The sequence below is a fragment of the Dongia sp. P2_B8 genome, from assembly GCF_056404715.1.
In genome coordinates, this window is sequence record NZ_JBFUDM010000005.1 from 115,344 (window position 1) to 230,686 (window position 115,343).

Here is a 115,343-nt window from a genome sequence, read left to right on the forward strand (position 1 = left end):
TGACCAGCTGGCCGGCCTTCTCGCCAGCATGCTTATCCGCTGGGACCCCGAGCTCGGCTAGATAGGGTAGGAACGCCCCCCACACGCGCGCCAGCAGATAGATCGCACCAAGCGCAATGGCCAACATTCCCATTCCCAGGAAAGCAGTGTGGGACAGCAATGGCAGGAAGACCGCACCGATGGCGCCGGCAGCAAACAAGCGCAGTACCAACCAGCGATGTATCTCGACCTTGGACCGTCCCTTGCCGCACAGGATGCTGGTGTCGCGCGCGCCACCGGCAAGACCGATGAGAAAGGTGCCCAACGTCAGCGCGAAGGCAAACGCGCTGTTGGCGGTCGCAAATGAAACGACACGAAAAAACAAGATCTCGAAAGAAAGAGAAATCAGGCCACTCAGAAACGCCAGGACGACAACATGAGAAAAGCGGAACTGCGGTGTGCCAGCGCTCGGTCTATCGGCGGCATCATTCTGTGTGCGGCTACTTCCGGTCTTCACCTCAGCCTGTCCCAAGATGGCACTACGCCACCCGCCAGACATGGTGAAAGCAATGAGAGCGCCAACTGCCAGCAGGAAATTTCCGCTGGCAGCCAGCCAGACCGAATGCTGCATACCAAGAAAAGGGAAAAGTGCAACGGCACTGAGGAGACAGCCCGCACCACCACCCAGGGTATTGACGTAATAGAGATGCCCGACGACCGCGCCGACACTACGATTAACAGCGACGAGGTAGCCCACCAGGATGGGCAGCGTCGCCCCCATCAACAGCGTCGGGACCATAATCAAGGCCAGGTTGAGGACCGCAGCAAGAGGCAACGACAGGCCAGCAGCCACACCGCCCATACCATCGATGATCTGCAGGGAAAACAGGCCGTAAAGCCCGATGCCGCCTTCGATCGCAGCCAGCAAAAGCAAAAGCGGCCAGCGTGTGTGGCGCGAAAGCCATCCGCCGACAAGACTGCCGATCCCCAGCCCCAGCATGAATGCCGTCACGACAATGGTGACGGACTCAATGTTGACCCCGAAGACCCGGAACAGAGCGCGTTGCCAGACCAATTGATAGGTTAGTGCCGGTATACCCGAGAGAAAGAAGAGCAGCGATATCAGGCGGAGGAATTGACCGGTATTGCTCATGTCGAGATATGCCCCAGGTGGCTGACTAACCAGGCGATTGGCCGATCTGATCGTTCTTCCCGCAACATAGGGCTGTCGATATCGGCACAGACTTGGATGCAGCCAGTCAAGCGAGTCGCCACACACCCTGCCATTTTTACGTTACTCGATCATGAATCGTCTACCCGCACGTGAGGTGCGCGCGCGAGACAAGATCAAATTCGGCATGATTTTTACATATGAGCCGCCCGCAGCTCGGTGGGCAGAGCATCTTTGCACGCGCCCTAGATCGACGAAACAGCCAGTCTCTCTACCAACGCCGCCTATTGCGCCTGCCAGGTCTTGATTGCCTGGGCGATCAAGTCATCCATGACCTTGTCCTTGGCAAACTTGTTCATCACCTGGGCGATCCTGCCGCGCAAGGCGCCGCTGTTGCAGGCAGAGAGATGAGACAGGGTCAGGTACAGCTCTTCATTGCTGATCGACTGGGGCGCTTCCTGGAGATCGGTAATGCCGAGCTGGGCAGCAAAGGCGCGCGCCGGCGCATCCTCATAGATGAGATAGTCCGCGCGCTTGTTCTCCAGCATCTTCAGCGCATTCTCCAGCTTGGACACTTCCTCGATCGACAGATTCTTCTTGGCATACTGATCGAAATCCTCGCCGAAGCTGTTGTTGATCACGGTGAGGCCGCTATGGCCGGCAAGGTCAGGCCATTGGCGATATTTGAGCGCACTCTCAGGCCCCGTAATGACGACGGAGCGCGTAATCGCCATGGATGGATGGATGTAGTCCATATAGGTCAGCCGATCCATGGTCAGGAACGCGCCAGCAATCAGGTCGATATGGCCGGTCCTCATTTCCTCCTGCACGCGTGCCCAGGACCCGATGTAGCGGACCTCGATCGGAATACCGATGTCGCGCGACAGCATGGCCATCAACGCGGCATTCGCGCCGATCATGTGGCTCTCATCCTTCGGATCACGCCACAGATAGGGCGGATATTCCGGATTGCCTGACGCCACCAGCAGCTTGCAATCTTCTGCATGTGCGAAGTCGGTGCCAAGCGGGAGCCACGCCAGAAACCCAGCGGCTATCCACGTCAAAAGACGATTGTGCGCGTTTGACCAGACGCGGCCGGTCATGTCCGCCTCCTCTGCCACTGGTGCGTTTGTTAGTTTAACAACATGCCGACAGGATTGGGAAATTCTATTGTGTGTGGTGCGCAATAACATCCCAGGGCAGTCGTCCTAACAAACCCCGGCCACACGTAACAATGATTGATTGAGCAGCCAAGCATATTGATACGGTCGGGGTAGCACTGCGTTCATCGCACTGGTGCAGGATCGGCGTTTCAGGCAGTGTGCCGATCCTCGATCGATAGGCCATTGCCAGCTGTGCGTTCCGGCCTGAAGTGATCAACGGCAGATGATCAAAGGCTACGGAGCGTTCTCGTGTCTCACTCCCTCGACTCTCGTACCCCAGTATCTCATGGTGACACCCCCGGCCGCGTATCTGATGCACCTGGGCCGGAGTCCATCAATTGGCGCAATTTGACGGCGGCCTGTGCAGCCGTCTGTGTCTTCGCGTTTTCGCTGGGCGAGATGTTTCCGCTGCTCTCCTTGAGCATGAAGAGCTGGGGCGTCAGCGAGGTGATGATCGGCCTCAATACGGCGATGGCGCCGGTTGGGATTTTGATCGCCGGCACGATCATTCCAAAACTGTCGCATAGCTTCGGGCCAAAGCGTGTCGCCATCTTCATGGCGATGGCAACCGGCGTACTGTTCCTGCTCTACCCGACCTTTCCCTCGCTCTTGGCCTGGTTTCCGTTGCGTCTGCTGCAGGGCATCTTTGTTGCCACCCTCTTTGCCTTGAGCGAGGCCTGGGTGCTGAGCAACGCCACCGGCAGTTCGCGCGGCCGGGTCGTCGGCATCTACGCCACCTGCATTTCCGCGACCTTTGGCATTGGGCCAGCCGTGGTGGCCTGGGCAGGTATCGATGGTTACCTGCCTTTTGCGATCGGTGCCGCCATTCTGTTTCTGGCGACCATTCCCATATCGCTGGTGTCGAGCGATGCCGGCGGATCAGCAGACGAAGTGCATGTCTCGATTTTCGCCTTCTTTCCCAAGGCGCCACTGCTGCTGATCGCCATCTGTGTGCATGCCATGTTCGATGGCGGCATGCTGGGCTTCCTGTCGGTCTATGGCGTGCGCATGGGCATGTCGCTGGAACATGCCGCCCTCACGATCACGGCCTTGTCCTTCGGCAACGTGCTCTTCCAGATCCCCATCGGCTGGATCGCCGATCACACCTCGAAGCGCAAGACCATGACGGCCTGTTTCTTCGCCACCGCCTTGGGCCTTGCATTGCTGCCCATTGCCATCACCACCATCTGGGTCTGGCCGCTGGTGTTGCTGATGGGTGCTGCCGGTTTTGGCATCTACACGGTCGGCCTCTCCGAACTCGGCGATCGCTTCCGCGGTCCCGATCTCATCGCCGGCACGTCTGCCTTTTCCACCGTCTGGGGCCTGGGAGCCTTGCTGGGATCCGTGATGTGTGGCGCCGCAATGGATATGTTCGGCCCACACGGATTTCCCACCATTCTGCTCGTGGCCTTCCTGACCTTTATCGCGATTCAAGCTGGGCGTGCGTTCCGCCAATCCCGCCGCGTGGCAAGCTAGGCGCTTTTGACGCCTTCCAGGAAATGCTGGACATGACGCCGCAGTTCGTCCGACTTGTCGGTGAGTTCGCGCGCGGCATCCAGCACCTGCTGGGCCGCAGCACCCGTCATGTCGGCTGCCTGGTTGACGCCTGAGATGTTCTGGTTCACCTGATTGGTGCCATCCGCCGCTTCCTGGACGTTGCGTGCAATCTCCTGGGTGGCGGCGCCCTGCTCGACGACGGCCGAGGCGATCGACCCCACGATCTCATTGATGCGTGAAACGGTACCGGCAATGGTGCGGATCGCCGTCACCGCCTCCGAGGTTGCCGATTGCACGGCGGAAATCTGGCCGGCGATTTCATCAGTCGCATTGCCGGTCTGGGTGGCGAGATTCTTCACTTCCGAGGCGACCACGGCAAATCCGCGACCGGCTTCGCCAGCGCGCGCCGCCTCGATGGTGGCGTTCAAGGCCAGAAGATTGGTCTGGCCGGCGATGTCGTTGATCAGCTGCACCACGGCGCCAATCTTGTCGGCGGCGGCATAGAGCCCTTCGACCAGCTGATTGGTGGCATTGGCCTGGTCCGCCGCTTCACCGGCGATGCGGGCGCATTCATCGACCTGCCGCGAGATTTCCGAAACTGAGGCATTGAGCTCTTCAGTGGCCGATGCCACGGTCTGCACGTTGGACGTCGCCTCGGCCGATGCGGTGGCAACGGCGCCGGCCCGGTCGGCGGTATCGGTCGCCGTTTCGGTCATCGAATTGGCCGTGCCTTGCATGCGCTGGGTGGCATTGGCGACCGTCTCCAGCACCTCTTTCACCGCCGTCTCGAAATTGTCGGTGAGACTGTTGATCTTTTTCACCCGTGCTTCACGGCGCGCCTGAGAGGCAGCTTCCTTGGCGGCAAGGTCGCGGGCCTGGATCATGCCGTCCTTGAACACGCTGACAGCCTGCGCCATCGCGCCGATTTCATTGCGCAGGTCGCTGTCGGGCACACTCACATCGAGATTGCCACGCGACAGTTCCCCCATGACGCCGGTCATGCGGCCGATCGGCCGGGTGGTGACGCGGATGATCCAGAAGGCGATGCCAAAGGCGGCCCCCAAGCCAATGAGCAGCATGACGCCCATCACCAGCTGCAAATTCTTGGCAGCGGCGATGGCACTTTCGCCATCGCTGGCGAGAAGCTGTGCCTGCCGGTCGACGAGGCCACCACGCCGCACGCCATCGTCGCCACGCGGTCCGCTGAGGAGATCCAGGATCGCGTTGGCCTGCGGCGTCACTTCACCATTCAGCTGTTGCTGCGCCAGGTTCCAGCCGGGTGACTTGCGGATATCGATCATCTGCGCCGGCAAAGGCGTGAACTTCTCATGCGTCACGACCAGCGTCTGATAGGCCGATTTCTGGCCGACCGTGAACAGCGCCGACATCTTCTCCAGCGTCTTCAGGCGGCTGGCGGTCACTTTCCAGTTCTTGTCGAATTCCTTCCGGAACTGATCATTGCCGGTCATGACCATCGCGCGCAGGCTGGCCTGTGCCAGCGAGAACGCGTTGCGCAGATCGGAAAGGGCGATCAGCAATTCCTTGCGCTCTTCCGTCGCCGCCTGCGCAAATTCCTCATTCATCATGCCGGAGACGCTTTTGAGGATGGTCGAGATCAGCTTTTCGCCCTGCTCATTGAGCATCTTGAGGGCTGGCTGCTCGTCCTTGCTGTTGGCAAGCGCCTCAGCCTTCGCCTGTGCCTCGGCAAAGCTTGCAAGCAAGGTCTTGATCTTCGCCCAATCATCGATATCGCCCTGCACCTGCCAGTTGGCCGCAAGGCCATCGATCTGCTGAACATCACTGCCGATCTGGGTCCAGACGTCGGCACGGTCCTGCTTGAAACTCTCGGTCCCGGTCAGCATCCAGTCGCGGAGCGCCGTGAGCGAGCCCTGGACGTTGGCCACCAGCGCGTTCCCGGCCGTGGTCATCGGCAGGCGTTCAGCGACCATGCGCTGGGTGATGTTGGCATTGCCGCGCACCTGCCAGAAATTGATGGCGATCACGGCAACCAGCAGAAGGGCAATGCTGCTGAAACCCACCAGCAGCCAGGTCCTGATCCGGAAATTCGCAAGCCAGGCGAGCATCGACATCCATCCCCAAACGCGCCGTCACGAAGCACGCGCCGTTAAAAGTTAGGAGCCAGCCTAGTGGGAAATTATTAACAGAATTTCTGCGCCAGCCGGGTCGGCGGCCCACCCCAGTCCCCTGCTGATCTCACAACCTCGCGAGCATCGGCGGAACGCCGGCATGGCTTCTCGCCTGAAAGCGCCCCTTGCCGATCCCAGCCCCGACGCACAGTCGTACTGCTGCCCAAACGGGCAACAAGGATACACATTAGTGTATCTATTGTAGGATTTTATTGCCGCCCATAAGCAGCGTGATCAGTGGCCGGCGGATTAGGGGTGTGTCAGCGGTCCGGCCCGTAGCTGCGCATGAACATCTCAACCGCGCCGTCGATGACGGTATCGGCGGGGAGCGAATCCGGATCGTCCTGGAGGCCTAGCAAAAGCTGCATGTAAAGCGGCCCGCGGATCATGCCGCAAAAAAGCTCGGCAGCGAGACGCGGGTTGTCGATCTTCAACACACCCTTCGCCACCGCCGATGCCAGATATTCCGTCAGCAGCCGCTTGAAGGTGCGTGGACCGGTTTCGTAATAGCGGCGCGCGAGATCGGGAAAGCGCGGACCTTCCGCCACGATGACGCGGTAGATCGCCATGGTGCGCGGTGCCAGCAGGAAGCCGGCGATGCTCCGCCCGATGCGGGTCATGGCAGCGCGGATGTCCGGGGCGTCGCGTACTTCCGGCATGACATTGTCCGCGTAAGACAGGCAGGCCGCCCGCACGATGGCAACGAACAACTGCTCCTTGCTTTGGAAATGCGCATAGACCGTTGCCTTGGAGACGCCGGCGGCCTTGGCCACCTGGTCCATGCTGACGGCGCCAAATCCTTGTTCGGTAAAAAGCGCGCTACCAGCATCCATGACCTGGGCGGCCTTCAAGGGCAGCTCCTGGCCCGTTTCCGGGTCGATCGCATGCAGGAACGATGGACGGGTCGGATCCAATAGCGGTGTTTCTTCCACCTTATCCACTGATTTCAAGGCGTTACTCATCGCACCATGCTCATCTGGCCAATTCCGGGCTGGAGTGAAAAAACTGTACTGGTCGGTTCAGTTTACCCTTGACATATGGCCATCGGCAAGCCAATTTCAATCCGAATTGAACTGGACAGTCTAGTCCAGATGGCCGCACCGCCCGCCGACTCCGCCGGATTTCCGCGGAGGGTTGTCCGGAGCGCCTTGATTAGAATGAGGAGTTTCATCATGCGCAAGCTCATCCTGCGGTCGGTCATTTCTCTGGCGGCACTCGCTGCCGTATCAGGTGGCTGGTACTGGTGGCAGACAGCGCGTTTCCTTGAGAAGACCGACAACGCCTACATCGAGGGCGACATCTCCATCATCAGCCCGCGCATCGAGGGTTACGTGGCCCATGTCGCCGTCGGCGACAATCAGGCGATCCGCGCCGGCGATGTGCTGATCACCATCGAAGATTCGGACTTCCGCGCCCGTGTTGCCCAGTCGGCCGCCAATGTCGCCGGCGCCGAGGCTGCCCTCGTCACCATCGACAGCCAGATCACCTATCAGAATGCGCGCATCGCGCAGATGGTGGCATCGGAGCGTTCTGCTGCGGCCGAACTCAACCGGGCCAATCAGACCTATACACGCTACAAGAAGCTGGTGGCCGACAAGATCATCGGCACGCAGGAAATGGATGACGCCACCGCGGTGAAGCTGAAGGCTGAGGCAGAAGCCTCGCGCATCGGTGCCGAGCTGGTGGCTGAGCGCGCCCAGATCGGCGTCCTCAACGCCAACCGTATCGAAGGCGTCGCCAAGGTCGCGGAGACCAAGGCCGCCTTGCTTCTGGCGCAGAACGATCTTGATAAGACCGTCATCCGGGCGCCCATCGACGGCGTCATCGGCAATCGGGCCGTCCGTGTCGGCCAGTTCGTGAGCCCAGGCACTCAGCTTCTGTCGCTGGTGCCCAATGACGTCCATGTCGTCGCCAATTTCAAGGAAACGCAGATCGGTCATATGCAGCCGGGCCAGAAGGTCGCGGTCGAGATCGATGCCTTCCCGGGCCAGACCCTGACCGGCACGCTCGACAGCTTCTCGCCGGCCTCGGGTGCTGAGTTCAGCCTGCTGCCGGCGGAAAACGCCACCGGCAACTTCACCAAGATCGTGCAGCGCGTGCCGGTGCGCATTGCCTTGCCCAGCAGCAGTCCGCTCCAGGGCCTGCTGCGTCCGGGCCTCTCGGTGATCGTTTCGGTCGATACAGCGTCGACCGCAGCGCCGGCACTTGCCAGCGCCGGTGGCTGGCTGTTCGGTGCAGCCAATGCAGCGCCGGAAGCAAAGCAGCAGTAACAAAAAGATGATGCGGCCGGGCATCTGAAACGCCCGGTCGCTTTTCCTCAAACCGAATCTGATGTGCTGCCGGCGGGGTTGCGGCAGTAGGAGCGTCCCCCATGTCCGAACGGCCCATTACCAGACGCGACTGGATCGGGTTCATGACCATGGTCGTGGGCATGTTCATGGCGATTCTGGACATCCAGATCGTCTCCAGCTCGATCAGTGACATCCAGGCGGGGCTTGCCGCCAGCGCCGACGAGGCCAGCTGGATCCAGACCTCCTATCTCATCGCCGAAGTGGTGATGATCCCGCTCTCGGGATTCCTGACGCGCCTCGTCTCGACCCGCGTCTTGTTCACAGTCTCGGCCGCCGGCTTCACGCTGACCAGTATGCTCTGTGCCCTGGCCTGGGACATCAATTCGATGATTGTCTTCCGCGCACTCCAGGGTTTCATCGGCGGCGCCATGATCCCCACGGTCTTTGCCGCGGCCTATACCGTGTTCCCAGCATCCAGGCGCAACATGCTGTCGGTCCTGATGGGCCTCGTGGCCACCATGGCGCCGACATTGGGGCCGACACTGGGTGGCTACATCACCGAAATTTCCAGCTGGCATTGGCTGTTCCTAGCCAATCTGCTGCCGGGTGCGCTGGTGACGATCTCCGTCTGGCTGCTGGTCGATTTCGACAAGCCGGACTGGTCGCTGCTGCCGGGCTTCGACTATCTTGGCCTCATCTTCATGGCGGTGTTCCTCGGCAGCCTGGAATTCGTGCTGGAGGAAGGTCCGCGCGACGATTGGTTCGACGATCAGACGATCGCGACCTTCGCTGTGGTGGCCGCCGTTGCCGGTGTTTTCTTCCTCTGGCGGGTCTTGAGCTACCGGCAGCCGATCGTTGATGTGCGCGCCTTTGCCAACCGCAACTTCCTTATCGGCTCGACCTTCAGCTTCATCATCGGCATCGGCCTTTATGGCTCGACCTATCTCATGCCGCTGTTCCTGGGGCGCGTGCGGGATTTCACGGCGCTCGATATCGGCCTCGTCATGTTCGTGACCGGCACCTTCCAGTTCATGTCGGCACCGATCGCTGGGCGTCTAGCGGGCATCCTCGATCCGCGCGTGATGCTGGGCTTCGGTCTCGCCATGTTCGGCGCCGGCGCCTATGCGCAATCGCTGCTGACCGCCGATTGGGGTTTCTGGGAATTCTTCCTGCCCCAGGCCCTGCGTGGCTTTGCGCTGATGTTCCTGTTCATCCCGATCAATGCCGCGGCCCTTGGCACCTTGCCGCCGGAGCGCATCAAGAATGCGAGCGGTCTTTACAACCTCATGCGCAATCTGGGTGGTGCCATTGGCCTTGCCGCCATCAACACGCTGCTCAACGACCGCATGTCTCTGCATTGGACGCGGCTGGTGGAATCCATGCCTTCGGGCGATCCGTTGGTTCAGGCTTTCCTCGCCAATGCGCGCGCCGGCGTGTCGACGGCGATGGGTGCTTTAAGCGAGAATGCCGCCATAAAGATGCTGGCAAACACCGTCTATAAACAGGCCGAAGTCATGACCATGGCCGACGCCCAGTTCCTGATGAGCGCTATCTTCATCGGCGGCCTGCTGCTTGTCCCCTTTCTGAAGAAGCCGCGCGGCGCACCGGTCGCTGCCGATCACTGACCACCCAGATCACGCATCGCGCTGATAGGCGGGTTGCCCCATCACATAGGTGGCGGCAACCGCGCGGTCGTCACCCAGGATCATCAATGCGAACAGACGCTCGGCGAAATCGCGTGCGACCTCGCTGCGATGCTTGAGCAGCGGAATTGCCGTAAATTCCAGCACGGTGAAATCCGCTTCCTTGCCCGGCAATAGGTTGCCGATCTTGTCGTCGAGATAGAGCGCCTCCGCCCCGCCCAGGGTAGCGAGATAGAAGCCACGCCAGGGATTGAGATTCTGGCCCTTCAGCTGCAGGACCTTGTAGGCCTCGGCCATGATCTCCAGCATGGAGAGTGAGGTGCCACCACCGACATCGCTGGCGAGCCCCACGCGAATACCGGCTGCCCGCGCCTGCTCGAGGTCCAAGAGGCCCGATCCGATGAACAGGTTGGAACTGGGGCAGAAGGCGATGGCCGTGCCGGAAGCCGCCATGCGCTGGCGATCGGTGGCATCGGTGTGAATCGCGTGGCCATAGATTGCGCGCGGTCCCAGCAGACCATAATGGTCATAGACATCGAGATAGGAACGACGCTCGGGAAAGAGCTCGCTCACCCATTTGATCTCGTCGTGATTTTCCGCCAGATGCGATTGCAAGGCGAGCCCCGGGATTTCCCGAAACAGGCGGCCGGTCATTTCCAACTGCGCCACGCTGGATGTCGGCGCAAAGCGGGGCGTCAACGCATAGGTAAGCCGACCCTTGCCGTGCCAGCTGGCGATAAGCGCCCGATTGTCAGCTTCGGCGCCAATGACATCGTCGCGCAGATAGTCCGGGCAATGCCGGTCCATCATGACCTTGCCGGCCACCATTCGCAGGTTGCGCGCCGAGGCGGCGGCAAAGAAAGTGTCGACCGATTGCTTGTGCACCGTGGGATAGACCGAGGCCGTCGTGGTGCCGCTGGCCAGCAGCCGGCCCAAGAACATGTCCGCCATCTGCGCGCCATGTTCGGCGCTTTCGAATTTGCGCTCAGCCGGGAAAGTGTAGCGCGTCAGCCAGTCGAGGAGCTGCGTGCCGTAGGACGCGATCACATCGAGCTGCGCCGAATGCACATGGGTGTCGACGAAGCCCGGAATGATCAGCTTGCCGCGATGGTCGACGATCTCGCTGCCGGCCGGCAACCTCGCAAGCAAAGGACCGGCATCGCCCACCTGCACGACGTGCCCGTCTTCGACCAGCAGACCGCCATCTTCATATAGCTGCCAGGCGGTCTCGTCCGGCGTGGCTCCCGGATCGCGCAGGAAATGCAAGACGGTACCGCGGAAGAGAGATTGCATCTGACGACCTTATCCGGGAAGTGTTCTGGCGAGCTTATCTCATAACCGCATGGGGGATTTTCAAGGAATCCGCAAGGCTGCTTCAGGGATAGAGGTTCTCCAGCACCAGGAACCATTGCCGGTCGGCATTGCCGGAGAGGCGCCCATCGGCACCCAGCATACGTTCCGACCTGGTCACCGAATTGCGGACATTGCCGCCGATCGAGTCCAGCCGCCCAGGCACCACCGTCACCACAATATCGCAGTGAAGCGTCGCACCCGATGGCACATCATCATAGCGCGCGACGACCTGCCCGGCCCTGGTGGCGCAGATGAGATCGCCTGCCCGTGGCGCATAGGCGTCCGGCGGATAGGCGCGCCAATGTCCTTTTGCCGCGCTGGCAATGGCGGCGCGCAGATAGCTGGCATGGGTGGCGGTGGCTGGCATTTCGTCGGCCGGCACACCGGCTTCTGCCATCACCCAGGAAATGAAGGCGGCCGACCAGGGCTTGTCGCCATCGAGCCCGGTCCAATCCTGGCCTACACTGCGCCAGTATTTCGCCACCAGCGCCGATCCCTTGTGCTCATCCTCCCAGGCGCCGACAGGATCGATGATCTCATGCCCATCGGCGGCATGGCGTACGATCTGGCCACCGAAGGCGCGCCACTCCTGATCAGCAAGACGCAGGATATTGCCACGCACCGCATCGGCGGGTGCCAGCGCACGCGGCGGCAGCGAGGTGGCGCAGGCCGCCAGTGAAAGCGCGAGGCCGATGAGCAGGAGAGGCCGGAATATATGCATGCCAGACACATTTTTAATTGAAGAGGGCGCAGCAAAATGATGCCCGGGCGACCGTTGAGCTTGCCGCCCCGGCATTGCACTATACCTACCCATCCCAGCGCCGGAAGCCGATCTCATGAAAATACGCATCATTGCTCTCGGCCGCGCCAAGGCCGGACCGGAGAAATCGCTGGTCGAGACTTACCGTAAGCGGCTCAGCTGGTCCTGCGATCTCATTGAGCTCGAGGCCAAGAAAGGGATCAGCGGCGCTGAACTGATCGCTGCAGAAGCCGAACTTATCGAAAAGGCGATCCAGGCCAAGGCCAGCGCCAAGCGTGTCGTCATCGCACTCGACGAACGCGGGCAGAGCCTGCCCAGCCGCGACTTCGCCAAGCGCGTCACCGCACTCGGCAATCAGGGCTATGGTGAGCTGGTGTTCGTCATCGGCGGGGCGGATGGCCTCGCCCCCGCCATCCGCGACCGTGCCGGCCTCTTGCTCTCCTTCGGGGCGATGACCTGGCCGCACATGCTGGTCCGGGTTCTCCTGATGGAGCAACTCTACCGGGCCCAGACCATCATTGCCGGCCATCCCTATCACCGGGATTAGCGCTCCGGCTTATGTAACAGGCTGTAACAATTATAGAAAAATCACCAATCGTACCTCGCTGCAGCGCGCCAATGACACTGGCGCGGGCGGCCGGATCGGGTTAAATCTTTTGCCATGATTTCATCCCGCATGAATTGAGCCAGACGCATATGACCCAAAGCCCCCTTTCCAAAGCCCGGCCGAAACCGGTCGTTCTGTGCATCCTGGATGGCTGGGGCCATCGCCATGAGAGTGCCGACAATGCCGTCCTGCTGGCCAAGACGCCGAACTGGGACAGTCTCACCGCGGAAAATCCCTGGAGCCTGGTGGATGCGTCCGAACTTTATGTCGGCCTCCCCGAAGGCCAAATGGGCAATTCCGAAGTCGGCCACATGAATCTGGGTGCCGGCCGGGTGGTGATGCAGGATCTGCCGCGTATCGACCGCGCGATCGCCGACGGCACCATCGCCAAGCTGCCGGAACTGGAAAAGTTCGTCGCCAAGATGCGCGCCTCGAAGGGCGATGTGCAATTGCTGGGGCTGCTCTCGCCGGGCGGCGTGCATTCGCACCAGGACCATATGGTGGCGCTGGCGAAGATTCTGTCGGCGGCCGGCATCGGTGTGGTGGTGCATGGCTTCCTCGACGGCCGCGACACGCCGCCGCAAAGCGCCAAGGGATTCGTCGCAGATTTCGAAGCCAAGATCGCGAACCTGCCCAATGTACGCATCGGCACATTAGGTGGCCGCTACTACGCCATGGACCGCGACAAGCGCTGGGAACGCGTGACGCTGGCCTATGACGCCTTTCATGGCGAGGCACCGCGCGTTGCCACCGCGCAAGCGGCGATCGACGAAGGCTATGCCCGCGGCGAAACGGACGAGTTCATCAAGCCGACCCTCATCGGCAACTTCCCGGGCTTCCGCAATGGCGACGGTTTGCTGATGGCGAATTTCCGCGCCGACCGGGCGCGGCAATTGCTCACCACCCTCATCGATCCCGCCTTCAAGGATTTCCCGCGTAAGAAGGTGACGAGTTTTACCGGCATCCTCGGCATGGTCGAATATTCGGCAGACCTTGCCAAACTGATGCCCTGCCTGTTTCCGCCGGTCGAACTGACCCAGACCTTGGGCGAGATCGTGGCCAACCACGGCATGAAGCAGTTGCGCATGGCGGAAACCGAGAAATATGCCCACGTCACCTTCTTCTTCAATGGTGGCGAAGAGAATCTGTTTCCCGGCGAAGAACGTATCCTGGTGCCGAGCCCCAAGGTTGCGACTTACGACCTGATGCCGGAAATGTCGGCCTACGAACTCACCGACAAACTTGTCGGTGCCATCGAATCAGATGCTTTCGACCTCATCGTCGTCAATTACGCCAATGGCGATATGGTCGGGCATAGCGGCAATCTGCCCGCTGCCGTCAAGGCGGTCGAGGTCATCGACGATTGCCTCGGCAAGGTGCGCGCGGCCATTGTGAAACAGGGCGGTGCGCTGCTCATCACCGCCGATCACGGCAATTGCGAAATGATGAAGGATCCCATCACCGGCGAACCGCACACCGCCCATACGCTCAACCGCGTGCCGTTCATCCTGGTCAATGCCCCCACCTGGGCGCACAAGCTGAAGGACGGACGCCTCGCCGATGTGGCGCCGACCATCCTAGCCTTGCTGGGCATCACGCAGCCCAAGGAAATGACCGGTCAGTCGCTGATGCTGCCAGATGCCGGGACTCTTCTTCCCGGCGACATGCGGCACAATGCGGGTGCAGCTTAGGCGTGACCCTGCCCATCCTGATCCGGTCGCTGCCGGCAGCCATCCTGCTATCGGCTGTCGCGTGGTGCGATCCCGGCTTTGCGCAGACGGCCAACGATCTGGAAAGCGTTCAGCAGGAACTGGCGACCGGCCAGAAGAAGGCCGAGGAACTCGCCAACCAGGCAGCGAGCCTCAGCCGCGAAGTGGCTGACCTGCAGACTGCGCTGATCACCGCCGCTGCCGACGTGCAGCGGCGCGAGCGCGAGGTGACGGAGATCGAGAATACCTTGCAGACGCTGGGTGAGTCGGAACGCGACAAGGAGGCGGCGCTGAAACATGGCCGCAAGGAATTGGCGGCAAGCCTCGTGGCCCTGCAGCGCCTCTCCGCCTTGCCCCGTCAGGCGCTGCTGTTCGGGCCGGAGACACCGATCGACATGGCACGCTCCGCCCGGCTGCTCAGCATCGTCACCCCCGTTCTTGATCGCCGCGCCCGCGTGCTGCAGAGCGAACTCAACGAGATTCAGGAATTGCGCCAGGAAATGGCGCGTCGGCGTGATGAACTCACCGCAGCACTCGCCAAGCTCGCCAGCGACAATCAGCGGCTTTCCGATCTGGTGGCCAAGAAATCCGGCCTGCGGCAATCGACCCTGGCCGAAACGGAAGCCACCAAGCAGCGCCTCGCCCGTCTCGCCGACCAGGCCAAGAACCTCCAGGATTTGATCTCGCGGCTGGAACAGACCGAGACGGAAACCCCGACAAATGACGACGCGGCCGCCAGCGATGAGGCGGCGGCCGACGATACCCAAACTGCCTCGCTCGAACCGGAGAAGCCCAAAAAGCCGATTCGCACGAAGAAACCGGCGGATCTCCGCCCTTTTCCCAAGGATATCGCCAAGCTGACGGCCCCGGTCAGCGGCGAGATGGTAAAGAAATTTGGCTCCCAAACGGAGACTGCCGGGACTATGAAGGGGGCGGAGATCGAAACTCGCCCTGGCGCCCAAATTGTGGCCACATTTGATGGCCAGATTGTCTTCGAGGGCCCTTTCCGCGGTTATGGCCAAATATTGATCATCGAGCATGCGGGTGGGTATCATACGATATTGGCAGGTCTCGACCGGGTGGTGGTCGAGGTCGGCCAATGGCTGAAAGCTGGTGAACCCATCGGTCGCATGGGCGCGTCGGCGAAATTGGAGACAGGTCAGCCAGATACCGAATCTGGGAACGACACAGGAAACGGTCGGCCAAGACTTTACGTAGAACTGCGCCATGATGGCCAGCCATTCGATCCGGCGCCGATATTCGACACCAGCAACAGCAACTAAAGGTCAGTGATTCACATGTTCCGCCAATCGCTCCTCGTCGCCACCGCCCTTGCCGCCGGCATGGTCATCGGCACGGTCGCCTTCAACCCGCGCCTGGTTCAGGCTGAATCGAGTGCCACGGCCGACGCACCGCCGGTCAACACCTATGAGCAGCTCAACCTGTTCGGTGAAGTGTTCGAGCGTGTGCGCGCCTCTTATGTCGAGCCGACCAAGGACGATCAATTGGTCGAAGCCGCCATCAACGGCATGCTGACCTCCCTGGATCCGCATTCGAGCTATATGAATGCCAAGGAATACCAGGACATGCAGGTGCAGACCAAAGGCGAGTTCGGTGGCCTTGGCATCGAAGTCACCATGCAGGACGGTCTCATCAAGGTGGTGACGCCGATGGACGATACGCCGGCCGCCAAGGCCGGCATGCAGCCGGGCGACCTCATTGCCCAGATCGACGGCCAGCCGGTGCAGGGCCTCAGCCTCAACGAGGCGGTCGAAAAGATGCGCGGCGAAATCGGCAGCAGCGTGACGCTCACCGTTCTCCGCGGCGACCAGGATCCGTTCGAGGTCACCTTGAAGCGCGACGTCATTCAGCTGAAATCCGTCCGCTGGGAACTCGAGGACGGCAATATCGGCTATGTCCGCATCACCTCCTTCAGCGAGAAGACTGATTCGGGTCTCCGCGCCGCGGTCGACGAATTGAAAAAGGCGACCAAGGGCGAATTGGCCGGCATCGTGCTCGACATGCGCAACAATCCGGGCGGCCTCCTCGACCAGGCCATCGCGGTTTCCGACGACTTCCTGGAAAAGGGCGAAATCGTCTCGACCCGCGGCCGCGATCCCAATGACGCCCAGCGCTGGAATGCCGAAGGCGGCGACATCATTGATGGCAAGCCGATGATCGTCCTCATCAATGGCGGCTCGGCGTCAGCGTCGGAAATCGTCGCCGGCGCTCTCCAGGACCATAGCCGCGCCGTGCTCATCGGCACGAAATCCTTCGGCAAGGGGTCGGTGCAGTCGATCATGGCCATCCCGGGCCATGGCGCCATGCGCCTCACCACCGCGCGCTATTACACGCCGTCCGGCCGTTCCATCCAGGCAACCGGCATCGACCCCGACATCATGGTCGAACAGGCCAAGATCGAAAAGCTTGGTGCCGAGAAACGGCCGCATGAAGCCGACCTCAAAGGCGCGCTGGCCAATCCTGGCAATGGCGAAGCCGCACCCAAGGCCCCGGAAGGCGAGCAGGATGCCGCCGCCGAACCCAAGACGGACGAACAGAAGAAGAAGGAAGAGGCCGTGCCCTTCGTCGGCTCCGAACGCGAACAGATCGCCAAGCCGGACGACGACTTCCAGTTGGCCCGTGCGATCGACCTGCTGCGTGGTCTTGCCCTGATCCAAGGCAAGTCGGCAGCCAACTGACGCGCTGGCAGCAGCGCGTCGATGCGCGACGATCGCCTGCAAGATGATTTGCCCGGCGCCGCCGATCCACTCCGCCCCATTACCAGCAGGCCTGTTGCCGGCAGGCGGGGCAGTTGGATCGGCGGCCCGGGCTTCATCTTTGTCCTGCTGCTGTTGCTGATCGGCGCCGGCTCCGCGCTCTATCTGCAGGCCACCGGCAATCTCGACCGCCTGCTGTCCGGCGGCGATCTGATCAGCCTCGGCTCCGTCCCGGCGGCAACCAGTGCAAGCCAGGGTGCCAGCGGCAGTCCGGACATGCAGCCGATGAACGCCCTGACAGCCGCACCGGCGGCCCCCGCAGCGGCACCCAGGCAACTCATCCTCACCGCCATGACGCCGCAGGAACTGATGGCGGCGCGCCCGGCACCACGCTCCTTGCGCCTTGCCGCCGGCGAATTTGACCAGCCGCCCATCAAACGTTTTGCCCGGTCGGCCATGTTCCTGGGCACCAAGCCACGGATCGGCATCGTCGTCGTGGGTCTCGGCCTCAATCAGGGCGTCACCGGGGCCGCGATCGCCGACCTGCCGCCGGAGATCACGTTGAGCTTCAGCCCCTACGCGCCGGATCTGGCTGCCTGGATCGATGCCGCCCATGCCTATGGCCATGAGGTGATGCTCGATCTGCCGCTGGAGCCGCGCAACTATCCGCAGGACGATCCGGGTCCGCTGGGATTGCTCACCGCCCTCAACAAGCAGGAAAATTTGCGCCGGCTGGATCAGCTGCTGGACGGTGCCGACGGCATCACCGGCGTCATCACCCAATTCGGCGACAAGTTCCTCGGCGACCGCGATGCCCTGCGGCCGATCCTCTCCGAGCTCGGCCAGCGCGGCCTTGGTTTCATCGCTGCGAGCGGCACTGCGGCCGCCCTCGACACTGCGCGCCAAGGGCTTGCCGATGCACCGTGGCTCGCCACTGCCGATCTTGCCGTCGACCAGGATGAATCGCGCCAGGCCCTCGCCGCCTCGCTCGATGGCATCCTGGCACGTGCCAAGGTGCAGCAGCATGTGCTGGCCGTCGTGCCGCCCTATCCGTTGAGCATTGCCGCCTTGACGACATTGGCGCCGGCTGCCAAGGATCGCGACCTCGCGCTGGTCCCGGCCAGCGCCCTTCTCAGCCAGGACTGACATGACGATGAGCAAAATGACCGATGCCCAGATCGACCGGCTGCCTTATCGCCGCGGTGTCGGCATCGTCCTGTTGAACAAGGCCGGCAAGGTGTTCGTCGCCCAGCGCATCGACAGCCCGGAACCCGCCTGGCAGATGCCGCAAGGTGGCATCGACAAGGGCGAAGAGCCGTTGGCTGCCGCCTGGCGCGAGCTTCATGAAGAGACTGGGGTCCGCTCGGCGGACTTCATCGCCGAAACACCCGATTGGCTGCGCTATGATCTGCCGCGCACACTGGTCCCGAAGATGTGGAAGGGCCGTTATCGCGGCCAGGAGCAGAAATGGTACGCCTTCCGCTTCACCGGCGATGAGGGCGAGATCGTCATCGACGGCGATCATGCCGAATTCAGCGCCTGGCGCTGGGCGGATCTCCAGGAAACGCCCAAGCTGATCGTCGATTTCAAGCGCGGCCTTTATGAAGACATCGTCAAGGCCTTCCGCCATCTGGTGGACTAGATGCCAGGCTCACGCCTGGTCGGAATTCTTTTCCTGATCCTTCAGGCGCGCCGCGGCAATCGCTGCGATCGCCGCCTTTAATTCGGGCTGCTGCTGCGTCAAGCGGTGAAAATCGACACGGTCGAGACTGAGCAGCCGCGTTTCGGCAACGGCCGTGACGGTCGCTGTGCGCGGCCCCTCCGTCACCAGCGCGATTTCGCCAAAGAACTGGCCTTTGCCGAGCCGAACGGGTGCTGGCCGGATATCGACTTCGACCTCGCCCGCCATCACGAAAAACATCGCATCAGCCGGCTCGCCACGCCGGATGATGACCTGGCGTTCGGGCACGATCTGCGATTTCAGCAACCGGGCAATGCTGGCGATCCGTGCTGCATCCAGCCCGGAAAAGAGCGGCACCTTGGCGACCGCGTGCCAAGTCACGACAAAATCCCGCCGCTTCAATTCTTCGGCAAAACCGGTGGCGAGGATGCCGGCGGGGACAGCGAACATGGCGACGCCGATGAGGATGATGCTGCCGCCGAACAGGCGCCCCAGGCCCGTCAAGGGAACCATGTCGCCGTAGCCGACCGTGCCCATGGTGACGATCCCCCACCACAAGGCTGCCGGGATCGACGAAAAGACCGCCGGCTGAGCGTCGCGCTCAAGGAGATACATGATCGAGGAAGCCAGAAAGAGCACCACCAGCATGGTGGCAAGGGCTGCAAACAGCGACCGCGCCTCGTTGCGCAACACGGCAACGATCAGCGAAAGGCCGGTGGCAAACCGCGCCAGCTTGAACAGGGCGACGAGCTGCAGCAACAGCGTGGCATCGCGCCAGGCGTTTCCCCCGAGGACCAGGGTCAGGAGCGATCCGGCCGCCAGAAGATCGACAATTCCCAGAAAAGAAAACAGGTAGCGCTTGCGTGGCTGCTCCCTGCCCGGTGCAAGTTCGGGTGCGCACCAGAATCGTGCCACCCACTCCAGCAAAAACAGGATGCCGCAGAATAAACCGCCCAGGCGAAACCAGGGGGCATCGACCGCCAGCTGCGGCACGGTACCGAGCGACGCATCGCCGACCGCCACCAGGATCGTTACCGCAAACAGAAGGCGCAGCCAGAAGGCCGGCTCATGGCCCTCCGACCTCGCATCAAGTGCGTCGACGAGCGCGCTATGTAGGGTCATAGACCCAGCCTTCCCCTAGCAGGCCATCTCCCCGCCTGAACCGCTATGTTACCGGTTCATCCGATTCTCGACCAAATCCGTCACCACATTGGGATCGGCCAAGGTTGAGGTATCGCCCAAGGCGCCATACTCATTCTCGGCGATCTTGCGCAGGATACGGCGCATGATCTTGCCGGAGCGGGTCTTCGGCAGGCCCGGCGCCCATTGGATAAGATCCGGCGAAGCGATCGGGCCGATCTCCTTCCGGACCCATTGCACCAGTTCCTTGCGCAGCTCCTCGGTGGGCTCGACGCCCATGGTGAGGGTCACATAGGCGTAGATGCCCTGGCCCTTGATGTCGTGGGGATAGCCCACCACCGCAGCCTCGGCGACCTTGGGATGTGCCACCAGGGCGCTTTCCACTTCCGCCGTGCCCATGCGATGACCGGAGACGTTGATCACATCGTCGACGCGGCCGGTGATCCAGTAATAGCCGTCCTCGTCACGCCGGCAGCCGTCGCCGGTGAAATACTTGCCGGGATAGGTGCTGAAATAGGTTTCGGCAAAGCGCTTGTGATCGCCATAGACCGTGCGCATCTGGCCCGGCCAGGAATCGGCGATGCACAGATTGCCCTCGCACGCCCCTTCCATCACCACACCATTCGCATCGACGATCTGCGGCATGATGCCGGGCAGCGGCTTGGTGGCGGAACCCGGTTTCAGCTTCGTGGCACCGGGCAAGGGCGAGATGAGAATGCCGCCGGTCTCCGTCTGCCACCAGGTATCGACGATCGGGCAGTGATGCTTGCCGACCACGCGGCTGTACCACAGCCAAGCCTCGGGATTGATCGGTTCGCCCACCGAACCCAGCAGGCGCAGCGATTTCAGGCTGCATTTGTTGACCGGTTCCTCGCCCTCGCGCATCAATGCGCGGATCGCGGTCGGGGCGGTATAGAAGATGTTGACCTTGTGCTTGTCGCACACCTGCCAGAAGCGGGAGGCGTCGGGATAATTGGGAACGCCTTCGAACATCAGGGTCGTGGCGCCATTGGCGAGCGGTCCATAGAGAATATAGGAATGGCCGGTCACCCAACCCACATCGGCCGTGCACCAATAGATATCGCCGTCGTGATAGTCGAAGACATATTGATGGGTGAAGGCGGCATAGACGAGATAGCCGCCGGTGGTGTGCAGCACACCCTTGGGCTTGCCGGTCGAGCCGGAGGTATAGAGGATGAACAGCGGATCCTCGGCGTTCATTTCGGCCGGGCTGCAATAGGGCGCCACCTTCGCCGCCTCGTCATGGTACCAGAAGTCGCGGCCCGTCTGCATGGCGACCTCGCCACCGGTGCGCTTCACGACGATGCAGGCTTTCACGTTCGGGCATTGCTTCAGTGCCGCGTCGACATTGGCCTTCAAGGCCACGCGCTTGCCACCGCGCAGTCCCTCGTCGGCGGTCACCACCACCGGTGAATCGCAATCGACGATGCGCCCGGCCAGACTGTCCGGCGAGAACCCGCCGAATACCACCGAATGCACCGCACCGATGCGGGCGCAGGCCAGCATCGCATAGGCAGCTTCCGGGATCATCGGCATGTAGATGGTGACGCGGTCGCCGCGCTTGACGTTGTGCGCTTTCAGGACATTGGCCATGCGGCTGACTTCCACGGCCAGTTCGGCATAGGTGATGTGGCGCGATTCAGTGGGATTGTCGCCTTCCCAGATGATCGCGGTCTGGCTGGCGCGGGTCGCCAGATGCCGGTCGATGCAATTGACCGACGCATTGAGGGTCCCGTCATGGAACCAGCGGATCCGCACATCGCCGGTAAAGTCGACGTCCTTGACCTGGGTATAGGGCCTGATCCAGTCGACGCGCTTGCCATGCTCGCCCCAGAAGCCGGCATTGTCGGTGACCGACTTCCGGTACATGGCGTCATATTGGGCGGCATTGACATGTGCCCGGGCTGCCACGGCGGCCGGAACGTCGAAAACCTGCTGTTCGCTCATACGCTTCGGGCCTCCCAAGCCCCGTAATCGACATACTCATCGACTTATCATTATTGCGTCCGGTTGGCCCGGAACGCCCATTCGCTGCGGATTATCGACAGAACGTCGCGCCGTTACAAGGCTTTGGGCGCCCATGCCCCTGACATCCTCCAGCATATACCTGGGTACGTCCCCAGGCATATCCCGCCACCACATAGCAGCCCGAACGGCCACAAAAGAAAATCCCTCCTTTCGGAGGGATTTGCAGTCCTAATCGTCTGGGTGGGTCAGGGTATTACCGGGCTTGCACGCGGGTCAGGAACTCCTCGACCGCATGGCGCAGATTGCCCTGTTCGCGCAGCATATCTTCCAGCGACGAAGCGACATCGGTGGCCGCCGTGCCGGTCCGCTGGCTCGATTCGGCGACGATGGCGATGGTATGGGTGACTTCCTGGGTGCCTTGGGCTGCTTGTTGCACACTGCTCGCAATCTCACCCGTCGCTGCCCCCTGCTCCTCGACCGCCGCGGCAATGGCGGTCGCCCCTTCGCTGATCGCGTTGATCGAGCTGGTGATGTCGCGGATGGCGGTCACGGCAAGATTGGTGGTCGACTGGATTTCGGTCACCAGTTCCGAAATTTCCTGGGTCGCCTTGGAGGTCTGGCCAGCGAGATTCTTGACCTCCGACGCCACCACGGCAAAGCCCTTGCCGGCATCGCCGGCACGGGCCGCTTCGATGGTGGCATTGAGGGCCAGTAGATTGGTCTGCGCCGCGATTTCCGAAATCAGGCCCAGCACGTCGCCGATGCGCTGCGCCGATTTGGCAAGTGCATCGAAGGTGCGGTTGGTTTCCTCGGCCTTCGACACAGCAGCACGCGATCCGTCGGCGCTGGTGGTGACGCGCTGCGAAATTTCCGCGATCGAGGCCGACAATTCCTCGGTTGCCGCCGCCACGGTCTGCACGTTGCCGGCTGCCTGGTTGGCGGCATTGGCCACGGCCTGCGCCTGGCTGCTGGAACTGTTGGCCGTATCACGCATGGTGTCGGCCGTGCTGCGCAAGGCATCCGTCGACTGGCCGATCGTCACCAGCGATTGCTTGACCTGATTGTCGAACTGACGGCACAGCTCCTGCAAATCACGTGCCTTCTGCAATTCCGCCTGCGACCGCTCGCTGGCTTCACGCTCCAGGCGCTCAGCTTCCATCGCACTCATCCGCAGGCTTTCCAGCGCCACCGACAATTTGCCCAGTTCGTCGGGCTGCCTGGGTTCGGGAACCGGGTCAGCGAAATTCCGCTCAGTCAAACGGGCCACAGCGCCCATCAAGACCTGGATCGGCTTCGAGAAGCGGTTGAGCACGGCCATCACGCCGAGTACGGCAAGGATGACGGCGATGACGAGGCCGACGGAGGCCGCAATCAGCGTCCATAGGGCATGCTGACGCAGACCTTCGACATGCACTTTCGCCTGTTCGAAGGCCACGTCAGTGATTTTGAGGATCGCCTTGAACGGGCCGTTGCAAAGATCGCTGAAAGCCTTGCCTTCCATCGCAGGCTTGCCACTGCCGTCAAATTTGGCAGCGATATCGGTCAGCTTGGCCTGCGTCTCGGCAATTTGCGAACGCGCAGTTTCCACCGCACTCTTGATTTCAGGCAAAGTGCTGGGAGTTGCCAGCAACTCATCCAGCACGAGGAAACCGCCCGTATAGATACCGATGCCCTTGTTCCACTCGGCGGTCTTCTCCGGCGGCAACGGCGCACTCTCCGCGACCTGTGTCCGCAACAAGGTGCATTGAGGGCCATAGGTGTTGCGCAGCATCCAGCCCAGGCGCCGCACCTGAACCATTTCGGCCAGGAACGGATCCTGCATTCGGACGACATTGCCCATCACCACCGACATCGCATTGAGCGCATCCTGGGTGTCGTAGACAGAGGCGCGCCAATCCATGGTCTTCTTCAGGGTTTCCGGTTTAGCACGCTCCTCCTTGGACAAAGCTGCCTGTTCGTAGAGCGTAGCCTCCAGCGCCTTCATCGCCTTGACCTTGGCATCGACATCGGCAAGCAGAGCATCCTTGCCGGCAAGATCCATCGCCTGCACCTGATCGAGGGCGGCCGTCAATGCGGTATCGGCCTTGGCAATCACCTCGTCGATCTTGGGCTTCGGATCGTCAGCCGTCTGGATACTGGTCTGGGCGGGACTGATCTGATCGCGTTCCGCCCTCACCGCCTGGAACACCGCATAATCGGAATCCACCGACACCTGCGCAACCCTTGCTGCCTGATAGTCCTGCCAGGCGTTTGCTGCGAAGACCACCATGGCGGCCACCAGGCCGGTCAGGATCACGATCTGCAGGGTGATCAACAGGCGGGAAATCGATGTGCGGAACATGGCAGCCCTCGTCTTCATCAAACTCTGGGGGCATCGCCCCATTTGTAAGATGATTGATAAGCAGTAAATCTATCGATTTCGTTAATTTAGCCAGCATTCGGACCAAAGTATTCGGACCAAAATACTCTGGCCAAAGGACGATGGGCAGGTATCGCGCGATACCTGCCCATCCGGTCAAAGCAACAGTCCATTGCCAGTAGGAATTAAGGGGCTATCGGCGTTGCACCCACCGCTTGCGAGCCAAAGCCCGCGCCAAAGCTGTTTTGGGTATCGTCGCCGATGGCATGCCAATCGACCTTGCGCGTTGCCACCATGGTCAGGACCAGGATGATCAGCAGGCCGATCGTGCCTGAGAGCAGCGCATAGCTCTCCATCTGCAGCAGGACGAACATATAGGTGTGGAGCGCGGTCAGGATCATGCCGGTGAACAGGCCCGCCACGCGCCGGATGGTGGCGGCGGCATAACAGGCAACGATCGTGATATCGACGATGCTGGCGATGAGATAGGCGTACCCGAAGGAGATCTGCTCGGCCAGCGACAGCAGCAGCAGATAGAAGAGCGAAATGGCGGCACCGATCAGAAGATATTGAACCAGATGGACGCGGTCGCGTTTCAGCAGGCCGATGATGAAGATGGTGCCGAAGGTCAGCCCAACCACCAACAGCCCGTATTTGACGATGCGCTCGGTCTGCTGATGGACGTCGCCCGGTTCAGCAAGACTGACGCCGACAGTCGGCGTGATATCGGGCTGCAACGTGAACTCGCCATCCCGCCAGGCCAGCGGAATGCCGGTTGCCAGATGATTGACCGACCAATGCCCGGTAAAGCCGCCCTCGTCGATCTTGTACTCGGCCGGCAGCGGCGTGCCGGTGAAATTGGGGTGCGGCCAGGTGCTGGCAGTCGCGATTTCCGTCTGGCCGCCCAGCGGCAATACGTCAAGTGACGCGCGGCCATTGAGCGCGACGTCGATGTCGAACTTCACGATCTGCGGCCCCATGAGCGCAAGATCGGCACCCAGCCCTTGGCCCTGCAAGATCTGCGGCGTCAACCCTTCGACCACCAGCGATTTTCCGTCAGCCTTGATCGTGATGGCGCGCAGCGCCCGTGTGCCCGGCAGCAGGATGGCAAGGCGCGCCTCGTTCCAGCGGATCTGCTCTGGTGCAACATCCCAGCGCGTGAAATCCGGCACCGAAAACGATCCGCTCATCTGCAGCTTGGCGCTGTAGACAAGGACGTTGTAGATGCTCTTGTGTCGCTGTTGATGGACCGAATTGGTGGTCACGTTCGTTTGCGCCGGCAGAAAGGTGGCGACATGGCGCACCTTCACCGCTTCGCTGCCGCCATCGGCCGTCTTGCGCCGTTCGACCGATTCATAGGGGACGAGCAGGATCGGCGTGCTCACCGTCTGTGCCGGACCCCATTGATCGCCGATCTCGGCCACCACCTCGCGCTTGCGGTCGCTGCGCTCCTGCACCACCCCTTCGACCATGCCGAGCGGGATCAGCATGATGAGGATGAGGCCGCACAGAAAGAGGACACGCTTTGCAGCCTCGAAGCCCGCATTCCGGAAGATGCCAGTCCGGCGGGGCAGCGCCACGCGATCCGCCGGGTCCGGCGGCACCAGATTATTGTCCGGCCCGTTGTCCGGCCCAGTATCCGCGTCGTCTTGGTCGGTCATGAAAAACCCCTGTCATGTGAAATGAACAGGGGTTTTGTGGACGCTGGGCTGGGCGGCGGCGCGGCCGGATCATGGCAGGATCGCGGCCATCTGCCGGTAATCCTGCGAAACGCGTTACGGCTTGATGCCGCCCATCTTGCAGATCAGCTTCCATTGCGGCGCCGTGATCGGCATGACCGACAGCCGCGACTGCTTGATCAACGCGATATCGGCCAAGTCGGGCGTCGCCTTGATGGTGGCCAGCGTGACCGGTGTCTTCAACGGACGCGACGGCTTGACATCGACCATGCCGAACTTGCCGCTCTCATCGGTATGGTCGGGGTAATATTCCTTGGCGATCTCGCAGATACCGACAATCTCCAGCCCCTCATTGGAATGATAGAAGAAAGCCTGGTCGCCCTTCTTCATGGCTTTGAGATTGTTGGCGGCCTGGTAGTTGCGCACACCATTCCAGAAAGTCTTGCCGTCCTTGACCAATTGGTCCCAGGCATATTTGACAGGTTCGGATTTCACCAGCCAGTAATTCATGACACCACCTACTTCGCCGCGCGCGGGAAGACATTGCGGTAGGGCATGATGGTGACCGATTGAAAGAGCCCGGCCTTGGTGTAGGGATCGGCCGCCACGAACACATCGACCGAGGCACGGTCGTCGACATTGAGGACCAGCAGGCTGCCGATCATGGTCTGGCCGTCCGGCGTCAGCAGCGGCCCGGCCGAGATCAACTGGCTTTCATATTTGATGAGATGGTCGACATGGGCCGGCCGATTGGCCATGCGCATCTCAAGATGGTTGGGCTTGTCGAGACAATAGATCATGAACGCCATGTCAGGTTCCTCATCCTTCGCAGAAGATCAATTCTCATTAGGCTTTAACCCATTAAGCTTTAACACCGGCGCCGGCAAGTTGCGGGGCCGCATTGTCCAGCGGCCAGCGGGGCCGTGGCGCATAGTCGAAGCCGCTGCGCTCGCCCAGGCGGAAACGCTCGATCCCGGCCCAGGCGATCATCGCGGCATTGTCGGTACAGAGGCGCGGTGGCGGCGCCACGATCTTAACGCCGTGACTGGCGCTGAGCTTCTGCAGGGCAGCGCGCAAATGCTGGTTGGCAGCAACACCCCCGGCCACGACCAGGGCGCCCAGGGTCGGATACTCCGCCTTGGCGATTTTCAGCGCGCGCTGGGTGCGGTCGATCAGGCAATCGACCACCGCCTGCTCGAAACCGGCGGCGAGATTGGCCCGCGTCCCATCGTCGAACGCGTTCTCGGCGCGCAAGCTGTCGACCCGCTGCCGCAACGCCGTCTTCAGGCCGCTGAACGAGAAGTTGCAATCCGGCCGCCCCTTCATCGGGCGCGGCAGGTCGGGATAGGGATGTGTCGCGTCCCGCGCAGCGGCAGCGACGGCCGGCCCGCCGGGAAAGCCCAGCCCCATCAATTTCGCCGCCTTGTCGAACGCCTCGCCGGCCGCATCGTCGATGGTGGCGCCGAGGCGCCGGTAGCTGCCCACGCCCTCGACCACCAGCAGCTGGCAATGGCCGCCGGAGACCAGCAGCAGCAGATAGGGAAAGGCCACGTCGTCGGTGAGGCGCGCGGTGAGCGCATGGCCTTCCAGATGATTGACCGCGATGAAGGGCTTGTTGTGGGCCATGGCGATGGCCTTGCCCATCATGACGCCGACGATGACCCCGCCGATAAGGCCAGGCCCACCGGTGACGGCAACACCGTCGAGGTCGGCGAAGCCCAACCCCGCCTGCTTCATGGTGGCCGCAATCGTGTCGTCGAGATGGTCGAGATGGGCGCGGGCGGCGATCTCCGGCACCACCCCGCCAAAGGGCGTATGTTCGGCGATCTGCGCAAAGATCGTATCGGCCAGGATGCGCCGGTCGCCGGCGACAATGGCCGCCGCCGTCTCATCGCAGGAAGATTCGATACCCAAAACGACCATTTCAACCACGTTGCGGAATTTGCAATCCGTTGCCATGGCCGCTAGGAAAGGGCGGCCAGCAAAGCGAGGTAGTTATGGCCGGTTCGGCACCAGGGATCAACCAAGGCGGCAGCCCGGATTCGGGCCCGGATTCACGAATTGGCGTGCGTATCGGCACGCGCGGATCGCCTCTGGCCCTGGCGCAGGCGGAAATGGTCAAATCAGCCCTCGCCGCCGCCCATACTGCCCTCTCCGCGCCCGGCACCGTCGAAATCGTGATCATCAAGACGACCGGCGACCAGATCCAGGACCGGGCATTGTCCGAAATCGGCGGCAAGGGCCTGTTTACCAAGGAAATTGAAGAAGCCCTGCTGGCTGGGACAATCGACCTTGCGGTCCATTCCATGAAGGACGTGCCGACCCAGCTGCCGGATGGGCTCGAAATCTGCTGCCTCCTGGAGCGCGAAGACCCTCGTGACGTCCTGATCAGCCGCAGTGGGACATCCATCGCCACCCTGCCGCAAGGTGCCGTGATCGGGTCCGCCTCGCTCCGCCGCCAGGCGCAGCTGCTGGCGCTCCGCCCCGACCTCAAGGTGGTGACGCTCCGCGGCAATGTGGGAACACGCCTCAACAAACTCGCCAACGGCGATGCCGACGCCACCCTGCTGGCCCTTGCCGGCCTGAAGCGCCTGGGCAAGGCCGATGTCGCCACCGCCATCCTCGATATGACGGAAATGCTGCCGGCTGTGGCACAAGGTGCGATCGGCCTCGAAATCCGCGCGGCGGATCGCCGCATGCGCGATCTGCTGCAGCCCTTGCACCACGCCGATACCGAAGCCGCCGTCACCGCCGAACGCGCCTGCCTTGCCGAACTGGAAGGATCCTGCCGCACGCCGATCGCCGCCTATGCCCATTTGACGCCGGACGGCCAGCTGCATCTCCGTGCCCTGATCGCCAAGCCCGATGGCAGCAGCATTTTCCGCGATGCGCGCAGCGGCCCTGTGGCCGACGCAGCGCGTCTTGGCCGCGACTCGGGGCGGCACCTGAAGTCACTAGCCGGGCCCGATTTCCTGGCTTAGTTTTGCCCCCATGCGCATTCTCATCACGCGACCCAGGGAAGATGCCGAAAGCTTCGCCGCGACCTTGATCGCGCGCGGGCTCGACGTCACCATCGAACCGTTGCTCACCGTCCAGCCGATCGCGACACCGGCGATCGACCTCGACGGCGTGCAAGCCATCCTGTTCACCAGCGCCAATGGCGTGCGCTGCTTTGCTGCCGCCAATTCGCGCCGCGATCTCAAGGTGCTGACCGTGGGCGATGGCTCTGCCACCGTGGCGCGCGAGCTTGGCTTTGCCCAGGTGGAAAGTGCCTCTGGCGACGTCACCAGCCTTGCCACCCTGGTCACCGACCGCCTGCATCCGCGCGATGGCGCCCTGCTGCATGCGGCGGGATCGAGCCTGGCCGGGGATCTCAAGGGACAGCTGGAAGCCGCCGGTTTCGTGGTTCGGCGCGCGGTGTTGTATGATGCCGTCCCGGCCACGGAATTGTCACCGGCCACCTTGATGAATCTGCGCCTCGGCGGCATCGATGCCATTGCTTTGTTCTCGCCGCGCTCGGCGCGCACTTTTGTCGATCTGTGGCGGCGGGCGGCACCGGTAGATGGGGGACTGCAGAAAGTAACCGCCCTGTGCCTCAGCGCCGCGGTGGCGCGCGAGGTCAAGGATCTGGACTGGCGGCGCAGCGAGATCGCCGCCCGCCCGGACAGCGACGCTCTGCTGGCACTGGTCGAGCTTGAGCAACAAAGGAGAGATGTGGAGATGTCGAACTCAGGTCCAGCCGCAGAGTCACCGCGCGAAGAAGCGGCGCGGGACAACGGCGCCTCCACAGATGGCTCCACGGGTACCATCGACGCCGACATGCGCGCTGCCGCGGCCAGCGATGCGGCAGCGGGTGCCGCCATCGTCGCCGCGATGCCCAAGCCCGCCGGTCCCGGCCGCGGTGGCGCCCTCATCCTTGGCCTGCTGGCCGGCGCCATTGCCGGCGGTGCCATGGTGGTGACGGAGCCGGTCTGGCGCCCCTATCTCCCCTGGCCGGCGGCGACCCAAGGCGATGCGTCGCTGGCTGCCGACATCGCCGATCTCAAGCGGCAATTGGCAGCGCAGGAAACCACCGCCGGCATCGACAATCAGGCCCGCCAGAAGCTCCAGGACCTGCAGGCCGAGATCGCCAATTGGAAAGACCAGCTGACACAGGCGACCGGCAACAGCGGCGCCGTCCCGCAGCCGATCGATCTCGGTCCCATCGAGATGCGCCTTGCAGCGCTTGAGGAAAAGATCGGCCAGCTGGCCAATGCGACGCCGTCTCCAAACACATCTGAAACGGCCGCCTCGAACACGACCGACACCACGGGCACCGGCGAGACCCAGGCACCGGCAACACCCGCCGTCGATGTCACCGCACTGACCACAAGATTGGCGGAACTGGAAGGCAGGCTCGCAGGGCTTGGCGATGCGGCAACCAGGCTCGATTCCCTGAGCAGCGAGACAGCGACGCAGAAGGCCGAGATCGAGACCGCCAAGGCGAAACTGGAAAACGTCGCCGCCCTCAACGACCGCCTCACCGCTCTGGAAAGCGAAGCCAAGACCTTGGGTGCCGGCCTCAGCGAAATGACTCAGGACAATGCCGATATCGGCCTGAAGCGCCAGCGCGCGGCAGCCCTCGTCCTGGCACTGGGCCAGTTGCGCGCTGGGCTCACCAGCGACCGCCCCTTCTCCGCCGAGCTTGCCGCGGCCGAAGATCTCGGCCGCGCCGATCCGGACATTGCGGCAAAGCTCGCGCCAGCGCTCGATCCCTTGAAGCCCATCGCCGACACCGGTGCACCGACACTCTCGCAATTGCAGGCATCCCTGCCGACGGCAGCGATCGCCCAGGCTGCCTCCGCCGATGCGGCGGGTGCTGCACTCGGCGTTGACAGCGGCTGGCTGCAAAAGACGCTCAACCGCCTTTCCGAACTGGTCACCGTGCGGCCGGTGGGCGATGTCGAAGGCGACGGCACCCTGGCGCATCTTGCCCGCGCCGAAGCCCGCCTCGGTGCTGGCGACCTTGCTGCCGCCGCAGCCGAAGTGAAGGGCATGAGCGGCCAAGCCACCGATGCCGCGAAGGATTGGCTGGCCCAGGCGGAAGCGCGCCTCGTCCTCGACACAGCCGCCGGCCATTTGGCGAGCGTGTCGGCGGAAGCATTAGTGCCAGCAGTACAAGACCCGGCGGCGCAAGACGGCGCCGCCACACCCGATCAATCGAATTGACGAGGGGCGGACAATGACCTTTTTCCGCGTCCTCTGGTTCGTCGTTAAGCTCGGCCTGCTAGTGGCGGTGGCAGTCTATCTCGCCAACCGGCCCGGCAGCCTCTCGCTCACCTGGTTCGGCTATCGCACCGATCTCCATCCCATCGCCCTTTCCTTGCTGGGCGTCCTGCTATGCTTGGGCATCCTCTTCGTGGTCGGCCGCATCATCGCCCGCATCGTCGCCGTCCCCGGCGATATCGGTGCGCTGCGCGGCCAGGCGCGCGAAGCCAAGGGTTATCAGGCGCTCACCCGTGGTCTCGCGGCAGCTGCCGCCGGCGATGCCAGGGAAGCCAAGCGCCTCTCGGTGACCGCGCGCAAGCTGCTCACCCGCGGCGATAAAGAACCGGCGATCACGCGCCTGCTGGCCGCACAAGCTGCCCAGCTCGAAGGTGACGATGCGGCAGCCCAGGCCCATTTCAAGGCGCTCTCCGAAACGCCGGAAACAGCAATCCTCGGCCTGCGTGGTCTGGCTTTAGGCGCGCTCAAGGAAGGCGACGAGGTTGAGGCAAGGCGTCTTGCCGAACGCGCCCTTGCCGCCAATCCCAACGCGCAATGGGCAGGCGAGACCGCCATGCGCCTGCAGGCCAAGGCCGGGCGCTTCGACGCCGCCGACGAAAGCTTGAAAGCTCTCATCCGCGCCGGTGCGCTGGGCGCCAAGGCCGGCCAGCGCCGGCGTGCGGCTCTCCTCACCGAAAAGGCCCGCCAGGCGCTCATCGTGGATGGCACCGACGTCTCCGCCGACGTGGCGCAAAGTGCCGCGCGCGAAGCAGTGAAGCTCGCCGGCGATTTCGCCCCCGCGCGCTTCGTGCTGGTGCGCCTGATGGTGCGCCAAGGCAAGCGCAAGGAAGCGATGCGCCTCATCGAACAGGTCTGGGACGATCATCCCCATGAGATCCTGGGCGAGGCCTATCTCGCCGCCGGCGACAATGAACGGCCACTGGAGCGCACCCAGCGCCTGGAGCGGCTGCAGAAGCAGAATCCCGATCATATCGAAACCCACCGCATCCTCGCCGAAGCCGATGTCGCCGCCGAACTCTGGGGCGAAGCGCATCGCCATATCGACCGGCTGCTGGAACTGGAAACTGTTTCCCTGGGTGGCCCCAGCCGCGCCACCTGCCGGGCGCTGGCGCAAATCGAAGAAGGCGAAAAGGGCGATCATCTGGCTGCCCGCAGCTGGCTCGATGCCGCAAGTTCCGCGCGGCCCGATGCAGGCTGGATCTGCCAGCAATGTGGCGGTCGCGGCGATGCCGGACCGGAAAGCGGCCATTGGCAGCTGATCTGCCCGCATTGCGAGGCGATCGACAGTTTCGAGTGGCGCCATCCCGCTGGCGGCCGCCTGGGCGGCGCTGCCCTGGCGCTCTCTGCACCCCGCCAGGATCAGGCCAAACCCCTTGATCCGACTGCAGAAATCGAAATTCTCGCGCCGGAGACGGCCCGCCAGAAGCTGGAAACCAGCCAGGCGATTTCCTCCGCCGCATCAGTTGACGCGGCCCGGCTGATAAACTAGCTTCCGGCCCGCGCCAATCTGGCAGCCGGCGCCGCCTTAGCTCAGGGGTAGAGCAACTGATTCGTAATCAGTAGGTCCGCGGTTCAATTCCGCGAGGCGGCACCATTTTCTCCCCAAAATGCACGGCCGCGACCTCTCAGTCGCGATATGTATCAGACCGCCGCAGCGCGCGCTGGCGCCATGCTGGCCATACGATTGCCCAATTGCCCACAATCGCTTTGCGATGGCGACATGACCGGAACGATGGTGTGGGCGTCGTCCGCTGTTCTCACGCGACAAGCGATTTGGAGCTAGTCCGCATGGATCGTCCAATGCGGTTCGCCCGATTATTTGTTGGGCCTACGCGCTTCATCGCGACCGAGTGTCGCGCCGTCTCCGGCCCAACACGAATCGGAGGAACGACCGCCGGTCGCGTCGGTTTGGTTTTAAGTGGAACTAACCGAAATGGAGAACAGCGATGACTTACAAATTCCTGACACCAATCGCCGCCGCGGCACTGTTGCTGAGTGGAGCAGCCTCGTACGCTGACCAGGTGCTTCCAAACTCCGCCAATCCAGCCAATTGCACCGAAGGTACGGCGGCAGACTGTCCGCAGGATGACGACGCTGTGGACAACGCTTTGCCCACACCGGACGTCAATACGCAAAGCGGCGTCAGCAATCCGACAAATATCGATTCAAACAACGCCACCACAACACAAAGTGGCCCGAGCAACCCAGAAAACAGCAATATTATAGATCAGGATACTGGGAATACGGACGGGTCGAGTGGGGCCGCCCAATAAGGGAAGCGTCACAAATGGAGGCAACTGGTTAGAGGAGAGGCAAAGCGGCCTCTCCTCTCCCGCTCCGGTCGTTCCAATGCAATAGAATCGACGATTCAAGAAGGGCGACCAGACGTACTGGCTGGAGCGAGTTCAACAAGGATTCTGTGATGACGTCCGAGGTAGAGATTTCCCATTATGCCAAGCTTCTCTACGACAGGTATGGCGAGGATGCCGATGTTATCGCCGCTCTGCGGGCTGATCGATTGCTTGAGTTCGGCGAACTAGAGAGGCATGGGACCTGGATACGCATTCTTCGGGCCCTCGCCGAGTTGCGAAGCGAGGCGTCGAAGACCAACAACACAATCCACTGACTAAACTTCTGTGGCGCTTGTCACTCCGGCCAGTCATGGCCGGAGTGACGTTTGCCTCAAACATCCGCAGTGAGATGGCTCCCCAGGATCAAGCCCAGCGATTGCATGTCGCTGACTTGGCCGCCGGCCCAGCCGGCGAAGGTGGCGCTGGCGGCACCGTTGTTCCAGCTGAGCGTCAGATTGGTGCCAATTGTCGAGACCGATACGCCGGCCTCGCTGAGATCCTGCCAATCGTCACCGGTCCCATCCGTGATGCCAGAGAATTTGATGAAATCGATGTTGGCGTTGAAGTCGGTGGCCGTGGCGCTCCCTGCATTGTTGATGTCGAAGGCGAAGGTATCTGCCCCGGCACCACCCGTCAGGATGTCGTTGCCGTTGAGGCCGCCGATGCCGTCATTGGCATCGACGCCACCAAGGATGTCATCGCCATCGCCGCCTAGCAGCGTATCGTTGCCAAGGCCGCCGATCAGCGTGTCGTTGTTGGCGCCGCCATCCAGACTGTCATTGTCGGCGCCACCGTCCAGCACGTCGTCGCCAAGGCCCCCCAGCAGCTTGTCGAGGCCGCTTTGACCATAAAGCGTGTCTCCGTCGGCACCCCCATCCAACGTGTCGTTGCCGGTGCCGCCATCCAGGATGTCGCTGCCGATACCGCCCAACAGCTTGTCGATACCGTCATTGCCTTCCAGATAATCGTCGCCAGCACCGCCATCCAGGGAGTCGTTGCCGTCACCGCCGAACAAGCCGCCCGCCGTGACGTTGCTGTCGTTGCCGTCGCCGCCGATCAAGGTGTCGTTGCCGGCGCCGCCATCGAGATGGTCGTTGCCGCTGCCACCGTCGAGCAGGTCATTGCCGTCGCCGCCGAACAATCCGGCACCGCTATAGGCATCGTCGCCCTCTTGGCCGTAGATCTTGTCGTCGCCGGCGCCACCTTCCATCAGGTCATTGCCGGTGCCGCCATAGATGGTGTCGTTGCCATCGCCGCCCAGCAGCGCGCCGTTGCCATAGCCGTCGTCATACTCACCGCCATAGATGGTATCGTTGCCGGCGCCACCGTCGATATGATCCGGTCCCTTGCCGCCCGACAGAATATCGTTGCCGAGCAGCCCATAGAGCCAGTCATTGCCGTCACCGGAAGTCAGCGTGTCGTTGAAATTGCTGCCGACGATGCCCTCGATCGAGACATAGGTATCGCCCTTGGCCTCGCCGGTGTTCTTGCTGGTATCGGTGAGATTGACGATCACACCGACCGTCGCCGTTTCGTAGCTGGCCTTGTCGATGTCGGCACCGCCTTCCAATGTGTCGGCGCCGAGGCCACCATTCAGCGTATCGTCCCCGCCACCGCCGATCAGCAAATCGTCACCGGCAAGTCCCCATATCTTATTGTCCGAGTCGCTGAGGCTCAGCGTGTCGGCAAAAGCGCTGCCTTCGAGATTCTCGATGTTGGAAAGCGTATCGCCCGCAGCTTCATCCGAGCCGCTCGTCGCGCCAAGAATGTCAACGATGACACTTGTTGTTGCAAATTTATAGCTGGCGACATCTTCGCCATCGCCACCGTCGAGATCGTCGAAGCCGAGGCCACCGATCAGGATGTCGTTCTCGGTACCGCCGGCCAGCGTATCGTTTCCATTGCCGCCGATGAGCGTATCCGCGGCGGCACCACCGAACAGCTCGTCATCATTGTCGCCGCCATCGAGCGTATCGTTGCCGGCATCGCCCGCAAGGAGATCATTGCCGGTACCGCCGAGAAGCTTGTCGTCCCCCGCCTCACCGGAGAGAATGTCATGGCCGCCGGCACCGTCGATGATGTCATTGCCCTTGCCACCGTTCAGCACATTGTCCAACCCATCGCCGGTCAGCTTGTCGTTGAAATCGCTGCCCTCGAAAACTTCGATGCTGGTATAGGTATCGCCGGCCGCATCGCCGGCGTTGAGCTTCGAATTGCCGAGATTGACCGTGACGCCGGCCAGTGACGTGACATAGGTCACGACATCGTCGTCATCGCCACCGATGAGCTTGTCGGCACCCGCCCCGCCGATCAGCGTGTCATCGCCGTCGCCGCCGTTGAGCGTATCCGCCCCGGCGGCGCCATTGAGGAGGTTCTCGTCACCATCGCCGGTCAGCGAATCGGCACCAGTGCCACCGATGAGATTGATGATGTTGGCATAGGTGTCGCCGGCGGCATCGCCGGCAGAGCCAACGCCCGTCAGCAGATTGGCAATCACGGCTGCTGTCGATGTGGCATAGCTTGCCGTGTCGTCGCCGCCACTGCCCTCAAGGCTGTCGCTGCCGGCGCCACCCACCAGGACGTCGTCACCGAGGTCGCCATAAAGGGAATCGTTGCCGGCGCCGCCTTCGAGATAATCGTCGTCGTCATCGCCTTCGAGGCTGTCATTGCCGAGGCCACCCAGCAATTTGTCGTTGCCGTCGCCACCGGTCAACTCGTCGTCGCCGGCGCCGCCGTCGAGATAGTCATCACCGTCATCGCCCTCGAGCGTGTCATTGCCCAGGCCACCCAGCAGCTTGTCATTGCCGGTGCCGCCGATCAGCGTGTCGATGCCGTCGCCGCCATCGAGGCTATCGGTGCCTTCCTTGCCCTGGAGCTCGTCATCGCCCTTGCCGCCGATCAGCGTGTCGCTGGCCTCGCCACCCACGAGCAAATCATCGCCATCGCCGCCATCCAGCGTGTTGCTGCCGGCTTCGCCCTGGGACGTTTCGAATTCGCCATAGAGCTTGTCGTTGCCGATCCCGCCCGACAGATTGTCCTGGCCATAGCCGCCGATGATTTTGTCATCGCCGATCCCGCCCACGATGATGTCGTCATCGTAGCCGCCGTCGAGGTCGTCCGCGCCGGCGCCACCGTCGATCTTGTCGTTGCCGTACGACCCCGCAATGATGTCATCGCCATTGCCGCCGGTGAGCGTGTCGTTACCATTGCCGCCATCGAGCGTGTCGATCCCTTCGCCGCCATCCAGGATGTCGTCATTGTCTTCACCGTAAAGCGTATCGACACCGAGGCCGCCGATGAGCTTGTCGTTGCCGTCGCCACCGAGGAGCTCGTCATCGTCGGCGCCGCCGTCGATCGCATCGTTGCCGTCGTCGCCATTGAGCGAATCCTTGCCGCCCTCGCCCAGGATCGTGTCGTTGCCGTCGCCACCGTCGATCTCGTCTTCGCCGTCGCCGCCTTTGAGGGAATCGTTACCAGCCCCGCCCTCCAATTCATCGTCGCCGCTGTCGCCGTTGAGGATGTCGTTGCCGGCATTGCCAAAGAGCGTGTCGCCTTGATCGCCGCCGTTCAGCGTATCGTTGCCGTCCCCGCCGGAAAGCTCGTCCTCGCCAATACCGCCGGTCATGAGATCGTTGCCGCCCGCACCCAGCAGCGTATCGTCATCGCTGCCGCCAATCATCGTGTCGTTGAACTTGCTGCCCGAAATGGCCTCGATATCGAGATAGCTATCGCCTTTGACGTCGCCGGTATTCTTGCTGGCATCCGCGAGATTGAGGACGATCCCCGCTGCGGCCGTTTCATAGCTGACGGTATCGACACCGTCGCCGCCGTCCATCAGATCGACGCCCTGGCCGCCGATCAGCGTGTCATCGCCTTCATTGCCGGACAGGATATCGGCGCCGGCGGCACCGAGGAGCCGGTCATTGTCCAGGCCGCCATTGAGCGTATCATTGCCGTCGCCGCCATCCAGCGTATCGTCGCCCTCGCCGCCATAGAGCGTGTCCTCGCCGGCAAGACCCCAGAGCTTGTTGTTCTTGTCGTCGAGACTAAGCACGTCATTGAAAGCACTGCCCTCGAGATTCTCGATATTGGCCAGAACATCGCCATCCTCTTCGCCGGCACCAAATTCGCCCCCGAGCGTGTCGAGGAGGATGCCTGCTGTTGCGAATTTATAGCTGGCGGTGTCTTCGCCATCGCCACCGTTGAGAGCATCCCCGCCAAGACCGCCGATCAGGCTGTCATCGCCGTCGCCGCCAATGAGCAGATCTGCCTCGGCGGCGCCATCGAGAACGTCATTGCCGGTGCCGCCGTCGATCCGGTTGGCGCTGGCATCCCCGGTCAGCTTGTCGTTGAAATTGCTGCCGGTCAGATGTTCGACCGTGACGTACGTGTCGCCGAGCGCATCGCCGGCATTGAGTTTGGAATTGGTGAAATTGGCCGTGACGCCGGCCAGCGAGGTGATGTAGCTCACGGTATCGCTGTCGTCGCCGCCCTCCAACTTGTCGGCACCGGCCCCGCCAATGAGCACGTCGTCGCCGCCATTGCCTTTTAAGGTGTCGGCGCCAGCACCACCATCGAGCCAGTTTGTGTTGCCGTCGCCAATCAGCGTATCGCCACCCTTGCCGCCGATCAAATTGTCGACGCTGTTGTAAGTGTCGCCTTCCGCGTCGCCGCCCTTGCCTTTGTTGGTGGAGAGGTCGGCCGTGACAGCGGCGATCGATGTCTCATAGCTGACCGTGTCGGTACCAAAGACGCCATTCAGGCTGTCGGCACCCGCACCACCGATGAGCACATCGTTACCATTGTCACCAAAGAGGGCATCGTTGCCGGCCCCGCCCAGCATCCGGTCGTCATCGTCGCCGCCATGCATGTAATCGTCGCCGTTGCCGCCATCGAGGATGTCGGCGCCCTTGCCGGCGCTGAGAGCAAATTCGATCCGGTCGTTGCCGTCGCCGCCGCGCAGATTGTCGGCGAAATCGCTGCCGACCAGCCGGTCATCGCCGCCGCCGCCATCGATCGAATTCTTCGCGGCGGTCGCATAGAGCGTCTCGTCATACATCGTGCCGGTATAGAATTTGGTGGCGGCGTTGTAGACCGGTCCCACCACCGGATCGAGGACGATGGTGAGCGTTGCCGTGCTGGTGTTCCCCAGCTTGTCCTTGACGGTATAGGTGAACGTGTCGACATCGTTGGTGTCGATGTTCTGGAAGTCGTCGTTGGCTTCGTAGGTATAACTGCCATCCGCCTTGAAAATGAGAATGCCGCCCCGGCTTCCGGTCAGCGCATTCACTGCACCCACCATGCTGGGGTCGATCGTCAGGGGCGCTGTCCCGCCGCTATCCTTACCCAGGCTTCCGCTCGTCGTGTTGGCGCCGGTGATGACGTTGCCGGCGGCGAAACCGCTGACGGTGCGGTCGAAATCGTCCTGGATATCCATAGCTTCCCCCAATGTGTTGATTTCGTTCCTAGATCCAGACCAAACCAATCCCTCCGCGCCGATCTCTTCTGCCCGAAGAGTTCAGTGCCGGCATGGATCTGGCTGGTTTGGATTCCCCCCGAACGGCATTTAGTTAAATTCTATTAACTTGTTAATAAGTCCACAAATACACGTTGTCTGGCAAGGGTCTAACCGCATCTTTTGCGGCAGAAAACGCCAGCACCGAGCGTTGCTGCAAGAAAGCAACACAAGCTGACACCCCATCGTGTCTTCAGGGCCGACAGCTGGATGATATTTGCGAGAAACAACGCAATTTCTGGTTTACAATGGGCTTGCTAGCCGTCTCGAAGGCTGCCCGTCGCGTGGGCGCTCAGGGCATGGCAGACGAATTGCTCGGGATATTCAGATAGCAGGCCGGAATTGATGCGAGGCAATGGGAGCAGTGGCCAAAGGTTCAACACCTTCCAGGGGGCCAGCAATTTGTTGGGCCAAATCGCACGTTCGGAGTCGGGTGCGACGGTCATTGAATACGGCATCATCGCCTGCATCATCGCCCTGGGGGTCATTGCTGGGGCGGAAGTCGCCGGGAAAGGCCTCGATCACATGTTCCAGATCATCGGCATTTCGCTCAATACGGCCACCAATGCGGCAGTCAGTTCCACGGGCAATTAGGTTGGCCTCGCGATGGCCGGACTTTAACCGGCCATCTCAATCGCCTGCGTCTATCCCTTCCCAATATTCCATCGTCGCTGACGTCCGGTATCCTTCGCCGGTGAGGCGCACGCCAACCCGGCCGGTGTCGGGATAGACGATCACGTCATGGGGATTGCGCTCGCCGACGAGCACATAGCGGCAGACTGCCTGGCCGCGGTTTATCAGGGCATGCCCCGCTTTCTGCCCGGCCGGAAAGCAGACATAGGAGCCGGCCGACATCTCGAAACTCTCGTCGCCCAGCAGCAGGGTCATGGTGCCTTCCAGCACCATCACATGCTCTTCCTCCAGCATGTGATAGTGCCGCATGTTGGATTGCTGGCCGGGCGCCAGCTCCTCCATCAACACACCGACATGGGACCCGCCGCCAAAGGTGCCGAGCTGCCGGAACTGGCTGCCGAAGCGCCCATGGGCAAATGTCTCAATCGGCACCTCGTCGACCCGGAAGGGCTCGAAGAGGCCAGCCGCATTGGCGGAATTCTGTCGCTGGGTCATCACAGGCACCTGCTTCTTCATATCTTCTTTACCATCCGACGTCGGCGGGCCCTGCCGGCCCTTGCGCCGGCACCATCCGGCCGAATGGCCCCATTTTATCCCATCTGCTGGGGTGAAAAGGATGATTCTCCGGCGGCAGGATCATGAACACAGCCGGAACTGGTGGGGATATCGGGCGTTCGTTCAGGTATGGATGGCGAGTTGCCGCGCATTGTCGGAATTTTTGCAGATATTGACTAGCGCCAATGTTGCGAACAGGCTGTGACTTCATCGCTAAGTTGTTTGCCAGTTTCATGCTGTAGACGCCCAGCTAATGCTGCGGCACATCGCTGAAGCAAGGATTTGCCTTTCATGGCCGCGCCAGACCAAAAGATGAGACCATCATTCGACACCGCCTACTTCATCAGCTTGCTGGGTGAGGTCATTGTCGCGCGGACGACTGAAACAGTCATTATCACAGGCCCCGATATCGACGAAAAGATGGGCCCGACGATTCAGTTTGCCAACGATGCCGTGGAGCGAACCTCTGGTTACCGACCGGATGAGCTCATCGGCAAACGATTGGGTATGTTGTTTGCGCCAGAGATCGTCCCCGGTGTCATAGATGTGCTTCGTACCGCGCAGGAAAGCCGCGAATCCATCATTGTCGAGCAGGAAGCCCGGCATCGCTCAGGCAGCGTTCAATGGCTGGAGTTGAGCACATCGCCCGTCTTCGATAAATCGGGCCAGCTCATCCATTTTGCGCGTCTCGGCCGCGACATCACGGCACGCAAGATCGCCGAACGCAGCCGCGAAACGACACAGCGCCTGTTGGCATCCGTCTTTGGCGTGATCAACGAACCCCTTGTGGTCGCCGACAATGCCGGCAAATTGCTGATGGCCAATACTGCCGTCACGCGGCGCTTGGGGTGGAGCATCTTCGATCTAATGGGGAAGCCCATCACGCAGCTCCTTGCGGAAGCGGACCGGCCCCAATTGATCGACATGATGACCTCCGGCACGGCGCTCGATCAGACCAGGCAGCTGAAGTGCTTTCTCTTGTGCAAAGGGAAGCAGCCGCAGGTTACCGGCGAAATAGAGCTGACCAGCCTGCGTCAGCCGGACGATCAGACCTATCATGTGCTGACATTGCGGATAAAGACGGAGAAGGACGCAGCCGACAAGGAATGGAGCTTTGAGCTCGCGGTACGCGATGCGCTGAAGGGTGACAAAGGTGCCCCATCCCTGGTTGCCGGCAAATTGCAACTCGTCGGCCTGGAAGATGTCCGCAAGTCCCTTGGCGATAAATGGCCGGCGATTGCCGAACGCGCCTTTGCGATCGCGGAAAAGACCATTCAGCGACATCTGCGGCCCGGCGACATTTTCCGGAAATCGACCGATGATGGCTACCTCGTTCTGTTCTCGCAACTGTCCGAAACGGAAGCGCAATTCAAGGCGCGCGCCATTGCCGATGAAATTCGCGAACGGTTGACCGGCGAGGTTCCGGATCTTGCGGAAGCACGAATTGCATCTTTCGCCAGCACGGTTGAGGTCGACGAAGCAGAAGCCGGATCGGAAGAAGAGATTATCGCCTCCATCGAGCGGCGCTTGAAAGAGCAACGCGAACGTGTCGAGGCGGAGTCGAAGGAGACCATGCGCGCGGGCCTTCGCAACTTGAAGATCATGACGGCACACGCGACAGCCGAAAATGGCAAGACAGCCCCCATCACCTTTGTTCGCCTGCCGCAAAAGCTGAAGTCGGCGTCGGACGCCTTGCAGGCACTCGGAATCAGTGCCTATGAATTGGAGACCGAGACTTTCCTGCTCGCCGGTGCGGGCGAGCGCGTCCTGGGTGGTCTCACGCAAAGCGTCGGCGAGCTGATCGTGACGCCGGTGCGCCTTGGCACCTTGTCGCAGCCTCGCCATTCGGAAGCCTGGCTTGGCGTGGCCCGCGCTCTGGGTGATGCCGCCAAACGGCAGATTGTGGTGGAAATTCGCGACATCGCGCGCGACGTTGCCCAATCGCGGCTGACCGATCTGGTGATGCGCATGTCGACCCTGTTCAAATCGATCGCATTCGAATTGCCGACCATCGATCCGGCCTTCATCAGCGTGCTACCGCCCTCCACCCGTATTCTGACGGTGCAATTCGGCCTCATTCCCTGGACACCCGACGGCCAGCCTTCCGCCAATTTCTGCCGGCTGGTAAAGGCGCTCGACGCAAGGCAGCGGCGCCTCATCGTCCGCAACCCGACCACCCCGACCAAGATCGCCAAATTGGCCAAAGCCGGGATTTCCCTCTTCGTCAACGAGTTAAGTTAACGCCATTCTAACCTTTTGTGGCATAATGGCATCGTACGCATCGTGTGGGGGAGGAACAGGCGGGTGCCATGGCTCGTATTCTGATCATCGACGATGAGCAGGACTTCCGGCGCACAGTGCGGGCCTTTCTCGAAGCCGACGGCCACGACGTGTTTGAGGCCGAGAACGGCGTAGCCGGCATGGAGGAATTCCAGAATGTGCGGCCGGAACTTGTCGTTACCGACATCCTGATGCCACACCAGGACGGTGTCGCGACCATCCGCCAGATTCGCAAGATCGATCCCGAGGTCAAGATCATCGCGATTTCGGGCGGTGGGCAGTTTGCCGCCTCGGCCTTTCTCATGATCGCGGATGAAAGCGGCGCCAACAGCAGCCTGGAAAAGCCGTTCCGCCGCAACCGCTTCATGGCAGAGGTCAATCACCTCCTGCCGAAATCACCTAAATAGTATCGAGCTTCTCGCGCATCGGTCCGTTGTTGCCGATGAAATCGACAAAGAACATCAGCTTGTCGACCGTTGTGCCATTCGCGGCCAGCGGCAGGATGATGCTTTCGATGAACAGAAAGTCCTTGTGCGGCCCGACATAAGGCGGGCGCGCAAGCAGCGGCGTGCGCTGAAGGATGACAAGATGGTTGTTCTGCCAGACCATCGAACCTGGCCGCTGGAATGGAATCTCACTCAGCCACTTGCCGGTCCAATCCTGCGCCATGTGGCGGCGCAGCGCCGTTCCCACCAGCCGATAGCGAAAATCGAGCGGATCCTGCTGCACATCCATCAGCATCATGCGCGGCACCAGCCGCGGGACTTCGGTGAGCGGGTCGAGATCCTGGCGCGCTGGCAGCATGACGGGATCAGCGAGCGCGCGCTGTTTGCCCAGCCAATAATCATAGCCGGCCAGGACATAGGATGATGTTATTTCCTCCCGGTCGACCATGCCGCGGTTTACCCCCCGATCAGATCTAACCACTCCTGTTCCGACAATACCACAATGCCAAGCTCGCGTGCTTTGGTGGCCTTGGAACCGGCATCGGATCCGGCAATAAGGTAATCGGTGTTCTTCGAGACGGAGCCCGCAACCTTGGCACCCAGGCTTTCCGCCCGCGCCTTGGCTTCGTTCCTGGTCATGCGCTCTAGCGACCCGGTGAAAACCACCGTCTTGCCAGCCACTTTCGATGCACCGATCTTGGGCGGCACAAAAGCCTGCACCGTGACGAAACCAGCCAGATCATCGACCACGGCACGGTTATGCGGTTCATCGAAGAAGTCGATAAGGTCGGCGCGGATCGACGGACCAACGCGCGCGATCGTCGCGAAATCCTGATAGGCGGCGCTCTCCGGATCCTTGGCCGCCACCATCGCCTCTCGCCACGCATCGAGGGTGAGGTAATGGCGGGCCAGCAGCTTTGCCGTTTCCTCGCCGATCTGTGGAATGCCGAGCGCGTAGATGAATCTTTCCAGCGAGATCTGCCGCCGTGCCTCGATGGCGCGCAGCAGATTGTCGACCGACAATTCGCCCCACCCTTCGCGCGTCAACAGATCATCGCGCTTGTCAACCAGGCGAAACAGGTCGGCTGGCGATTTGATGAGACCATCGGCGAAGAAGGCCTCGATATGCTTGCCGCCCAGCCCATCGATATCGAAGGCCATGCGCGACACGAAATGCCGCAGCCGCTCCACCGCCTGCGCCGGGCAGATGAGGCCACCGGTGCACCGCTTGGCGACCTCGCCCTCTTCGCGCACCGCATGGCTGCCGCAGACCGGGCACGTATCGGGGAAACGATAGGGGCCAGAGCGGCCCTTGCGGTCAGCATCGAGGACCGAGACGATCTGCGGAATGACATCACCGGCACGCTGCACCACGACGCGGTCGCCGACACGGATATCCTTGCGCGCGATCTCGTCTTCATTGTGCAGGGTCGCCCGCGACACCATGACACCGCCGACATTGACCGGCTCCAGCTCGGCAACGGGCGTCAGCACGCCGGTGCGGCCGACCTGGATGGTGATGGCTTTGAGGATCGTGTTGGCCTGTTCGGCCGGGAACTTGTGCGCAATGGCCCAGCGCGGCGCGCGGCCGATGAAGCCCAGGCGCTCCTGCCAATCGACCCGGTCGACCTTGTAGACGACACCGTCGATATCGTAATCGAGCGTCGCGCGGTCATTCTGCACGGATTCATAGAAGGCCAGTGTTTCGCCGAGATCATGTGTCACCCGGCGGCGCGGATTGACCGCAAAGCCCCAGGCGATGAGCTGGTCATTGAGGCCATGCTGGCTGTCCGGCCGCTTCTTCAAATCTTCGACGGCACCAAAGGCATAGGCGAAGAACTGGAGCGGGCGCGATTTGGTGATGCTGGAATCGAGCTGGCGCAGCGATCCTGCAGCGGCATTGCGCGGGTTGGCAAAGACCGGTTCGCCGGCGGCTTCCCGTTCCGCATTGAGTTTCAGGAAGCCTGCCTTGGACATATAGACTTCGCCGCGGATCTCGATGCGGCCCGGATGATTGCCATCCTTCATGCGCGCGGGGATACCCGCCACATGCTTCAGATTGGCGGTGATATCCTCGCCCACGGCCCCATCGCCACGGGTGGCGCCGCGCACGAAGACACCGTCTTCATAGAGCAGGTTGGCTGAGAGCCCGTCGATCTTGGGCTCGGCGGCCAGCGGCACCGCGGTCTCGGCCGGCAGCCCCAGGAAGCGGCGGATGCGGTCGACGAAATCGGTCACATCCTCGGCCGCAAAAGCGTTGTCGAGAGAGAGCATCGGCACCAGATGCGGTACCTTGGCAAAGCCCTGGGCAGGTTCCGCACCTACCTTGTCGGTGGGTGAGTCCGGCAGCTTCAGCTTTGGAAATTTCTTCTCGATCGCTTCGTTGCGCAGCATCAGCGCATCGAATTCCGCGTCCGTGATCTCGGGATCGTCTTTCTGGTAATAGCGCGCACGATGATGCGCGATTTCCTTGGCGAGATGCGCCAGCTCGAACTGCGCTTCCATCTTGTTGAGATCTTCGACCGGCTTCTGTTCCGGCGCTGTCTTGCGCGCCTTGCTCACGCAGCACCCTTCAGCAGCTTGTCCGCCGCCGCCCGCGCCTCGTCACTGATCGTGGCACCCGACAACATGCGGGCGATTTCCTCGCGCCGTGCCTCGGTCGAAAGCGTCGCCACATTGGTGCTGGTGACGCCCTTGGCGACCTTCTTCTCGACCCGCCAATGCTGCGCCCCCAATGCCGCCACCTGTGGCGAATGGGTGATGACCAGCACCTGCAGCTGATCGGCGAGGCGCTTCAACCGCTCGCCCACCGCTGCTGCCGTAGCACCACCGATGCCGGCATCCACTTCGTCGAACACCAGGGTCGGCACCGGCTGGGCGCGCGACAACGAGACCTTGAGCGCCAGCATGAAGCGCGCAAGCTCGCCACCGGACGCGATGCGCTGAATGGGGCCGGGTTCGGCACCGGGGTTGGTCGCGACTTCAAAGGCGATGCGATCGGCACCCGCTTCGCCGAGCTGCGCGTCGGACAAGGCCTCGATGCGCGTGGCAAAGCGTGCCTTCTCCAGTTTCAGCGGCGCCAGTTCCTTGGCGACTGCCGCATCCAGGGTCTTCGCGGCCTTCTGCCGCGCCTGGGTCAGCGTTGCCGCTGCGGCGAGATAGGCCTTGCGCGTCACTGCCGCCTGCGCGGTGAGGCCGGCAATGTCGCCGCTCTTGCCATCGATCAATTGCAGGCGTTGTGCGAGATCCGCCAGAAGCTCCGGCAGCGTGTCGGCACGCACGCGGTGCTTGCGCCCGAGATCACGGAGGAGATGCAACCGCTCCTCAACCTTGTCGAGGCGTGCCGGATCCGCATCCAGCGAGGATTGCAAAGCCTGGATTCCGGCAATGGCATCGCGCAATTCGACGCCAGCCCGCTCCAGCGATCCTGCAACCGCGGCAAGCTCGGGCGCCAGCGCATCGCCCAGTTTGTCGCCAAGGCGTTGCAGGCGGCGTTCGGCGGCGATGAGTGCCCGGTCGGCACCCCGGTCGCCGGCAAGATCCTGATGTGCGGCATTCACCGCCTCGATCACCTGGGCGCCAGCCATCAGCAGCTGGCGTTCCATGGCGAGCTTGGTTTCCTCCTCCGCTTGCGGGTCGGCGAGCTCCAGCTCGGCCACCGCATGGCGCAGGAAATCCTCGTCGGCGCGGGCGCGATTGAGAATTGTTTGCGCCTCCAGAAGGGCGTTTTCGGCGGCTTTCCAGCTCCGAAATGCCTCACTTGTCTTTACAAGTTCGGCCCGGTGCGCGCCAAAACCGTCAAGGAGGTCGCGGTGCGTCGCCGGGTCCAGCAGCCCATGGGATTCGAACTGCCCCTCGATCTCGATGAGGCGCTCGCCCAAGGTCTTCAGGAAGGCAACACTCACCGGCTGGTCGTTGACGAAGGCGCGGCTGCGGCCGTCGCTCCCCAGCTGCCGGCGCAGGATCAAGTTCTCGTCGCGCTCGATCCCCTGCTCGTCGAGGAGGGTGAGGGAATCATGATCGCGCGGCACATGGAATTCAGCAGCGACCATCGCCTGATTGGCACCCTGGCGTACCAGCCCGCTTTCGGCGCGGGCCCCCAGTGCCAGGCCAAGTGCATCCAGCAATATGGACTTGCCGGCACCCGTCTCGCCGGTCAGCACCGTCAGGCCGGGCGCAAAACCGAGCTCCAGCTTTTCGATGAGGACGACATTGTGAATGGTGAGGCCGACCAGCATGGCCTGCCTGTCACGCGTTATTGCGGCGCGGGGATATTGCCCAGCGGGATCTGGAACTGATCGCCGCTCGGCTGGCTCCCCGGGTCGGGATTCATCATGTCGTCGGGCGTATTGGTGGTGAGCGCCGGCCCATCCGACGGAGCCGCCGGCGTTGCGGTTGCCGCTGGCGCACTGCTGGCCGAGGGCAATGGCAGGCCGGTGACCGGATCAACCGGCACCGCATCAGGTGCCGGCGCTTCATCCGGGGCGCTCGGGGCCGATGCCGGCGGTTCGGTCAGGGCCGGTTCCGGGCCAGTTGCCTTGACGGCAGCCGGGTCGACGAGGGCGATAGGCGGTTCGGCCTCATTGCCTTCCGGCGTCATGCCCTTGCTGACCAGCAGATTGTAGGCGTCCTGGTACCAGGGTGTGCCTGGATAGTTATAGCCCAGCACGGCGGTGGTCTTCTGCGCCTCGGCGAACACGCCCAGTGCCACATAGGATTCGGTCAGACGTTCCAGCGCTTCGGGCACATGGCTGGTGGTCTGGAATTTATCGACCACGACCTTGAAGCGGTTGATGGCCGCAAGATACTGGCCGCGCTTCAGATAATAGCGGCCGACATCCATTTCCTTGCCGGCGAGATGGTCGCGCACCAGGTCGAGCTTCACCGTGGCGTCGCGCGAATAGGGCGTGTTCGGGAAGCGCGCGATGACGTCGGACAAGGCGCGCTGGGCAAGTTCCGTATTGCCCTGATCGCGCGTCACATCTTCGATCTGTTCGTAATAGCAGAGTGCGCGCAGATAGAAGGCGTAGGCGGCGCTGCGGTTGCCCGGATGGAGTTCGATGAAGCGTTCGAGCGCCGGGATGGCATCGTCATAGGCGTCGACCAGATAATAGGAATAGGCCGACATCAACTGTGCCTGGGTCGCCCATTTCGAATAGGGATGCTGCCGTTCGACTTCATCGAACAGCTTCGCGGCCTTTTTCGTTTCCCCCTGCTGCAACGCGTCCTTGGCGTTGTTGTAGAGGATTTCGACCGGGGTCTCCGGGATCTCAGGGTCCGGGCTGGAACAAGCGGCCATCAGGTATCCGGCGAAAACGGCCGCAAGAACCCGGGCGACGCTGTTCCGCCAACCGTTTGATTTGTAACCGTTTCGAATCGCCATTTATCCAATTTCCCCGGGGCCGAAGCGGCTGACTATAGGCGGGCGGGGCGTCCCGCTCAAGCCCAAGGGCCGTGTGGGCGGCGGTTTGCCCAAGTTATTGTTTGGCAGGCAAAAAAAGGGGCCTGAGCAGCTTTCGCCACCCAGGCCCTTGAAAGTCTAAAGGCACCTAGAAACGGACCGCCGAAACGGACCGCTACCTAAAACAGACCAGCCTCAATTCGCCTGGCGGCGCAGAAAAGCCGGGATATCCAGCATTTCCTCTTCCTGGCGGTTCTGGCTCAGCCGATCCGTGGGATCGAGATTGAGCGAGGGCTGGATCGGCTGCTGCGGCTGTTCCTGACGGCTGACACGCGGTTCGGGCCGCTGGACTCCTGCCGGCATGGCATCGCGGCCCGGCATCGCGGCCTTGGTCTGACCGGCAAAGCGGCTGGTCATCTTTTCAAACAGGGTCGGGGCCTTTTTACGGGTCTCGGCCTGCATGGTCGGTGCTACCTGCAGGGCCTGGGCCGCCACCGGCTCCGGGGCATATCGCGGCTGCTCGGTCACCGTTGCGACACCCAGCGTGAGACTGGGAGTGAGGCTGGGCATCGGCTGCGGGGCCGGCTGCTGCTGCACGACAGGCTGCGACATGGTCGGTTGCTGGCGGGCTTCCATCGCCGGCGGGGCGACGAAGTTGCCCATCTGGCGCTCAGGAACCTGACGTTCCACGGGCTTGGCGGCGATCCGGTCCAGCGCCGACATTTCGTCGCGCAGGATCGGACGGGCCGGATGAGCCTGCAGCGCGCTCGAGCCCATGGTGGGCGTGATCATGCCGGTATGGCCCATCTGCGGTTGGCTCATGCTGGCCATCGCACGCTGCGCCGATGCCGTCACAGCCTGGACGCCTGCCGACGGCGCGCTCAGTGAGCTGCCGCCGACCGCATCGACCCGGCCGCCATCAGCCTGATAGCCACCGGATTGCGGGTTCGGGTTGCGGGCGACGATGGAGAGGTTGGTACCGCCCATGATGCCGGGACGCGGCTGTACCTGGCTGATGGATTCGATACCGGTCGCCACCACCGAGATGCGGATCTTGCCGTCCAGGGCCTGGTCGAAAGTCGAGCCGAAGATGATGTTGGCATCGGGATCGACCTCGTCGCGGATGCGATTGGCCGCCTCGTCGACTTCGAACAAGGTCATGTCCATGCCGCCGGTGATGTTGATGAGAACGCCGCGGGCGCCCTTCATGCTGACTTCATCGAGGAGCGGGTTGGAGATCGCAGCTTCCGCTGCCGCGATGGCGCGGTTTTCGCCGGTGGCTTCGCCGGTCCCCATCATCGCCTTGCCCATCTCGCTCATGACGGCGCGGATATCCGCGAAGTCGAGGTTGATGAGGCCCGGCATGACCATGAGGTCGGTGACGCCGCGGACACCCGAATAGAGCACTTCGTCGGCCATCTTGAAGGCGTCGGCGAAGGTGGTCTTTTCATTGGCGATGCGGAACAGGTTCTGGTTCGGGATGATGATCAGCGTGTCGACATATTGCTGCAGTTCCTGGATGCCCGATTCCGCGAGACGCATGCGGTGGGCACCTTCGAAATGGAACGGCTTCGTCACCACGCCGACGGTGAGGATGCCCTGCTCGCGGGCGATCTGCGCCACGACGGGGGCGGCACCTGTACCGGTACCACCACCCATGCCGGCGGTGATGAAGGCCATGTTGGAGCCCGCCAATTGCTCGGCGATCTCACGCACGGCTTCCTCGGCCGAAGCGCGGCCGATGTCGGGACGGGCGCCGGCACCGAGACCCTTGGTCACGGTGTTGCCAAGCTGGATGCGGCGTTCGCACAAGCTTTGCTGCAGGGCCTGGGCATCGGTATTGGCAACCATGAACTCGACGCCTTCCAGCTTCGAGCGGATCATGTTGGAAACGGCGTTGCCGCCGGCACCGCCGACACCGATCACGGTGATCTTTGGGCGGATGTCGAACGGGTCTTGGGGCAATGAAAGATTGAGTGTCATTTTAGGTGCCTCCTTTTGAGTTTGCTTATTCGAGTAGCAAGGTCAGTGATCGTCTTAGAAATTATCTTTGAGCCAGGTGCCGAACCGGCCGATGAAGCCGGTAGACGCCTGTTCGCGGGGCTTGCCGGGGCGCATGACATCGGCATCGGTTTCGAGGGCGTAGGAAAGCAGGCCGGACGCGGTTGCAAAGGCCGGGCCGTTGGTCGCATCGGCAAGGCCGTGAATGCGCAGGGGCCTGCCCATGCGCACCTGTTTGTCGAGAACGAGGGCGGAAAGCTCGCGCACACCGGAAAGCTGGCTGGCGCCGCCGGTGAGCACGACGCGGCGGCCGGCCACCTTGTCGAAGCCGGAGCTTTCCAGGCGCGAGCGCACCAGTTCAAAGGTTTCCTCGAGGCGCGGCTGGATGATGCCGATGAGGATCGAGCGCGGAATGGCGTTCATCAGGCCGTTCTCTTCCTCGCCCACCTGCGGCACCTGGATGATCTCGCGCTCATCCGCCGGTGTGGCCAGGCAATTGCCATAGAGCGTCTTCATGCGTTCGGCATGGGAAAGCGGGGTCGAGAGGCCGCGCGCGATGTCGTTGGTGACATGGCCACCGCCGATCGGCACCGAGTCGGTATAGACGACATGGCCATCGAAGAAGACTGCCAGCGACGTCGTGCCGGCGCCCATATCGATGACCGTGACACCAAGATCCATTTCGTCATCCACCAAGGTCGAAAGACCGGACGCGAAAGGCGATACCACGAGCGCCTTGATGTCGAGGTGACATTTTGCAACGCAATTGGTGAGGTTGCGGACAGCACCCGCCGCCGCGGTGATGACATGCATGTCGACGCCGAGTCGCTCGCCGAACATGCCCCTGGGATCGCGGATGCCCTTGGAGCCGTCGATCGAATAGCCGACCGGAATCGAATGAATGAGCCTGCGTTCGGCATTGCCGTTGATCTGGCTGCCATGCATCAGCACACGTTCGAGATCATGTTCGGCGACTTCGCGGCCAGAGAGTGGTACCTCGACGCCGACCGTCTGCGAGGCCGGATAGCCGCCCGACAGGTTGAGCACGACTTCCTGGATGGTTTCGCCAGCCATCTGTTCGGCCGCATGCACGGTCGAGAGCACGGCCATTTCGGCCTGCTCCATGTCGACGATCGAGCCCGCCCGCACACCACGCGAAACCTGATGGCCGATGCCCACGACATTGGGACGGCCGTCTTCGGCGACGCGCGCGATGAAGCAGCAGATCTTGCTGCTGCCGACATCGACGGCAGCGATCAGTCCGTTCTTGGGCGCGATGCGTGGCTTCTTCATGTTCTCTGTCCGCCTCAGCCCGTCAGGTTTCGTTGTTCTTGCCGGCAGGTGCCGACAACGGCGTCGCCGCCGGGGTGAGGATGGCTTTGTCGTCAGGCACCACCTTGTCAGTGGGTACCTTCTTGTCCGATTTCTTCTTGCCGCCTTCGGCATCGTCGGCGACCGCCGGATGCGCCTGGCGCACGACCAGCTTGTCGTCCTGCCTGAGGTCGACGACGCTGATATCCTTGTCGAGCAAATGATGCTGGCGCTCGAGGTCGGCAAAACGCGCCCAAGCCGCCTCCGCCGCCACTTCCGGCAATTTGATGTCGACACCATTATCGAGGCGCAGGTTCCAGCGCCGGTTGCCGACCAGGACCGCCGCGGTGACGCGCTGCTGCAGCGCCGGCTCCAGGGCCAGCATGGCAAAGAGATCGCCGGCCTTTTGCGGGGCCGCTTCGCCAACGATAACCGGCAGCTTGCCAAAGCGCGCCACGTCCTTGACCGCCAGCACGTCACCGGTGCGGCTGACCAGATAGAAGGTGCCCTGCTTCTGCCAGAGAGCCAGCGGTTCGGCTTCGGTCAATGTCACGCGCAAGGTACCCGGCAGCCGCCGCTCCACCACCGCCGATGTCACCCAGGGGAGATCGACGATGCGCTGGCGCGCGGCTTCGAGATCGATGTCGAGGATGGGATCACCCTTGAGGACGCCCAGGGCCAGCATGACATCTTCCTTGGGCGTTTCCTTGCGGCCCTCGACCTCAAGGGTCGTGAGCGCATAGCCGGCATCGGCCGAGGCAGCAACGAAACGCTGGCCGGCCACCGCCGTGAGATAGCTGGTCCAGCCGCTGGTCACGGCCCAATAGCCAAGGCCGCCGACGCCGATGCCGATGCCCAGCACCAGCCCAATCGTCATCAGATGCTTTTCCAGCGCCGATTTCGGACGCTTGCGCACGGGCACGCGCTGCGTCGAGCTGATCGGGCGCTTCCTCAGCATGCCGCCCGCCATCGGCATGGCGGCGGCCGCAGCACCTTTATGAGCGCTCACGCGTCGCATGCAGCGTGCTCCACCATCCAGGAAACCAGTTGCGGATAGGAAATGCCGGCGTGCCGGCCCATTTCGGGCACCAGGCTGAGCTCGGTCATGCCCGGCTGGGTGTTGGTTTCCAGCAGATAGATCTCGCCAACACCACCGCTGCCGGTATCGTCGTAGCGGAAGTCCGAGCGCGACACGCCACGGCAGCCCAGGGCCTGATGTGCCGCCACCGCCATGCGCTGGCATTCGGCATAGACGTCGGCCGGCAGCGGCGCCGGAATCAGGTGGTCGGTCATGCCGCCGGTATATTTGTTGGCGTAATCGTAGAAACCCGAGTGCGGGCGCAGTTCCGTGACCGCCATGGCCTTGTCGCCCATGACGCCACAGGTCAGTTCGCGGCCCGGGATGAAACGTTCCACCAGCACCACGTCGCCGAACGGCCAATCGATGCCGGCAAAGGGTTTTGCATTGTCGCCCGTCTTGACGATGGTGACGCCGACGCTGGAGCCCTCGTTGAACGGCTTCACGACATAGGGGCGCGGCATCGGATCGCCGGCCACCAGTTCGGCACGACCGAGCAGCTTACCCTGCGGCACGCGCAGGCCCGCTGCTTCAAAGAGACGCTTCGCCACCGGCTTGTCCATGGCGAGCGACGAGGCCATCAGGCCGGAATGGGTGTAGGGAATCTTCAGCAGATTGAGGACGCCCTGGATGTTGCCGTCTTCGCCGAAGCGGCCATGAAGGGCATTGAAGACCACGTCAGGGCGCTGCGCCTTGAGCCCGGCAATGACCGAGCCGAGATCAGAGCCGGCATCGAGGGTCTCGACCGCGTAGCCTGCTTCCTTGAGGGCAGCCGCGCAATTGGCGCCGGAGGCCAGGGAGACCTCGCGCTCAGCCGACAAACCACCCATCAGAACCGTTACGCGCTTCATACTCAAAACCACTCCAACGTCTTCAAGCTTCAGATTTCGGGGCAATGGCGAGCTGGCTGTCCGCCGGCACGCCGATGCGTTTGATTTCCCAGGCGAGCTCGATGCCGCTCGTCTCTTTCACGCGGCGGCGAACCGTCTCACCCAGATTCTCGATGTCGGCCGCGGTGGCGCCGCCGGTGTTGATCAGGAAGTTGCAATGTTTCTCGGACACCATGGCGCCACCCACGGCAAGGCCACGGCAGCCGGCCTGGTCGACCAGTTGCCAGGCCTTCTGGCCCACGGGGTTGACAAAGGTGCTGCCACCCGTGCGCGCCCGCACCGGCTGGCTTTCTTCGCGCGCCGCCTGAATTTCGTTGAGGCGCTGCTGAATGATCGCGGGATCGCCGGCATGGCCCGCGAGTTCCACCCCGCAGAAAATCCAATCATCGGGCACGGCGCTATGGCGATAGGTGAAGCCCAGCGCCTGCTTGTCGAGGCGGTGGAGCGTGCCGGCCCGGTCGAGGGCGGTCGCCGTCACCAGCACCTGCGAAAGATCGCTGCCATAGGCACCGGCATTCATGCGGCAGGCGCCGCCGATGGTGCCCGGGATGCCGGACAGGAATTCGAGGCCGGCGATGCCGGCACCGCGGGCGGCCAGGGCCACATTGAGATCGAGCGCCGATGCGCCGGCATAGACATGCTGGCCTTCGGTGCGGATTTCAGCAAAGGCGCGGCCCAAACGAATGACGACACCTGGAATGCCGCCATCGCGCACCAGCAGGTTGGACCCGACGCCGAGCACCGTGATGGCGACATCTTCCGGGCAGTTGGCCAGAAAGGTCTGCAGATCGGCGACATCGGCCGGCTTGAACAGAACTTCCGCCGGACCACCGACGCGGAACCAGGTGACATTGGCCAGGCTCGCACCTTCGCTCAGCCGGCCGCGCACAGCGGGCAGTCTTTCGAGCAGGGTCGACTGTCTGGTCATGGCCGTCCTCATCACTTCGCCTCGAGCAGTGGTTTGAGTTCAGCGGGCAGCGCATGCGCCCAGGTGGTGATGGTGCCGGCACCCAGGCACACGACGAGATCGCCGGCATGGACCAGCGGCGCCACCATGGCGGCAAGATCCTTGGGGTCGGCGAGATGTTCGACATGGCGATGGCCGCGCTCACGCAGGCCCTGGACCAGGGCCGGGCCATTGACGCCTTCGATCGGCGCCTCGCCGGCGGCATAGACGTCGGCGATGATGACATGGTCGGCATCGTTGAAGCAGGTGCAGAAATCCTCGAACAGATTCTGCAGGCGCGAATAGCGGTGCGGCTGCATGACGGCGATGACCTTGCCGGGTGCCGTGACGCTCGCCGTCGCTTGGCGGGCAGCCTTCAAGACCGCGCTGATTTCCACCGGGTGATGACCGTAATCGTCGATGACCGTGACGCCGGCCACTTCGCCGGTACGGGTGAAGCGGCGCTTCACGCCACCGAAGCCGGCAAGGCCCTTGCGCAGCGTGTCGTCATCGACGCCCATTTCGTTGGCGACGGCGATGGCGGCCAGGCTGTTCTGGACATTGTGCTGGCCGACCATGGGCAGGCGCATGCCCTTGATCTCGCGTTCGGTCTCGCGGAAACGGTCGCTGACCACGACGGTGAAGGTCGAGCCGGAGGGCGCCATTTCCAGATCCGTGGCGCGGATATCAGCCTGCGGCGAGAAACCGTAGGTGATGATGCGGCGGTCGGCCAAACGCGGGATCATCGCCTGCACCACCGGATGATCGATGCAGAGTGCCGCGAAGCCATAGAAGGGGATGTTCTTGACGAATTCCTCGAAGGCACGGTTCATCGCCTCGACCGAGCCATAATGGTCGAGATGTTCCGGGTCCATGTTGGTGACGATGGCGATGGTGGCCGGCAATTTCACGAAAGTACCGTCGCTCTCATCCGCCTCGACCACCATCCAGTCGCCGGCGCCCAGCCGCGCGTTGGTGCCGTAATTGTTGATGATGCCGCCATTGATGACGGTGGGATCGAATCCGCCGGCTTCAAGGAGCGCTGCCACCAGCGAGGTGGTCGTGGTCTTGCCATGCGTGCCGCCGATGGCGACCGACCATTTGAGGCGCATGAGCTCGCCCAGCATTTCAGCACGGCGCACCACGGGGAGGAGTTTGGCTCGTGCCGCCAGCACTTCCGGATTGTCGGGCTTCACCGCCGAGGAGATGACGATGACCGCGGCGTCCGCGAGATTCTCGGCGCGGTGGCCGATCTCGACCGGGATGCCTTTGTCCTTGAGGCGCTTGGTGTTGTAGCTGTCGGCAATGTCCGAGCCGCGCACCTTGTAGCCGAGATTGTGCAGAATTTCGGCAATGCCGCTCATGCCAATGCCGCCGATGCCGACGAAATGGATGACGCCAATGTCGAGTGGTAGGGCGCGCATCACGCAGTCTCCGCTTGAAGGTCTTTTTGCCGGGCCTGAGGCACGAGGCCGATCACCACATCCGCGAGGCGCTCGGCGGCATCGCGCCTACCGAGCTTGCGCGCCGCCACCGCCGCCAGATCGAGGCGGTCGGGATGACTGAGGATTGTGGTCAGGCGCTCGGCGATCGAGGCCGGCGACATGGCTGATTCGGTGAGGACCCAGCCTGCGCCCGGCCCTTCGAGGGCACGGGCATTGGCCAGTTGGTGATCGTCGATGGCGCCCGGGAGCGGCACCATCAGTGACGGGCGGCCGGCGGCGGTGAGTTCCGTCACCGTCGAGGCGCCAGCGCGGCACAGCACCAGATGGGCTGCTGCAAGGCGCGCCGGCATGTCGTCAAAGAAGGGCTTCAGCTCAACGGTGAGACCTGTGGCGCGGTAGGCGTCAGCCACACCGGCGAGATCTTCCGGGCGGCATTGCTGCACGATGCGCAGGCGGTTGCGCAACTCGCTCGAGATAAGCGCGATGCCGGCCGGCACATGGCGCGAGAAGGCGCGGGCACCCAGGCTGCCACCGAAGATGAGGAGATTGACCGGCTCAAAGCCGCGCGGTGCCCGGTAGGGCTGGTCGGCGAGGGCTGCAATGGCCGGGCGCACCGGATTGCCGGTGACGATCCGCTTCTCCGCCGGCAAATCGTCAAAGAAGCGCACCTTCGGGAAGCTCAAGGCCACCTTGTTGGCGCGCTTCATCAGGAACCGGTTGGCGCGGCCAGCCACGGCATTCTGTTCATGGAGCACGGTCCGGCTTTCGCGCTGCTGGGCGGCCAGCAAGGGCGGCACGGACGGATAGCCGCCGAAGCCCACCGTCACCACCGGGTCGAGGCGCTTGATGAGGCTGCGGCATTGGAAGTAGCCCAGCCCCAAGCGCACGATGTTCTTGAGCTTGGGCACGATGCCCTTGCCGGCGACACCGCCCGACGACACATGGTGGACAGCGACCTCCGGCAGGCGGTTGCCGAAACCCTGGCCGCGCTCGTCGGTGATGAGATCGACGCGGCAGCCGCGGCGCAGCAAGGCTTCCGCCAGCGCTTCGGCCGGGAACATGTGACCGCCAGTGCCACCGGCCGCCAGCACGATCTGGATGCGGTTGTCGTTTGCAAGTTTGTTGGGCGCGATCATGGCTCGACGCTCCCCGGGAAGCGCCGGCGGGTGAGCGCCAGCAGCATGCCGACGCCAAGGCCGATGGCCACGATCGACGAGCCGCCGTAGGAGATGAACGGCAAGGTCATGCCCTTGGTCGGCATGAGATGGAGGGTGGACGCCATGTTGACGATCGCCTGCAGGCCGAACGAGGTGATGAGGCCGGTCGCTGCCAGGATGATGAAATGATTATGCTCGCCCAGGAGCCGCGACAAGGACCGCAGCACGATGAAGGCAAAGAGCGCCACCAGGATCAGGCAGACGATGAGCCCGAATTCTTCGCCGGCCACAGCAAAGACGAAATCGGCATGGGCATCGGGCAGCACCAGCTTCACCGATCCTTCGCCGGGACCCTTGCCGTAGAGCCCGCCATTCTGGAATGCCTCCAGGGCGCGGTCGATCTGGTAATTGTCGCCGGAGGCCGGATTGAAGAATTGGTCGATGCGATCGGTGACGTGCGGCAGCACGAAATAGGCGGCAACCAGACCGGCTGCACCCGCCCCCACCAGCAGCAGCACCCAGAAGATCGGCAGGCCGGCGATGAAGAATTGCGCGGCCCAGGTCGCGGTCACCACCGCCGTCATGCCGAGATCCGGCTGTTTCAGCAGCACGGTGACGACGGCAAGATAGGCGCCCATGGCGATGATATTGCCGGGAATGCCGGGCGAGGTCTTCTGCAGCGAGAACATCCAGGCGGCAAAGACTGCAAAGCAGGGCTTCAGGAACTCCGAGGGCTGCAGCGACAGGGGGCCGACCGAGATCCAGCGCGTGGCACCCTTGATCTCGACACCCGCGAACAAGGTCAAGACAGTAAGTGCAAAGAAGACGAAGAACAGGATAACACCGAGGCGGCGTACCTGCTTTGCAGACAGCATGGAGATGAAGACGACTGTGCCGAGTGCCAGCGGCAACATCGCATAATGACGCCGCACCAGGGCAAAGCTGTCCATGCCGATGCGTGTGGCGACGGCGGGACTGGCGGCCAGCACCAGGATCGCCCCCATGAAGGCCAAGGCGATGACGGCCGCCAGCATCCAGCGGTCGACGGTCCACCACCATTGAGCCACCATGCTGCGATCGGTGCGCGCAAACCCTCTCATGCGGCCCCCTTTTTCGCAGCCAGATCCTCGATGAGGGCACGGAAGCGGTTACCGCGAATCTCGAAGTTCGGATATTGGTCGAAGGAGGCGCAGGCTGGCGACAGCAGGACGACGGCGCCAGGCTTCTTGTCACGCTGTGCCATCGCATGGGCGTCGGCCACGGCCTTTTCCAACGACCCGCTCATGGTCGTCGGGAATGCGCGGTTGATCTGCTTCCCAAAGGCAGAGGCCGCCTCGCCAATCAGGAAGCCATGGCGGATCTTGCCGTAATAGGGTTCGAGGCCGGCAAGGCCACCTTCCTTGGCGCGGCCACCGAGGATCCAATAGATATTGTCATAGCAGGCGAGCGCCTTTTCGGCGGCGTCGGCGTTGGTCGCCTTGCTGTCGTTGATGTAGCGAATGCCCTGGAGTGTCGCGACCAGTTCCTGGCGATGGGCGAGGCCCGGATAGCTCTGGAAGCCAGCGACGATCTCTTCCGCCGAGAGGCCCAGCGCCTTGCAGGCCACGTAAGCTGCAGCGGCATTCTGCCAATTATGCTTGCCCGGCAAGGCCGCGATGGTCTTGAGGTCGAGTACATTCCTGGGCTCGCCGCGGATCGCATCGACGAGCTGACCGTCCTTGGTCACATGGGCACCGTTCTTGACGGCTGTCTCGGCCGAGATCGGAATGAGGCGCCGGCCCTTATCGGCAAGTGCCGTCAGAGTTGCACGGCTGGGCGCATCATCCTGGCCCACGATGCCGATGCTGGAAGCACCCTTGGGCCGCAGGAGTGATTGCTTGGAAGCGATGTAGCCGTCCATGCCGCCATGGCGGTCGAGATGATCGGGCGTGATGTTCAACAGGATGGCGATGTCGGCGATCGGCGACGGGGTGATGTCGAGCTGATAGGAGGACAGTTCCAGCACATAGATGCCGTCATGGCCGACAGGTGCCAGCGACAGGGCCGCCTGGCCGAGATTGCCGCCCACTTCGACACGGCGGCCGGCCGATTTCAGCACATGGGCGATGAGGGTCGTCGTCGTCGACTTGCCGTTGGTGCCGGTGATGCAAACGAAGCGCGCCTGCGGCTGCGCCTGAGCCAGCAATTCGATGTCGGAGACGATCGGTTTGCCGGCAGCCTTTGCAGCGGCCGCCACCGGATGCGGCGTCGGGAAGGTGGTGGGGATGCCCGGGCTCATCAACAGCGCATCGATCGATGACCAATCGGCATTCCGGAGGTCAAAGAGGATGTCGGCGGGTGCTGCCGCGCGGGCGGTTTCGGAATCGTCCCAGGCCAGCACATGGGCCCCCGACGCGATCAGCGTCTCCGCCGTCGCAGCACCAGAACGGCCGAGACCAAGCACCGCGAAGGTGTGGCCGGCAATTCCAGGAATGCGCAAGGCGAGGTCGCTCATCTCGTGCCTACCTCAACTTCAACGTGGCAAGGCCGACCAACGCGAGGACGGCTGCCACGATCCAGAAACGGATGACGATGGTGGGTTCGGCGAGGCCCTTCTTTTCATAGTGATGATGCAGCGGCGCCATGCGGAAGACGCGCTTGCCGGTCAATTTGAAGCTCATCACCTGCACGATGACCGAGACGGTTTCCAGCACGAAGAGACCGCCGATGATGGCCAGCACCAGTTCATGCTTGGTGATGACGCTGATGGCACCCAGGGCGCCACCCATGCTCAAGCTGCCGGTATCGCCCATGAACACCATGGCCGGCGGCGCGTTGAACCAGAGGAAGCCGAGACCGGCACCGCAGAGCGCGCCACAGAAGACGGCGAGCTCGCCAGAGCCCGGCACGAAATGGAGCTGCAGGTAATCTGCAAACACGAGATTGCCGACCAGATAGGCGATGAGCGCAAAGCAGGCGGCGGCGATCATCACCGGCACGGTCGCAAGACCATCGAGCCCGTCGGTGAGATTGACGGCGTTGGAGGCACCCATCATCACCAAGGCACCGAACGGCAGGAACCCGACGCCCAAGGGGATGAGCACGTCCTTGAAGAAGGGCAAGGCCACGCTGGTGGCGATGGCCGGCGGCTGGTGGGCAACGATGATCGCCGTGGCGACGAGGCCAATGAGACCCTGGGCGACCAGCTTGAAGCGGCCGTTGAGGCCCTTGGTGTTGCGCTTGGTCAATTTCAGGAAATCGTCGGCAAAGCCGATGCTGCCATAACCGATGGTGACGAACAGAACGACCCAGACATAGATGTTGGCAAGGTCGGCCCAGAGCAGGGTCGTGATGCTGGCCGAGAGCAGGAACATCAGGCCACCCATGGTGGGTGTCCCCTTCTTGGTCAGCAGATGGCTCTCGGGTCCATCGCTGCGGATCGGCTGGCCTTCGCGCTGCAGCTTCTTCAGCCAGCGGATCATGCCGGGGCCGATCACCAGGGTCAGGAAAAAGGCAAACAGGATCGAACCGCCGCTCCGGAAGGTGAGGTAACGGAACAGATTGAAGATCCTGAGATCTTCGGCCAACGGTGCGAGCAGATTATAGAGCATGCCTCCCCTTCACTTCCCCTGCGAGGTCCCTTCAGTGACCATTTGCGGCTTTCGGCCGCGTTGTTGCGTGAATGTCCATGCCGCGCAGCGCCTCGACGATCGGCGCCATGCGCGTCCCCAGCGAACCTTTCACCAGCACGATGTCGCCGGCCTTAACGGCGGCAGTCAGCGGCGCCACCATGGCAACGGAATCAGGCGTATGACCGGCGCGCATCTCTGCCGGCAGCAGGTCATAAAGGTCGGCCATCAAGGGGCCGACCATGAAGGCGCGGTCGATGCCGGCACCCATGAGATCGTCCTTGAGGCCGCGATGAAGTGCTGGACCTTCGCTGCCCAGTTCGCGCATGTCGCCAAGGACGACGATGCGACGTCCACCCGCTGCGACCGGCAGCCCGGCAAGGACCGTGAAGGCCGCGCGCATGGCCGCGGGGCTGGCATTGTAGGATTCGTCGATGAGGGTGATGGCACCGTCCGCCAGCTGGATCTCCTCACGGTAGCCGCGGCCTTTCAGTGCCTTGGCCTGGCCAAGGTCCCGTGCCGCACGACCAACGTCAGCACCGATGGCTTTGACAGCAGCCAAGACCGCCAGCGCATTGATCGCCTGGTGGCGGCCGGCAAGGCCGGTCGTAAAGTCGATCTGTTTGCCGAACACGTCGGCGGCGACATGATTGCCGTCCAGGCCGGTCTCGCAGGTGAGCAGCCGCACGTCGCTCGCCGCATCAGCACCGAAACCGATCACATGGGGTACACCCAGATCCCTGGCGCGCGCCGCCATGCGGGCGAAATGCTCGTTGTCGCGCGGCAGGATCGCAGTGCCGCCGGCTTCGAGGCCTTCCAGAATTTCGGCCTTGGCATCGGCGATCTCGGCCACTGATTTGAAGAACTCGATATGGACGGCCTCGACGATGGTAATGATGGCGGCATGCGGCCGGACCATCTTGGCCAGCGGGCGGATCTCGTCGGCATGGTTCATGCCGAGCTCGAAGATGCCGATTTCCGTGTCGCGCGGCATACGCGCCAGCGACAGCGGTGCACCCCAATGATTGTTGAGATTGCCTTCCGAGGCGAAGGTCCGCGCCTGCGCCGACAAGACGGTCTTCAGCGCTTCCTTGGTGCTGGTCTTGCCGACACTGCCGGTGACGGCAATGAACTTCGCCGTCGAGCGGTTGCGTGCAGCAGTTCCCAGGGCGCCCAAAGCCAGCAGTGTATCCCCAACGAGGATGATCGGCGCGTTGGCAGAGATGCCGGCCGGCATGCGATGCGCGATGATGCCAGCGGCGCCCGCGGCCAGCGCGCCCTTGATATAATCATGGCCGTCAAAATGGGGGCCCTGGAGTGCGATGAACAGATCGCCCTTCCCCACCTTCCGGCTGTCGATCGAGACGCCGGTCGCGACAAAATCGGCATGGGCCGAACCGTAAACGGCGGCGGCGATTTCGGTCGATGTCCAGAGCGGCTGATTCATGCGGCACCCCGGCTGAGTTCCGCCGCGCAATTGCGTGCCACTTCGCTGTCGTCGAAATCGAACTTCTTGTCGCCGACGATCTGATAGGTCTCATGCCCCTTGCCGGCGATGACCAACAGGTCGCCAGCCTTCAGATCCTGCATGGCGGCGCGGATGGCTGCGGCACGGTCGCCGATTTCGACGGCACCGGGGGCCGCTGCCAGGATCTCGGCGCGAATGGTGGCCGGATCTTCGCTGCGGGGATTGTCGTCGGTCACGACAACGCGGTCGGCCAGACGCACGGCAAGTGCCCCCATTTCCGGACGCTTGCCCTTGTCGCGGTCGCCACCGCAGCCGAACACGACCACGAGGCGGCCGGTGACATGCGGCCGCAAAGTGGAAAGAACGGCATCCAGTCCCGCCGGCTTGTGAGCATAGTCGACATAGACAGCGGCACCCGACGGTGTCGTCGCCACGCGTTCGATACGGCCATGAACGCCGGTCAGGCGGTCGATCATGGCGACCGCCATGGGGGGCTCTTCGCCTTCGCCGATAACGAGGCCGAGCGCCGCGAGAAGATTTTCCGCCTGGAACAGGCCCGCGACCGAGAAGGTCACGTCATACCGCTTGCCGAAGACCTCCAGCGCCAATTGCTGGCCGGTCGCCAGCGGCTGCTGACCCACCAGGCGCAGATCGCCCTTCTTGCGGCCGAAGGTGATGATCCGGTGATGGCGCGCCTTGGCCAAGGCGATGATCTGGTCGGCCGCGTCGATGTCGGCATTGATGATGGCAGCGCCACCGGCCGGCAGCAATTCGCCGAACAGCCGCAGCTTGGCCTGGAGATAGGCCTCCATCGTCACGTGATAGTCGAGATGATCGCGGGTCAGATTGGTGAAGGCCGCAGCCGACACCTGGACGCCATCCAGGCGGAACTGATCGAGGCCATGGCTCGATGCCTCCATCGCCAGATGGTCGATATCCTTGTCAGCCAGTTCCGCCAGCAATTGGTGGAGCTTGACCGGGTCCGGCGTGGTGAGGCTCTCGCCATATTCGATGCCCGGGCCGATGAGGCCGATGGTGCCCAAGCTCGCCGCGCGGTGCCCGAGCAGCGACCAGAGCTGGCGCGCGAACACTGTTGTCGAGGTCTTGCCGCTGGTACCGGTGACGGCGGCGATGATCTTGGGCTGGCGCCCATAAAAGCGCGCAGCAATCTTGGCCAGAGCCTGGCGTGGCTGGTCGGCCTCGATCACGGCGACATGCGGCGGCACAAGGGGATTCTGCCCCGGCCCAACGAGGATGGCGCCGGCGCCGGCCGCAATTGCTGCCGGCACGAAGCTCAGGCCATCGAGCTTGGCACCCGGCAAGGCGGCGAACAGATTGCCCTGGGTGACGGCGCGCGAATCCAGCGCCAGGCCGGAAACGACGGTCGCGTCGATCCCGATCCCCGGCCGCATGACGCGGGCATGACCACCAATGAGCTCATTCAACCGCAAGGGGGATTCCTTCACCTTCTGTCGCAGGATTGGCATCCGGCGAAACACCGTTCTGTGGCGCTGCCGTCACGTCACGTGTCGTCGCGGAAACCGGTGTCGCGCCGAACGGCTTTGCCTTCATCACCGGCTCGTCATCCGAATCGGAATCAGATACCGGCAATGTGGCTGGAATGACTTTTGAATTGGCCTTTTTTGAGGCGGCGGAATCGTAATCGGCGACCATCGCAACCAGCGGGTTCTGCGCCAGCGGGGAATCATCCGGAATGGGTGAAAGGCCCATCAACGGCGCCATGCGCTGCACCAATGCACCGACGACAGGTGCCGCCACCCAGCCCGCCGTGGCATAGCCGTAAGAATGGGCATTGGGCTTGGGCTCGTCGACCAGAACCACCACCGCGTAACGTGGCGCGCTCATCGGGAAAGCGGCCACGAACACCGCCATGCGGGCATTGTCGCTATAGCCCTTGCCGACCTGCTTGTCGGCGGTACCGGTCTTGCCACCGACCAGGTAGCCCGGTGCGTTCGCCTTCTTGCCGGTACCGACCTGGACGACGAGGCGCATCAACTGGCGCATCTCGGCCGAGGTCTGTTCGGAAATCACCCGTGTGCCGGTTTCAACTTCATGGTCGGCGCGCTTGAGCAGCGTCGGCTGGCGCAGGATGCCGCCATTGGCAACCGCACCCACCGCGGGCAGTACCTGGATGGGGGCCACCGAAATGCCATGGCCATAGGAAATGGTCATGGTGTTCACACGGCGCCAGTTCTTCGGATATTGCGGGTCGCCCACTTCGGCAAGTTCGACCGGCGATTTGGCCAGCATGCCGAAACGCTGCAGATAGGTCTTCTGCACCTCGGCACCAAACGCATCGGCAAGCTTCGCCGACCCGATATTGGAGGAATAGGTGAAGATTTCCGGAATGCTCAGCCAGCGATGCTTGCCGTGGAAATCGTCAATCGAGAAGCGGCCGATCTTGATGGCGTGGGTCGCGTCATAACCGCCGGCCAAGGTCACCGTCCCGCTGTCGAGACCGATCGCCGTGTTGAAGAGCTTGAAGGTCGAGCCCATTTCATAGGTGCCAAGCGTCGCGCGGTTGAAGCGCGCATCATCGGTGGCGGCCCCCGGCTGCGCCGGATCGAAATCGGGCAGCGAGACCATGGCCAGCAATTCACCGGTCTGGATATCCATCACCATGCCGGCGCCACCGGTGGCGGTGAAGTCGGTGATGGCACGGGAAATCTCCTCGTGCAGGATGTGCTGGATGCGCACATCGATCGAGAGCTGCAGCGGCCGCTGACCGCCGGCCAGCACATCGTCAAACGAGCGCTCGACGCCAGCAAGGCCACGTGAGTCAACGTCGGAGAAGCCGACCACATGGGCGGTGAGATTGCCCTGCGGATAGACGCGCTTGGTCTCGTATTGGAAATAGAGGCCGGGAATGCCGAGGCGATTCACAGCCTGCTGCTGCTTGGGCGTCAGGTTGCGCTTCAGCCAGATGAAGCTTTTGTCGGCGGAAAGCTTCGCCGCCGTGGAGGCGAGTTGCATGTCGGGCAATGCCGCCGTCAACTGTGCAGCCGTCGCATCGGCATCGCGGATCTGATGCGGATTGGCATAAAGCGAGGCTGTGGTGAGTGACGTTGCCAGCACCACGCCATTGCGGTCGAGAATGTCGGCCCGGTCGGCCGTGGGGGCGGCCGCCACGCGGATCGCGTCATGTTCGCCCGGCAGCAAGGTCACCATGGCAAGGCGCGCCGCGATGACGACGAAGGCCACCGTGAAGAGCCCCAGACCCAGCATCAAGCGGCTATGGCTGACTTCCAGCGCACGGCGTTGCACGCCATCGGGTTCCGGCTGCAGGGCAATCGGGTTGATGACCGGCTGGGCGCGCTGCGCCTTATAGCTGGGTTGTCCGGTGGCAGTGGGGCGCAGGCGGCGGATCATTCGACACCTGCTTCATTGGCCGGTGCATTCTTGACCGTGGCAGGCGCCGGCTCTGCGTCGCCACCCTGGTTGGACTGCATGTCCGCGAGGATCGCGCGGATCGTCGCGTCATCGTCCGCAGGCGCGGCCGGCGTTTCCTTGCCGGCGGACGTCTGGAAGACGGGATCGTTGGCCGGTGCTGCTTCCGCGGGTGCCGCGACAACAGTCAAGGCTGGGGCCGATGCTGGGATAGCAACCGGTGCGGTCTCGGAATCAGGGGCGGCGGCCATCGGCGGCAGGCCCGGGGCTGCTTCCGCCGGTGCCGGTGCAGCCAGGCGCGGCGCCAGGCTATCGAAGGTCGCGATCTGGCCAGCCATCACTGGTGCAAGATCGGTGTGCCGGCGGGTGAGGTCCGCCAGACGCACCGGATCGTTGAGATAGCTCCACTCCGCATCCAGCACGCGCATTGCTTCGCGGTCGGCCGTGATCTGGCGGTTGACCATGCGCAGCTCACGCTCCTTCGACTGCACGGCGTATTTGACCTGGAACAGGCCGATGCCGAGCATGGCGAGGATGACGAACCAGACGATGGTGCCGATACGGATCATGCAGCCACCTCGTTCATGAGGCGCTCGGCGACGCGCAGCCGCGCGGAACGGGCGCGAGGGTTGGCAGCGATTTCGGCATCCGAGGCGGTGACGCCCTGCGATGCGATGAGATGCAGCGTCGCCACCGTCTCGGACACTTCCGGCAGATGGCGCGAGCCCTTGGGGTTGCGGCCGGCATGCTCGCGCATGAAATGCTTCACGCGGCGGTCTTCCAGCGAATGGAACGACACGATCGCCATGCGGCCGCCAGGCGCCAGCAATTGCGCGGCGGCTTCAAGGCCGCGGTCGATCTCGCCCAGCTCATCATTGACCGCGATGCGCAGCGCCTGGAAGGTGCGGGTGGCCGGGTCGATGCGATCCGGGCCGCCGCTGGGGCCGACTGCCCGGCGCACGATTTCGGCAAGACGCGCGGTCGTGGTGATGGGCGCCAGCGCGCGCGCCGCCACGATCGCCTTCGCCACGCGGCGTGCCTTTTTTTCTTCACCGAAGGTGAAGATGAGATCAGCAAGCGGCCGTTCGGCCATCTGGTTGACAATGTCGGCAGCACTTTCGCCGGCCTGCTCCATGCGCATGTCGAGGGGGCCGTCGAAGCGGAAGGAAAAGCCGCGCTCGGCTTCATCGAGCTGCATGGACGACACGCCGAGATCGAGGGTGACACCGGCAACGGCCGTGATACCACGCTCCGCCAGCAATTCGACCATGTCGCCGAAGCGGCCCTGGATCACGTGCAGGCGGCCCGGAAACTGGCGCAGCAGGGCATCGGCGCCGGCAACGGCGTCAGGGTCGCGATCGATCGCAAAGACCGTGCAATTGGCCGCTTCCAGGATGGCGCGGGAATAGCCACCGGCACCAAACGTGCCATCGACATAGATGGCGCCGTCCTGCGGACCCAAATTACCTGCGCCCAGGGCCGCGACCACTTCGGCCAGCAGCACCGGTTGATGACGCACGTCGCTCATTGCGCACCGCCGCCATTCTTGTCACCGCCGGCATTACGGAGGGTCATGCCCTTCTCAAGCGCACGGCGACGCGCTTCGGCGCGGTGGTCGGCGAATGTCTTGGGATGCCAGATCTCGAAGATCTCGCCGCGACCGACGAAAGCCGCTTCATCCTTCAGCTTGGCGTGATCGAGCAGCATTTCCGGCAACACGATGCGGCCTTCGCCGTCGAAGGCGAGCTGCTTGGTGTCGGAGAACAGAGTCGTGCTGAGATCGTCATGCACATCGGAGAAGAGATCGACCTTGCCCATCTGGTCGACCAGAGTCTGCAGCCAGTCGATGCCCGCGCACTGCAAGGCGTCGTAGCGAAACGCCGGGAGCGCCACGATGCCGCTGAAGTTCTGGCCCAATGCGTGGGTTGTCGCCAGGGCAGCACGGAACGTCGCCGGGACGGAAACGCGCCCCTTCTTGTCGATCCGGTTGACGAATGTGTCGATGAACAATGCCATCGGACGAGAGACACCCTTCGCGCACGTGGCCGGCCCGCCACTCAATTCCCATCCACCCGAACCACTTTGCCGTGCGGTTCTGGGAAATCACCTAGTGCTAATGGGATATCATGGGATGGTATGGGCGTCAATGGGAACGAGCTGTAAAGCCATGGAAAATATTGGATTTTTCCGTTTTCGGTCGTTTTACGGAAATCCCGATATGAATATTAACAAGGGCTTGGCAGGTACCCCTGATAAGCAAAGTTAACGAGTCTTATCAGCATCTTCACTCAGAAACTCTTTTTGTTTGTAAATTGTTCTCTTTTGTTCTGTAATCCCGTCCGCGACAGTCGGGTGATAAGTCGGTGACGGGATTCAGGCAAGCGGCCCTTTGTCGCCGGGTCGACCAGCGGAGGTTGGGATGGACGAGGTTTACTTTCGAGTACCCTTATTGCGAATAATAGATAGATCAGACAGTTCCGAATGCGTGTCGGAACTGCAGCATCAGCTCCCGCTGGCCAACAAATGGGATGCGGCGGCTCAGTATCGCGTGGCACAGATCCTGGGCGAGGGATTGGGTGGTGGCCCCGCCGATCTCATCGAAGCCGCCAAATGGATCGACCTTGCCACGCGTAAATACCATCAGGCTGCCGCCGTTACCCTGCAGGCAATGATCGACAAATATGGCTGGGACATTGTCGGCGAGGGGAAGCGGCGCGCATTCCGCTGGCAACAGGAACACTACAACGCCCAAGCCGGCTGGCCAGCGGAAGCGCCCGACGAGATCTTGTCGTCCATCGCGGATGACGCCCCAACGGGGACAGGTCTTGCCGTTGGCATTCGGCTGAACGATGGAAATGGTCTTCCTGCCGATTACGAGAAGGCTGTTCGCTTTTTCCGTTTCGGCGCGGAACGCGATGGCTGCATCGAGTGCACCTATCGCATCGGATATGCCTATTACCAAGGCAAAGGGATCAAAGCCGATCCCGTACAAGCAGCCGACTGGTTGAAGCTCGCAGCCAAGAGCGGCCATCGCGAGGCAATACTTTTTCTCGGCGTGATGGCGGCGCGTGGCCATGGAGTCGCGCGCGATACATCCGCGGCGCTCTATTTTCTTCAGCAGGCTGAGCGGGCCGGCCAGCCGGATGCGGCAACGTTGATCCGCGCGATCAACGACGGCGTCAGAATCTACTAGTCAAACAAGCAGGCAGGAGAGAGGTATGGACGAATGGCGCCGCAAACTGGAGCGTCGGAACCGTGCTCGCGCCGCTTGGCATCGACCACCGGCTCCGCCGGTCAAAATCGACACATGGGTCAAAGCCGCACTCGTCATCGGCGCCATTGTCGTTGTGGCCTGGTTCATGAACCGTGACAGTGTCGTCAGCCTTCATGAGGTAGAGTCGGCACTTATCTCGCCGGCCGCGACGCAGATACCAGATGGTTATGAGCTCTATCGTCTCGAAGACTATGACCAGGCATATGAGCTGCTGGCACCGCTCGCCGAACGCGGCGATGGCGAGGCACAATGCCGCATTGGAAAGATCCTGCTCAAGGGTCTGGGCGGACATGCCATCGACCAGATCGAGGGGATCAAATGGCTCGACCTTTGCATGCGCGATCCGGAGGTTGAAGACGATTGGGAAGCAAGAGATCTCACCGACGATGTGATCAATACCGTGGGTTGGGATGTCGTTGGCGAAGGTCGCCACCGTGCCTTCCAATGGCAGCAGGCGGACATCAATAGCCAGAACGGCGAACCGGGCATGGCATCGGAATTTGTGCTGCGCGATCTTGAAACCCTCGGCGGCGAAGAAGCTTTTGCGCTCGGGTCTCGCCTCAACGACGGTCTGGATATGCCGGTGGATTATGAAAAGGCATTGCGCTGTTTTCATCGCGCCGCGGAGTTCAATGTGACGGACGCGATCTTCAATATCGGTGTCGCTTATTATGCAGGCAAGGGTGTCAAAGCTGACCCTGTGGTCGCAAAGCGCTGGCTCCAAATCGCTGCCGACGGCGGCTTTGCCAAGGCGGCCAGCCTGCTTGGCGTCATGGCAGCGCGCGGGCATGGCGGTGAAAAGGACGTCGATCTGGCGCTCAAGTACCTGCAGCGGGCCATCGAGCTCGGTGATTCCGATGCGCAGATGCTGCACGAGGGGATTTCGGCAGGCGCCGAGCCACGCTAGCAACGCAGAACTTGAAAGAAGAAAAGCGCCAGACGGCCTGTAAGCCGGGTTCTGTCTTGGGCCGCTGCCGCGCACGATATAGTGGCGAACCACCATCACTCACGCGCGTCCGGCCCATGGATGACCATTCATCTGGGACGTTCGTTACCGAACGCCTCACGCGACCTACCCGAGGATCGACGCGGAAAGCGCCTGCCCAAGTTGCCCTGGACGCGTCCTCCTATCTGGTCTTGCTCCCGGTGGGGTTTGCCATGCCGCTTCCGTTGCCGGTCGCGCGGTGCGCTCTTACCGCACCGTTTCACCCTTACCGCTCTCGAAAGAGCGGCGGTCTGCTCTCTGTGGCACTGTCCCTAGGCTTGACACCCGCCGGACGTTATCCGGCACCGTTTTTCCGTGGAGCCCGGACTTTCCTCCCCTACCCCATCGCTGGAGCAAGAGCGGTCATCCGGCCATCTGGCTGGGGGCAGGAGGTAGGGCTTCACCTGCGAGGAGTCAAGCCTCGGGGATGACGACCTAGAAATACGGCCGCAGATTTCGCCGGACGCGGTCTAGGACGGGCTCATCCGCCGACGGAATCCGGAAGGTCTCGCCCGTGATCGTCTCGAAGGCGCGGATATAGACGGCGGCGGTTTCCCGGATGAGATCGGCTGGAATCTCGGGGATCCGGTCCTTGTAGGGATCGCAGCGTGCGGCGACCCAGCTGCGCACGAAATCCTTGTCGAAGCTCTCCGGCCGCTCACCCTTTTCGAAACGATCCTGATAGGTGTTCGCCAGCCAATAGCGGCTGCTGTCGGGCGTGTGGATCTCGTCAGCGAGGATGATGGTGCCGGCCTTGTCGACACCGAACTCATATTTGGTATCGACCAGGATGAGGCCACGCTTGGCGGCGAGCTCCTGCCCGCGCGCGAACAATGCCAAGGCATAGCGCGACAGAATCTGCCATTGATCGGCAGTGACCAATTTTTGCGCCACGATCATCGCCGGCGTCAGCGGCTCGTCATGGCCGCCATCGAAGGCCTTCGACGTCGGCGTGATGATGGGCTGCGGCAGCTTCTCATTGTCGCGCATGCCGTCGGGCAGGCGGATGCCGTACATCTCGCGCTGGCCCTTCTTGTAGAGCGTCAGGATCGAGGTGCCCGTGGTGCCGGCGAGATAAGCGCGCACCACGATCTCGACCGGCAGGATGTCGAGCCTGCGGCCAATGACGACATTGGGATCAGGATACTCGACCACATGGTTGGGGCAGATATCCTTGGTCGCCTCGAACCAATAGCGTGCGGTCTGCGTCAGCACCTGGCCCTTGTGCGGGATGGAGGCGAGGATTCGGTCAAAGGCGGAGAGCCGGTCGCTGGCGATGATGACCCGGCGCCCATCGGGCAGATCGTAATTGTCCCGCACCTTGCCGCGATAATGGTTGGGGAGTTCGGGGATGGTCGCATCGGCCAGGATTTGCGCCGGGTCGAGAGTGATTTGGGTCATGTCGTCCGTGGGGCCTGTCGTCGGTGGGGTCTGGGTCGGGAATGCCCCACTTTGTGCGCGGCTTGGCGGCAAAATGCAATTGCCGGATCAGCGCCGGCTATTTGGCCCGGAAAGTCAGGCTGATATTGCCGTCCGACCCTGCGATTTTGGTCGATTGCTTGCCGAAAACCCCTTTCAGGGGCCCGATCGTGTCCGGCAATTTGGTGCTGCCCATCAAGGACACCTTCGCCTGGCCAGCGCCCTTCATGGAGCTGACGCTGGGCAGGACCACCTGCACAGGCGCCCCCAGCCGATAGCTGGTGGTGTTGCCGACCGAATCGGTCTCGACGATGAGCTTCACGGTGGCAGGGTCGACCGGCGCCTTGCCGTTGATCGTGGTGGTGTCGGTAAAGGCGCCGTAGCCACCCTCGCCGCCCGGATCGCTGGTGACATAGGTGTCGTTGGCAGAAAGAGTGCCGCTGCAGCTTTGCGGGTGCCAGAGCTGGTAGCGCGCTGGCCCCAGATCGGATTTGAGAGCATTCGCATCGGCGATGGCCTGGTCCTTTTTGGCCACCATGCCCTGGATCTCGGGCGTCTTCGATAGCTCTTGCACGCCTGCCATCATGCAGGCCTCGTCCTCGCCACACTTTTCGGCCAAAGCCTGCATCTGCGCCATCATGTTGTCACTCGGCGCGTAGTTCTGCTGGAATGCCTGGGCTTTGGCTTGCTGCTCAGCCATTGCTGCTTCTTGTTCAGCAGTCGGTCCCGTCGACGCGACCGAGGTTGCCGGTCCCGCCACCATCACGCACTGAGCATTCAAGACACGCTCGATGGCGGAACTGGCCCAGTCGGACTTCGTCCGCTCCTTCACCGTCATGCTGATATTGACCGTCGTCGTCGCACCTTCCGGTGCCGGCCCCTTGGCCACGGCGAGATTGGTGCTGAATGGCAGGCTGAGAACAGCAAGAGTCATGGCGAGTTTATAGCGCATCAGGTGTCCCCTGTTTCAGTGGCGCAATATCGACCAAGGTCCAACTGTGCCAAACCGGCTGCAAAGCTGCAGTGACGCCCGTCACATATGAGACAGCTAGACCAGTGCACCGCGCGCGTCGATGGACCAGATATCGGCGACCTTGTCACCGCGCACGGCGATGAGCCAATCGTAGAGATTGACCGTCGGGTCGCAATGGCCGGGAATGAGGCGCAGCTTTTCGTCAAGCGCCGGCAGCGCGTCGCGGGCGCCCCGGATGATCCCGTGCTCATCCGAAGGTGAATCGAACGCAAGGTCCGGGCGGCCAGCCACGGTCGGGTAGCCGGAATCGATCGAGTGTGCCTTCAACCCGGCATCAACCACGGCAAAATCAGGCCGCCTGCTCATGACCGAGGTCAGCACGAAGAGACTGTTGGCAAAATCTGGACTCACCGGATCGGGCATGTTCTCGCCGTAATCGCGGTCCATGAAGATGTAGGAGCCCGGCTGGATTTCAGTATAGACGCCGCTTGCAGCCTCGATTGAAAAGGTCCCGGTCCCGGCGCCAGTCACCACCGGCACCGCGACGCCGTGTCTTTCCAAGGCAGCTTTCAGTTCCGCTGCGCGCCCGGCGGCGACATCGATCGCGGCTTTGCGTTCGGCCGGTGTGCGCAGATGCTGTGCCCTGCCGTGATAGGCATGGATGCCCGCAAAGCGCAGATTTCCAGTAGCGACAATCCGCGCCACCAGCGCCACCGCATCGGGGATCTCGACCACGCCGCAGCGACCGGCGCCGACGTCCAGCTCGACATAGACATCGATCGGCCGCGCTGCCGCCTGCGCGGCCTCGATCAACCGGTCAAGGCCAAGGTCGCTGTCGACACAGATGCCGATCTCCGCCCTCTCGGCGAGTGCCGCAAGACGCGCGAGCTTGGCACGACCAAGAACCTCATTCGTCACCAGCACATTGCCGACACCGCCCGCCACCAGCGCTTCGGCCTCGCTCACCTTCTGGCAACAGAGACCCACGGCCCCCAGCCGCATCTGCAGTACGCCGATAGCGGCACATTTGTGGGTCTTGCCATGGGGCCGCAGCCGGATCCCGCGCGCTTTGGCAAACTCCGCCATGCGCTGCAAATTGGCCTCAAAAGCATCGAGATCGACGATGAGCGCCGGCGTTTCGATGGCCGAGACCGGATCGCCGGGAACAAGATCAGGCCGCTTCACCGCCATGGCACGCCTGTCTTCATGCTGTGAGGAGACCGTTGAGGATCGCCGCCAAATCCGCATCCGGCCTATCGGTCAAATGCCGTTGCCGGAAGTGGCGGCAGAAGGCCCGCGTCGCGGCGGCACGATCGGCCGTGCCATAGCCATAGCGCTGCAGGCCTGCGAAGAACTCGTCATCCGACCATTGCACATGCTTTGGCGCGGGCCAGACACCGACACCGGCTGCAGCCAGTCCCTGCCAGTCGAAGAGTTCGCCGGGATCTTCCTTGCGCGCCGGCGCCACATCGCTGTGCCCGATCACACGCACGGCTGGAATGGCATGGCGCGCGATGATGCCGAGCGAGAGATCGCGCACGGCCGACATCTGTGCCACCGGAAAGGCACGGTAACCGAATTCATGGCCCGGATTGACGATCTCGATGCCGACCGAGCGTTGGTTGATATTGCTCTCACCCATCCAGGATGAAGCGCCGGCATGCCACGCGCGGCGGTCCTCCGGCACCAGACGGAAGACACGCCCGTCTTCCTCCACCACATAATGGGCACTGACCTTGGCTGCCGGATCGCGCAACCGCGCGATGGCCGCCTCGCCGCTCTGCATGCCGGTGTAATGCAGCAGCAGGATATCGACGGCATGCCCGTCGCGGCTGTCATGGTTGGGCGACGGGGCATCGATCATGTCAGATACCGGTCTTGGTCGAGGGCGCCACCACGGCTGGGCGCCGGATGACGACGATGGCGACGCCGGCCAGGGTGGCAAGGCCACCCAGCAGCATCTGCCAGGTGATGATCTCACCGAGAATAAAATGACCCGACAGCACGCCGATCATCGGCAGCAGCAGCGTAAACGGCATCACCTGATTGACCGGATAGCGCCGCATCATATTGTACCAGATGAGATAGCTGCCGATAGCGACGATCACCGATTGGAAAAGCAGAGCGCCCCAACCCATCACCCCCACCTCGAACACGGTTGGCCATTGATTGCCTTCAATGAGATAGGACACGACCAGCAATTGCGGTGCTGCGAGGATAGCGATGTAGCCGTTGAGATGAAGGGCATCGAACTCGTCACCCAGCGCCTTTACCTGGACATTGGCGGTTGCCCAGACCAAAGCCGCGCCGATGACCGAAAGCAGCGGCCAGATGTTGTCGGCAAAGCGCGGTTCGCCTGCGATCAGCACGACACCGGCAAAGGCCACCACCATGCCGGTCAAGCGCCGCCAACCCAGGGTTTCCTTGAAGAAGATCGCAGCGAGAATGGCGGCAAACGGTACCTGCAGCTGCACCGCAATCGAGCTGGTGGCAGCGTCGAGATAGCGCATGCCGGTGAAGATCAGGCCGAAATGCATGACGCCCATGGTCATGGACAGCGGAATGAGTTGCAGCAGTTTGCGGCGCGGCAGCCGGACAAAAGGCAACAACAGTAATGCCACCAGGCTGAAACGAAGGGCGACGAAGAAGAGCGGCTGGAAATGCTGCAAGCCTATCTTGGCAGCCACGAAATTGACGCCCCAGATGAGCTGGCAGAACAGCATCAGGGAGAGGTGCAGTGGCTTCACGCGGCGATCTCGAAGAAGGGGTTCCCAAAGAGGGCCACATCGACCTCAAGACCGAGGCCTGGCCCGTTCGGTGCGCGCATGACGCCATTTTCGCAACGCGGCATGCCTCGGGCATTGCCCACCGTCACCCAATTGTTGAAATCGACCGTATGGAGGCGGTGGCTGGCCGGGGTCGAGAGGGAGAGATGCGCCATGGCGGCGGTATCGATGTCGCTGCCGCCGGTATCCTCCACCGTCACCTTGAGATTGAGGTCGACGGCGATGTCACGCAGGAGCCGCGCCCGGCCGATGCCACCCACCCGGGCAATCTTGATGGTGACCCCGTCGATACCGTCGCGCTTTGCCCGCAGCAATGCATCGAGGCTGTCGATGTTTTCATCGAGCACCATCGGCTGAGCGCAAACCCCGCGGAGTGCAATGCAATCCTCATAGGAGGCACAAGGCTGCTCCAGCGTAAAATCGACGTCGCGCACGGCCAGCAGGAATTGCCGTGCTTCGGCCGTCGTCCAGCTGCCGTTGGCGTCGGCAAAGAGAACGATATCGGACCCGATGGCCGCGCGGACAGCGAGCAACCGCTCGACATCCTCGCGCGGATCGAGCCCCACCTTCACCTGCAGGCGGCGATAGCCCTCGGCCACATATTTCTTGGCGCGGGTGACCATGTGATCCGGTGCTTCCTGCGAGATGGAGCGATAGAGATCGACACTTGGTCCGAAACGGCCACCCAGGAATTCGGCCAAAGGCTGATCGGCGACCTTGGCGGCAAGGTCCCAGCAGGCCATGTCGAGCGCCGCTTTCACATAAGGGTGCCCGGCCATGCGATGATCCATCAGCTTCTCGACCGCGCGCAGCTGCCGCGGATCCTGGCCGATGAGATAGGGCGCAAGTTCCGCGATCCCGGCGCGAGCGCCACCGGCGAAGGCCGGTGCGTAAAAGGCACCGAGCGGTGCCATCTCGCCCCAGCCCACGGGGCCGCGATCGGTCCTGATGGCAACAATCGTGGAATCGAACCCTTCGGCCGAACGCCCGCCGGAGCAGGTGTAGGTGCCGTCCCGGAACGGCTGGTGCTGCGCGTAAGCAGTGATGCCGGTAATCTTCATGCTTTCCCCTTCAAGCCCCGCATTTTATGCACCGGGCCCGACCGGTTGCGCCACGACCTGCGGCCGCCGGATGATGATGATGGCAAGGCCCGACATGGTCAGGAGTGCGCCCGCCACCATGCGCCAATCCCAGCCTTCGCCGAGCAGCAGCACAGCCGTGGTGGCGCCGAAGATCGGCTCCAGCAACGTGAAAGGCATGACGAAACTGACCGGATAATGGCTCATCATCGCGTACCAGATCCCGTAGCAGAGGGCGGTGACGATCAGAACCTGATAGGCCATGGCGCCCCAGCCGGCAAGCCCGGCCTCGGTGATGGCGGCCAGCTGCCCGTCTTCGGTGGCAAAAGAGAGAGCCAGCATCAAGGGTCCCGCCACCAACCCGACCCAGGCATTGATGCGCCAGCCATCCATGTTCTCAGCCAGCCGCTTGATGAGGAGGTTGGAGGCGACCCAGGATAAGGAGGCCAGCAGGATGAGGCCAGTGCCGAGCCAACCGCCGGCAAATTGCGGCCGGCCGACCAGGACGGCGATGCCGACAAATGCCAGCGCCATGCCGCTCCAGCGCCGCCAGCCGATCTTATCACCAAAGAGAAAAGCGGCTGCCAAGGCGGCTATCGGCACCTGGACCTGGATGAGGATCGAACTGGTGGCAGCATCGACACGGGCGATGCCGTTGAAGATGGTGCCGAAATGGATGACACCCAGCATGATGCCGAGCGCCAGGAGCGGTTTCAGATCCTGGCGCTTGGGCAGGCCGACGAAGGGACAGATAAGCGCCGCCACCGCGATCATGCGGAGGGCTGCAAAGAACAAAGGCGGCCAATCGCCGAGCCCCCATTTGATGACAGCGAAATTCGCTCCCCACAGAATCTGGGAAAAGACCAGCAGGGCGATATGGCGGGCGGGCATCGGGAACTCGGGAAGGGTGAGGGGAAGGCGTTGCCATCTCTAGCCCAACAGACGCCCTCTTACCACCCGCGCCCGGTGCATAGGTGGTCGCCAGAGTGTGCGGCGGAGAGGCACCCCCCTCCCCGCCCTCCCCCTCAAGGGGGGAGGGAGAAGAGAAGCAAGGTCTCGCGAGGCCCTCGTTAGGTTCTCTCCCCCCTTGAGGGGGAGAGCTAGAGAGGGGGGTGGCAACTGAAGACTCCCACCGCAAAAGAAAAAACGCCGCCGGGGCGTCCCTCCCCGGCGGCGTTGCAGTCTTTACGCTCTGGGATAAAGACTTACTGCACGGCCTCGCCATGCAGTGCGAGGTCGAGACCATCGCGCTCCGCATCCTCGGCCACACGGCAGCCGATGATAAGGTCGACCACCTTGTAGATGATGGCCGAACCAACGGCAGCGACGATGACTGTCACCGCGATTGCTTCGATCTGGATGATCATCTGCCCGCTATTGCCGTCGATGACACCGACGGGCACATCGCCGCCCTTGATGGTCATGGTGGCAAAGACACCGGTCAGCAGCGCGCCCAGCGTACCGCCGATGCCATGGATGCCAAAGGCATCGAGGGCGTCGTCATAGCCGAGCTTGTTCTTGAGCGTGGTGGAGGCGAAGAAGCACACCACACCAGCGGCAAGGCCGATGATGAGCGCGCCGGACGGGGCCACGAAGCCAGCCGCCGGGGTGATGCCGACCAGGCCCGCCACGATGCCGGAGATGATGCCGAGCACTGAGGCCTTCTTGTGGAACAGCCATTCCGCGGCAACCCAGGAGCAGCCGGCCGCAGCCGCCGCGATCTGGGTGGCAACCGCGGTCATGCCCGCGGTGCCGTTGGCAGCCAGTGCCGAACCCGCGTTGAAGCCGAACCAGCCACCCCACAGCAGACCCGCGCCGATGACGCTGTAGACCAGGTTATGCGGCGTGAACGGCACCTTGCCGTGGCCACGACGCTTGCCGATCATGAGGGCGACCACTAGGCCCGAGACACCGGACGCGATGTGGACGACGGTGCCGCCGGCAAAGTCGAGAGCGCCGAGGTTGAAGAAATAGCCCGTGCCGGCCCAGACCATGTGGCAGATCGGCGCGTAAACCAGCAGCGACCACAGGATATAGAACAGGATCAGCGCCGAGAATTTCATGCGGTCGGCGAAGGCGCCGGTGATCAGCGCCGGGGTGATGATGGCGAAGGTCATCTGGAAGAAGAAGAACACCGTCTCCGGGATCGTACCGGCGAGCGTGTCCGGGGCGACGCCGGCGAGAAAGGCCTTGGAGAAATCGCCGATGAAGGCGTTGCCGCCGCTAAAGGCCAAGCTGTAACCCGCCACCAGCCAGACGATGCTGATGACGCAGCAGGCTGCCAGCGACTGGGCGAGGACGGTCAGCACGTTGTTCTTGCGCACGAGGCCGCCATAGAACAGCGCCAGGCCCGGCACGGTCATCATGAGGACGAGGACCGACGAGGTCAGCATCCAGGCGGTATCGCCCTTGTCGATGGTCGGCACGGCGTCCTGGGCGAAGGCCAGCCCCGGCATCATCATGGCCACCAGTGCCGCAAGACCGGTCCCTAAGGCGCGGCCCCGATTCAAAGCCCGCCCCTGTTGCTGGGCCGGCAGTTCAATATCGACGGCTCCCCCGATGTCCCAGGCCCCGATTTCCCAGGCCCCGATTTCCCCATTGGTGCGCATGCGCCTCTCCTGATTGTCGCGAATTATTCTTGCTGCAAAGCAGCACCAGGAGAGCAACCTTCATGCCAATTGTCAGATTTATTGATTCGTAATAACAATTTAACAGCACTCACACCAAGGCTGCCTTGATTTTAGCCACGTAGGAAAATATTGCACAAAAAATAGGCAGTGCCGTTTTTGACAATGGTCTTACTGGCATGGGAGCCAAGGCAGGCTACAGTTTGCCCCAATACTCACTCCTGCGTTCCCCCTGTGGTCGTGGGCGGCGTGCCGCCGAAAGGATGTGCCATGTATGGCTTGGTCAACATCGCCGCCAAGGAACTGATCGTCGGCGAATTCGGGGCCGCGTTGTGGGAGCGGATCCGGCACCAGGCACACATCGTCGACGATGATTTCGTCGGCATGCAGGAATATCCCGACGACATCACCTATCGGATCATCGGCGCTGCGAGCGAGATCCTATCCGTTCCCGGCCCGGACCTGCTGCGCGCCTTCGGCCAATACTGGACACGCTTCGTCGCCAAGCGCGGCTATGGCGAGCTCCTGGAAGTCTCCGGCAATTCACTGACCGAGTTCCTGGAAAACCTCGACAACATGCATGCCCAGGTGGGCCTCATCTTCCCCGCGTTGCGGCCGCCCTCGTTCCGCGTCACCGACATCAAGGCCGACCGCCTCACCTTGCATTATTTCAGCGAGCGCCAGGGGCTCTCTGCCATGGTGATCGGCCTCCTCGAGGGGTTGGAGGCGCATTTCAACCTGGTGATCGCTGCGCGGCAGCTTGCCGACAAGGCCGCCGGCGCCGATCATGACATCTTCGAAGTGACCTTCCAGCCGCGGGCGGAGGCGGCAAATTGAGTGCGCTCACCCTCAGTGAGGCGGCGCTGGCAACCCTCTTCCCATTCCATTTCCGCCTGGGACGCGCGCTCACCTTTCTCAGCATCTCGCCGGTGCTCAGGCGCCTGATGCCGGACCTGCAGCCGGGGGGTGCCCTCACCGATCATTTCCTCATTGAACGCCCGGTGCTGCGCCCCAGTTTCGACGCCCTGGCCGATTGTCCCAAGCTGATGTTCCTGCTGCGCGCCAAGCGCGGGCTCGACGCCGAGGACCTGCTGTTGCGCGGGCAGATGATGTTCTTTGCCGAAACGCAGGAACTGCTCTTCGTCGGCAATCCGCGCGTGCGGGAACTGGCCGATTTGAAACGCCTCAGCCTCACCATGCGCGACTTTCCGCCGGATTCGACGCTCACCGATTATCTCGTGCTTATCCGCACCCAGCAGACGGCCCTTGCTGAGGCGCAGCGCCTTGCCACCGACCTTGCCAAGGCGCGGGATGCGGCACAGATGGCGTCCAATTCGAAATCGGAATTCCTCGCCAATATGAGCCATGAGCTCCGCACGCCCTTGAACGCGATCCTGGGCTTTTCCGAGATGATCATGAGCCAGTTGGCCGGCCCGATCCCGGAGAATTACCAGAGCTATGCCGCCGACATCCACAAAAGCGGCCATCTCCTGCTGCTCATCATCAACGACGTCCTCGACATGGCACGCATCGAGGCCGGTTATCACACCTTGGAGGATGAGATCGTCGAACTCGACGAGATCGTGCGCGAATGTATCCACCTCCTCCAGGCGCGCGCCGAGGAACGTGAGATCACGCTGCATTACCGCAGCGATCTGCCGGGCGCCAAGATCAGGGCCGACGCGCGCGCCATGAAGCAGATCTGCCTCAACCTCCTCTCCAACGCCGTCAAGTTCAACAAATGGGATGGCGAGGTGCGCATCCGTTTCAGGCGCCAGACGGATGGGCACGGGGCAGATGGCCATCTGGCACTGAGCTTCGCCGATACAGGCCTCGGCATCCCGACCGAAGATTTGCCGCGCCTCTTCCGCCCCTTCCAACAAGCCGGCGCCACAACCACCCGCACCTTCGGCGGCACCGGCCTCGGCCTGTCTATCACGCGGACGCTGGTGGAGATGCACGGCGGCCGGATCGACCTCGATTCCACGCTGGATGAAGGCTCAACGTTTACGGTGCTGCTGCCGGGAGAGAGGTTGGTTTAGGGGGCGAGAAACGCCACTCCGATGCCGGGACGGTCCATGAAGGTGCGTCGCAACGGTCGAGACTTGGGTTATTCGTCCGGCTCTGCCGTCCTTCGCTCGTGTGAACGCTTAATCACGATTGGAACAATCGCCTTTCTTATATGGCCAATCGCGGAACCATTCGAATACGTACGCGGCGACTCTCTGTACTTCAAAAGCGAAGGCCAAGATGCTGGAGTGGGGTACACCACCTCAAATACGACCATTTTGCGTTTGGCTTTCTCGATCTCCTCACGTGTTGCACGTTTGTGTCGTTCAACACCTTCTATTGGCTGCCCATCGGGAACAAATGTTGAGAAGCGGATTTGATCGGCGATCTCAGTACGCTTTGTTAGCGCTATGTCTTCTAAGATTAAGTTTTTCTGAGTCAGGTTGCTAAAGTATATGTTCTTATCGGCCCATAAAAACTGCAGTCGATTGATAGCTCTAATATCCTTTGAGCTACGCACACGTATTCGATTTAGAGACTTGCCTGGGACTGTGTATATGTCTCCATCATAGCACATCAGCTGTAGCCGAGGGGTCAGTGGCAGAAATAGAATTACTCCCGACGATCCGATTCCAAAAATTTTTCTAGATAGTTTCTGTTCATGAAACTTATTGACCAAGATAGTTGGATTATCGGAAGTCACGAACTCAATGAATGTCTCGTTCTCCAAAAGACAAATTTTCAGATCGTCAACTTGTTCATTGCTACGGGCAAACATTAGCAGGGAGAACTTAATTAGTGACCTTTCTGAAAGGTCGATTTCAGGCTTTGGAATTCCAGTTCCTTCGTAAGCAGCATTTTGCGAACCTTCCCGGAAATGCCCCGCGCGCTTCGCCGCGACATCTGTCCGTAAATGCTGCAAGTATGCAAAAGCTCTCAATAGGGCCAAATCTGAATCTGTCACCCGCTGCCGAGCACTAAGTCCGGCGATTACTCTCGCGTAAGAGCCTTCAATGAGTTGCAGTTCCTTCTCTATTACCAAATCTTCGCCGTAGAAGAAATTTTTGGCGCATTGACCTTTGATCGGCGCACCATCTACGAAAACATTCCGCCTGATATTGTATAAATTTATGGCCTTGCCGTCGCCGCCGATCGTAAACGGCTTCAGGTGGCACCTCGGAACAAAATGTTGATTTTTATGATCGGACAAGTGCGCTCCCATTGGTACTGTGCAAGCCACACTCTTGAAAGAAGCGACGCTGCAGTCGTCAACCATCAAGTGAGAATTGTCCAGTATTTTGGGAGTTTAAGAAAGCCTCTGCAACAAAGGGATTTTGTCGACTTACAAGGGCGATCTTTTAGATGCCCACAATCCCCTCAATCACCGCATTGATCTCGTCATGCTTGTGGCCATACCACGAGCCGTGGCCCATGCCTTCCAGCAAATGGAATTTGCCGCCGGGAATGAGCTGCGCCACTTCTTCGCCGTCCTGGGGTGGGGCTTCGACGTCTTCGGCGAAGCCCAGCACGTGGCACGGTACGCGGACGGTTTTCAGGGCTTCACGCTGATCGAAGCGGAGGCTTGCGTCCCATTGCGGGACCAGCGATTCCTCATTGGTGCCGCTTTCCATCCATTCCAGCAGCAAGGCCTTCAATTTCGGCCATAGCACGCGATCACCTAACGCCCGCGCCGGATAGAGCATCGCAGCGTAATGGGTGACGCCCATCATGCCGCTGAGGCTGCCGCCGGCCTTGCGAAACTCGATTTCGGCTTCCTGATAGTCCCAGCCCCAGCCGGTGCTCCAGGCACCGGTCCCCATCATCACGGCAACCCGGACGAGGTCCGGATGGTCGATGGCGACCTGCTGTACGATGGCGGAACCCAGGGACGAGCCGACCAGGGCCACAGGCCCGGAGCACACGCCCTTGATCAATTCTGCGGCATCGCGGGCGAAGTCCTCGATCGCCCAGGGCATGGCGGCGTTGCAGGTGGTGGCGCCGATGCCGCGATTGTCGAACACGGTGCTGCGGAAGCGGGAATCGAAATATGGCGTTTGAAAGCGCTGCCAATCCTTGCCCATGGCGCCGCCGCCACCGATCCAAACGATATCCGGGCCCGTACCGCTTTGGTCGTAATAGAGACGCGTCTGGCTTCCCTGAAAGTGCGGCACGGCGATTTTCCCCTCGATCTCCATTATTGAACCAATGTATAATAGAACCTGTATACAGGTCAATCTATAGCCAAGCCGGAAAGATGCGCTATTCTCTGTACGCGAGTCTTTGCAATGATTCTCTTGTGATGGATGATGAGCGAGATACCTGTTCTTGAAACACCGCGGCTGCGGCTGCGTGGCCATACCCTCGCCGACCTCAAAGCCTGCACTGAAATGTGGGGCGATCCCGACACCACCAAGCATATCGGCGGCCGTCCCTTCACGGCCGAAGAAAGCTGGGCGCGCGTGCTGCGCTATGCCGGCCATTGGGCACTGCTCGGCTACGGCTTCTGGGCGATCGAGGAAAAGGCCAGCGGCTGCTACATCGGCGATACCGGCCTTGCCGATTTCAAGCGCGAGATCGATTCACCGTTGAACGGATGTCCGGAAGTGGGCTGGGCGATCGTCGCCCGCGCCCGCGGCAAAGGCTATGCGACCGAGGCCATGCAGGCCGTGACGGCGTGGGGCGATGTGCGCTTCAACGGGGGGACGACGGTGTGCATCATCGATCTCGACAACCAACCCTCGATGCGCGTTGCCGAGAAGTCCGGCTACTGCCGTGTCGGCACGGTCGAATATAAGGGCAATCCCATTATGCTGTTCAGCCGCGTGCCCGTGATAGCAAAGGCAGCCGCTTCGCCAGCGGCAAGGCACTGAACTAAGAAACCCGTCCAGCCCCGATAGTTGTGCGGGGGGCCGGACGGGTTGCTGTTACGGTCGACGATATCAGGCAGCGAGCGATGCAATCGCACCTGCGGCCTTGCTGAGGGCCGCCGCCTTCTGGTCCGCACCGACAGCGAGGCCTTCCGCATGGATGAAGGTGATGTCGGTGACGCCGATGAAGGTGAACACAGCCTTCAGATGGCTTTCCTGATGCTCGAATGCACCCATGCCGGATTCCGGCCCATAGAAGCCGCCACGCGAGATACCGACCACCACCTTCTTGGCGCCGGCCAATCCTTCCGGGCCCTTTTCGGTGTAGCGGAACGTCTTGCCGGCGATGAGGATGCGGTCGACCCAGGCTTTCAACTGGCTGCTGATGCCGAAATTATACATTGGCGCGCCGATGACGATGGTGTCGGCGTTGAGAAATTCGGCGAGCACATCTCCACCGGTCTTGAGGTCGGCGGCGAGATCTCCCGTCACATCCTGCGGGCCTTGTGCTGCAGCCAGCACGGCACCAGAGAGATGGGGCAGCGGGTTGCTGCTGATATCGCGATACGTCACCTCGGCGCCGGGATCGCCGGCACGCAGCTTGGCAACGATATCGGCGGAAAGCTGCCGGCTTACGGACGCGCCGCCCAGGATGCTGGAATCGATATGGAGAATCTTCATAAGAATACTTTCCTTCATTGCCGATGAACTCGATGCTTTGAAGGTATGGATAGATCCAATCGCCGATAAGCTGGCCAATTTCCAACGTCTTGTTCTATATTTGGAACAATAACCGAGGAGCTGGCCGATGCGCGACTTGAATGACCTGGCTTATTTCGAAGCGGTTGTGCGGCATCGCGGCTTTGGCCACGCCGCCCGCGCCATCGGCGTTCCGAAATCCAAATTGAGCCGCCATGTGACGCGGCTGGAGGCCGATCTAGGTGTGCGCCTCCTCGAACGCTCGACAAGGCGTTTCGTGGTGACGGAACTCGGCCAGGAATTCTATCGCCACTGCCAAGTGGTCATGACCGAAGCCGAGGCCGCCGATGACGTGGCGGCGCGCGTCCAGGGCGAGCCTCGGGGTCTGGTGCGCGTCAGTTTGCCGATGGGTATCTCCCATGCACTCGGCCGGCAATTGCCCGGCTTTCTGCAACGCTATCCCAAGCTGCGCTTGCAATTGGTCATCGCCAATCGCCGCATCGACATCATCGGCGAGCGGATCGATATCGCGCTCCGTATCCGCCGACGCCTCGACACCGATGCCAATCTCACCATGCGCGCCTTTGGTGAGAGCGCCAATTTCATCGTCGCCAGCCCGGATCTCATTGCCCAGTTCGGCATGCCGGAATCGCTGGTCGATCTGCAGGCCTTCCCGACCCTCGGCCATGATGAAGACTTCGGCGACAGCCAATGGCTGCTCGCTGGCCCTGATGGCGCGGAAGAGATCTTCGCCCACCAGCCGCGCCTGGCTTGCCTTGATTTCAACATGCTGGTCGAGGCAGCGGTCGCCGGCATCGGCATCACCTGCCTGCCGGAGGAAGCCTGCCGCCAGGAACTGGCCATGGGGCAGCTGCTGCGCATCCTGCCCAATTGGCACGGTGGGCGCGGCATCCGCCATCTGGTCTTCACCTCGCGCCGTGGCATGCTGCCTTCGGTGCGGACGGTCATCGATTTCCTGCTGGCGACCCTGCCCGATATGACAGTCGACCGCGCTACTTTGCCTTCGGCATTACTGTCTCCACCGGCCCCGACGCCGCCTTCCACGCGGTGAAGCCGCCACTCAGATGCGCGACGCTGGCAAGGCCCATATCCTGCGCCGTCTTGGTTGAAAGGGCCGAGCGCCAACCGCTCGCGCAATAGAAAACGAAGTTCTTGGGCTCGGCGAAGATCGGCTTGTGATAGGGGCTTTCCGGGTCGATCCAGAATTCAAGCATGCCGCGCGGGCAATGGAACGCGCCGGGAATCTTGCCCTCGCGCTCCAACTCGCGCGGGTCGCGGAGATCAACGAACACTGTTGCGGGGTCGTTCTGTCGGGCGATGGCTGCGGCCGGCTCGACCGCGATGATCGCGGCATTGGCCTCGGCCAGCATCTGTTTGTAACCCTTGCTAATCGTCATGGCATTGGCTCTGCAGGATGGGTGGGATCCCATCCTGCAGTCCAGGGTCGAGACGTCAACTATTTCCCCATATAGACCGCCTCGACATTGTTGCCGTCGGGGTCTGTGAGGAAGGCTGCGAAATAGGTCGGGCTATAATCGGCGCGCAACCCCGCCGGCCCGTTATCCACGCCACCGGCCTTCAAGCCGGCGGCATGGAATTTCTCGACCGCCTTGCGGTCGGGGGCGACAAAGGCGACGTGCGTGCCCGGCCCCTTCGACCCTTTATGTGCATAAAGCCACAGCACGGCATTGCCGTCCGGGCCAAGACCGGCACCGGATTCATCCTGCGAACAGACCTTGGCGCCGAGCGGCGCCATCACGGCCTTGTAGAAGGCGACGCTGGCAGCGACGTCCTTCACGTGCAAACCCAAATGATCGAACATGACGACCTCCTTGATGACTGAAGTCGCGAAACTAGGCTGCGCGGCTCAGTCTTTCTTGGAGGATCTTGCGCTCATGGGCGCGCATGCCGCTTTGGGCAAGACGGCGGAAGGCGCGCGGCGACAGGCCTGCGGCGCGATGGAAGGTGCGCACGAAGTTGGAAAGATCGCCAAAGCCGATCTCAAAGGCGATATCGGTGATCGACTGGTCTTCTTCGGCGAGCAGCCGGGCTGCCCGGCGCAGGCGCGCGCGAATGAGATATTGATGCGGCGTGACACCGACGATCTTGGCGAAGAGGCGCAAAAAGTGGAAGGCACTAAGGCCGGTCTCGCGCCCTGCGGCAGCAAGGTCGATCTCCTCCTGTGCATGTTCCTCGATCCAATGCGCGGCGGCCACGATGCGGCGGCGATCCTGGGCGCGGATTTTCCCGGTGCCGTGGCGGTCACCGGTGCCGAGGGTCGCAACCTTGGCGACCAGGGAAAGCCCCGCTTCTTCGAGGGCCACATTGCTGTCGCCGGCAGCCGCGGCCTCAGCCAGGGCACCCAGCACCATCAATTCCGCCCGTGGCGCCACAGCACCGCGTTGCCAATTTCCGGCATCGTCACCCATCGTCTCGACCAGCGCCGGCTTCAGCTTGAAGCAGAGGCACTCATCGCCGCCGCCATGATGGTCATGCGTGCAGGTATATTCATCTCCCGGATGACCGATGAGGATCGAGCCCGGCAGCATGTCGAAATGGCGGCCGCGATGAAGATAGCCGAAACTGCCGCGCCGGACGAAAGCCACCGAATAGGCATCATGGGCCTCGGCAAACGGCTTATCCTCCGGGCCGGCGGTGCACCGGTAGAGGTTGGCAGTAAGGTTCGGCGTGCTGCACAAGGATGTCACGAGCATGGTCCGGCAAAGCTAGAACGGCCGGACAGGATCAGGCAAATCACAATCTGAAACTTGGCAAATCTTGCTGTTCTGGCGTCAGACGGGGGCTGATGGCCGATAAGTGCCGGAGGGCAAAGAAACGGAGATTGTGTCGCCAGGGCGCACATCGCCGCCCCTGATCACCACAGCCATGACGCCCGCCTTGCGGATGAGCGCACCGGCAGCATCGCGGTCGAGCACCGCTTCCATCAGGCCCTTCTGAAAACGGTCGATCTGGATGCAGGGATTGCGGAGGCCCGTGATCTCGACCACGGCCTCGGCGCCCAGCTGCAGGCGGGTGGCTTCCGGCAGTGCCAGAAGGTCGATGCAGCGCGTGGTGACGTTCTCACCCATTTCAGCCGGCGCCACCTTGAAGCCGCGCACAGCGAGTTCATCGAACAGCTCTGCCTGGATGAGATGCACTTGGCGGAGATTGGGCTGGGTCGGGTCCTTGGCGACCCTGCTCCGATGCTTCACCGTCTCGCCCATATGCGCATCGCCCGCGACACCGAGGCCGGTCAGCAGCCGGATCTCGAATGCCGGCTGCTTGGCAAAATCATGGCCACGCGCCAGGCTGACACCGACAACGTGGGCGCCGATGCCGGGCGCCTCTGTCATGCGGTTTCGCTTTCGCCCTCGCCACCATGCACCTTGGCAGCGAGCGAAGCGGAGAGGAACAGATCGATGTCACCGTCGAGCACGCCCTGGCTGTCGCTGGTCTCGGCTCCGGTGCGCAGATCCTTGATCATCTGATAGGGCTGCAGCACATAGGAACGGATCTGGTGGCCCCAGCCGATATCGGTCTTGGAATCAGCGATCGCCTGAGCCTTTTCCTCGCGGATGCGCAGCTCGCGCTCGTAGAGGCGGGCTTTCAACATGTCCATGGCCATAGCGCGGTTGCGATGCTGCGAACGATCCGCCTGGCATGACACGACGATGCCGGTCGGCTCGTGGGTGATGCGGATGGCGCTGTCGGTCTTGTTGATGTGCTGGCCGCCGGCGCCCGACGCACGGAACGTATCGACCCGCAAATCCTTGTCGAGGATCTCGATATTGATGTTGTCGTCGATCACCGGATAGACCCAGACCGAGCTGAACGACGTATGGCGCCGGGCATTGGAATCGAAGGGGGAAATGCGCACCAGGCGATGGACACCGCTTTCCGATTTCAGCCAGCCATAGGCATTGGGGCCCTTGATCTCGATGGTCGCGGATTTGAGGCCCGCTTCTTCGCCGGCACTCTCTTCCAGCCACTCGACCTTATAGCCATGCTTTTCCGCCCAGCGCGTATACATGCGCAGGAGGATCTGCGCCCAATCCTGGGCCTCGGTCCCGCCGGCACCGGCATGGACTTCGAGATAGCAGTCATTCTGGTCGGCTTCGCCCGAGAGCAGGCTTTCAAGCTCGCGCTGCCCGGCCTTGGCCTTCAATTCCTTGATCAGCTTTTCGGCTTCGTCGATGGATGCCGTGTCGCCTTCCATCTCGCCCAGCTCGGCCAGAGTCAGCGCGTCATCGAGTTCGCGCTCCAGTGCCTTGTAGCCATCCATGGAATTCTGCAGATGCGTGCGCTCGCGCATCACCTTCTGCGCCTTTTCAGGCTTGTCCCATAGGGTCGGGTCTTCGGAGAGGTTATTCAGTTCGTCGAGACGACGCAGGGCGTTGTCCCAGTCAAAGATGCCTCCTCAGCAGGGCCAAGGAAGATCTGATCTCCCCCGCCGCCGCCTCGATCTCAGCGCGCATGACATACCTCTAAATATTCCAGCTCGAATGCGGGCCGGAACATGCCGTCTGCCGGCCGGTACGTCAACCTTTTGCCGTCAAGCCGTTGAGATCGCTTATCTAACAGGGGAAGATATTGCGGCGGATAAGGCGATTCCGGCCCTATCCGCCGCCACACCCCGTCAATGAGCGATGACCAGATCCGCGCCCAGATTCCAGGCCAGCGATTGCATGCTGTCGACCTGACCGCCGGTCCAGCCGGAGATGGTGACGTTCGAGGCGCCATCATCCCAGCTGATGGTCAGCGTGGTACCGGCCGATTTTGCGTCGAACCCGGCGTCGATCAGATCCTGCAGATTGTCGCCGCCGCCATCCAGGATGTCGTCGAAATAGAGCTTGTCCTGGCCGAGGACAAAATCGGTGATCTTGTCGTGCTCAACCGTACCGTTGTCATGGAGATTGAATTTGTCCAGCCCGGCACCGCCGGTCAGCGTATCGTCGCCGGTACCGCCGTAGAGGAGGTCGCTGCCGTCACCACCCTTCAGGACGTCGTTGCCAGCGCCACCGTCCAGAGAGTCGTTCTCCGTACCACCGTCCAGCGTATCGTTACCGTTGCCGCCATAGAGTATGTCGTTGTCTGCCCCGCCCGACAGCGTGTCATTGTCGGCACCGCCATCGAGCTGGTCGTTGCCGGTGCCGCCGTCGAGCTTATCATTGCCGGCGTCGCCCTGGAGAATGTCGTTTTCGCTGCCGCCAATGAGGGTGTCATTGCCGATACCGCCCGAGAGATTGTCCTTGCCGGCACCACCATCCAGCGTATCGTTGCCCTCATCGCCCGACAATTGATCAACGTTGTCGCCGCCCAGCAATTTGTCGTCGCCGAGGCCGCCCAGCAGAGTGTCGTTGCCGAGGCCACCGTCAAGCGTGTCGTTGTTGTCGTCGCCCCACAATGTGTCGTTGCCGGCGCCGCCGGTCAGCGTGTCGATGCCGACACCACCATGGACCTGATCCTCATCGATTCCGCCATCGACGATGTCGCTGCCTGCCCCGGCAAAGATGGTGTCGTTGCCGGCGCCGCCCAGGATCTTGTCGTTGCCTGCGCCCGCGCTGATCGTGTCGTTGCCGCTGCCGCCATCAATCTCATTGTTGCCGGCACTGTCGAAGATCGAGTCGTTGCCGGCACCGCCGAGGATCTGGTCATTTCCCTCGTCGCCATTCAATGAGTCATCGCCATCGCGGCCGTCGATGATGTCATTTCCGGCATTGCCGCTGATGTTATCGGTATTGTCGCTGCCATAGGCCTTGTCGGCAAAGTTGGAGAGCTGGAAATATTCGATGCTGTTATAGCTATCGCCTTTGGCGTCGCCGGTATTGAGGGCGCTGGTCTTGAGGTCAATGGTGACGCCCGCTTTGGAAAGCTCGAACCGCACATAATCCGTACCGGTGCCGCCGAAATAGGTGTCATTCCCGGCATCGGCATAGAAGGCGTCGCTGCCGGCATCGCCGAACAGCGTATCATTGCCCTCGCCGCCAACCAGATCATCGTCATCCTCATTGCCATGGATCACGTCATCGCCGGCTTCGCCATACAGGTAATCGTTGCCCTTGCCGCCGCTCAAGGTATCGACACCGCCACCGGCCTTGAAGCCACTGTCGCCATCGTTGCCGATGTAGGTGTCGGCGCCGTCGCCGGTCACGAACATTTCGACGCTGCCATAGCTGTCGTTTTTAGCCCAGCCGGTGCTGTTGGCCGTGTTGGTGAGGTCGATGATGATGTTGCCGACCGGATCGCCGACATAGCTCACCGTGTCCTGGCCGGTACCGCCATTGAGATAATCGGCACCTTCGTCGCCATAAAGCGTGTCATCACCGCCATCGGCATAAAGCGTGTCATTGCCGAGGCCGCCTGACAATTTGTCGTTGTCGGCACCGCCCCACAATTCGTCATTGCCGTCGCCGCCATTCATGACGTCGGCCCCATCGTCGCCGGTCAGGAAGTCGTTGCCCTTGCCGCCATCCAGCGTATCGTTGCCGTCGCCGCCGAAGAGCTGGTTGTCGGCAGCGTCACCCGTCAGCTTGTCGTTAAAATCAGACCCACGAACCCATTCGATGCCGCTCAGCTTGTCGCCTGTGGCATCGCCGCCGCTGTTGACATCCGAGAGCAGATTGACAGTCACGCCAGCGGTTGAATGTGCATAGCTGGCAAGATCGGCCGTGCCGACACCACCGTCGATCGTGTCAGCGCCGGCGCCACCTTCGATCTGATCATTGCCGTTCAGACCGTATAGTTTGTCGATTCCGGCGCCGCCCGACAGGGCATTGCCTTTGCCATCGCCGGTCAGCGTGTCAGCAAATTTCGAGCCTTCGAGATTCTCGAAATTGGCGTAGGTGTCGTTTAACGCTTCACCGAGTGTACCGATACCGGTGGTCAGGCTGGCGATCACCGCAGCCGTCGCATTGCGGAAGGTTACGGTGTCGATGCCGTTGCCGCCATCAAGGAAGTCGTTGCCGGCGCCGCCATCCAGAACATCGTCATTGTCTTCGCCGATCAGCACATCATTGCCGAGACCGCCGGTGATATCGTCAGCACCAGCGCCGCCTTCGATGTCATCATTGCCAATGCCACCGTCGATTTTATCGTTGCCGGTGCCGCCTTCGATTTGATCATTGCCGGCACCGCCCAGCACCTGGTCATCGCCATCGTCGCCAAAGAGGTGATCGTCGTCCACACCGCCATCGAGCTGGTCGTTATCGGAACCACCATAGAGATAGTCCATGTCAGCGCCGCCGATGAGTTTATCGTCGCCGCTGTCGCCCTTGAGCAGATCATTCGCCGCGCCGCCGTCGAGCACATCCTTGCCGGCGCCGCCGTACAGCTCGTCCATGCCGGCTTCACCCCAGAGCTGGTCGTCATCGTCTTCGCCGTTCAGGATGTCGTTCTCAGTCCCGCCTTTAAGTTGGTCATTGCCGGCGCCACCGGTCAGTACATCCTTACCCGCACCGCCATTCAATTTGTCGTTGCCGAGATCGCCGTAGAGCTGATCACTGCCGGCGGCGCCATTGACGACATCTTCGTCATCGCCGCCCCAAATCTGGTCATCGTCTGCACCGCCGTCGAGATTATCGTTACCCGCGTCACCCTTGATATAGTCGTTGCCGATGTCACCAAGAATTGTGTCGGCGTTGGCGCCGCCATGCAGTTCGTCGTTTTTAGAGCCGCCATCGATATAGTCGTTGCCGTCACCGCCCAAGATCGTGTCGTTATCCGCGCCGCCATAGAGTTTGTCGTTGCCGGCTTCGCCGTCAATGTTGTCATCGCCGGCATCGCCATAAGCAATATCGTCATTGTCACCGCCGAGGACGAAGTCGTTGCCGGCGCCGCCCTTCAGCGTGTCGTTGCCGGCGCCACCGCCGAGGCCGTCATTGCCGGCGCCGCCTTCCAGCGTATCGTTGCCATAATTGCCCTGGAACGAGTCGTTGCCCGCCCCGCCGATCATCTTGTCAGCGTAGTAGGAGCCCGCGAAGGTCTCGATGTTGTCATAGGTGTCGCCCTTGGCATCGCCGGTATTCTTCGAGGTGTCGGCGAGGTTGATGGTGACCCCGGCGGTTGCGTCATTGTAGCCCGCCGTATCCAACCCGTCGCCGCCATGCAGTTCGTCGGCACCGGCGCCGCCGATGAGCGTATCCATGTTGCTCTGGCCAGCTTCGTCGCCATAAAGCTTGTCGTTGCCGGTACCGCCCCAGAGCCAGTCGGCGCCATCAGCACCGTGCAATTCGTCGTTGCCCCCATTGAGTACGACGACGTCGTTGAAACTCTCGCCGGCAAGCTCATCATCCATCTTGCCGCCGGTGATCTTGTCGTTGCCAAGACCGCCGACCAGGGAATTGGCTGCGTTCGTTAGGCCGGTCAGCGTATCGTTGAAGGCACTGCCCTCGATCGTCTCGATCGAATCATATGTGTCGCCCGCTGCGTCGCCCGTGTTGGCAGCAATATTCTCGAGATTGACGGTGACACCGGTCAGGGCTGAGCCATAGCTGACGGTGTCATAGTTCGCGCCGCCGAAGAAATCGTCATTGCCCGCACCGCCATCGAGATGATCACCCGCCTCTTCGCCATAGAGCTTGTCATTGCCTGCACCGCCGAAAAGCGCGTCGTTTTGGCCTTCGCCATGCAGTTCGTCATTTCCGGCATCGCCATAGACGGTGTCATAGCCAGCTCCGGCATAGACCTTGTCATTGCCTGTGCCGCCATCGAGCACGTCATCGTCGCCACCGCCGGTGATCACGTCATTGCCGGCGTCACCAAAGACCTTGTTGTCGCCCCCTTCGCCATAGAGCGTGTCATTGTCGGCGCCGCCATGAATCTCGTCCTTGCCGTCGCCGCCGAAGACCGTGTCGTTACCCACACCGCCGTCAATAAAATCGTTGCCCCCGGCGGCGATCAGGAAATCGTTGCCTGTACTGCCATAGATCTTGTCGGCGAAATTCGTGCCGACAAAATTCTCGATGCTGGAGAAAGTATCGCCGGCGGCATCGCCCGTGTTGGCGAGCTTGCCGGTAAGGTCGAGGGTGATGCCGGCAGTTGCCGTGATGTAGCTCGCCGTATCGGTATCGGCACCACCGAAAAGCTCGTCCTTGCCGGCGCCGCCGATCAGAATGTCGTCGCCTGCATAGCCGATGAGTTGATCATTGCCTGCAAGGCCTTCAAGCGTATTGGAAGTCGCCGTGCCACCCAAGATATCGTCGAACTTCGAGCCGATCAGATTCTCGACGGAATCAAAGATGTCGCCAATCGCTTCGCCTTTGGCCTTGCTGTTGTCAAACAATATCGCCGAGACACCGGCCGTCGCGTTCGCATAGCTTACGGTGTCCGTGCCGCCGCCGCCTTCCAATTTGTCGGCGCCGATGCCGCCTTCCAGCGTGTCGTTGCCGTTATCACCTTGCAGCCAGTCATTGCCGGCCCCACCCGAAAGAATATTGTCTTCAGCACCACCGACGATCTTGTCTTGGCCCAGGCCGCCATCGACTTTCTCGGCGATGCCGTTCGCATCCAGGAAATCGTCGAAGCCGGTGCCGCTATGGGTCTTGGTGGCTGCGTTATAGGTCAGCGTGGCATCCGGCAACAATTCGATGGTGAGCGTCTCGAAGCTGGTCGCGTTGCCTTTGTCACTGAGCGTATAGGTGAAGACTTCCTCTTCGCCGGTGCTGGGCGCGCCGGCGGTATAGATGTTGGCGGTAGTGCGCGTGAAGGTGTAGCTACCGTCCGGATTGATGTGGAGCGTGCCATATTGACCGGCGATATCGACGCCACCGGCGGCAACAGCCTTCGTTGTGGCACCGAACTTGATCTCGGTCACGACATTCGGCGCGACACCCAGGGTGTCCTTGCCTGCATTGCCGCTCAGCGTGTTCGTACCGGAAATCACATTGCCAAAGGCAGTGCCGTCGAGCGTGCGATCGAGGTCTTTACGTGCCGTGATAGCCATCATTCAGGTTCCTTCGGTCCTTATCGATCCAAATCGAGGTCGCAAATGCACTGCGCCTCGGCCAAGCTGCCGACACGTTCTGGTGATCCGTCGATGCTGGGTTACGGACCGGTTACGAGCGTCCCTCGCGAACCCATTAGTCCGACTAGCGGTCCAAAAGGTTCATGCCAAATCCGGGAAATTATGCGCGACCTTGCGCTGCCAAGCGCTTCCGATGGTGCTGTTATTGCTGATAGACGGCTCCATCTCCCCAAGAAATGGAAGCGCTGCCAAATCCCCGTGGGGCGCTCTATAAAGACAAAGGAGAGGTTAAGTCAACATAAAAACCACATATTTAGAGAGTAAATGTGGAATTCCACAATTGCGGCAAAAAAACAGGGCCCCGTTTACAAGGCCCTGTTTCCTTTTTGGCAGTCTGTTTCGGCTCTTAATAGAGCCCCGAATCCCCACCGGTGGCCGGTGGCGGCACCAAGACGGGCGCCTGCTGCTGGACCGGGTATTGGGGCTGTGGAGCCTGCTGACCGGGCACCGGCTGCACTGGCACAGGCTGACCCGGCTGTATGACCTGAGGTTGCTGCTGCTGGACTGGGTATTGGGGCTGCGGATAGCCATAGACCTGTGGCTGCTGGCCATAGACGGGCTGACCGGCCGCTGGTTGCTGCTGGCCGCCCTGATAGACACCGGTCGAATCGATGATCGTCGTGCCGCTGTCTTTATAGACCCCCTGGCCCCCAACCTGCCCTTGACCGAACGGCCCGGTCGGGATGACTGAGCCGTAACCCGCATCCTGGCCGTAATTGGCATAACCTTCGATGATCTGCTGCTGGCCCGTGGGCTCGGTGCCAGGCTTGAAGGCCTCCCAGATGGCAAGACCTTCGTCGCCGGCCACCCAACGCTCGCCAGTCTTCTCATTGACCTTCACCAGGCGCACGCCCGGCGGCACGCGGAACGGGGTCGCCGGCTTGTCTTTCAGGGCCTCGATCATGAAGTCGCGGAAGATCGGCGCCGACAATCTACCGCCAGTGGCCTTTGCCCCCAGCGAGCGCGGTTGATCGAAGCCGAGATAGACACCGGCCACGAGATCGGGTGAATAGCCGATGAACCAGACATCGCGCCCGTCATTGGTGGTGCCGGTCTTGCCGGCCAAGGGCTTGCCGACGGCCTTCACCGCGCTGCCCGTGCCGCGCTGCACGACACCTTCCATCATCGAGACCATCTGATAGGCATTGGCGGGGTCCAGTACCTGCGGGCGGTCGTCGGGCAGTTCGGGCGGCGGTTCACCGTCATAGGTTGCCACCTGGCAGCGATCGCATTTGCGCTCGTCATGGCGATAGATGGTCCAACCCTGTGCGTCCTGGACGCGGTCGATAAAGGTCGGTGTCACTTTCTTGCCGCCATTGACGATCTCGGCATAGGCCCCGACCATGCGCAAGGCGGTGGTCTCCTGAGCACCCAATGCCATCGCCAGGGTCTGCTGCAGCTTGTCGACAGCCCCTAGTCGCTCGGCCACTTCGGCAACCTTCGCCATGCCGATGGTCTGCGCCATGCGGATGGTCATCAGATTGCGCGAATGCTGCAGGCCCTGGCGCATGGTGGCCGGCCCGAGGAAGTTCTTCTCGAAGTTTTCCGGCTGCCACAGCGGCAGGCCCGGCCCCTGGTCGATTGCAATCGGCGCATCGAGGATGATGGTCGAGGGCGTGTAGCCTGCTTCCAGCGCCGCCAGATAGACGATCGGCTTGAAACTGGAGCCCGGCTGGCGCATCGCCTGCGTTGCCCGGTTGAATTCGCTCTGCTTGTAGGACCAGCCACCGGTCATGGCGAGGACGCGGCCGGTATGAGGATCCATGGCGATGAGGGCGCCGGAAATCTCCGGCACCTGGCGCAAAAGATAGATCGGCAGGCCTTCAGCTTTCTGCTGCTTCTCGCTCTTGCTGCCGCCATTGCCGTTGGCATCGAGATCCTCAACATCGTCGAGCTTGTCTTTGTCGGATACCTTTGCCTCGACCGCGACAACGTCACCAACCTTGAACACGTCGTCGGCACTCTTTACGGCGCCGGCCAGTTTGCCTTCCGGCGAGCGGCGGCGCGCCCAGCTGAGGTCATCAAGCTTGATCAGGCCTTCATGGCCGTCGGTAAAACCGATCTTGGCTTCGCCCTTCTCAACGCTGAGCACCATCGCCGGCTGCCACTCATAAAGCCACGGCACGGCGCCGAGCTTCACAAGACTGTCTTTCCAATTGTCGAGGCTATCAGTGTGGCCGAGCGGGCCGCGATAGCCCTGGGTCCGGTCGAAGGCCACCAGATGCTTGTGCAAAATTCGGTCGGCGATTTCCTGCAGGTTCGGATCGACCGTGGCCTTGACGGTGAGACCCTTCTTGTAGAGCCCGTCCTCGCCAAAGCGCTGCATCAGTTCACGGCGCACTTCTTCGGCAAAGTAATCGGCTTCGAAACGTTCCTCGCCGCTGCGCGCCTTCTGCTCCAGCGGGGCGGCCGTCGCCTGCGCCGCCTCTTCCGGCGTGATATGGCCATCTTCGAGCATGCGCGAGATGACCCAGTCGCGGCGCTCCTTGGCAGCATCCGGATGCTTGGTCATCGAGTAATTGTTGGGCGCCTTGGGCAAGGCGCCGAGATAGGCTGCTTCCGCCACCGTCAACTCGTCCAACGATTTGTTGAAATAGTTGAGCGCCGCTGCAGCGACACCGTAATTGCCTTCGCCCAGATAGATCTGGTTGAGATAGAGCTCGAGGATGCGGTCCTTCGAGAAGGCCTTTTCGATGCGCAGCGCCAGGATCGCTTCCTTGATCTTGCGATCGATCGAGCGTTCGTTGGTGAGCAGGAAGTTCTTGGTCACCTGCTGCGTGATGGTCGAAGCGCCGACCGGGCGCTTGTCCGAGCCGTAATTCTTGAGGTTGATGAAGATCGCGTTGATGAGGCCTGGAATGTCGATGCCGGCATGGGTGTAGAACGACTTGTCTTCCGCGGCGAGGAACGCGTTGATGACGCGCTTCGGGATCACCTTGATCGGCACGAAGACGCGGTTCTCCTTGGCGTATTCGGCAAGCAACCTGCCATCGCCGGCATAGACGCGGGTGGTGACCGGCGGGTCATAGGCCGCAAGCTGGTAATAGTCCGGCAGACCTTGCGAATAATGTCCGTAGACCAGCCAGGCACCGATGGCACCCACAGTTGCCAGCACCATGAAGATGCCGACCAGGAAAGAAAGAACGCGCGTCAAACGGGTCATGCTTTGGCTTTTCGTCGCAAGTCGGGGTGATCGAAAGGTCAGTTTGTACCGGAAACAGCACCTGTCCACACGGATTGTCGTGCGAGGGCATCATCGGACGCCCGGGAACGGCCTTCGGGTAAGCCAGGGATGCCGCAAGATCAAGGCAATTTTGCGGCCCAAAGACGGCGATCATTCCATGGCTGGCAACTACTTAACCGGGGTTTTGGGGGTCGGTTCCGGCGGCTGGCCACCGGTTCAGCTGCGCTTGATGCTGTCCTGCCAGTCGAAGAAGGTCTGGATCGCCCGGGAAATGGCCTTGGCGAGGCCCTTTTGGTGGGTTTTGTTGGTCAAAAGCTCCTGGTCCGCATCCGAGGAAATGTACCCCATTTCCAGCAGGATCGACGGCACGTCCGGGGCTTTCAGCACGGCAAACCCAGCGTAACGGTGGCTTTGTTCCAGCATCAGGGTGTCGCGCTTGAGCGATTTCACCAGCATCTTGGCAAACCGCGCCGAGAGATTGGTGGTTTCCCGCTGCGCCAGATCGATGAGGATGCCGGTTACCACCGGGCTCTCATTCGAGAGGTCGACACCGGCGATGACGTCGGACTTGTTTTCCTTGGCCGCCAGCGCCTCGGCTTCCGAATCCGAGGCCTTTTCGGAGAGAGTATAGACGGAGGCGCCGCGGGTCTTAGAGTTGGCATGGCTGTCGGCATGGAGGGAAATGAACAGGTCCGCCGACCCGTCCCTGGCCAGCTTGAAACGGTCGCGCAACGGAATATAGACATCCTTGTCGCGCGTCAGCGCCACCCGGAAACGTCCGGTCGCCAGCAATTCCTTTTTCAGCGCCTTGGCCACCGCCAGCGTGATGGTTTTTTCCATCGTGCCGTTGCCGATGGCACCAGGATCGATGCCGCCATGGCCCGGGTCGATCACAATCAACGGCTTTTTCCGAGACTCTTTCTTCAGCGCCGGGTCATTGGGCTTCAGGGTCGGGACCAGGATCGCCTGATCGGCCGGCTGGGCATCCGGCACAATGATGTCGGACTGGGATTTGGCGGAAACCGTGGCCGCCGTCGGATCTGGGTCGCCTGACATGCCGCCTACCTGCCCGCCGCCCCCTTCCGTCTCAGGCACCGGCTGTTCCTTGACCAGGGCGGTCGCCGACACTTTGGTGATTTGCGGGGTTTCGGCAGGCGCCGGGCTCACGTCGCCAGCATTGGACGCGAACAGAGTGCGCTTGATCTGGGACAGGAATTCAGCCTCGCCCGTCGGCTTGAGGTCGATCAGCAGGCGGCGCGGCAGATTGCCGGTCTTCTCGACCAGGGTGACCTGGGCGACTCGGGCGGGCGCCGTCAGATCGAGGACGATGCGCGAGGTGCCGACCTTGAACAGGCCATAGCGCATGGCCGCAACCAGGCCCCGCCCCTGCAGCTTGCGCCCGGCTGGAATCTGCCAATCCACTTCGTCAAGGTCGATCACGACCCGGAACGGGTCGGCTAGCGCAAATACCTTGAAGCCGGTGTCGGCCGTCAGATCGAGTACGACGCGGGTGAGTTCCGGCTCGACGCCCAGCTTGGCGTCAGTGACCGCAGGCTTTGCCCAGGCAGCCGACATCCCCATGGGCTGCAGGCCCATGAGCGTGCCAATGACGCCGGCAATCAGCAGGGTGCTGACGCGCAGCAGCGACATAAAATCGTGGCTCTTCCGCATGTTGCCGGTTCGTTGCGTGAATCTTCCATAATATAATGCCGTAACTACCTGAAAGGCAACAAGATATTGAAATTGCCTGAAATTTGGGCATCGGACAGCTACTGCCCCCCTGAATGACCCCACCTCTTGGGCAATTGCAGTTGTGTTGCAGGTCCTGCGCCAGTATGGTGACTTTCCGCGACCGTCGATGTCGGTCCCAAACCGCTCTCAAAGCTGGCCTGGGACGTAAACCGGCGGTTGGTCGTGAACCTGGGCCGCCGACCATAAATGCTCCGACGCATATTCTTTTCGGGGCTGGCCGGTACCTAGGCAGCGCATGTGCGCAAAACGGGGTCGCTCCCGACCTGATACGGACCGGAGCTGACGCTTGTTTTGTCGCCAAAAACAACAGGTTGACATGACGCCACCCTGCAATTCACCAACCCTCTTCGCGCCGCCGATCGCTGCGAATGCGATCGACGCTGGGCGCGTCACGGAGCTATGCATCTATGACCAAAATTATGCTGATCGACGCCACCCACCCGGAAGAAACCCGCGTCGCGGTGGTGGACGGCCGCAGGCTTGAAGAATTCGACGTCGAAGTCGCCAGCCGGCACCCGCTCAAAGGCAATATCTATCTCGCCAAGGTAACCAGGGTCGAACCCTCGCTGCAGGCCGCTTTTGTGGAATATGGCGGCAATCGCCATGGGTTCCTGGCCTTCAGTGAAATCCATCCCGATTATTACCGCATTCCGGTTGCCGACCGCGAAGCCCTCATGCGCGAGGATATCGAGGAATCGGAAGCAGACGATCCCCGCCCGCGCCGCGGCCGGGACCGTGATCGCGGCCGTGACCGTAATCAGAACAATGGCCGGGGCAATGGCCAGGCCAGCAATGCACCGCAGGATCATGCCGACGATTCCCACCCAGAGGATCTGGGGCATGATCATGATGACCATGCGCATGACCACAGCCACGAAGTAGGGCACGACGATGGTCATGACCACGATCATGCCCATGACGACCAGCATGAGGCCCCGGCAGAAGCCGCCGCAGTCTCGAATGTCGTCGATTTTGTGCCGCAGACGGAAGACCGGCCGGAAGATCGAGCCGAGGATCAGGCCGGGCAGAGCGCCATGCCACTTGCGACCGGCTATGACAGCCTGCGCAGCGAGCCTGTGGCACCGGTCGAACCCGTTGCCGAAGCCCCGGTTGCCGACACCTTCGGCAGTTTCCAATCCGACGCCGTGACCCCGGCTGACCAGCCGGCCGAACCTGCGACCAGCGACTTTGGCGATGGCCAGGCAGTCGATTTCAGCGCCGATGCCGAAGTGCCGGCGGCCCCCCATGGCGATATCGTCGAAGTGACGCAGCCGCCTGAGGTGATCGACACCGTGGGTGGCGAAGAAGCGAGCCAAGGCGACGATGCCGAGGACGAAGAGGAAGACGACGATTCCGATCGCCGCCGCCGTCAACGCCACCTGCGCCGCTATAAGATCCAGGAAGTCATCAAGCGCCGCCAGATTCTGCTGGTGCAGGTGACCAAGGAAGAACGTGGCAATAAGGGTGCTGCCCTCACCACCTATCTGTCGCTGGCCGGCCGCTATTGCGTGCTGATGCCCAACACCGATCGTGGTGGCGGCATTTCGCGCCGCATCACCTCGGTCGCAGACCGCAAGCGCCTGAAGTCGATCGTCGATGAACTGGATCCGCCGGAAGGCATGGCGGTCATCGTGCGCACCGCCGGCATGGAACGGCAGCGCAGCGAGATCAAGCGCGACTTCGAGTATCTGCTGCGCCTGTGGGATGAGATCCGCGAGAATACGCTCCGTTCCTCGGCACCGGCGCTCATTTACGAAGAAGCCAGCCTGATCAAGCGTTCGATCCGCGATCTCTATACCCGCGACATCGGCGACATCGTGGTCGCTGGTACCGATGCCTATAAGTCCGCACGCTCCTTCATGCGCATGCTGGCGCCGGCTCATGCCAAGCGCGTGCAGTTCTACCGCGATCCGTCCTTGCCGCTGTTCCAGCGCTATCAGATCGAGAGCCAGATCGCTGCAATCCACCATCCGGTCGTCAATCTGCGCTCTGGCGGATACATCGTCATCAACCAGACCGAAGCGCTGGTGGCGGTCGACGTCAACTCGGGGCGCTCGACCCGCGAACGCAATATCGAAGAGACGGCGCTGCGCACCAACCTGGAAGCGGCGGAAGAAGTCGCCCGCCAGTTGCGCCTGCGGGATCTGGCCGGCCTGATCGTCATCGACTTCATCGACATGGACGAAGGGCGCAACAACGCCGCCGTCGAACGTCGCATGAAGGATTCACTGCGCAACGACCGCGCCCGCATCCAGATCGGCCGCATCAGCTCGTTCGGCCTGCTTGAGATGTCGCGCCAACGTCTCCATGCCAGCTTGCAGGAAGCCTCGACCGAGGTCTGCCCGCATTGCCATGGCACCGGCCGTATGCGCTCGGTGGATTCCACGGCCCTGCATGTCCTGCGCATGGTGGAAGAAGAAATCACGCGCAATGCCAGCCCCGGCGTCACGGTGTTCGTGCCTTCGTCGGTCGCCCTCTACATCCTCAACCAGAAGCGCCATGCCTTGTCGCAGCTGGAACTGCGCCGCGGCGTCCGCATCTATCTCAGCGATGACAATACGTTGATGCCGCCGGATTACCGGCTTGAGCGCATCAAGATGTTGGCGCCGGGCGAAGAACTGCCGCCGGCTCCGGAACCTGAAGTTATCGACGTCGATTTCCAGGAAATCGAAGACGATAATTACGTCGAAGAAATGGACGAGGTGGATAGCACCGTCGATGCCGACAGCGACGCTGGCGATACCGGCGACGAAGTTGCCGGCAGCGAAGACAGTGCCGAGCGCGGCCAGGGCCGCAACAACAAGCGCCGTCGTCGTCGTCGCGGTCGTGGTGGCAAGTTTCAGGCGGATGAATTCACCGACCAGGCGGAAGCCGGCGGTGCCGATGGCGAAAACCGGGTCAGCGAAAGCCGCGGTGACGATACCGACAGAAACCGCCCGTCGCATGCTGATGACGTGGCCGGCGACGAAGGTGACGATGCCGATGATGGCGATGATCTCGCCGAGGGCGATGATGCGGCCGATGGCCAGACGGATGCCAACGCCGCCAATGCCAATGACAGCAATGTTGCGGGCGAAAGCGAAGAACATCGCCGCCGCCGCCGCCGTGGCCGCCGTGGTGGCCGCCGCCGGTCACGCCGTCCGCAGGATGGCAATGGCCAGGACGGCGCCCAGAGTGATGCCGAGAATGACAATGTCTCAGTAGGTGCCTCTGGCGCCGCCGGCGAACTGCCCGGCATGGGCGAACAGCCCCAGTTGCCGCACGATGCTGACGCCCTGCCGCCCTTGTGGCGCGCTGAAGGTGACGAGCAGGCTGTGACCGCCGAAGGTGCCGAGACCAAGGATGGCAAGAGCGACCGCCCGCGGCGTCAGCGCCGTCCGCGGCGTGACCGCGACGACAATACGGGGCATGCCACGGATCGTGTCGTGGAGCCTGCCGCAGCACCGGTCACAGTATCAGTCCCGGTGGCCGCACCCGCCGCGTTCGCTCAGCCAGCGCAGATCAACAGCCCGGTGTCGGCAGCGCCCAGCGCTGCTTCCTCCGACGGTGACATCGCCATTGCGACCCGGCCGGTTACAGTCATCGAGGTCAAGGATAGCGGCGAAGCCGTCGCTGCCACGACCGAAGACGATCCCAACCAGCCCAAGAAGCGTGGCTGGTGGCGTCGCCTGATCGAGTAGGCGCCGATCTCATAGCCGACCCAAACGAACAGGGCCCGATTGATAAAATCGGGCCCTGTTTCGTTTATGCCATCGCCAGTGCGTGAGGGTCCCTGGACAGGAAGGTGATCAGGTCTTCGCCTGCGACATGGAATCCAACAGGCGGCCCTGGAACAGGGAAATACCAAGCTTACCGCCGATCTCGAGCCCCTGATCGGAATCGACCCGGCACAGGATGATGCGCTCGCGCCCAAAATGGTCGATCGCCTTCTGCATGTTTTCGCCCTGCGTCGTCGTGCAATCGTCATAGAAGGCCGGCGTCCAGATGACCTTGATCAGGTCGACATTGAGCTGGTCGCGGTTCATCTGCGGCAGCAGCTGATATTTGACCTGATCGAGAATGATCTTGTAGCCACGCTCCTTCAGGAAATCGCGGGCGAAGGCGAAATCCTCGGGCTCACTGAAAAAGTCGATCGCCGGCAGTTCGATGGCGAGCGGCCCGCGTTCCTTGTTGTTGGTGGCGCGGTCGAAATCAAGGAACTCTGGCGACAATACGGTCGCCAGCGACAGATTGAGGCTGGCATTCTTCAACATCGGTTGGTAGGCATGCTGCGGCATCAGCGCCAGCATGCGCGCATCCAGCACGCGCGCCAGATGCTGGAACAGCCATTTGTCGGCCGTCACGTTATAGCCGGGCGCCACGGTCTGGGCGAGGAACGGCATCGAAAAGAACAGTTCGGTCAGGATCGGTGCCGGCTTGGCGCCAGGAATGATCGCGAATACCTGCTGGCGGCGCAGCACATTGGCAAGGTCGGCGTTGATGATGGCCTTTTCCAGCTTTTCAAGGATGGCTGGACCAATGGTCGTCCCGGCACTGTCGATCTGCGAGCTCCCGCTCTTGGCCGCAGCGGCTGCCTGGGAATTGGCCTTGCGGCGATCATCGCCATGCTTGCGCGCCAGTTCGACGAAGCTCTCCCATTCGGCTTCGATATCGTACCAGGAGCAGAACGGCGGCGGCCGGCGCGATGGGCTGGGTRGTGCGGAGAAGAGTGGGTCTTCCTTGAACATGTCGCGGATGTGCCGCACATAGACATCGATATCGTCTTCGCTGGCCCCCTTGGTGAGCGCCACGACGTCATTGTTCCACAGCTGATAGACGCCGGCATCGAAGCGCTGCACCAGCGGCTCCAGGATCTGCTTGGCGATGCGAATATGATGCGGCCGCTGATTATAGGATCTCAGCTGCGACAGATGAATCTGGACCGCGCGGCGTCCTGTGCGATGCCGTTCCAATCGTTCCGCATAATCAACGAGCAATTCTTCATCGGTCGTCGTGCGTCCGTCTTTGGCCCGTTCGTTCATCCCCCAACCCCGCCCCGTTTTCTTCGGCTCCCAGATCCTGTACCTGCGCAAGCGAGCGACATAAAAGCCTATGCCCTCGAGTCGCACGCCAAACCCTAGGTAATCCGCCGATTCTTATACGCCTCTTTAGACGAATACACCTCAACGGCGATGCAACCACCAGCCATTTTCATTGATCGAATAGACCGGTTGGTAATGTTTGATCGTGTTGGCCGGCACCACCGTCTTGATCTGATTGTCGAGCAGCAGCGCATCTGACCCATTATAGACGATGAGCACGGCATGGCCGACGCCAAGGTTGAGATCCTGCAAGGCAACGACACGCATATCCTCGATCGGAATGCCCAGCGCTTTCAAGGCCATGAATTTTGCGATCGCATAGTCTTCGCAATCGCCATTCTTCTTCAGGAACTGAAACGGCGTCGCCCAATAATCCTCCTTGCCCCAATTCTTCATGTCGATGATGTAGCGCTTGGAGTTCATCAACTTGTTGACCTCTTTGATCTGGGTCATCCGATCCTTGGATTTGAGGTCTTCGATCAGCCCAGCCCAGCCCTTGGCCGTGCAGGTATCGGACTCGCACGGCGCTCCACCCTTCCAGCGGCCAATCATATCGAGCCATTTCGGGAATTTTTTCAGGTTCTTGGAAGGGAGTTCGATCGAGCCGAAGATCTTCGGATAGGTGCGCGCCTCGGCGGCGTTGCTGATGGCCAGCAGGCAACAGGCAAGGATGAGCACGACCACCGCACGGACCCATTGGCCCGGCACGGCTGGTCGGCGCGGCCACCTCTGCCCTCGTGGTCCCCCGGCACCCATTCTTCGCACCTACCCTGAAACGGTCATAATGGTAATCTAAGCGTGTGACCGGACGACGTTGTTTGGCAACCTTGATTAACGCCACCCGCAAACGCAATCCGCGAAAGGCTCAATTGGCGGCGTTCAAAAGCCATGCTAATGTACCAAATTGAATATTTCTGCCAACCCATTGATTCAGCGCTCATGAACCGGGAGATTTGACGTGGCCGAACCATTGCCGGGGGAAACCTTGCCCGCCACCAATAGTGAGGAAACCGGGTCGAAATTCGACCTCAGGGTCATTTTTCCGGCCATCATCCTGGTTCTGGTCGCCATTATCGGCGGCATTGCCATCTATTATTTCGTGGGCCAGGAACGGCAGCGCGAGGAGACCCAATGGCAGGTCCGCATGGGCATCGTTGCAGACAGCCGCTTCACGGACATTGACCGCTGGCTCAGTCGCCAACTCGATGAATTGAATGGCCTTTCCAAGAATGAATCGCTGCAGATCTATACCGATCAGATCAATGAACTGTCGGCTGACACCACCCAGACCGACCAGGTCGAGGCGCTCCGGGATTACCTCCGGAATTTGCTGACGGTCACCGCTGATCGCACCGGCTTCACCCTGCCTGCGCCTGCCGGCAGCGATGTCCCGGCCAACGTGTCGGAGACCGGCGTCGCCGGCCTGATGATCGTGGATTCCAAAGGCAATGTGGTTGCCGCCTCGCCCGGCGCGCCGCCCTATTCCGGCGAGCTGCAGGCCTTCGTTGCCGCCCAGCCGCAAGGCCAGCGCGCCATCAGCGACATCAGCCTCAACAGCCGTGGCAAGCCCAGCATGACCTTTGTCGTGCCGATCCTCGCCGCCCAATCCGAAGGTGCCCAGGCAACACAGATCGGCGTCGTCGTCGGCATCAAGGAAGTGGGCGACGAAATCTTCCCGCTGCTGAAGCAGCCGGGCGAGACCAGCACGACCGCCAAATCCACCCTCATACGCGCCAAGGACGACAAGATAACCTATCTGTCGCCTGACGAGAGCGGCAAGCCGATGAAGGTGATGGATGCCGATACGCCCAATCTCGACACCGCCTTCGCGGCCGAGAAGCCCGGCGCCTTTGCCACCGACAAGCGTGACGCCGAGGGCGACAGTGTCCTGGTGACCGGCCGCGCCTTCACCCTGGTCCCCTGGGTGCTCGCCTACAGCATCGACTATGACGAGGCCTTGGGCGCTGCTGAGGCCCGCTTCCGCAACCTCACCATCTATCTGCTCCTCGCGGTGGCGCTGGTCGGCGTGATCATCGTCGCTGTCTGGCGCCACGGATCGTCGCGCCGCGCCAGCCATGCCGCCACCCAGTTCAAGCAGATGGCCAACAAGTTCGAGACCCAGAAGAACCTGCTGCAGCTGGTGACCGACAGCCAGCCGACGCAGATCTTCATCCTCGATGAGAAGGACCGCTATCAGTTCGCCAACAGCCAGGCCTCGAAGGCCGCGGGCATTCCGACGACTGAGATGATCGGCAAGCCGATCGCCAATGTACTGGGTCCGCAGGCCGCCAAGCGCTATATCACCCTCAGCCATGAGGCGATCGAGCTGAAGCACGAAGTCTCGGACGTTGCCCGTTCCGAAGACGGCGGCAAGATCAAGGTCGTGCAATCGGAACACATCCCGTTGCGCGACCCGAGCGGGACACCGCGATCGGTCCTCACGGTCGAGCGTGACATCACCGATGTCGTCACGGAACGCGAACGGCGCGCCCGCACGCTCAATCAGTTGGTGAAGACCCTGGTCGACGTGGTCGACAAGCGCGACCCCTTCGCTGCCAAGCACTCCTCTCGCGTCGCCAAGGTGGCACGCTCGGTCGCCAAGGAAATGGGCCTCACCGAGGTCGAGACTGAAACCGCCGACATCGCTGGTAACCTTCTCAATCTCGGCAAGATCCTCATTCCGGAAAACGTGCTCTCCAAGACCGGCGAATTGACCGGCGCAGAGCGCGACATGATCAAGAACTCGATCCAGACCAGCGCAGATCTGCTGCAGGGCATCGAATTCGACGGTCCGGTGGTGCTGACCTTGCGCCAGGCGCAGGCGAACTGGGATGGCACCGGCCAGCCGCCGGGTCTTGCCGGCGACAATATCGTGGTCACCGCCCGCGTCATCGCCGTCGCCAATGCCTTCATCGGCATGATCAGCGACCGTGCCTTCCGCGCGGCCCTGTCGATCGATGATGCTATCGAAAATCTGATGAAGGGTTCCGGCAAGGCATTCGATCGCCGTGTCGTCGCCGCCCTCGTCAACTATCTCGACAATCGCGGCGGCCGCACCGAGCTGGAGAAGTAAACCTTACTTCACCGGCGGCAGGAAATCCGGTGGGCGTGAATCGCCGAGGCAAGCGTCGCGCGGCGGTGATAGCGGGTCGGTGAGAAAGCGGTCGGCAATGATGTTGGCGCAGGAATCATTGCCGAGCGCGTCATGGCCGATGCCGTCGAACTCGATATAGAATCCATTCAACAGGTGCGAAGCCGCCATGCGGCCATAGACCGGCGGCGTCACCGGATCGAACAGCCCGCTCAAGACCAGGGTCGGCAGATCGCTCACCACCGGTTCATTGTCGGTAGTCCGCAAGGGCTGTTGCGGCAGCGCGTTGCGCCAGCTGTTGCAGGTGTCGGCAAAGCTGCCCGCTTCGCCCCCGATCGCGAGCCCGGCCAGCATCGGATAACGGCGATAGGCGGCAAGCGCCTTCGCCATGTCGTTGAACGGCACCTCCTCCTGGCAATGAACGCCAAGGAACATGGCATCGCCGAAATCCTTGCGGCCGAGATAATCCCCGACATAGCTCTCCATGTCGCGGTTGATCCCGTCCATGTCCCGCCGCTCGTACATGTCGATCACTTGCGGGACCACCTCGATATCGGCCCGGTTATAGAGCATGTTGAAAAGGCGCGAGATGAAGAGGTCGCCGGTCAGCACCACGGTAACCTTTTGCCCATCTTCCGGATTGGGCAGCCGCAAAGAAAGCGGCGTCTTGTTGAGATCTTGCACCAGATGCGTCAACCGATTCGAAAGATCGCCATAAGCGGCATGGCATTTCTGCTGGCGGGCACAAGCCTCGAACACCATGCGAAAGGCGCGGTCCGTCATGGCAGCGTCTTCTTCCAGGAACTGCGCCTCGGGTGGCAGCACCGAATCCAGAATGACACTGCGGATGTCGGCTGGATATTGCCGCATATATTCTAGGCCGAGCCGCGTGCCGTAAGACAGGCCATAGACATTCCAGGCCGGCACTTTCAACGCCTGGAACAGGTCATGGAGATCGGCGGCACCGTCGCGGCTGGTATAGGCGCCGGGATTATGCCCCTCCCGTACCAGGCGCTGGGCGCAGGCGGCGGCGGCCTCGCGCTGCAGCTTACCTGCGGCGGCGCTGTCCGTCATCGTCAGGAGCTCGAGGGCGATGTCCTCGATCTCAGGGCAATCGATGCGCGGCTCCACCAGCCCAGACCCCCGCTGGTCGAACAGGACGAAGTCACGCTTGCGGGCCCAATCGGTGCTGGCGACATAATCCCACCACCAGTCGATCCGGTCGGTATCGAGCCAGGCGCCGTCGCCAGGACCGCCCGCGAGATAGACCACCGGGTCCGCTTGGACAGCCCCCAGCTCGGTATCCGTGCCGTCTGTCCCAGCACGGATGATCGCCACTGGCAGAGAAAGCTTCTTGCCGGGACCGACCGGCTGATCGAAGGAACGTGTTTCAGGTACCGTCAGCCGATAGCAATCGATCGTGAAATCCTGCGGCACGCTGAACCAGCAGGTGACCTTGTCCAGCACTCCGGCGGCGTCGACTGCGGTTGACTTGTCGGGGATCAGTGGCGTTTCTGCCCAGGCTGCCGTCACCGAGCCATCGTTCGGCAGCGGGTAGGTCGGCAGCCAACTTGTTCCGAACAACCCCACGATCGTCAGACTGCAAAGGAACCAGATAAGCCGTCGCATTGTTACCTGCTGTTTGGGCCGGCCAGATGTTTAAGCCAGCCAGAATGGTACATCGACCAGGATGGCACTTTGCTGGCTGGATCGGCACCCGGCAAGGCCGATCACGCGCCAAAGGCGTCGACGGCGAGGCGTAAGGTAGCGCAGGCGCCTGTGATGTGAATGTTTGCCGGCATCTGTGGCAAAGCGCGCCGCCGATGGCTAGACTGCGGCCCATCATAGAGAGAAACGGCCCTGAAAGCCCATCGGGCGGGCGTCAACAGGGCAAGGGATGAAACAGGGATGGCGAATTCGAGCCCCATGAATGAGCCGCCGCGAACGGATGACGGCCAAACACCGCCGGCCGTATCTGCACCCGTGCGCATTATCCCGCGCCGCAGCCTGGGCCGGCGCCTGTTCCGCCAGTTTTCCAGGCTCTTCCTGCTGTTGGCGGTTGTCGGTGCCATCGCCTTGTTCTTCCGGCTCGACCTCATCAACCGGGCGGGGCCCTGGCTGCTCGCCCGCGAATTCGCGGTTCCGGTCGACCTAGCCGTCCACAATCTCGATTGGCGCGGCGCCCATATCGACCGGTTGATCCTGGGCAGCCAGCGCGATCTCGTCGTCGAGGATATCGACCTTACCTACAGCCCCTGGGACGGACGCCTGGAGGCGGTTTCGGTCGGTCGCATCGCCCTGCTGGCACGCTATGACACGGCCTTCAGCATGGGAGAGCTTGATCCGCTGATCGACCAGCTGCGTGCCATGGCTGCAGCCCCGGGTGATCCCAACAAGAAAGCCGCACCCCTGCCGGACGTGCTGGTGAAATCGATCGAGATCGGCCTCAGCTCGCCGGTCGGCTTCATCACCGGCACGGGCCAGGCCAATCTCAACAGCCAGGCGGTCATCGCGCAGTTCACCCTGCGCGAGCAGCAGGATTTTGCTCGTGTCGATATCAGCCTTGCGGCTCCTTTGGAAAAAGGCGGCAAGCCGCCTCTGGGTGATCTCACCCTTGCCATGGATGCGCATTCAGCGCTGTGGCCGTTGCTTGGCCTGGCGCAACCAACCGGCGGCAATGTCAAAGTAAACGCCCATTTGCGCATGCCCGAAGGAAGCAGTGAAGGTGGGGCGGCCGACGCTGCTCTGGCGCTGGCAGATTGGTCGATGGAGATCAACGGCTTTGCCTATCCGGGCCTTGCAGCGCCCCTCACAGGTACGCTCCAGGGTGCTGCCAGCTACGGCAGCGACTGGCTCTCGCTTGAGAAACTCGATGGTAAGCTGGCCGGTGCCCTCGATGCGAAATTCAAGGCAACACTCGCAGGTGATCTGCATGTGGCGCCCCTGCGCGCCGCACAAGAACTGACTGGCGCGCTGACGCTAAAATCGGAAGCTGGCGATGCGGCCTTTGCCGGCATCGCCCTGAAGCAGCCGAAATTGCTGCTCGACCTCGCCCTCTCCGGCAAACTCGACGGTGCCAATGGCGGCTCGCTCGATATCGGTGTTGCCAAGCCGTCCAGTTTCAGCGCCCAGCGCATCGACACCGGCGCTGCTGGGATGATCCTGCCATTGCCGACCAATCTCGCTCTCAAACCCGATGCCGGCAGCTTTGCCCATCTCGCTTTTGGCGGCAGCGAGGGGTTCCGGGGAAATTTCGGCCTGTCCCTGGGGAAATCGGCCCTGGCCCTCGAACCGAAAGCCATGGGCGAGCGACTGTTGATAGCCATGCCCGATTCCAAGATCACCGGCCAGTTCGGCGGCCAAGCACCCTTTACCTTTGCCCTCGACCTCAAGGGGGCGCAGGTGGCAGCGCCTGCTCGTGGCCTGACCCTGGGCAATGTCGCCTTATCACTGACCTCAGACGATAAGGGCCTGAAGGCCAAGCTCAGCACAGGCGCCTTGGCCGGTCTTGGCGCGTTTACGCCGGTCCGTGCCGAAGCGGATGCCACGCTGCTGGACGGCAAAGCGGAGTTCAAGGCGCATTTCCTGGGTGACGATCAGCCGATCGACCTCAGTCTTGCCGGCAAGGCCGATCTGGCGAAAATGAGTGGCTCCGTGGACGTCAAATTGGCACCGCTCGATTTTGCGGTGGGCGGTCTGCAGCCTTACAATTTCGTCCCACTCCTGCGCGACTATCTCGATGATGTCTCTGGCCGCGTCGAACTCGCCGGCCCCGTGCGCTTTTCGGGGAGCGACATCACCTCGGCACTTAAATTCGGCATCACTGATTTTTCCGGCAAGGTCGGGCCGGTGCTTCTCACCCGCGTCAATTCGGTGATCGAAATCGACAGGCCATGGCCATTCTCCACCAAGGCCGATCAGGTCGTGGCGGTAGAGCTCGCCGATATCGGCCTGCCGCTCACCAATGCACTCTTCCGCTTCAAGGTCAGCGACGGCAAGCGTCTCGACTTGCAGGAATCGCGCCTGGAGATGGCCGGCGGCAAGGTCTCGCTGGACCCGGCAACCTTGCTGCTGGACGCCCCCGCCCACAATCTCAAACTGACGGTCGACAGTATCTCGGTCGGCGAGCTGTTCAACACGCTGGGCATCGCCGGCCTCTCTGGCGAGGGGTCAATTTCCGGTGATGTCCCGGTCACCATCTTCCCCGGCGGCATCGCCATTCCCGAGGCGAGGCTGGCGGCGACCGCCCCCGGCGTGCTGCGCTATGACCGCAACCAGGCGCCCCTGGCCCTGCAAAGTGCTGGGGAATCCGTCGCCATGGCCTTGGAAGCCTTGGCCGATTTCCATTACGAAAAGTTGATCCTGGATTTGACCCGAAGCCTCACCGGGGATGTGAGCCTGGGCTTGCATATCAGCGGGCGCAATCCCAGCTTCTATGACGGATATCCGGTCGAATTCAACCTGACCATCGAGGGACGGCTCGATCAGGCCCTGAAGGAAGGCTTGGCCGGATATAAGGTGCCGGATATGATCCAGCAGCAATTGGAAAAACTAACGCCCTAACCGGCACTATTTGAAGGTTCGCAATATGACAGGCCGTCCTATGCTCGAGACAGCACCCGCGCCAGGTTTCGGCGCTAGGCTGGCAGCGCCGATTATAGCCCTTGCCCTGGTGGGCGGCCTCGTTGCCGGCTGCAACCCGACCGTGAAAGTCGAGGCGCCAGACAAGCCGATCGTGATCAACCTCAACGTCAAGATCGAGCAGGAAGTGCGTATCAAGGTCGACAAAGATGTCGACAATCTCGTGAAATCGAACCCGAACATCTTTTAAGCTGGAAAGACACGACGATGCGTAACGCCTTTCGCTCATTCCTCGCCACCCTGCTTCTGATCGGTGGCCTTGGCCTTGCCACGTTGCCGGCCCATGCCGATGCACTTGACGATGCGCGCGCATCCGGCCAGGTCGGCGAGCGCGCTGATGGATATGTCGCTGTGGTCGATCCGGCAGCGCCTGCCAACGTGAAGAACCTCGTCAACGACATCAACGCCAAGCGCCGCGCCGCCTATCAGCAGATTGCGGGCGAAAAAGGCGTGCCGGTGGAACAGATCGCCGCCATCACCGCCGAAAAGATCATTCGCGAAGTGCTGCAGCCGGGCATGTATTACATGGACGCAACCGGCAGCTGGAAACAGAAATAGGCCGAACGCCAGAAATTAGACCAGACATCCGGCACCCGGCTTAAGTCGGGGCGAGATACTGGAGGGGACGCCCAGCAGATGAGCCAGCGCAGATGACCAGACGCGACCTGCCGGTCGACATCGATGCGACCCTCGCCCTGCTGGGCGAGGGTCGTTACGTTGCCGACCGTTCTCTGGCGACCGCGATCTTCCTGGCGCTCAAACTGAAGCGCCCTTTGTTCCTGGAAGGCGAAGCAGGCGTCGGCAAGACCGAAATCGCTAAAGTATTGAGCCAGACATTGGGCCGCGATCTCGTGCGGCTGCAATGTTACGAAGGTCTCGACGTCGCGGCTGCCGTCTATGAATGGAACTATGCGCGGCAGATGCTGGAGATCCGGCTCGCAGAAGCAGCGCATGAGGGCGACAAGGGCAAGATCGCAGCCGACATCTTCTCCGAACGTTTTCTGATCAAGCGGCCGCTGCTGCAGGCGCTGGAACCCAGCCCAAAGGGCCCACCTGTTCTGCTGATCGACGAGCTTGATCGCACCGACGAGCCGTTCGAGGCGTTCCTCCTTGAGATCCTATCCGACTTCCAGGTAACGATTCCGGAAATCGGTGTCATCAAGGCTGCAGAACCGCCGCTGGTCATCATCACCTCGAACCGCACCCGCGAAATTCATGACGCGATCAAGCGGCGCTGCTTCTATTACTGGGTCGACTATCCCAATGCCGCGCGCGAGCTCGAAATCCTGCGCACCAAGGTGCCGGCGGCGGAACTGGACCTCGCCGAAGAGGTCGTGGCCTTCGTGCAGAAACTGCGCGGCCGCGAACTGTTCAAGCTGCCCGGCGTTGCCGAGACCATAGATTGGGCCGACGCGCTCCTGCAGCTCGACCAGACTTCGCTTTCGCCGGAAGTGATCGATAACAGCCTTGGTGCCCTTCTCAAGTACCAGGATGATATCGCGAAGATCCGCGGCACCGAAGCGGCGAAGATTCTCGACGAGATCAAACTGGAAATCTCCGCCGCGCGCGTCCAGTCCGTCCGCCGGGCGTAACATTATGAGTGCCGGCGAAAAGGAAAGCCGCCTCTTCGAAAACATCATGCATTTTGCACGGGTGTTGCGGGGCGCCGGCCTGGCCGTCGGACCAGGCCAGGTATTGGAAGCCCTCGCCGCGGTGAAGGCAGCCGGCATCGGCAGCCGCGAGGATTTTTACTGGACGCTGCACGCCGTCTTCGTCAATCGCCGCGACCAGCGCGAATTGTTCGACCAGGCATTCCACGTCTTCTGGCGCAACCCCAAGCTGCTCAATCGCGTCATGGGCCTGTTGCTGCCGCGTTTCAAAGGCGAGGAGCCCGAGGAAACGCAGGAGGAACTGCCCCCCCGCATCGCCGACGCCCTCCAGGGCGACAAGCCGCAGCAGGCGCCGGAACCGGGCGAGCTGGAAGAAGTGGTGCTCGATGCCAGCCTAACTTACTCCGACCGCGAGCTGTTGCAGTCGAAGGATTTCGAACGCATGACCACGGCCGAGATCGTCGAAGCCAAGCGTCTGATCAAGAATTTCCGCCTGCCGATCATGGAAGTGCCGACCCGGCGCTATCGCCCGGATCCGGGTGGCAGCCGCGTCGATCTGCGGGCCACCTTGCGTGCCAGCCTGCGCAGTGCCGGCACCATTCCCTTGAAGATGAAGACACGCAAGCGCCGCCATCCGCCCTTGGTGGTCCTTTGCGACATCTCTGGGTCGATGAGCCGCTATTCGCGCCTGTTCCTGCACTTCCTCCACGCGGTCACCAGTGACCGGGACCGCGTCTATACCTTCCTGTTCGGCACGCGCCTGACCAATATCACCCGCGATTTGAAGGCACGCGACATCGATGTCTCCCTGGACCGGGTCGCAAAGCATGTGCAGGATTGGTCGGGTGGCACGCGCATTGGACCCAGCCTCGCCGAGTTCAACAAGAAATGGGGCCGCCGCGTGCTGGGACAAGGCGCCCTCGTCCTCATCATCACCGACGGTCTCGACCGCGATGCGATCGATGTCCTGGAGCGGGAAATGGAGCGCCTGCACAAATCCTGCCGGCGCCTCATCTGGCTCAACCCGCTCCTGCGGTTCGAGGCCTATCAGCCGATCAGCCAGGGCCCCCGTGTGATGATCCGTCATGTTGACGATTTCCGCGCCATCCATAATCTCGATAGCATGCACAATCTGACCGCCGCCTTGACCGCGCCGGGCAACAGCCGATTGGAAATGAGGGCAGCATGAGCGGGACCCAGGACGAAGACCTTCTGCAGATCGCCGCCGATTGGAAACGCGCCGGCCGCAAGGTCGCCATCGCCACCGTGACCGCGACCTGGGGCTCATCGCCCCGCCAGCCAGGCAGCCAATTGGTCGTCGATGGCGAGGGGCGCATGCTGGGCTCGGTATCCGGCGGTTGTGTCGAAGGCGCCGTGGTGCGCGAGGCGATCGAGATCATGGAAGACGGCAAGCCGCGTCTCCTCGATTTCGGCGTCACCAACGAACAGGCCTGGGAAGTTGGCCTCGCCTGCGGCGGCAAGCTGCAGGTCTTTGTCGAGCGCGTCGAATGAAGCTCAAGCTGATCGATGAACTGGCCGATCTGGCCGCTGCCCGGCAGCCGGCCGCGTTGGTGACCGAG

General features: G+C 62.1%; 89 protein-coding genes, 1 tRNA gene and 1 other RNA gene (2 of these 91 cut by a window edge). 33 read left to right on the forward strand and 58 right to left on the reverse strand.

Translation table 11 applies throughout. From position 1 onward, the window contains the following. Window positions 1-1,132: the 5' portion of a spermidine synthase family protein gene (locus tag AC1DWZ_RS15820; protein WP_477169883.1), read on the reverse strand. It extends 479 nt beyond the left edge of the window; only the first 1,132 of its 1,611 coding nucleotides appear in the window; its start codon is at window positions 1,130-1,132; its stop codon lies beyond the left edge, outside the window. Between the two features lie 302 nt (window positions 1,133-1,434). Next, the gene (locus tag AC1DWZ_RS15825) at window positions 1,435-2,253 is read right to left on the reverse strand and encodes a substrate-binding periplasmic protein (RefSeq protein ID WP_477169884.1); all 819 of its coding nucleotides are present in this window, start codon (window positions 2,251-2,253) and stop codon (window positions 1,435-1,437) included. Between the two features lie 309 nt (window positions 2,254-2,562). Between AC1DWZ_RS15825 and AC1DWZ_RS15830 the strand changes: the two genes are divergently transcribed. Next, complete coding sequence (locus tag AC1DWZ_RS15830; protein ID WP_477169885.1) at window positions 2,563-3,789, forward strand: MFS transporter; 1,227 nt, start codon at window positions 2,563-2,565, stop codon at window positions 3,787-3,789. Here AC1DWZ_RS15830 and AC1DWZ_RS15835 read toward each other — a convergent pair. Beyond that, window positions 3,786-5,894: a HAMP domain-containing methyl-accepting chemotaxis protein gene (locus AC1DWZ_RS15835; RefSeq protein ID WP_477169886.1), complete on the reverse strand. Its 2,109-nt coding sequence runs from the start codon at window positions 5,892-5,894 to the stop codon at window positions 3,786-3,788. The two genes, AC1DWZ_RS15830 and AC1DWZ_RS15835, sit on opposite strands and share 4 nt — an antisense overlap. A 323-nt stretch (window positions 5,895-6,217) precedes the next feature. Then, window positions 6,218-6,898, reverse strand: coding sequence for a TetR/AcrR family transcriptional regulator (locus AC1DWZ_RS15840; protein WP_477170082.1), 681 nt, complete (start codon window positions 6,896-6,898; stop codon window positions 6,218-6,220). Window positions 6,899-7,129: 231 nt separating this feature from the next. Between AC1DWZ_RS15840 and AC1DWZ_RS15845 the strand changes: the two genes are divergently transcribed. Next, window positions 7,130-8,227: an HlyD family secretion protein gene (locus AC1DWZ_RS15845; protein WP_477169887.1), complete on the forward strand. Its 1,098-nt coding sequence runs from the start codon at window positions 7,130-7,132 to the stop codon at window positions 8,225-8,227. A gap of 101 nt (window positions 8,228-8,328) precedes the next feature. Beyond that, window positions 8,329-9,873 carry a DHA2 family efflux MFS transporter permease subunit gene (locus tag AC1DWZ_RS15850; protein ID WP_477169888.1) on the forward strand — a complete coding sequence of 515 codons (1,545 nt, stop codon included), beginning with the start codon at window positions 8,329-8,331 and terminating at the stop codon, window positions 9,871-9,873. 9 nt (window positions 9,874-9,882) lie between these two features. On the opposite strand, the gene guaD is transcribed toward AC1DWZ_RS15850, so the two are convergent. Continuing rightward, on the reverse strand, window positions 9,883-11,184 hold the full coding sequence (gene guaD, locus AC1DWZ_RS15855) for a guanine deaminase (protein WP_477169889.1): 1,302 nt from the start codon (window positions 11,182-11,184) through the stop codon (window positions 9,883-9,885). Window positions 11,185-11,266: 82 nt separating this feature from the next. Continuing rightward, window positions 11,267-11,965 carry a DUF2272 domain-containing protein gene (locus AC1DWZ_RS15860; RefSeq protein WP_477169890.1) on the reverse strand — a complete coding sequence of 233 codons (699 nt, stop codon included), beginning with the start codon at window positions 11,963-11,965 and terminating at the stop codon, window positions 11,267-11,269. 115 nt (window positions 11,966-12,080) lie between these two features. Between AC1DWZ_RS15860 and rlmH the strand changes: the two genes are divergently transcribed. The 6 genes from rlmH (at window position 12,081) to AC1DWZ_RS15890 (ending at window position 18,679) form a co-directional block, all read left to right on the forward strand. Then, window positions 12,081-12,551 (forward strand): 23S rRNA (pseudouridine(1915)-N(3))-methyltransferase RlmH, encoded by a 471-nt coding sequence (gene rlmH / locus AC1DWZ_RS15865; protein ID WP_477169891.1) that lies wholly within the window; start codon window positions 12,081-12,083, stop codon window positions 12,549-12,551. 149 nt (window positions 12,552-12,700) lie between these two features. Beyond that, on the forward strand, window positions 12,701-14,302 hold the full coding sequence (gene gpmI, locus AC1DWZ_RS15870) for a 2,3-bisphosphoglycerate-independent phosphoglycerate mutase (protein ID WP_477169892.1): 1,602 nt from the start codon (window positions 12,701-12,703) through the stop codon (window positions 14,300-14,302). Between the two features lie 2 nt (window positions 14,303-14,304). Beyond that, window positions 14,305-15,603 carry a murein hydrolase activator EnvC family protein gene (locus AC1DWZ_RS15875; RefSeq protein ID WP_477169893.1) on the forward strand — a complete coding sequence of 433 codons (1,299 nt, stop codon included), beginning with the start codon at window positions 14,305-14,307 and terminating at the stop codon, window positions 15,601-15,603. A gap of 15 nt (window positions 15,604-15,618) precedes the next feature. Continuing rightward, entirely contained in the window at window positions 15,619-17,019 is a 1,401-nt protein-coding gene (locus AC1DWZ_RS15880) for a S41 family peptidase (RefSeq protein ID WP_477169894.1), read from the forward strand. Between the two features lie 21 nt (window positions 17,020-17,040). Continuing rightward, window positions 17,041-18,183, forward strand: a complete 1,143-nt coding sequence (locus tag AC1DWZ_RS15885; RefSeq protein WP_477169895.1) for a divergent polysaccharide deacetylase family protein — start codon at window positions 17,041-17,043, stop codon at window positions 18,181-18,183. Window positions 18,184-18,190: 7 nt separating this feature from the next. Then, complete coding sequence (locus AC1DWZ_RS15890; protein WP_477170083.1) at window positions 18,191-18,679, forward strand: RNA pyrophosphohydrolase; 489 nt, start codon at window positions 18,191-18,193, stop codon at window positions 18,677-18,679. Between the two features lie 9 nt (window positions 18,680-18,688). On the opposite strand, the gene AC1DWZ_RS15895 is transcribed toward AC1DWZ_RS15890, so the two are convergent. The 7 genes from AC1DWZ_RS15895 to tsaD all read right to left on the reverse strand — a co-directional run bounded on the left by AC1DWZ_RS15895 (window position 18,689) and on the right by tsaD (window position 27,808). Next, the gene (locus AC1DWZ_RS15895) at window positions 18,689-19,840 is read right to left on the reverse strand and encodes a cyclic nucleotide-gated ion channel (RefSeq protein ID WP_477169896.1); all 1,152 of its coding nucleotides are present in this window, start codon (window positions 19,838-19,840) and stop codon (window positions 18,689-18,691) included. A gap of 48 nt (window positions 19,841-19,888) precedes the next feature. Continuing rightward, window positions 19,889-21,826 (reverse strand): acetate--CoA ligase, encoded by a 1,938-nt coding sequence (gene acs / locus AC1DWZ_RS15900; RefSeq protein ID WP_477169897.1) that lies wholly within the window; start codon window positions 21,824-21,826, stop codon window positions 19,889-19,891. A 274-nt stretch (window positions 21,827-22,100) separates the two neighbouring features. Beyond that, window positions 22,101-24,188, reverse strand: coding sequence for a methyl-accepting chemotaxis protein (locus AC1DWZ_RS15905; RefSeq protein ID WP_477169898.1), 2,088 nt, complete (start codon window positions 24,186-24,188; stop codon window positions 22,101-22,103). 203 nt (window positions 24,189-24,391) lie between these two features. After that, window positions 24,392-25,867 (reverse strand): cell envelope integrity protein CreD, encoded by a 1,476-nt coding sequence (gene creD, locus AC1DWZ_RS15910; RefSeq protein WP_477169899.1) that lies wholly within the window; start codon window positions 25,865-25,867, stop codon window positions 24,392-24,394. Window positions 25,868-25,981: 114 nt separating this feature from the next. Further along, window positions 25,982-26,395, reverse strand: a complete 414-nt coding sequence (locus tag AC1DWZ_RS15915; RefSeq protein ID WP_477169900.1) for an EVE domain-containing protein — start codon at window positions 26,393-26,395, stop codon at window positions 25,982-25,984. An 8-nt stretch (window positions 26,396-26,403) separates the two neighbouring features. Then, window positions 26,404-26,694 carry a YciI family protein gene (locus AC1DWZ_RS15920; protein ID WP_477169901.1) on the reverse strand — a complete coding sequence of 97 codons (291 nt, stop codon included), beginning with the start codon at window positions 26,692-26,694 and terminating at the stop codon, window positions 26,404-26,406. A gap of 52 nt (window positions 26,695-26,746) precedes the next feature. After that, window positions 26,747-27,808, reverse strand: a complete 1,062-nt coding sequence (gene tsaD / locus AC1DWZ_RS15925; RefSeq protein ID WP_477169902.1) for a tRNA (adenosine(37)-N6)-threonylcarbamoyltransferase complex transferase subunit TsaD — start codon at window positions 27,806-27,808, stop codon at window positions 26,747-26,749. A 74-nt stretch (window positions 27,809-27,882) separates the two neighbouring features. Between tsaD and hemC the strand changes: the two genes are divergently transcribed. The 6 genes from hemC (at window position 27,883) to AC1DWZ_RS15955 (ending at window position 33,776) form a co-directional block, all read left to right on the forward strand. Further along, a complete protein-coding gene (gene hemC / locus AC1DWZ_RS15930) occupies window positions 27,883-28,866 on the forward strand; it encodes a hydroxymethylbilane synthase (RefSeq protein WP_477169903.1) in 984 nt (327 codons plus the stop codon). A gap of 10 nt (window positions 28,867-28,876) precedes the next feature. After that, on the forward strand, window positions 28,877-31,093 hold the full coding sequence (locus tag AC1DWZ_RS15935; protein WP_477169904.1) for a uroporphyrinogen-III synthase: 2,217 nt from the start codon (window positions 28,877-28,879) through the stop codon (window positions 31,091-31,093). 13 nt (window positions 31,094-31,106) lie between these two features. Beyond that, complete coding sequence (locus tag AC1DWZ_RS15940) at window positions 31,107-32,639, forward strand: heme biosynthesis HemY N-terminal domain-containing protein (RefSeq protein ID WP_477169905.1); 1,533 nt, start codon at window positions 31,107-31,109, stop codon at window positions 32,637-32,639. A 30-nt stretch (window positions 32,640-32,669) separates the two neighbouring features. After that, a tRNA-Thr gene (locus tag AC1DWZ_RS15945) sits at window positions 32,670-32,744 on the forward strand. A gap of 352 nt (window positions 32,745-33,096) precedes the next feature. Beyond that, on the forward strand, window positions 33,097-33,423 hold the full coding sequence (locus AC1DWZ_RS15950; protein ID WP_477169906.1) for a hypothetical protein: 327 nt from the start codon (window positions 33,097-33,099) through the stop codon (window positions 33,421-33,423). Between the two features lie 149 nt (window positions 33,424-33,572). Then, window positions 33,573-33,776 (forward strand): hypothetical protein, encoded by a 204-nt coding sequence (locus AC1DWZ_RS15955; RefSeq protein ID WP_477169907.1) that lies wholly within the window; start codon window positions 33,573-33,575, stop codon window positions 33,774-33,776. A gap of 56 nt (window positions 33,777-33,832) precedes the next feature. On the opposite strand, the gene AC1DWZ_RS15960 is transcribed toward AC1DWZ_RS15955, so the two are convergent. Continuing rightward, complete coding sequence (locus AC1DWZ_RS15960) at window positions 33,833-38,938, reverse strand: beta strand repeat-containing protein (protein ID WP_477169908.1); 5,106 nt, start codon at window positions 38,936-38,938, stop codon at window positions 33,833-33,835. A 480-nt stretch (window positions 38,939-39,418) separates the two neighbouring features. Between AC1DWZ_RS15960 and AC1DWZ_RS15965 the strand changes: the two genes are divergently transcribed. Beyond that, on the forward strand, window positions 39,419-39,610 hold the full coding sequence (locus tag AC1DWZ_RS15965) for a Flp family type IVb pilin (protein ID WP_477169909.1): 192 nt from the start codon (window positions 39,419-39,421) through the stop codon (window positions 39,608-39,610). Window positions 39,611-39,646: 36 nt separating this feature from the next. On the opposite strand, the gene AC1DWZ_RS15970 is transcribed toward AC1DWZ_RS15965, so the two are convergent. Then, window positions 39,647-40,144 carry a cupin domain-containing protein gene (locus AC1DWZ_RS15970; protein WP_477169910.1) on the reverse strand — a complete coding sequence of 166 codons (498 nt, stop codon included), beginning with the start codon at window positions 40,142-40,144 and terminating at the stop codon, window positions 39,647-39,649. Window positions 40,145-40,495: 351 nt separating this feature from the next. Between AC1DWZ_RS15970 and AC1DWZ_RS15975 the strand changes: the two genes are divergently transcribed. Both AC1DWZ_RS15975 and AC1DWZ_RS15980 read left to right on the forward strand, forming a co-directional pair. After that, window positions 40,496-42,445: a PAS domain-containing protein gene (locus AC1DWZ_RS15975; RefSeq protein WP_477169911.1), complete on the forward strand. Its 1,950-nt coding sequence runs from the start codon at window positions 40,496-40,498 to the stop codon at window positions 42,443-42,445. A gap of 68 nt (window positions 42,446-42,513) precedes the next feature. Continuing rightward, the gene (locus AC1DWZ_RS15980; RefSeq protein ID WP_477169912.1) at window positions 42,514-42,891 is read left to right on the forward strand and encodes a response regulator; all 378 of its coding nucleotides are present in this window, start codon (window positions 42,514-42,516) and stop codon (window positions 42,889-42,891) included. On the opposite strand, the gene AC1DWZ_RS15985 is transcribed toward AC1DWZ_RS15980, so the two are convergent. The 20 genes from AC1DWZ_RS15985 to AC1DWZ_RS16080 form a co-directional block, all read right to left on the reverse strand. After that, entirely contained in the window at window positions 42,884-43,378 is a 495-nt protein-coding gene (locus AC1DWZ_RS15985; protein WP_477169913.1) for a PAS domain-containing protein, read from the reverse strand. The genes AC1DWZ_RS15980 and AC1DWZ_RS15985 overlap by 8 nt on opposite strands. A gap of 8 nt (window positions 43,379-43,386) precedes the next feature. Beyond that, window positions 43,387-45,435: an NAD-dependent DNA ligase LigA gene (ligA, locus tag AC1DWZ_RS15990; protein ID WP_477170084.1), complete on the reverse strand. Its 2,049-nt coding sequence runs from the start codon at window positions 45,433-45,435 to the stop codon at window positions 43,387-43,389. 53 nt (window positions 45,436-45,488) lie between these two features. Continuing rightward, window positions 45,489-47,168: a DNA repair protein RecN gene (gene recN, locus AC1DWZ_RS15995; protein ID WP_477169914.1), complete on the reverse strand. Its 1,680-nt coding sequence runs from the start codon at window positions 47,166-47,168 to the stop codon at window positions 45,489-45,491. Between the two features lie 17 nt (window positions 47,169-47,185). Further along, the gene (locus AC1DWZ_RS16000) at window positions 47,186-48,313 is read right to left on the reverse strand and encodes an outer membrane protein assembly factor BamD (RefSeq protein WP_477169915.1); all 1,128 of its coding nucleotides are present in this window, start codon (window positions 48,311-48,313) and stop codon (window positions 47,186-47,188) included. A 213-nt stretch (window positions 48,314-48,526) separates the two neighbouring features. Beyond that, on the reverse strand, window positions 48,527-50,314 hold the full coding sequence (ftsZ, locus tag AC1DWZ_RS16005; RefSeq protein ID WP_477169916.1) for a cell division protein FtsZ: 1,788 nt from the start codon (window positions 50,312-50,314) through the stop codon (window positions 48,527-48,529). A 54-nt stretch (window positions 50,315-50,368) separates the two neighbouring features. After that, window positions 50,369-51,625, reverse strand: coding sequence for a cell division protein FtsA (gene ftsA / locus AC1DWZ_RS16010; RefSeq protein WP_477169917.1), 1,257 nt, complete (start codon window positions 51,623-51,625; stop codon window positions 50,369-50,371). 22 nt (window positions 51,626-51,647) lie between these two features. Beyond that, window positions 51,648-52,652, reverse strand: a complete 1,005-nt coding sequence (locus AC1DWZ_RS16015) for a cell division protein FtsQ/DivIB (protein WP_477169918.1) — start codon at window positions 52,650-52,652, stop codon at window positions 51,648-51,650. Continuing rightward, entirely contained in the window at window positions 52,649-53,572 is a 924-nt protein-coding gene (locus AC1DWZ_RS16020) for a D-alanine--D-alanine ligase (RefSeq protein WP_477169919.1), read from the reverse strand. Before AC1DWZ_RS16020 ends, AC1DWZ_RS16015 begins: the two co-directional genes overlap by 4 nt. 22 nt (window positions 53,573-53,594) lie before the next feature. Next, a complete protein-coding gene (gene murB, locus AC1DWZ_RS16025) occupies window positions 53,595-54,551 on the reverse strand; it encodes a UDP-N-acetylmuramate dehydrogenase (protein WP_477169920.1) in 957 nt (318 codons plus the stop codon). Continuing rightward, entirely contained in the window at window positions 54,551-55,981 is a 1,431-nt protein-coding gene (murC, locus tag AC1DWZ_RS16030) for a UDP-N-acetylmuramate--L-alanine ligase (RefSeq protein ID WP_477169921.1), read from the reverse strand. The genes murB and murC overlap by 1 nt, the downstream gene beginning before the upstream one ends. Then, on the reverse strand, window positions 55,981-57,138 hold the full coding sequence (gene murG / locus AC1DWZ_RS16035; protein WP_477169922.1) for an undecaprenyldiphospho-muramoylpentapeptide beta-N-acetylglucosaminyltransferase: 1,158 nt from the start codon (window positions 57,136-57,138) through the stop codon (window positions 55,981-55,983). The genes murC and murG overlap by 1 nt, the downstream gene beginning before the upstream one ends. Next, window positions 57,135-58,259 (reverse strand): FtsW/RodA/SpoVE family cell cycle protein, encoded by a 1,125-nt coding sequence (locus AC1DWZ_RS16040; RefSeq protein WP_477169923.1) that lies wholly within the window; start codon window positions 58,257-58,259, stop codon window positions 57,135-57,137. Before AC1DWZ_RS16040 ends, murG begins: the two co-directional genes overlap by 4 nt. Next, entirely contained in the window at window positions 58,256-59,653 is a 1,398-nt protein-coding gene (gene murD, locus AC1DWZ_RS16045) for a UDP-N-acetylmuramoyl-L-alanine--D-glutamate ligase (protein ID WP_477169924.1), read from the reverse strand. The genes AC1DWZ_RS16040 and murD overlap by 4 nt, the downstream gene beginning before the upstream one ends. A gap of 7 nt (window positions 59,654-59,660) precedes the next feature. Continuing rightward, window positions 59,661-60,749: a phospho-N-acetylmuramoyl-pentapeptide-transferase gene (gene mraY / locus AC1DWZ_RS16050; RefSeq protein ID WP_477169925.1), complete on the reverse strand. Its 1,089-nt coding sequence runs from the start codon at window positions 60,747-60,749 to the stop codon at window positions 59,661-59,663. 31 nt (window positions 60,750-60,780) lie between these two features. Then, window positions 60,781-62,214 carry a UDP-N-acetylmuramoylalanyl-D-glutamyl-2,6-diaminopimelate--D-alanyl-D-alanine ligase gene (locus AC1DWZ_RS16055; protein WP_477169926.1) on the reverse strand — a complete coding sequence of 478 codons (1,434 nt, stop codon included), beginning with the start codon at window positions 62,212-62,214 and terminating at the stop codon, window positions 60,781-60,783. Continuing rightward, window positions 62,211-63,686, reverse strand: a complete 1,476-nt coding sequence (locus AC1DWZ_RS16060; RefSeq protein WP_477169927.1) for a UDP-N-acetylmuramoyl-L-alanyl-D-glutamate--2,6-diaminopimelate ligase — start codon at window positions 63,684-63,686, stop codon at window positions 62,211-62,213. The genes AC1DWZ_RS16055 and AC1DWZ_RS16060 overlap by 4 nt, the downstream gene beginning before the upstream one ends. Next, window positions 63,673-65,625: a peptidoglycan D,D-transpeptidase FtsI family protein gene (locus AC1DWZ_RS16065; protein WP_477169928.1), complete on the reverse strand. Its 1,953-nt coding sequence runs from the start codon at window positions 65,623-65,625 to the stop codon at window positions 63,673-63,675. The genes AC1DWZ_RS16060 and AC1DWZ_RS16065 overlap by 14 nt, the downstream gene beginning before the upstream one ends. Further along, a complete protein-coding gene (gene ftsL, locus AC1DWZ_RS16070; RefSeq protein ID WP_477169929.1) occupies window positions 65,622-66,212 on the reverse strand; it encodes a cell division protein FtsL in 591 nt (196 codons plus the stop codon). Before ftsL ends, AC1DWZ_RS16065 begins: the two co-directional genes overlap by 4 nt. Then, a complete protein-coding gene (gene rsmH / locus AC1DWZ_RS16075; protein WP_477169930.1) occupies window positions 66,209-67,171 on the reverse strand; it encodes a 16S rRNA (cytosine(1402)-N(4))-methyltransferase RsmH in 963 nt (320 codons plus the stop codon). Before rsmH ends, ftsL begins: the two co-directional genes overlap by 4 nt. Further along, window positions 67,168-67,659 carry a division/cell wall cluster transcriptional repressor MraZ gene (locus tag AC1DWZ_RS16080; RefSeq protein WP_477169931.1) on the reverse strand — a complete coding sequence of 164 codons (492 nt, stop codon included), beginning with the start codon at window positions 67,657-67,659 and terminating at the stop codon, window positions 67,168-67,170. Before AC1DWZ_RS16080 ends, rsmH begins: the two co-directional genes overlap by 4 nt. A gap of 469 nt (window positions 67,660-68,128) precedes the next feature. Here AC1DWZ_RS16080 and AC1DWZ_RS16085 point away from each other — a divergent pair, with 469 nt between their 5' ends. Beyond that, window positions 68,129-68,836 (forward strand): tetratricopeptide repeat protein, encoded by a 708-nt coding sequence (locus tag AC1DWZ_RS16085; protein WP_477169932.1) that lies wholly within the window; start codon window positions 68,129-68,131, stop codon window positions 68,834-68,836. A gap of 25 nt (window positions 68,837-68,861) precedes the next feature. Then, the gene (locus tag AC1DWZ_RS16090) at window positions 68,862-69,824 is read left to right on the forward strand and encodes a tetratricopeptide repeat protein (protein ID WP_477169933.1); all 963 of its coding nucleotides are present in this window, start codon (window positions 68,862-68,864) and stop codon (window positions 69,822-69,824) included. Between the two features lie 24 nt (window positions 69,825-69,848). On the opposite strand, the gene rnpB is transcribed toward AC1DWZ_RS16090, so the two are convergent. The 9 genes from rnpB to AC1DWZ_RS16135 all read right to left on the reverse strand — a co-directional run bounded on the left by rnpB (window position 69,849) and on the right by AC1DWZ_RS16135 (window position 78,621). After that, an RNA gene (rnpB, locus tag AC1DWZ_RS16095) (RNase P RNA component class A) lies at window positions 69,849-70,281 on the reverse strand. A gap of 56 nt (window positions 70,282-70,337) precedes the next feature. Next, entirely contained in the window at window positions 70,338-71,303 is a 966-nt protein-coding gene (locus AC1DWZ_RS16100; RefSeq protein WP_477169934.1) for a phosphoribosylaminoimidazolesuccinocarboxamide synthase, read from the reverse strand. A 97-nt stretch (window positions 71,304-71,400) separates the two neighbouring features. Next, window positions 71,401-72,273, reverse strand: coding sequence for a hypothetical protein (locus AC1DWZ_RS16105; protein WP_477169935.1), 873 nt, complete (start codon window positions 72,271-72,273; stop codon window positions 71,401-71,403). Between the two features lie 96 nt (window positions 72,274-72,369). Then, window positions 72,370-73,485: a DSD1 family PLP-dependent enzyme gene (locus AC1DWZ_RS16110; RefSeq protein ID WP_477169936.1), complete on the reverse strand. Its 1,116-nt coding sequence runs from the start codon at window positions 73,483-73,485 to the stop codon at window positions 72,370-72,372. A gap of 13 nt (window positions 73,486-73,498) precedes the next feature. Further along, on the reverse strand, window positions 73,499-74,158 hold the full coding sequence (locus AC1DWZ_RS16115; RefSeq protein ID WP_477169937.1) for an N-acetylmuramoyl-L-alanine amidase: 660 nt from the start codon (window positions 74,156-74,158) through the stop codon (window positions 73,499-73,501). Between the two features lies 1 nt (window position 74,159). After that, window positions 74,160-75,041 carry a DMT family transporter gene (locus AC1DWZ_RS16120; protein ID WP_477169938.1) on the reverse strand — a complete coding sequence of 294 codons (882 nt, stop codon included), beginning with the start codon at window positions 75,039-75,041 and terminating at the stop codon, window positions 74,160-74,162. Continuing rightward, window positions 75,038-76,141, reverse strand: coding sequence for a mandelate racemase/muconate lactonizing enzyme family protein (locus tag AC1DWZ_RS16125; RefSeq protein ID WP_477169939.1), 1,104 nt, complete (start codon window positions 76,139-76,141; stop codon window positions 75,038-75,040). The genes AC1DWZ_RS16120 and AC1DWZ_RS16125 overlap by 4 nt, the downstream gene beginning before the upstream one ends. Window positions 76,142-76,165: 24 nt before the next feature. Beyond that, window positions 76,166-77,050, reverse strand: coding sequence for a DMT family transporter (locus AC1DWZ_RS16130; protein ID WP_477169940.1), 885 nt, complete (start codon window positions 77,048-77,050; stop codon window positions 76,166-76,168). Window positions 77,051-77,364: 314 nt separating this feature from the next. After that, the gene (locus AC1DWZ_RS16135; protein WP_477170085.1) at window positions 77,365-78,621 is read right to left on the reverse strand and encodes an ammonium transporter; all 1,257 of its coding nucleotides are present in this window, start codon (window positions 78,619-78,621) and stop codon (window positions 77,365-77,367) included. A gap of 435 nt (window positions 78,622-79,056) precedes the next feature. Here AC1DWZ_RS16135 and AC1DWZ_RS16140 point away from each other — a divergent pair, with 435 nt between their 5' ends. Continuing rightward, on the forward strand, window positions 79,057-79,623 hold the full coding sequence (locus AC1DWZ_RS16140) for a heme NO-binding domain-containing protein (protein ID WP_477169941.1): 567 nt from the start codon (window positions 79,057-79,059) through the stop codon (window positions 79,621-79,623). Then, on the forward strand, window positions 79,620-80,828 hold the full coding sequence (locus AC1DWZ_RS16145; RefSeq protein ID WP_477169942.1) for a sensor histidine kinase: 1,209 nt from the start codon (window positions 79,620-79,622) through the stop codon (window positions 80,826-80,828). The genes AC1DWZ_RS16140 and AC1DWZ_RS16145 overlap by 4 nt, the downstream gene beginning before the upstream one ends. A 68-nt stretch (window positions 80,829-80,896) precedes the next feature. On the opposite strand, the gene AC1DWZ_RS16150 is transcribed toward AC1DWZ_RS16145, so the two are convergent. Both AC1DWZ_RS16150 and AC1DWZ_RS16155 read right to left on the reverse strand, forming a co-directional pair. Then, window positions 80,897-82,006: a DUF4238 domain-containing protein gene (locus tag AC1DWZ_RS16150; RefSeq protein ID WP_477169943.1), complete on the reverse strand. Its 1,110-nt coding sequence runs from the start codon at window positions 82,004-82,006 to the stop codon at window positions 80,897-80,899. 148 nt (window positions 82,007-82,154) lie between these two features. Beyond that, window positions 82,155-82,967, reverse strand: coding sequence for an alpha/beta fold hydrolase (locus AC1DWZ_RS16155; protein ID WP_477169944.1), 813 nt, complete (start codon window positions 82,965-82,967; stop codon window positions 82,155-82,157). Window positions 82,968-83,102: 135 nt separating this feature from the next. Here AC1DWZ_RS16155 and AC1DWZ_RS16160 point away from each other — a divergent pair, with 135 nt between their 5' ends. After that, a complete protein-coding gene (locus AC1DWZ_RS16160) occupies window positions 83,103-83,666 on the forward strand; it encodes a GNAT family N-acetyltransferase (protein ID WP_477169945.1) in 564 nt (187 codons plus the stop codon). 69 nt (window positions 83,667-83,735) lie between these two features. On the opposite strand, the gene AC1DWZ_RS16165 is transcribed toward AC1DWZ_RS16160, so the two are convergent. Next, entirely contained in the window at window positions 83,736-84,344 is a 609-nt protein-coding gene (locus tag AC1DWZ_RS16165; protein ID WP_477169946.1) for an FMN-dependent NADH-azoreductase, read from the reverse strand. A gap of 127 nt (window positions 84,345-84,471) precedes the next feature. Between AC1DWZ_RS16165 and AC1DWZ_RS16170 the strand changes: the two genes are divergently transcribed. Continuing rightward, window positions 84,472-85,434: a LysR substrate-binding domain-containing protein gene (locus AC1DWZ_RS16170; RefSeq protein WP_477169947.1), complete on the forward strand. Its 963-nt coding sequence runs from the start codon at window positions 84,472-84,474 to the stop codon at window positions 85,432-85,434. Here the strand turns inward: AC1DWZ_RS16170 and AC1DWZ_RS16175 are convergent. The 8 genes from AC1DWZ_RS16175 to AC1DWZ_RS16210 all read right to left on the reverse strand — a co-directional run bounded on the left by AC1DWZ_RS16175 (window position 85,376) and on the right by AC1DWZ_RS16210 (window position 99,238). Continuing rightward, entirely contained in the window at window positions 85,376-85,780 is a 405-nt protein-coding gene (locus AC1DWZ_RS16175; RefSeq protein WP_477169948.1) for a rhodanese-like domain-containing protein, read from the reverse strand. The genes AC1DWZ_RS16170 and AC1DWZ_RS16175 overlap by 59 nt on opposite strands. A 59-nt stretch (window positions 85,781-85,839) precedes the next feature. Next, entirely contained in the window at window positions 85,840-86,205 is a 366-nt protein-coding gene (locus AC1DWZ_RS16180) for a VOC family protein (RefSeq protein ID WP_477169949.1), read from the reverse strand. Window positions 86,206-86,236: 31 nt separating this feature from the next. Beyond that, window positions 86,237-87,097, reverse strand: coding sequence for a helix-turn-helix domain-containing protein (locus tag AC1DWZ_RS16185; RefSeq protein ID WP_477169950.1), 861 nt, complete (start codon window positions 87,095-87,097; stop codon window positions 86,237-86,239). A gap of 78 nt (window positions 87,098-87,175) precedes the next feature. Beyond that, window positions 87,176-87,736 carry an MOSC domain-containing protein gene (locus AC1DWZ_RS16190; RefSeq protein WP_477169951.1) on the reverse strand — a complete coding sequence of 187 codons (561 nt, stop codon included), beginning with the start codon at window positions 87,734-87,736 and terminating at the stop codon, window positions 87,176-87,178. Continuing rightward, window positions 87,733-88,858 (reverse strand): peptide chain release factor 2 gene (gene prfB, locus AC1DWZ_RS16195; protein ID WP_477169952.1). Its coding sequence is split into 2 segments (ribosomal slippage): window positions 87,733-88,788 and window positions 88,790-88,858, totalling 1,125 coding nucleotides; the frame shifts between segments, so codons are not numbered across the junction. Before prfB ends, AC1DWZ_RS16190 begins: the two co-directional genes overlap by 4 nt. A 161-nt stretch (window positions 88,859-89,019) precedes the next feature. Further along, window positions 89,020-94,326, reverse strand: coding sequence for a beta strand repeat-containing protein (locus AC1DWZ_RS16200; protein WP_477169953.1), 5,307 nt, complete (start codon window positions 94,324-94,326; stop codon window positions 89,020-89,022). A gap of 424 nt (window positions 94,327-94,750) precedes the next feature. Then, window positions 94,751-97,567, reverse strand: coding sequence for a penicillin-binding protein 1A (locus AC1DWZ_RS16205; protein WP_477169954.1), 2,817 nt, complete (start codon window positions 97,565-97,567; stop codon window positions 94,751-94,753). A gap of 237 nt (window positions 97,568-97,804) precedes the next feature. Further along, window positions 97,805-99,238: an N-acetylmuramoyl-L-alanine amidase gene (locus AC1DWZ_RS16210; RefSeq protein ID WP_477169955.1), complete on the reverse strand. Its 1,434-nt coding sequence runs from the start codon at window positions 99,236-99,238 to the stop codon at window positions 97,805-97,807. Between the two features lie 509 nt (window positions 99,239-99,747). Between AC1DWZ_RS16210 and AC1DWZ_RS16215 the strand changes: the two genes are divergently transcribed. Then, complete coding sequence (locus tag AC1DWZ_RS16215) at window positions 99,748-103,020, forward strand: Rne/Rng family ribonuclease (RefSeq protein WP_477169956.1); 3,273 nt, start codon at window positions 99,748-99,750, stop codon at window positions 103,018-103,020. 108 nt (window positions 103,021-103,128) lie between these two features. Here the strand turns inward: AC1DWZ_RS16215 and AC1DWZ_RS16220 are convergent, their stop codons facing one another. Beyond that, a complete protein-coding gene (locus tag AC1DWZ_RS16220; RefSeq protein ID WP_477169957.1) occupies window positions 103,129-104,361 on the reverse strand; it encodes an EAL domain-containing protein in 1,233 nt (410 codons plus the stop codon). Window positions 104,362-104,502: 141 nt separating this feature from the next. Then, a complete protein-coding gene (locus tag AC1DWZ_RS16225; protein ID WP_477169958.1) occupies window positions 104,503-105,129 on the reverse strand; it encodes a transglutaminase-like cysteine peptidase in 627 nt (208 codons plus the stop codon). 250 nt (window positions 105,130-105,379) lie between these two features. Here AC1DWZ_RS16225 and AC1DWZ_RS16230 point away from each other — a divergent pair, with 250 nt between their 5' ends. Then, a complete protein-coding gene (locus AC1DWZ_RS16230; protein WP_477169959.1) occupies window positions 105,380-107,494 on the forward strand; it encodes an HD domain-containing phosphohydrolase in 2,115 nt (704 codons plus the stop codon). Window positions 107,495-107,497: 3 nt separating this feature from the next. On the opposite strand, the gene AC1DWZ_RS16235 is transcribed toward AC1DWZ_RS16230, so the two are convergent. Continuing rightward, the gene (locus AC1DWZ_RS16235) at window positions 107,498-109,141 is read right to left on the reverse strand and encodes an alpha/beta hydrolase (protein ID WP_477169960.1); all 1,644 of its coding nucleotides are present in this window, start codon (window positions 109,139-109,141) and stop codon (window positions 107,498-107,500) included. Between the two features lie 279 nt (window positions 109,142-109,420). Between AC1DWZ_RS16235 and AC1DWZ_RS16240 the strand changes: the two genes are divergently transcribed. The 7 genes from AC1DWZ_RS16240 to AC1DWZ_RS16270 form a co-directional block, all read left to right on the forward strand. After that, window positions 109,421-112,075, forward strand: coding sequence for an intermembrane phospholipid transport protein YdbH family protein (locus tag AC1DWZ_RS16240; protein WP_477169961.1), 2,655 nt, complete (start codon window positions 109,421-109,423; stop codon window positions 112,073-112,075). A 25-nt stretch (window positions 112,076-112,100) separates the two neighbouring features. Then, window positions 112,101-112,343: a YnbE family lipoprotein gene (locus tag AC1DWZ_RS16245; RefSeq protein ID WP_477169962.1), complete on the forward strand. Its 243-nt coding sequence runs from the start codon at window positions 112,101-112,103 to the stop codon at window positions 112,341-112,343. A gap of 17 nt (window positions 112,344-112,360) precedes the next feature. Further along, window positions 112,361-112,711, forward strand: a complete 351-nt coding sequence (locus AC1DWZ_RS16250) for a YdbL family probable chaperone protein (RefSeq protein WP_477169963.1) — start codon at window positions 112,361-112,363, stop codon at window positions 112,709-112,711. Between the two features lie 92 nt (window positions 112,712-112,803). Beyond that, window positions 112,804-113,745, forward strand: a complete 942-nt coding sequence (locus AC1DWZ_RS16255) for an AAA family ATPase (protein ID WP_477169964.1) — start codon at window positions 112,804-112,806, stop codon at window positions 113,743-113,745. Window positions 113,746-113,749: 4 nt separating this feature from the next. Then, window positions 113,750-114,952, forward strand: a complete 1,203-nt coding sequence (locus tag AC1DWZ_RS16260; RefSeq protein WP_477169965.1) for a vWA domain-containing protein — start codon at window positions 113,750-113,752, stop codon at window positions 114,950-114,952. Next, window positions 114,949-115,275: an XdhC family protein gene (locus AC1DWZ_RS16265; protein ID WP_477169966.1), complete on the forward strand. Its 327-nt coding sequence runs from the start codon at window positions 114,949-114,951 to the stop codon at window positions 115,273-115,275. Before AC1DWZ_RS16260 ends, AC1DWZ_RS16265 begins: the two co-directional genes overlap by 4 nt. Beyond that, on the forward strand, window positions 115,272-115,343 hold the 5' end (the start) of the coding sequence (locus AC1DWZ_RS16270) for an XdhC family protein (protein WP_477169967.1). 603 nt of this gene lie beyond the right edge of the window; only the first 72 of its 675 coding nucleotides appear in the window; it begins with the start codon at window positions 115,272-115,274; its stop codon lies beyond the right edge, outside the window. Before AC1DWZ_RS16265 ends, AC1DWZ_RS16270 begins: the two co-directional genes overlap by 4 nt.

Bases quoted from the DNA above. Each gene is read 5' to 3' on its own strand.
- AC1DWZ_RS15825 (WP_477169884.1), bottom strand. From the start codon at position 2,253: ATGACCGGCCGCGTCTGGTCAAACGCGCACAATCGTCTTTTGACGTGG.
- AC1DWZ_RS15835 (WP_477169886.1), bottom strand. From the start codon at position 5,894: ATGCTCGCCTGGCTTGCGAATTTCCGGATCAGGACCTGGCTGCTGGTG.
- AC1DWZ_RS15845 (WP_477169887.1), top strand. From the start codon at position 7,130: ATGCGCAAGCTCATCCTGCGGTCGGTCATTTCTCTGGCGGCACTCGCT.
- AC1DWZ_RS15850 (WP_477169888.1), top strand. From the start codon at position 8,329: ATGTCCGAACGGCCCATTACCAGACGCGACTGGATCGGGTTCATGACC.
- guaD (WP_477169889.1), bottom strand. From the start codon at position 11,184: ATGCAATCTCTCTTCCGCGGTACCGTCTTGCATTTCCTGCGCGATCCG.
- AC1DWZ_RS15860 (WP_477169890.1), bottom strand. From the start codon at position 11,965: ATGCATATATTCCGGCCTCTCCTGCTCATCGGCCTCGCGCTTTCACTG.
- rlmH (WP_477169891.1), top strand. From the start codon at position 12,081: ATGAAAATACGCATCATTGCTCTCGGCCGCGCCAAGGCCGGACCGGAG.
- gpmI (WP_477169892.1), top strand. From the start codon at position 12,701: ATGACCCAAAGCCCCCTTTCCAAAGCCCGGCCGAAACCGGTCGTTCTG.
- AC1DWZ_RS15880 (WP_477169894.1), top strand. From the start codon at position 15,619: ATGTTCCGCCAATCGCTCCTCGTCGCCACCGCCCTTGCCGCCGGCATG.
- AC1DWZ_RS15885 (WP_477169895.1), top strand. From the start codon at position 17,041: ATGCGCGACGATCGCCTGCAAGATGATTTGCCCGGCGCCGCCGATCCA.
- AC1DWZ_RS15890 (WP_477170083.1), top strand. From the start codon at position 18,191: ATGAGCAAAATGACCGATGCCCAGATCGACCGGCTGCCTTATCGCCGC.
- AC1DWZ_RS15895 (WP_477169896.1), bottom strand. From the start codon at position 19,840: ATGACCCTACATAGCGCGCTCGTCGACGCACTTGATGCGAGGTCGGAG.
- acs (WP_477169897.1), bottom strand. From the start codon at position 21,826: ATGAGCGAACAGCAGGTTTTCGACGTTCCGGCCGCCGTGGCAGCCCGG.
- AC1DWZ_RS15905 (WP_477169898.1), bottom strand. From the start codon at position 24,188: ATGTTCCGCACATCGATTTCCCGCCTGTTGATCACCCTGCAGATCGTG.
- creD (WP_477169899.1), bottom strand. From the start codon at position 25,867: ATGACCGACCAAGACGACGCGGATACTGGGCCGGACAACGGGCCGGAC.
- AC1DWZ_RS15915 (WP_477169900.1), bottom strand. From the start codon at position 26,395: ATGAATTACTGGCTGGTGAAATCCGAACCTGTCAAATATGCCTGGGAC.
- AC1DWZ_RS15920 (WP_477169901.1), bottom strand. From the start codon at position 26,694: ATGGCGTTCATGATCTATTGTCTCGACAAGCCCAACCATCTTGAGATG.
- tsaD (WP_477169902.1), bottom strand. From the start codon at position 27,808: ATGGTCGTTTTGGGTATCGAATCTTCCTGCGATGAGACGGCGGCGGCC.
- hemC (WP_477169903.1), top strand. From the start codon at position 27,883: ATGGCCGGTTCGGCACCAGGGATCAACCAAGGCGGCAGCCCGGATTCG.
- AC1DWZ_RS15935 (WP_477169904.1), top strand. From the start codon at position 28,877: ATGCGCATTCTCATCACGCGACCCAGGGAAGATGCCGAAAGCTTCGCC.
- AC1DWZ_RS15940 (WP_477169905.1), top strand. From the start codon at position 31,107: ATGACCTTTTTCCGCGTCCTCTGGTTCGTCGTTAAGCTCGGCCTGCTA.
- AC1DWZ_RS15950 (WP_477169906.1), top strand. From the start codon at position 33,097: ATGACTTACAAATTCCTGACACCAATCGCCGCCGCGGCACTGTTGCTG.
- AC1DWZ_RS15955 (WP_477169907.1), top strand. From the start codon at position 33,573: ATGACGTCCGAGGTAGAGATTTCCCATTATGCCAAGCTTCTCTACGAC.
- AC1DWZ_RS15960 (WP_477169908.1), bottom strand. From the start codon at position 38,938: ATGGATATCCAGGACGATTTCGACCGCACCGTCAGCGGTTTCGCCGCC.
- AC1DWZ_RS15970 (WP_477169910.1), bottom strand. From the start codon at position 40,144: ATGACCCAGCGACAGAATTCCGCCAATGCGGCTGGCCTCTTCGAGCCC.
- AC1DWZ_RS15975 (WP_477169911.1), top strand. From the start codon at position 40,496: ATGGCCGCGCCAGACCAAAAGATGAGACCATCATTCGACACCGCCTAC.
- AC1DWZ_RS15980 (WP_477169912.1), top strand. From the start codon at position 42,514: ATGGCTCGTATTCTGATCATCGACGATGAGCAGGACTTCCGGCGCACA.
- AC1DWZ_RS15985 (WP_477169913.1), bottom strand. From the start codon at position 43,378: ATGGTCGACCGGGAGGAAATAACATCATCCTATGTCCTGGCCGGCTAT.
- ligA (WP_477170084.1), bottom strand. From the start codon at position 45,435: ATGGAAGCGCAGTTCGAGCTGGCGCATCTCGCCAAGGAAATCGCGCAT.
- recN (WP_477169914.1), bottom strand. From the start codon at position 47,168: ATGCTGGTCGGCCTCACCATTCACAATGTCGTCCTCATCGAAAAGCTG.
- AC1DWZ_RS16000 (WP_477169915.1), bottom strand. From the start codon at position 48,313: ATGGCGATTCGAAACGGTTACAAATCAAACGGTTGGCGGAACAGCGTC.
- ftsZ (WP_477169916.1), bottom strand. From the start codon at position 50,314: ATGACACTCAATCTTTCATTGCCCCAAGACCCGTTCGACATCCGCCCA.
- ftsA (WP_477169917.1), bottom strand. From the start codon at position 51,625: ATGAAGAAGCCACGCATCGCGCCCAAGAACGGACTGATCGCTGCCGTC.
- AC1DWZ_RS16020 (WP_477169919.1), bottom strand. From the start codon at position 53,572: ATGAAGCGCGTAACGGTTCTGATGGGTGGTTTGTCGGCTGAGCGCGAG.
- murB (WP_477169920.1), bottom strand. From the start codon at position 54,551: ATGAGGACGGCCATGACCAGACAGTCGACCCTGCTCGAAAGACTGCCC.
- murC (WP_477169921.1), bottom strand. From the start codon at position 55,981: ATGCGCGCCCTACCACTCGACATTGGCGTCATCCATTTCGTCGGCATC.
- murG (WP_477169922.1), bottom strand. From the start codon at position 57,138: ATGATCGCGCCCAACAAACTTGCAAACGACAACCGCATCCAGATCGTG.
- AC1DWZ_RS16040 (WP_477169923.1), bottom strand. From the start codon at position 58,259: ATGAGAGGGTTTGCGCGCACCGATCGCAGCATGGTGGCTCAATGGTGG.
- murD (WP_477169924.1), bottom strand. From the start codon at position 59,653: ATGAGCGACCTCGCCTTGCGCATTCCTGGAATTGCCGGCCACACCTTC.
- mraY (WP_477169925.1), bottom strand. From the start codon at position 60,749: ATGCTCTATAATCTGCTCGCACCGTTGGCCGAAGATCTCAGGATCTTC.
- AC1DWZ_RS16055 (WP_477169926.1), bottom strand. From the start codon at position 62,214: ATGAATCAGCCGCTCTGGACATCGACCGAAATCGCCGCCGCCGTTTAC.
- AC1DWZ_RS16065 (WP_477169928.1), bottom strand. From the start codon at position 65,625: ATGATCCGCCGCCTGCGCCCCACTGCCACCGGACAACCCAGCTATAAG.
- ftsL (WP_477169929.1), bottom strand. From the start codon at position 66,212: ATGATCCGTATCGGCACCATCGTCTGGTTCGTCATCCTCGCCATGCTC.
- rsmH (WP_477169930.1), bottom strand. From the start codon at position 67,171: ATGAGCGACGTGCGTCATCAACCGGTGCTGCTGGCCGAAGTGGTCGCG.
- AC1DWZ_RS16080 (WP_477169931.1), bottom strand. From the start codon at position 67,659: ATGGCATTGTTCATCGACACATTCGTCAACCGGATCGACAAGAAGGGG.
- AC1DWZ_RS16090 (WP_477169933.1), top strand. From the start codon at position 68,862: ATGGACGAATGGCGCCGCAAACTGGAGCGTCGGAACCGTGCTCGCGCC.
- AC1DWZ_RS16100 (WP_477169934.1), bottom strand. From the start codon at position 71,303: ATGACCCAAATCACTCTCGACCCGGCGCAAATCCTGGCCGATGCGACC.
- AC1DWZ_RS16105 (WP_477169935.1), bottom strand. From the start codon at position 72,273: ATGCGCTATAAACTCGCCATGACTCTTGCTGTTCTCAGCCTGCCATTC.
- AC1DWZ_RS16110 (WP_477169936.1), bottom strand. From the start codon at position 73,485: ATGGCGGTGAAGCGGCCTGATCTTGTTCCCGGCGATCCGGTCTCGGCC.
- AC1DWZ_RS16115 (WP_477169937.1), bottom strand. From the start codon at position 74,158: ATGATCGATGCCCCGTCGCCCAACCATGACAGCCGCGACGGGCATGCC.
- AC1DWZ_RS16125 (WP_477169939.1), bottom strand. From the start codon at position 76,141: ATGAAGATTACCGGCATCACTGCTTACGCGCAGCACCAGCCGTTCCGG.
- AC1DWZ_RS16130 (WP_477169940.1), bottom strand. From the start codon at position 77,050: ATGCCCGCCCGCCATATCGCCCTGCTGGTCTTTTCCCAGATTCTGTGG.
- AC1DWZ_RS16135 (WP_477170085.1), bottom strand. From the start codon at position 78,621: ATGATGATGCCGGGGCTGGCCTTCGCCCAGGACGCCGTGCCGACCATC.
- AC1DWZ_RS16140 (WP_477169941.1), top strand. From the start codon at position 79,057: ATGTATGGCTTGGTCAACATCGCCGCCAAGGAACTGATCGTCGGCGAA.
- AC1DWZ_RS16160 (WP_477169945.1), top strand. From the start codon at position 83,103: ATGAGCGAGATACCTGTTCTTGAAACACCGCGGCTGCGGCTGCGTGGC.
- AC1DWZ_RS16165 (WP_477169946.1), bottom strand. From the start codon at position 84,344: ATGAAGATTCTCCATATCGATTCCAGCATCCTGGGCGGCGCGTCCGTA.
- AC1DWZ_RS16170 (WP_477169947.1), top strand. From the start codon at position 84,472: ATGCGCGACTTGAATGACCTGGCTTATTTCGAAGCGGTTGTGCGGCAT.
- AC1DWZ_RS16175 (WP_477169948.1), bottom strand. From the start codon at position 85,780: ATGACGATTAGCAAGGGTTACAAACAGATGCTGGCCGAGGCCAATGCC.
- AC1DWZ_RS16180 (WP_477169949.1), bottom strand. From the start codon at position 86,205: ATGTTCGATCATTTGGGTTTGCACGTGAAGGACGTCGCTGCCAGCGTC.
- AC1DWZ_RS16185 (WP_477169950.1), bottom strand. From the start codon at position 87,097: ATGCTCGTGACATCCTTGTGCAGCACGCCGAACCTTACTGCCAACCTC.
- AC1DWZ_RS16190 (WP_477169951.1), bottom strand. From the start codon at position 87,736: ATGACAGAGGCGCCCGGCATCGGCGCCCACGTTGTCGGTGTCAGCCTG.
- AC1DWZ_RS16200 (WP_477169953.1), bottom strand. From the start codon at position 94,326: ATGATGGCTATCACGGCACGTAAAGACCTCGATCGCACGCTCGACGGC.
- AC1DWZ_RS16205 (WP_477169954.1), bottom strand. From the start codon at position 97,567: ATGACCCGTTTGACGCGCGTTCTTTCTTTCCTGGTCGGCATCTTCATG.
- AC1DWZ_RS16210 (WP_477169955.1), bottom strand. From the start codon at position 99,238: ATGTCGCTGCTGCGCGTCAGCACCCTGCTGATTGCCGGCGTCATTGGC.
- AC1DWZ_RS16215 (WP_477169956.1), top strand. From the start codon at position 99,748: ATGACCAAAATTATGCTGATCGACGCCACCCACCCGGAAGAAACCCGC.
- AC1DWZ_RS16235 (WP_477169960.1), bottom strand. From the start codon at position 109,141: ATGCGACGGCTTATCTGGTTCCTTTGCAGTCTGACGATCGTGGGGTTG.
- AC1DWZ_RS16240 (WP_477169961.1), top strand. From the start codon at position 109,421: ATGGCGAATTCGAGCCCCATGAATGAGCCGCCGCGAACGGATGACGGC.
- AC1DWZ_RS16245 (WP_477169962.1), top strand. From the start codon at position 112,101: ATGACAGGCCGTCCTATGCTCGAGACAGCACCCGCGCCAGGTTTCGGC.
- AC1DWZ_RS16250 (WP_477169963.1), top strand. From the start codon at position 112,361: ATGCGTAACGCCTTTCGCTCATTCCTCGCCACCCTGCTTCTGATCGGT.
- AC1DWZ_RS16255 (WP_477169964.1), top strand. From the start codon at position 112,804: ATGACCAGACGCGACCTGCCGGTCGACATCGATGCGACCCTCGCCCTG.
- AC1DWZ_RS16260 (WP_477169965.1), top strand. From the start codon at position 113,750: ATGAGTGCCGGCGAAAAGGAAAGCCGCCTCTTCGAAAACATCATGCAT.
- AC1DWZ_RS16265 (WP_477169966.1), top strand. From the start codon at position 114,949: ATGAGCGGGACCCAGGACGAAGACCTTCTGCAGATCGCCGCCGATTGG.